General features: G+C 46.3%; 114 protein-coding genes and 1 riboswitch (1 of these 115 running past the window's edge). Of the genes, 34 read left to right on the top strand and 80 right to left on the bottom strand.

Translation table 11 applies throughout. From position 1 onward, the window contains the following. Positions 1-725 carry the 3' portion of a hypothetical protein gene (locus CVV44_12620; protein ID PKL38006.1) on the top strand. The gene continues 460 nt to the left of window position 1, outside the view, so only the last 725 of its 1,185 coding nucleotides appear in the window; its start codon lies off the left edge, out of view; the stop codon is at positions 723-725. Between the two features lie 76 nt (positions 726-801). On the opposite strand, the gene CVV44_12615 is transcribed toward CVV44_12620, so the two are convergent. The 18 genes from CVV44_12615 to CVV44_12530 form a co-directional block, all read right to left on the bottom strand. After that, positions 802-1,134, bottom strand: coding sequence for a toxin-antitoxin system HicB family antitoxin (locus CVV44_12615; protein PKL38005.1), 333 nt, complete (start codon positions 1,132-1,134; stop codon positions 802-804). A 170-nt stretch (positions 1,135-1,304) separates the two neighbouring features. Beyond that, positions 1,305-1,742: a VapC toxin family PIN domain ribonuclease gene (locus tag CVV44_12610; protein PKL38004.1), complete on the bottom strand. Its 438-nt coding sequence runs from the start codon at positions 1,740-1,742 to the stop codon at positions 1,305-1,307. Next, positions 1,739-1,936, bottom strand: a complete 198-nt coding sequence (locus CVV44_12605) for a DUF2191 domain-containing protein (GenBank protein ID PKL38003.1) — start codon at positions 1,934-1,936, stop codon at positions 1,739-1,741. Before CVV44_12605 ends, CVV44_12610 begins: the two co-directional genes overlap by 4 nt. A 134-nt stretch (positions 1,937-2,070) precedes the next feature. Then, the gene (locus tag CVV44_12600) at positions 2,071-3,015 is read right to left on the bottom strand and encodes a hypothetical protein (GenBank protein PKL38002.1); all 945 of its coding nucleotides are present in this window, start codon (positions 3,013-3,015) and stop codon (positions 2,071-2,073) included. A 192-nt stretch (positions 3,016-3,207) separates the two neighbouring features. Next, positions 3,208-4,791, bottom strand: a complete 1,584-nt coding sequence (locus tag CVV44_12595; protein ID PKL38001.1) for a hypothetical protein — start codon at positions 4,789-4,791, stop codon at positions 3,208-3,210. Next, positions 4,784-6,394 carry a hypothetical protein gene (locus tag CVV44_12590; GenBank protein ID PKL38000.1) on the bottom strand — a complete coding sequence of 537 codons (1,611 nt, stop codon included), beginning with the start codon at positions 6,392-6,394 and terminating at the stop codon, positions 4,784-4,786. The genes CVV44_12595 and CVV44_12590 overlap by 8 nt, the downstream gene beginning before the upstream one ends. Positions 6,395-6,610: 216 nt before the next feature. Then, a complete protein-coding gene (locus CVV44_12585) occupies positions 6,611-7,069 on the bottom strand; it encodes a hypothetical protein (GenBank protein PKL37999.1) in 459 nt (152 codons plus the stop codon). Next, complete coding sequence (locus CVV44_12580) at positions 7,066-7,560, bottom strand: hypothetical protein (protein ID PKL37998.1); 495 nt, start codon at positions 7,558-7,560, stop codon at positions 7,066-7,068. The genes CVV44_12585 and CVV44_12580 overlap by 4 nt, the downstream gene beginning before the upstream one ends. A 262-nt stretch (positions 7,561-7,822) precedes the next feature. Next, the gene (locus CVV44_12575) at positions 7,823-8,155 is read right to left on the bottom strand and encodes a hypothetical protein (protein PKL37997.1); all 333 of its coding nucleotides are present in this window, start codon (positions 8,153-8,155) and stop codon (positions 7,823-7,825) included. 313 nt (positions 8,156-8,468) lie between these two features. Beyond that, positions 8,469-8,771 carry a hypothetical protein gene (locus CVV44_12570; protein PKL37996.1) on the bottom strand — a complete coding sequence of 101 codons (303 nt, stop codon included), beginning with the start codon at positions 8,769-8,771 and terminating at the stop codon, positions 8,469-8,471. Further along, the gene (locus CVV44_12565) at positions 8,758-8,964 is read right to left on the bottom strand and encodes a hypothetical protein (protein PKL37995.1); all 207 of its coding nucleotides are present in this window, start codon (positions 8,962-8,964) and stop codon (positions 8,758-8,760) included. The genes CVV44_12570 and CVV44_12565 overlap by 14 nt, the downstream gene beginning before the upstream one ends. A 546-nt stretch (positions 8,965-9,510) precedes the next feature. Then, the gene (locus CVV44_12560; protein PKL37994.1) at positions 9,511-9,969 is read right to left on the bottom strand and encodes an enoyl-CoA hydratase; all 459 of its coding nucleotides are present in this window, start codon (positions 9,967-9,969) and stop codon (positions 9,511-9,513) included. 23 nt (positions 9,970-9,992) lie between these two features. Then, the gene (locus CVV44_12555) at positions 9,993-10,892 is read right to left on the bottom strand and encodes a hypothetical protein (protein ID PKL37993.1); all 900 of its coding nucleotides are present in this window, start codon (positions 10,890-10,892) and stop codon (positions 9,993-9,995) included. Continuing rightward, complete coding sequence (locus CVV44_12550) at positions 10,893-11,204, bottom strand: hypothetical protein (GenBank protein PKL37992.1); 312 nt, start codon at positions 11,202-11,204, stop codon at positions 10,893-10,895. It lies immediately after the preceding gene. Then, on the bottom strand, positions 11,201-13,198 hold the full coding sequence (locus tag CVV44_12545) for an aldehyde ferredoxin oxidoreductase (protein PKL37991.1): 1,998 nt from the start codon (positions 13,196-13,198) through the stop codon (positions 11,201-11,203). The genes CVV44_12550 and CVV44_12545 overlap by 4 nt, the downstream gene beginning before the upstream one ends. Positions 13,199-13,228: 30 nt before the next feature. Next, complete coding sequence (locus tag CVV44_12540) at positions 13,229-14,869, bottom strand: hypothetical protein (GenBank protein ID PKL37990.1); 1,641 nt, start codon at positions 14,867-14,869, stop codon at positions 13,229-13,231. Positions 14,870-14,871: 2 nt separating this feature from the next. After that, positions 14,872-15,798: a glycyl-radical enzyme activating protein gene (locus tag CVV44_12535; protein ID PKL37989.1), complete on the bottom strand. Its 927-nt coding sequence runs from the start codon at positions 15,796-15,798 to the stop codon at positions 14,872-14,874. A gap of 5 nt (positions 15,799-15,803) precedes the next feature. After that, positions 15,804-18,869 (bottom strand): formate acetyltransferase, encoded by a 3,066-nt coding sequence (locus tag CVV44_12530; GenBank protein ID PKL37988.1) that lies wholly within the window; start codon positions 18,867-18,869, stop codon positions 15,804-15,806. A 334-nt stretch (positions 18,870-19,203) separates the two neighbouring features. On the opposite strand from CVV44_12530, the gene CVV44_12525 reads away from it, so the two are divergent. After that, positions 19,204-21,006, top strand: a complete 1,803-nt coding sequence (locus CVV44_12525) for a hypothetical protein (protein PKL37987.1) — start codon at positions 19,204-19,206, stop codon at positions 21,004-21,006. Positions 21,007-21,201: 195 nt separating this feature from the next. Here CVV44_12525 and CVV44_12520 read toward each other — a convergent pair whose 3' ends face one another. From CVV44_12520 to CVV44_12510, 3 genes are all read right to left on the bottom strand, one after another. Then, the gene (locus CVV44_12520; GenBank protein PKL37986.1) at positions 21,202-21,603 is read right to left on the bottom strand and encodes a VapC toxin family PIN domain ribonuclease; all 402 of its coding nucleotides are present in this window, start codon (positions 21,601-21,603) and stop codon (positions 21,202-21,204) included. Then, a complete protein-coding gene (locus CVV44_12515) occupies positions 21,587-21,865 on the bottom strand; it encodes an antitoxin (protein PKL37985.1) in 279 nt (92 codons plus the stop codon). The genes CVV44_12520 and CVV44_12515 overlap by 17 nt, the downstream gene beginning before the upstream one ends. A gap of 430 nt (positions 21,866-22,295) precedes the next feature. Next, positions 22,296-23,738, bottom strand: a complete 1,443-nt coding sequence (locus CVV44_12510) for an amino acid permease (GenBank protein PKL37984.1) — start codon at positions 23,736-23,738, stop codon at positions 22,296-22,298. A gap of 56 nt (positions 23,739-23,794) precedes the next feature. Between CVV44_12510 and CVV44_12505 the strand changes: the two genes are divergently transcribed. Then, positions 23,795-24,922: a hypothetical protein gene (locus CVV44_12505; protein PKL37983.1), complete on the top strand. Its 1,128-nt coding sequence runs from the start codon at positions 23,795-23,797 to the stop codon at positions 24,920-24,922. Between the two features lie 61 nt (positions 24,923-24,983). Here the strand turns inward: CVV44_12505 and CVV44_12500 are convergent, their stop codons facing one another. Further along, positions 24,984-25,217 carry an AbrB family transcriptional regulator gene (locus CVV44_12500; GenBank protein PKL37982.1) on the bottom strand — a complete coding sequence of 78 codons (234 nt, stop codon included), beginning with the start codon at positions 25,215-25,217 and terminating at the stop codon, positions 24,984-24,986. 304 nt (positions 25,218-25,521) lie between these two features. Between CVV44_12500 and CVV44_12495 the strand changes: the two genes are divergently transcribed. After that, on the top strand, positions 25,522-25,827 hold the full coding sequence (locus tag CVV44_12495; GenBank protein ID PKL37981.1) for a hypothetical protein: 306 nt from the start codon (positions 25,522-25,524) through the stop codon (positions 25,825-25,827). A 15-nt stretch (positions 25,828-25,842) separates the two neighbouring features. On the opposite strand, the gene CVV44_12490 is transcribed toward CVV44_12495, so the two are convergent. Genes CVV44_12490 through CVV44_12480 form a run of 3 tightly spaced genes read right to left on the bottom strand, consistent with a single transcriptional unit; the run spans position 25,843 to position 28,981 of the window. Continuing rightward, on the bottom strand, positions 25,843-26,238 hold the full coding sequence (locus tag CVV44_12490) for a hypothetical protein (protein ID PKL37980.1): 396 nt from the start codon (positions 26,236-26,238) through the stop codon (positions 25,843-25,845). A 34-nt stretch (positions 26,239-26,272) separates the two neighbouring features. Continuing rightward, a complete protein-coding gene (locus tag CVV44_12485) occupies positions 26,273-28,255 on the bottom strand; it encodes a hypothetical protein (GenBank protein ID PKL37979.1) in 1,983 nt (660 codons plus the stop codon). A 9-nt stretch (positions 28,256-28,264) separates the two neighbouring features. Next, entirely contained in the window at positions 28,265-28,981 is a 717-nt protein-coding gene (locus CVV44_12480) for a hypothetical protein (protein PKL37978.1), read from the bottom strand. Between the two features lie 83 nt (positions 28,982-29,064). Here CVV44_12480 and CVV44_12475 point away from each other — a divergent pair, with 83 nt between their 5' ends. The 3 genes from CVV44_12475 to CVV44_12465 all read left to right on the top strand — a co-directional run bounded on the left by CVV44_12475 (position 29,065) and on the right by CVV44_12465 (position 31,761). Beyond that, complete coding sequence (locus CVV44_12475) at positions 29,065-29,724, top strand: MBL fold metallo-hydrolase (GenBank protein ID PKL37977.1); 660 nt, start codon at positions 29,065-29,067, stop codon at positions 29,722-29,724. A gap of 2 nt (positions 29,725-29,726) precedes the next feature. Then, positions 29,727-30,647: a signal peptidase I gene (gene lepB, locus CVV44_12470; protein PKL37976.1), complete on the top strand. Its 921-nt coding sequence runs from the start codon at positions 29,727-29,729 to the stop codon at positions 30,645-30,647. A gap of 145 nt (positions 30,648-30,792) precedes the next feature. Then, entirely contained in the window at positions 30,793-31,761 is a 969-nt protein-coding gene (locus tag CVV44_12465; protein PKL37975.1) for a hypothetical protein, read from the top strand. Between the two features lie 17 nt (positions 31,762-31,778). Here the strand turns inward: CVV44_12465 and CVV44_12460 are convergent, their stop codons facing one another. The 5 genes from CVV44_12460 to CVV44_12440 all read right to left on the bottom strand — a co-directional run bounded on the left by CVV44_12460 (position 31,779) and on the right by CVV44_12440 (position 38,082). Continuing rightward, on the bottom strand, positions 31,779-33,428 hold the full coding sequence (locus CVV44_12460; GenBank protein PKL37974.1) for a hypothetical protein: 1,650 nt from the start codon (positions 33,426-33,428) through the stop codon (positions 31,779-31,781). A 17-nt stretch (positions 33,429-33,445) separates the two neighbouring features. Next, positions 33,446-34,948, bottom strand: coding sequence for a hypothetical protein (locus CVV44_12455; GenBank protein ID PKL37973.1), 1,503 nt, complete (start codon positions 34,946-34,948; stop codon positions 33,446-33,448). 18 nt (positions 34,949-34,966) lie between these two features. After that, positions 34,967-36,577: a hypothetical protein gene (locus tag CVV44_12450; protein ID PKL37972.1), complete on the bottom strand. Its 1,611-nt coding sequence runs from the start codon at positions 36,575-36,577 to the stop codon at positions 34,967-34,969. 186 nt (positions 36,578-36,763) lie between these two features. Next, the gene (locus tag CVV44_12445; GenBank protein ID PKL37971.1) at positions 36,764-37,174 is read right to left on the bottom strand and encodes a hypothetical protein; all 411 of its coding nucleotides are present in this window, start codon (positions 37,172-37,174) and stop codon (positions 36,764-36,766) included. A 224-nt stretch (positions 37,175-37,398) separates the two neighbouring features. Next, positions 37,399-38,082, bottom strand: a complete 684-nt coding sequence (locus CVV44_12440) for an adenylate kinase (GenBank protein ID PKL37970.1) — start codon at positions 38,080-38,082, stop codon at positions 37,399-37,401. Between the two features lie 187 nt (positions 38,083-38,269). Here CVV44_12440 and CVV44_12435 point away from each other — a divergent pair, with 187 nt between their 5' ends. Continuing rightward, entirely contained in the window at positions 38,270-39,022 is a 753-nt protein-coding gene (locus CVV44_12435) for a hypothetical protein (protein ID PKL37969.1), read from the top strand. Positions 39,023-39,037: 15 nt separating this feature from the next. On the opposite strand, the gene CVV44_12430 is transcribed toward CVV44_12435, so the two are convergent. The 3 genes from CVV44_12430 to CVV44_12420 all read right to left on the bottom strand — a co-directional run bounded on the left by CVV44_12430 (position 39,038) and on the right by CVV44_12420 (position 42,445). Continuing rightward, positions 39,038-40,915: a hypothetical protein gene (locus tag CVV44_12430; GenBank protein ID PKL37968.1), complete on the bottom strand. Its 1,878-nt coding sequence runs from the start codon at positions 40,913-40,915 to the stop codon at positions 39,038-39,040. Positions 40,916-41,128: 213 nt separating this feature from the next. Continuing rightward, positions 41,129-41,545 carry an adenosylmethionine decarboxylase gene (speD, locus tag CVV44_12425; GenBank protein ID PKL37967.1) on the bottom strand — a complete coding sequence of 139 codons (417 nt, stop codon included), beginning with the start codon at positions 41,543-41,545 and terminating at the stop codon, positions 41,129-41,131. 66 nt (positions 41,546-41,611) lie between these two features. Beyond that, on the bottom strand, positions 41,612-42,445 hold the full coding sequence (locus tag CVV44_12420; GenBank protein PKL37966.1) for a hypothetical protein: 834 nt from the start codon (positions 42,443-42,445) through the stop codon (positions 41,612-41,614). 497 nt (positions 42,446-42,942) lie between these two features. On the opposite strand from CVV44_12420, the gene CVV44_12415 reads away from it, so the two are divergent. From CVV44_12415 to CVV44_12400, 4 genes are all read left to right on the top strand, one after another. After that, entirely contained in the window at positions 42,943-43,623 is a 681-nt protein-coding gene (locus CVV44_12415) for a YggS family pyridoxal phosphate-dependent enzyme (GenBank protein PKL37965.1), read from the top strand. A gap of 2 nt (positions 43,624-43,625) precedes the next feature. Further along, the gene (locus tag CVV44_12410; GenBank protein PKL37964.1) at positions 43,626-44,438 is read left to right on the top strand and encodes a pyrroline-5-carboxylate reductase; all 813 of its coding nucleotides are present in this window, start codon (positions 43,626-43,628) and stop codon (positions 44,436-44,438) included. After that, the gene (locus CVV44_12405) at positions 44,438-45,409 is read left to right on the top strand and encodes a hypothetical protein (protein PKL37963.1); all 972 of its coding nucleotides are present in this window, start codon (positions 44,438-44,440) and stop codon (positions 45,407-45,409) included. Before CVV44_12410 ends, CVV44_12405 begins: the two co-directional genes overlap by 1 nt. Before the next feature lie 320 nt (positions 45,410-45,729). Beyond that, complete coding sequence (locus CVV44_12400; GenBank protein PKL37962.1) at positions 45,730-46,530, top strand: hypothetical protein; 801 nt, start codon at positions 45,730-45,732, stop codon at positions 46,528-46,530. An 8-nt stretch (positions 46,531-46,538) separates the two neighbouring features. Here CVV44_12400 and CVV44_12395 read toward each other — a convergent pair whose 3' ends face one another. Together CVV44_12395 and trxB are read right to left on the bottom strand one after the other, a co-directional pair. After that, positions 46,539-46,976 carry a hypothetical protein gene (locus tag CVV44_12395; protein PKL37961.1) on the bottom strand — a complete coding sequence of 146 codons (438 nt, stop codon included), beginning with the start codon at positions 46,974-46,976 and terminating at the stop codon, positions 46,539-46,541. Positions 46,977-47,082: 106 nt separating this feature from the next. Next, positions 47,083-48,003, bottom strand: coding sequence for a thioredoxin-disulfide reductase (gene trxB, locus CVV44_12390; protein ID PKL37960.1), 921 nt, complete (start codon positions 48,001-48,003; stop codon positions 47,083-47,085). A gap of 439 nt (positions 48,004-48,442) precedes the next feature. On the opposite strand from trxB, the gene CVV44_12385 reads away from it, so the two are divergent. After that, positions 48,443-49,333 (top strand): hypothetical protein, encoded by an 891-nt coding sequence (locus CVV44_12385; protein PKL37959.1) that lies wholly within the window; start codon positions 48,443-48,445, stop codon positions 49,331-49,333. Positions 49,334-49,336: 3 nt separating this feature from the next. Here the strand turns inward: CVV44_12385 and CVV44_12380 are convergent, their stop codons facing one another. From CVV44_12380 to CVV44_12350, 7 genes are all read right to left on the bottom strand, one after another. After that, entirely contained in the window at positions 49,337-50,437 is a 1,101-nt protein-coding gene (locus CVV44_12380) for a chemotaxis response regulator protein-glutamate methylesterase (protein ID PKL37958.1), read from the bottom strand. Between the two features lie 156 nt (positions 50,438-50,593). Then, the gene (locus CVV44_12375; GenBank protein PKL37957.1) at positions 50,594-52,807 is read right to left on the bottom strand and encodes a chemotaxis protein CheA; all 2,214 of its coding nucleotides are present in this window, start codon (positions 52,805-52,807) and stop codon (positions 50,594-50,596) included. A gap of 12 nt (positions 52,808-52,819) precedes the next feature. After that, on the bottom strand, positions 52,820-53,119 hold the full coding sequence (locus CVV44_12370) for a hypothetical protein (protein PKL37956.1): 300 nt from the start codon (positions 53,117-53,119) through the stop codon (positions 52,820-52,822). A 25-nt stretch (positions 53,120-53,144) separates the two neighbouring features. Continuing rightward, the gene (locus CVV44_12365) at positions 53,145-53,519 is read right to left on the bottom strand and encodes a two-component system response regulator (GenBank protein PKL37955.1); all 375 of its coding nucleotides are present in this window, start codon (positions 53,517-53,519) and stop codon (positions 53,145-53,147) included. Between the two features lie 43 nt (positions 53,520-53,562). Continuing rightward, positions 53,563-54,066, bottom strand: a complete 504-nt coding sequence (locus CVV44_12360; GenBank protein ID PKL37954.1) for a chemotaxis protein CheW — start codon at positions 54,064-54,066, stop codon at positions 53,563-53,565. Positions 54,067-54,090: 24 nt separating this feature from the next. Then, the gene (locus CVV44_12355; protein PKL38218.1) at positions 54,091-54,609 is read right to left on the bottom strand and encodes a chemotaxis protein CheW; all 519 of its coding nucleotides are present in this window, start codon (positions 54,607-54,609) and stop codon (positions 54,091-54,093) included. Positions 54,610-54,941: 332 nt separating this feature from the next. Further along, complete coding sequence (locus tag CVV44_12350) at positions 54,942-56,984, bottom strand: hypothetical protein (protein PKL37953.1); 2,043 nt, start codon at positions 56,982-56,984, stop codon at positions 54,942-54,944. A gap of 268 nt (positions 56,985-57,252) precedes the next feature. Here CVV44_12350 and CVV44_12345 point away from each other — a divergent pair, with 268 nt between their 5' ends. Beyond that, on the top strand, positions 57,253-58,428 hold the full coding sequence (locus CVV44_12345) for a hypothetical protein (GenBank protein ID PKL37952.1): 1,176 nt from the start codon (positions 57,253-57,255) through the stop codon (positions 58,426-58,428). Positions 58,429-58,536: 108 nt separating this feature from the next. Here the strand turns inward: CVV44_12345 and CVV44_12340 are convergent, their stop codons facing one another. Next, entirely contained in the window at positions 58,537-59,076 is a 540-nt protein-coding gene (locus CVV44_12340) for a bifunctional pyr operon transcriptional regulator/uracil phosphoribosyltransferase PyrR (GenBank protein PKL37951.1), read from the bottom strand. Positions 59,077-59,079: 3 nt separating this feature from the next. Continuing rightward, positions 59,080-62,403 carry a carbamoyl phosphate synthase large subunit gene (gene carB, locus CVV44_12335; protein ID PKL37950.1) on the bottom strand — a complete coding sequence of 1,108 codons (3,324 nt, stop codon included), beginning with the start codon at positions 62,401-62,403 and terminating at the stop codon, positions 59,080-59,082. Positions 62,404-62,783: 380 nt separating this feature from the next. Here carB and CVV44_12330 point away from each other — a divergent pair, with 380 nt between their 5' ends. Then, entirely contained in the window at positions 62,784-63,374 is a 591-nt protein-coding gene (locus tag CVV44_12330; protein ID PKL37949.1) for a hypothetical protein, read from the top strand. A gap of 22 nt (positions 63,375-63,396) precedes the next feature. Here the strand turns inward: CVV44_12330 and CVV44_12325 are convergent, their stop codons facing one another. The 5 genes from CVV44_12325 to CVV44_12305 all read right to left on the bottom strand — a co-directional run bounded on the left by CVV44_12325 (position 63,397) and on the right by CVV44_12305 (position 67,785). Further along, positions 63,397-64,059: a hypothetical protein gene (locus CVV44_12325; GenBank protein ID PKL37948.1), complete on the bottom strand. Its 663-nt coding sequence runs from the start codon at positions 64,057-64,059 to the stop codon at positions 63,397-63,399. 111 nt (positions 64,060-64,170) lie between these two features. Continuing rightward, entirely contained in the window at positions 64,171-64,917 is a 747-nt protein-coding gene (locus CVV44_12320; GenBank protein PKL37947.1) for an ABC transporter ATP-binding protein, read from the bottom strand. Further along, positions 64,914-65,708: an ABC transporter permease gene (locus tag CVV44_12315; GenBank protein ID PKL37946.1), complete on the bottom strand. Its 795-nt coding sequence runs from the start codon at positions 65,706-65,708 to the stop codon at positions 64,914-64,916. The genes CVV44_12320 and CVV44_12315 overlap by 4 nt, the downstream gene beginning before the upstream one ends. A 26-nt stretch (positions 65,709-65,734) precedes the next feature. Continuing rightward, a complete protein-coding gene (locus CVV44_12310; protein ID PKL37945.1) occupies positions 65,735-67,366 on the bottom strand; it encodes a hypothetical protein in 1,632 nt (543 codons plus the stop codon). Positions 67,367-67,404: 38 nt separating this feature from the next. Next, positions 67,405-67,785, bottom strand: a complete 381-nt coding sequence (locus CVV44_12305) for a hypothetical protein (GenBank protein PKL37944.1) — start codon at positions 67,783-67,785, stop codon at positions 67,405-67,407. Between the two features lie 183 nt (positions 67,786-67,968). On the opposite strand from CVV44_12305, the gene CVV44_12300 reads away from it, so the two are divergent. The 5 genes from CVV44_12300 to CVV44_12280 all read left to right on the top strand — a co-directional run bounded on the left by CVV44_12300 (position 67,969) and on the right by CVV44_12280 (position 72,725). Continuing rightward, complete coding sequence (locus CVV44_12300; GenBank protein PKL37943.1) at positions 67,969-68,637, top strand: hypothetical protein; 669 nt, start codon at positions 67,969-67,971, stop codon at positions 68,635-68,637. Positions 68,638-69,144: 507 nt separating this feature from the next. Continuing rightward, positions 69,145-69,666 carry a hypothetical protein gene (locus CVV44_12295; GenBank protein PKL37942.1) on the top strand — a complete coding sequence of 174 codons (522 nt, stop codon included), beginning with the start codon at positions 69,145-69,147 and terminating at the stop codon, positions 69,664-69,666. Beyond that, positions 69,663-70,418 (top strand): hypothetical protein, encoded by a 756-nt coding sequence (locus tag CVV44_12290; protein ID PKL37941.1) that lies wholly within the window; start codon positions 69,663-69,665, stop codon positions 70,416-70,418. The genes CVV44_12295 and CVV44_12290 overlap by 4 nt, the downstream gene beginning before the upstream one ends. Before the next feature lie 33 nt (positions 70,419-70,451). Continuing rightward, entirely contained in the window at positions 70,452-71,747 is a 1,296-nt protein-coding gene (locus CVV44_12285; protein PKL37940.1) for a hypothetical protein, read from the top strand. Between the two features lie 24 nt (positions 71,748-71,771). Continuing rightward, positions 71,772-72,725, top strand: a complete 954-nt coding sequence (locus CVV44_12280) for a hypothetical protein (protein PKL37939.1) — start codon at positions 71,772-71,774, stop codon at positions 72,723-72,725. Positions 72,726-72,728: 3 nt separating this feature from the next. On the opposite strand, the gene CVV44_12275 is transcribed toward CVV44_12280, so the two are convergent. After that, complete coding sequence (locus CVV44_12275) at positions 72,729-73,556, bottom strand: ABC transporter (GenBank protein PKL37938.1); 828 nt, start codon at positions 73,554-73,556, stop codon at positions 72,729-72,731. Between the two features lies 1 nt (position 73,557). Then, positions 73,558-74,526 (bottom strand): hypothetical protein, encoded by a 969-nt coding sequence (locus CVV44_12270; protein ID PKL37937.1) that lies wholly within the window; start codon positions 74,524-74,526, stop codon positions 73,558-73,560. A gap of 301 nt (positions 74,527-74,827) precedes the next feature. Here CVV44_12270 and CVV44_12265 point away from each other — a divergent pair, with 301 nt between their 5' ends. After that, positions 74,828-75,418 carry a hypothetical protein gene (locus tag CVV44_12265; protein PKL37936.1) on the top strand — a complete coding sequence of 197 codons (591 nt, stop codon included), beginning with the start codon at positions 74,828-74,830 and terminating at the stop codon, positions 75,416-75,418. Between the two features lie 30 nt (positions 75,419-75,448). Here CVV44_12265 and CVV44_12260 read toward each other — a convergent pair whose 3' ends face one another. Next, a complete protein-coding gene (locus CVV44_12260) occupies positions 75,449-76,324 on the bottom strand; it encodes a hypothetical protein (protein PKL37935.1) in 876 nt (291 codons plus the stop codon). 571 nt (positions 76,325-76,895) lie between these two features. On the opposite strand from CVV44_12260, the gene CVV44_12255 reads away from it, so the two are divergent. From CVV44_12255 to CVV44_12235, 5 genes are all read left to right on the top strand, one after another. Beyond that, on the top strand, positions 76,896-77,264 hold the full coding sequence (locus CVV44_12255) for a hypothetical protein (protein PKL37934.1): 369 nt from the start codon (positions 76,896-76,898) through the stop codon (positions 77,262-77,264). Positions 77,265-77,273: 9 nt separating this feature from the next. Beyond that, positions 77,274-77,519: a hypothetical protein gene (locus CVV44_12250; GenBank protein PKL37933.1), complete on the top strand. Its 246-nt coding sequence runs from the start codon at positions 77,274-77,276 to the stop codon at positions 77,517-77,519. Between the two features lie 9 nt (positions 77,520-77,528). Next, positions 77,529-77,945, top strand: coding sequence for a molybdenum cofactor biosynthesis protein MoaE (locus tag CVV44_12245; GenBank protein PKL37932.1), 417 nt, complete (start codon positions 77,529-77,531; stop codon positions 77,943-77,945). Positions 77,946-78,054: 109 nt separating this feature from the next. Continuing rightward, complete coding sequence (locus CVV44_12240; protein PKL37931.1) at positions 78,055-79,281, top strand: cofactor-independent phosphoglycerate mutase; 1,227 nt, start codon at positions 78,055-78,057, stop codon at positions 79,279-79,281. A gap of 38 nt (positions 79,282-79,319) precedes the next feature. Beyond that, positions 79,320-80,795: a hypothetical protein gene (locus CVV44_12235; protein PKL37930.1), complete on the top strand. Its 1,476-nt coding sequence runs from the start codon at positions 79,320-79,322 to the stop codon at positions 80,793-80,795. 122 nt (positions 80,796-80,917) lie between these two features. Here the strand turns inward: CVV44_12235 and CVV44_12230 are convergent, their stop codons facing one another. From CVV44_12230 to CVV44_12215, 4 genes are all read right to left on the bottom strand, one after another. Further along, positions 80,918-82,960, bottom strand: coding sequence for a hypothetical protein (locus CVV44_12230; GenBank protein ID PKL37929.1), 2,043 nt, complete (start codon positions 82,958-82,960; stop codon positions 80,918-80,920). A gap of 88 nt (positions 82,961-83,048) precedes the next feature. Then, entirely contained in the window at positions 83,049-83,762 is a 714-nt protein-coding gene (locus tag CVV44_12225; protein PKL37928.1) for a hypothetical protein, read from the bottom strand. Beyond that, the gene (locus CVV44_12220; GenBank protein PKL37927.1) at positions 83,746-84,147 is read right to left on the bottom strand and encodes a hypothetical protein; all 402 of its coding nucleotides are present in this window, start codon (positions 84,145-84,147) and stop codon (positions 83,746-83,748) included. Before CVV44_12220 ends, CVV44_12225 begins: the two co-directional genes overlap by 17 nt. Before the next feature lie 18 nt (positions 84,148-84,165). Beyond that, a complete protein-coding gene (locus CVV44_12215; protein ID PKL37926.1) occupies positions 84,166-84,792 on the bottom strand; it encodes a biopolymer transporter in 627 nt (208 codons plus the stop codon). Positions 84,793-84,903: 111 nt separating this feature from the next. Then, positions 84,904-85,107: riboswitch (cobalamin riboswitch) on the bottom strand. 220 nt (positions 85,108-85,327) lie between these two features. Here CVV44_12215 and CVV44_12210 point away from each other — a divergent pair. After that, the gene (locus tag CVV44_12210) at positions 85,328-85,996 is read left to right on the top strand and encodes an ATP-binding protein (GenBank protein PKL37925.1); all 669 of its coding nucleotides are present in this window, start codon (positions 85,328-85,330) and stop codon (positions 85,994-85,996) included. Positions 85,997-86,122: 126 nt separating this feature from the next. Continuing rightward, positions 86,123-86,605 (top strand): hypothetical protein, encoded by a 483-nt coding sequence (locus CVV44_12205; protein ID PKL37924.1) that lies wholly within the window; start codon positions 86,123-86,125, stop codon positions 86,603-86,605. A 154-nt stretch (positions 86,606-86,759) separates the two neighbouring features. Here CVV44_12205 and CVV44_12200 read toward each other — a convergent pair whose 3' ends face one another. Continuing rightward, on the bottom strand, positions 86,760-88,637 hold the full coding sequence (locus CVV44_12200) for an acyl-CoA dehydrogenase (protein PKL37923.1): 1,878 nt from the start codon (positions 88,635-88,637) through the stop codon (positions 86,760-86,762). A 226-nt stretch (positions 88,638-88,863) separates the two neighbouring features. Between CVV44_12200 and CVV44_12195 the strand changes: the two genes are divergently transcribed. Then, on the top strand, positions 88,864-91,056 hold the full coding sequence (locus CVV44_12195) for a hypothetical protein (GenBank protein ID PKL37922.1): 2,193 nt from the start codon (positions 88,864-88,866) through the stop codon (positions 91,054-91,056). Between the two features lie 5 nt (positions 91,057-91,061). Here CVV44_12195 and CVV44_12190 read toward each other — a convergent pair whose 3' ends face one another. Genes CVV44_12190 through CVV44_12165 form a run of 6 tightly spaced genes read right to left on the bottom strand, consistent with a single transcriptional unit; the run spans position 91,062 to position 94,333 of the window. Beyond that, positions 91,062-91,490 (bottom strand): hypothetical protein, encoded by a 429-nt coding sequence (locus tag CVV44_12190; GenBank protein ID PKL37921.1) that lies wholly within the window; start codon positions 91,488-91,490, stop codon positions 91,062-91,064. Positions 91,491-91,520: 30 nt separating this feature from the next. Continuing rightward, positions 91,521-92,066: a 2-oxoacid:ferredoxin oxidoreductase subunit gamma gene (locus tag CVV44_12185; protein ID PKL37920.1), complete on the bottom strand. Its 546-nt coding sequence runs from the start codon at positions 92,064-92,066 to the stop codon at positions 91,521-91,523. After that, the gene (locus CVV44_12180; protein PKL38217.1) at positions 92,067-92,819 is read right to left on the bottom strand and encodes a 2-oxoglutarate oxidoreductase; all 753 of its coding nucleotides are present in this window, start codon (positions 92,817-92,819) and stop codon (positions 92,067-92,069) included. Positions 92,820-92,829: 10 nt separating this feature from the next. Beyond that, positions 92,830-93,897: a 3-methyl-2-oxobutanoate dehydrogenase subunit VorB gene (locus CVV44_12175; protein ID PKL37919.1), complete on the bottom strand. Its 1,068-nt coding sequence runs from the start codon at positions 93,895-93,897 to the stop codon at positions 92,830-92,832. Further along, on the bottom strand, positions 93,884-94,114 hold the full coding sequence (locus CVV44_12170; GenBank protein PKL37918.1) for a hypothetical protein: 231 nt from the start codon (positions 94,112-94,114) through the stop codon (positions 93,884-93,886). The genes CVV44_12175 and CVV44_12170 overlap by 14 nt, the downstream gene beginning before the upstream one ends. A 36-nt stretch (positions 94,115-94,150) precedes the next feature. Then, on the bottom strand, positions 94,151-94,333 hold the full coding sequence (locus CVV44_12165) for a hypothetical protein (protein ID PKL37917.1): 183 nt from the start codon (positions 94,331-94,333) through the stop codon (positions 94,151-94,153). Positions 94,334-94,363: 30 nt separating this feature from the next. Between CVV44_12165 and CVV44_12160 the strand changes: the two genes are divergently transcribed. Further along, positions 94,364-94,573: a hypothetical protein gene (locus CVV44_12160; GenBank protein PKL37916.1), complete on the top strand. Its 210-nt coding sequence runs from the start codon at positions 94,364-94,366 to the stop codon at positions 94,571-94,573. 28 nt (positions 94,574-94,601) lie between these two features. Here CVV44_12160 and CVV44_12155 read toward each other — a convergent pair whose 3' ends face one another. Continuing rightward, the gene (locus tag CVV44_12155; protein ID PKL37915.1) at positions 94,602-96,176 is read right to left on the bottom strand and encodes a hypothetical protein; all 1,575 of its coding nucleotides are present in this window, start codon (positions 96,174-96,176) and stop codon (positions 94,602-94,604) included. 453 nt (positions 96,177-96,629) lie between these two features. Between CVV44_12155 and CVV44_12150 the strand changes: the two genes are divergently transcribed. Beyond that, positions 96,630-97,178, top strand: a complete 549-nt coding sequence (locus tag CVV44_12150; protein ID PKL37914.1) for a hypothetical protein — start codon at positions 96,630-96,632, stop codon at positions 97,176-97,178. 39 nt (positions 97,179-97,217) lie between these two features. Here the strand turns inward: CVV44_12150 and CVV44_12145 are convergent, their stop codons facing one another. The 7 genes from CVV44_12145 to CVV44_12115 form a co-directional block, all read right to left on the bottom strand. After that, the gene (locus CVV44_12145; GenBank protein ID PKL37913.1) at positions 97,218-97,709 is read right to left on the bottom strand and encodes an HIT family hydrolase; all 492 of its coding nucleotides are present in this window, start codon (positions 97,707-97,709) and stop codon (positions 97,218-97,220) included. An 80-nt stretch (positions 97,710-97,789) separates the two neighbouring features. Next, the gene (locus CVV44_12140; GenBank protein PKL37912.1) at positions 97,790-98,236 is read right to left on the bottom strand and encodes a hypothetical protein; all 447 of its coding nucleotides are present in this window, start codon (positions 98,234-98,236) and stop codon (positions 97,790-97,792) included. A gap of 18 nt (positions 98,237-98,254) precedes the next feature. Continuing rightward, entirely contained in the window at positions 98,255-98,752 is a 498-nt protein-coding gene (locus CVV44_12135; GenBank protein PKL37911.1) for a phosphatidylglycerophosphatase A, read from the bottom strand. After that, complete coding sequence (pgsA, locus tag CVV44_12130; protein ID PKL37910.1) at positions 98,742-99,365, bottom strand: CDP-diacylglycerol--glycerol-3-phosphate 3-phosphatidyltransferase; 624 nt, start codon at positions 99,363-99,365, stop codon at positions 98,742-98,744. Before pgsA ends, CVV44_12135 begins: the two co-directional genes overlap by 11 nt. Further along, positions 99,325-100,659 (bottom strand): 30S ribosomal protein S12 methylthiotransferase RimO, encoded by a 1,335-nt coding sequence (rimO, locus tag CVV44_12125; protein PKL37909.1) that lies wholly within the window; start codon positions 100,657-100,659, stop codon positions 99,325-99,327. Before rimO ends, pgsA begins: the two co-directional genes overlap by 41 nt. Positions 100,660-100,662: 3 nt before the next feature. After that, a complete protein-coding gene (locus CVV44_12120) occupies positions 100,663-101,802 on the bottom strand; it encodes a hypothetical protein (protein ID PKL37908.1) in 1,140 nt (379 codons plus the stop codon). 3 nt (positions 101,803-101,805) lie between these two features. Beyond that, positions 101,806-102,507 carry a hypothetical protein gene (locus CVV44_12115; GenBank protein PKL37907.1) on the bottom strand — a complete coding sequence of 234 codons (702 nt, stop codon included), beginning with the start codon at positions 102,505-102,507 and terminating at the stop codon, positions 101,806-101,808. A gap of 266 nt (positions 102,508-102,773) precedes the next feature. Between CVV44_12115 and CVV44_12110 the strand changes: the two genes are divergently transcribed. Continuing rightward, complete coding sequence (locus CVV44_12110; protein ID PKL37906.1) at positions 102,774-102,962, top strand: hypothetical protein; 189 nt, start codon at positions 102,774-102,776, stop codon at positions 102,960-102,962. Positions 102,963-103,122: 160 nt separating this feature from the next. On the opposite strand, the gene CVV44_12105 is transcribed toward CVV44_12110, so the two are convergent. The 5 genes from CVV44_12105 to CVV44_12085 form a co-directional block, all read right to left on the bottom strand. Next, positions 103,123-104,388: a sulfurtransferase gene (locus CVV44_12105; GenBank protein ID PKL37905.1), complete on the bottom strand. Its 1,266-nt coding sequence runs from the start codon at positions 104,386-104,388 to the stop codon at positions 103,123-103,125. Between the two features lie 24 nt (positions 104,389-104,412). Continuing rightward, positions 104,413-104,934: a hypothetical protein gene (locus CVV44_12100; GenBank protein ID PKL37904.1), complete on the bottom strand. Its 522-nt coding sequence runs from the start codon at positions 104,932-104,934 to the stop codon at positions 104,413-104,415. Between the two features lie 12 nt (positions 104,935-104,946). Next, a complete protein-coding gene (locus tag CVV44_12095; protein ID PKL38216.1) occupies positions 104,947-105,657 on the bottom strand; it encodes a cytochrome B in 711 nt (236 codons plus the stop codon). 1,643 nt (positions 105,658-107,300) lie between these two features. Then, positions 107,301-108,770 (bottom strand): cytochrome C, encoded by a 1,470-nt coding sequence (locus CVV44_12090; GenBank protein ID PKL37903.1) that lies wholly within the window; start codon positions 108,768-108,770, stop codon positions 107,301-107,303. A 364-nt stretch (positions 108,771-109,134) separates the two neighbouring features. Next, positions 109,135-110,589 carry a potassium transporter gene (locus tag CVV44_12085; GenBank protein PKL37902.1) on the bottom strand — a complete coding sequence of 485 codons (1,455 nt, stop codon included), beginning with the start codon at positions 110,587-110,589 and terminating at the stop codon, positions 109,135-109,137. Positions 110,590-110,734: 145 nt separating this feature from the next. On the opposite strand from CVV44_12085, the gene CVV44_12080 reads away from it, so the two are divergent. Further along, positions 110,735-111,391 carry a hypothetical protein gene (locus CVV44_12080; GenBank protein PKL37901.1) on the top strand — a complete coding sequence of 219 codons (657 nt, stop codon included), beginning with the start codon at positions 110,735-110,737 and terminating at the stop codon, positions 111,389-111,391. A gap of 121 nt (positions 111,392-111,512) precedes the next feature. Here CVV44_12080 and CVV44_12075 read toward each other — a convergent pair whose 3' ends face one another. The 4 genes from CVV44_12075 to CVV44_12060 all read right to left on the bottom strand — a co-directional run bounded on the left by CVV44_12075 (position 111,513) and on the right by CVV44_12060 (position 114,438). Continuing rightward, positions 111,513-112,523 carry a hypothetical protein gene (locus CVV44_12075; GenBank protein PKL37900.1) on the bottom strand — a complete coding sequence of 337 codons (1,011 nt, stop codon included), beginning with the start codon at positions 112,521-112,523 and terminating at the stop codon, positions 111,513-111,515. Positions 112,524-112,859: 336 nt separating this feature from the next. Further along, a complete protein-coding gene (locus CVV44_12070) occupies positions 112,860-113,045 on the bottom strand; it encodes a hypothetical protein (GenBank protein ID PKL37899.1) in 186 nt (61 codons plus the stop codon). A gap of 942 nt (positions 113,046-113,987) precedes the next feature. Continuing rightward, positions 113,988-114,176, bottom strand: a complete 189-nt coding sequence (locus tag CVV44_12065; GenBank protein PKL37898.1) for a hypothetical protein — start codon at positions 114,174-114,176, stop codon at positions 113,988-113,990. Continuing rightward, a complete protein-coding gene (locus tag CVV44_12060) occupies positions 114,169-114,438 on the bottom strand; it encodes a hypothetical protein (GenBank protein ID PKL37897.1) in 270 nt (89 codons plus the stop codon). Before CVV44_12060 ends, CVV44_12065 begins: the two co-directional genes overlap by 8 nt. A 433-nt stretch (positions 114,439-114,871) precedes the next feature. On the opposite strand from CVV44_12060, the gene CVV44_12055 reads away from it, so the two are divergent. Then, a complete protein-coding gene (locus CVV44_12055; protein ID PKL37896.1) occupies positions 114,872-115,189 on the top strand; it encodes a hypothetical protein in 318 nt (105 codons plus the stop codon). The last annotated feature ends 154 nt before the right edge of the window (positions 115,190-115,343 follow it).

Raw genomic sequence — 115,343 nt, 5'->3', positions numbered from 1 at the left:
ATAAAATCCGCGCCGGACTCCTGGGTGTGATGAATTCCCTGAACAGCATCCTCAATGTCAATTTTTTCAGAACCAGGGGCATGGAAAAGCAACTTGGCAATGATTCCTTCAACAGCATCTGCGGCCTCATCATGATTTTCCTCATACAGAACGACTGCGACATAGTGAGCGCCCGCACCGTTGCCATCAACGCGAAGAGTGAACTGGTGGCCGGAGAGAAATCCGACGTGAAGATCACCTGGCAGAACCCCCCGGCGTCAAAAAGAATCCCCGGCGTGGAAATATCCTTCCGAAAGGGAAACGGACCGGTACAGGTTATCCGTTATTTCATGCTGAACGTCATCGATTACTCGCTGGGGAAAAATTCACCGAATTTCATTCCCTATATCGATAAAGGCGCCCCCTACATGACCTTCATCAAGTCGGCCTCGTACCTCATGCACAACGACGACATTAAATTCACGAAGATCAGGGCGGCGGTCATCGCCGACTCTAGCTTTATCGTTCAGGATGATTCGGGCGTTCCGCTGCGGTACCTGCCGGCGGCGAAATGGGACCTGGGTTTCCACGGCGTCTATGACAAACCCATTGCCCTCTTCGCCAACAGGGGCCAGAAGGACCTGAAGGAGGCCTTTGCGAAACAGTCCACGGGCGTGCTTCCCTTCAGCTACGGCTACAATGCAGGCAAGGGACAGTCGAACCTCATGACGGCCAGGAAGAAGTGACCTCACCCCCCGGCCCCCTCTCCCACGGGGAGAGGGGGCGGTGGTGGGGAAATACTGTTACTGTACACAGAGAGTTTTATTCCACATGTGACAATTCATCGATAAGTGCTTTCTCAACAAATTTATTCAAAGACATATTCATTTTCGTTGAAGCTACTGCTATTTCTCTATGAAGTTCCGGAGAAATCCTTAGATTGAATTTTCCTGAATGTGGTTTCTCGGGATTTACACCCTCTTCTTTGCACCATTTTATATTATCATCAATTGAGCCTTTAAATGCTTTTTCTATTTCTTTCACGGAAGTTCCCTGGAATGTAATTACATCTTTTGTATTTATTACATCACCATGAAATATCTTCGCATCTGAATCATGGTTTACTATTCCAATATATCCTTTATATTCCATCATGGTTTTACACCTGCGTTTTCCAGAAATCGTTTTATTGATGCCACCGCACCTATCGATATCAATAATGCTGCGATGTCCTTCCACTGAATTGATGACGAGGTGGTATCACTTTCAAGTTTTTTTCGACCGGCACAGGATGTGCCAAGCTTTGTTATATGCTGTTTTTTATTTTATTTATCAGTTTTATTTTTAAGAAAACGATCTATGTCTAAAATTTTTAAATCGGAATGTTTACTGATATTAATAAAGTCCTTGTCGAAAGTTACCAGTTGTATTTCGTTTCTGATGGAAGCACTTGCTATTAAAAAGTCAATTGATCCGGCAATTATTCCTTTTGATCTGCATTTATTACTTAACTCGGAAGCGTAAATGTAGTCATTCTTTGTAATATCTAAGTATGCAAAATCATCCAGAATATCTTTTATCTCTCTACATAATTTTTCATTTGAGATGCCGGTTAGAATTTCCTGAAGAATAATACCTAAAATAACAATTTCATCATCATTTTCGATAATTTTTCTTACAACAGTTTCTGATGAATTTACCGTATTCTTTTTTCGACGAAGCGCTTCCGACCATACTGATGTATCAATGATAAATTTTGTCATCTATTTCTGGATTTTTTGTAATCATAGTCTTTATCAAAATCAACTTTATTTAGAAATTTCAACATGTCTTTTTGTCTATGCTTCTGAATATACTCCTTAAGCGCAACGTTTACCGCTTCCTTTTTAGTTTTGAAATTTCCCAGTTGATAAACTTCATCTAACAGTTTCATATCTATATTTAAATTACTTGCCATGTGATTAACCTCTGGGGTAAATTTACACAATGTTATGTGTAAAGTCAAGAAGAATAATGGTGCACTAACGGGGCTTGGAGGGGGAGGTGCCAGTGTTCAGTTTATTCTAGAGGCTCGTTAGCCGACGTTTTTATTTATATAGATTCAAGGTAATTTATTGCATCTTTTGCCCATATTACCTTTGTTGTTAAATCTTCCATATTTGCAATTTGTAAGGCTCTATTGAACAAACGTTTATCATGAGTTATAAATGTATGTGCTTTTAAACCAAATATTAGATGGTTGCTATCAGACAATTTACTTTCTATCGTTATTGATTTTTTATCTTTGTGATAACCCATCATTTCTAAAAATGTATTAAGACCTGCTTCTTTATAGAACTGACCACCCTTTTGATATTGAAGTGAACTATCCACAATACTATTGAAATCATGTGTTTTAGTCCATTTACCAATTTCATCATTAATTTTTTTTATCAATTCGTCACCCACTAAACTGTTCAATTCCTTAGGACATAAATTTAATTTATTTCTTTGAAGTTCAAATGCTCTTGTATTAATTTCAGTTAAGTTTCTAGTTATTAACATCAAACTCCCAATCGGATTATTTGGATCGTAAATTGTTTTTATATGAATATCCTTAAATTTAATTCGAGATTGTTTCGAAATTATTCTAGTAAATTTAATTGTTTGAAATTTCATAAAGTAAAATATCAATCTATATAGAAATCTTATAGAAAAACCATATTCTTCTTTTTCTTCTTTCTGATTTAAATAGTATTGGTAAGGATGTATTTTTTTAAAATAATAGTTATTATCCCTATAGTCAAAATACCATAGAATATTTTTAGTAATTTCTGATAATGTTTTTATCAAAGCAAGGATTCGATGCTCAGAATCTTGTATTGAATCAGAATCTCTATATAATTCACTAAGATGTTCTGCTGTATAAGGGCATATTATTTTTCGTTCTTCCTGTAAACTTATTAATAGATTTTTCAATTCAATAGGTAAAATACCATCATGTAAATGATTAATAACATTCCAATCCAAGTATATGATTTTAACTTTTATATCCATAATGCAACAAAAATGTCATCCAACATTCCCAGCATATGCCACATTTTTACCGCAGCGTTGCAGAGGAGGAAATGTGTTGGAGGCCGAGGATTAAAGCGATATAGCGCATAACGCCGCGATATATACTGTTGCCCCTTTTTTTTAATGTGCTAAATCTTAATAAATATAATATTTATTAAGATTCTCATAATTTTACAGAAATTTTTTTTCCGTTGAAAAATCTGTTACAATTACTCTAGAGGTAGCATACATCACTTCATCAGTAAAGATGCTCTCCATTATACGAATCACCTGTTCTTTAATTTCCACATATCTGCTATCAATAATTTCACAAAGAAGTGCGTCGTGCATTGGTATTAATATTTTAATTCCTTCAATATTAATAATTTCTTTAATGCAACGCTTTAGAATCCGTGAACCTGTTGACTGTATTATATGATTCACAGCTGATGTTTTAATTTTCCAATCATTATTTGGTAGAAACTTTCTTGTATAAGTTTTATCAACAACAGTATATTTCTTTAATACATCATCCAAAATACTTTTTTTCCATTCTTGTAACTGTTGAAAACCGTTTAAAATATGAATAACCCCGTCAGGATTGAAATTGTTATTTTTTTTAAAATAGTAATGTAATGATTCTGGTGACATTCCATATAATAACATAAGGATTGAAATTTTTACATCCTTTCTTCTTTCAGGTTCATTATAAACTTCAGATGCAATTTTAGAATACATATCTCCTGAATTATAATAGTTTATGAAATTTTTATCGTTTGATAGACCTGCAGCGATGCCAGGTTCATAATTTCTAAAATCAAAATATGTAAGTGTATGATCATTTTGTGCTAAAAATATATCTCTTTTTGATTTCTTTAAGTACTGTGTACCGGGGCTTGCAATAAATATTCTACCACTACTACTGCCAATTACATCATATTGTGGGTATATATATGGGATATCATCCGTAGAATAATGTTTAATCAGATTTGCGTAATCAATACGGCACTCTTTAACTGTAGTTATTGATTCAATTCTGTTATCAGAAGTATTAATCACTTGAATTAAACTAGTAATTTCTTCTGTCTTTTCAAAATCTTTATACTCAGAAAGTATAAGTTCGTCTATTTTTTCATCAGATAAATATGAACTCGAAATATCAAGATTATAATTTTTTTCTAAATACAATAATGCAGAATATTTTTGAAAATTCATATCAAAAAGCTGTTTTTCAATTTTATTTTTATCAACCATAATTCCATTATATTGATTCATTAAAAAATAATTATCAATAAAATATTCAGTTTCGAGCCAAGCCAGTTTATCTAATGAATTTTGGGTATATTCGGTAAGAAGTTGATCATATACGTTTTTAACCGCATTTAATAAATTTGTTTTTTGACTAAAAAGAATTTTACTAAATTCACTCCACGATAACTCACTATTTTCATATTGTTTCAGGTTGGTGATTACAGAAGGTGCTATATATTTTCCAATGATTTCAGATTTACGAAATTTCCATTTTTTCGGCTGGTCACCCTTAGAATAGTATATTGTTAAAGCATATAATATTTCAAGTCTTCTTTGAGTTGAGTTAAATGGAATGCTTAGATTTCTAAATGAATCAATAGTATCAGTGTACCCTAAAGTGATAATATTATCTGGGAAACGTAAACGCCTAAAATCTCTGATAATACGAACTTTATTATTAATTAAAGTTAATGCAAATGGAATCGCTTCAAGAGAGTTGTTGAAAAATAATGCAATATTAAGCATAGTTTTTTAACTCTTGAATTAATTCTCTTTGTGTGATTCGCTCATGTTCTTTTACATAGAAGAAGTTATCATTCAGAGAAAGTTTATAAAGATTCTGGTGTTGACCTTTAAAGTCCGGTAATATTTTTTCTGAAATAATATTTTGCAGTAGAACATCCGGTTTAATTTCTGATAGTGCAATTATTAAATGTCTTTGAAAAAAATGTGAATTATTTATTGATAGTAAATTGATGATAGATTTTTTTGCTTTTTTGTTTAAATATACAGCTGAGATACCCCTAATATTATCAGGAATGTTGATATCATTTAAACAAGCTTTACAATAATTATCCAAAATTTTTGATTTATAGGATTGCATAATAAGAGTTTTAATAATTGTATATACTGTCCATTCATAAGTTAAATTATCAGGCGTTACAGCCCACTTGACAAGATCTTCTTGTAATCTTTTAAAAGGCCCAATTGCTTTTACTAAAGCACATATTTTATCAGCAGAATCTGGTCTTGCAGAAATAACTCCGATTAATTTATTTGAAATCTCTTCTTTAAATTTTTTTGGTACTTTAATATCTTTTGCATTTAAAAATGTAATTATTCTATTAGAGTAAAAACGAAATTTTCTTTCATTAACTTTACTCTCATCAATATATTTAATAACATTGTTATAAATTATATTAAACGACTCGATTACGTACTTTCTTTTTCCGCTGTTGAACAATGATTCAGTTTTTTTTGCCTCTAAATCCGTTTCACAACAAAAATTTGTATGTTCGTTGCTCCCCGGAATTAAAATTTTTGTTTTACTGCTATTTAATGATAAGCCACATTTTCTTAATTCTTCTATAATGCAAAGCATATAGCGGTTGGCATCCGCTCTAGTATTAGCTATAATCCGTATATCATCCATATATCTAAAATAAATTGCATCATCTAAGCATTTATCAAGTGGTCTCATGTATATATTTGCTAAGAATGAAGATATATCTTTATTCTGAGGCAAGCCTCTTTCCCCATCGAATGATATTTGTTTTAATATTGCGTATATGGACTCTATTGCATAAATACAATTTACAAAGTCTTCGGATGATAGGTTTGCATCAGATGCCGAGTTTATTAATTCGATTCGGAGTCTGTTGATATTTATATAATCAAAATAATTTGAAATATCTGTTTGGATTATATGCTTATTTATTCCAGAAACCCTTGTATAGTTTTCAAATTTATTCCATTGTTCAATCATTGGTTTGAATAACATTTTATCATCTAAATTTTTCCGATGGCCTAAAACATTAAAGGGAAGCGAACGATCTAAATAACGAATCAATTGAATTCCAAATATATGATATGCCAATCTATCTAATGGACATAATTCTAATGTATATCTGAATGCACCATTTTCTTTTGGGATATTAAATAATATTGGATTATCTGCTAAATAGATTCCTTTTCCACTTCTAATCTTATCGTTTATTATATTTGTTATATTATTGATGTCATTAAAAATATCATCAAAGTTTTGAATGTCACAAAACCAGTCATCATAGATATCTTTTTTTAAAAATTTAATGGCTTTCTTAACTAATTCATTGTTCACACTGTACATATAAATCCTTCTATTCAATTATCCCTCAATGATCAACAAAAAGTGGGGGAGCAATTGCATAACGTATTGCTTACTTGACGTTGCGGCGGTCTTTTGCCGCAATGTGGCGAAGTCCAAGCGAGGTACTCCGAGCGCCGCAGGTAAGCTTTGTTATGTGTAGTGTCCGACGTCTTACATGTAAGTCTCAAATTAATAGAATTTATTTTAAACTTATTTTTAGTAAAATGATCGACTAAGAATGATTACTGAAAAAATACTTGCAATAGTCATCATAATAGAAATTGAGATTAGCATTTTTATAAGCTTGAGTCTTCTCGACTTTGCTATTATTTTGTATTCTAATTCTTTTAGTATCATTGCATATGACTCATGTTCAAGATCGTATGGCTCATCTCTCCAATAAACATCTTGAATTAAAAAATTATTTAGTTGCAATGTGTATAAATAACAAAAAGCCCAAAGAAAACCAGACATACCTAATGTCATGCTTACTACGAAAGACATACTATTTGGTTCACCAAACCATTTCCCAGTTATAACAAGAGCCCAAACAATTGTAGACATTGTAATACTTGTTATTCTATATTCTCTAATTTCTTTATTCATTAATTCAAGACGCTGATTCCAAATTTTCCATTGTAAATTTGAAGGGATATAATATTCTTTTTCAATCATTTGATTAATCCTTTTTTTGGTCTTTGATTGATTAAATAACCAGCCAAAACGGAACAACCAAGTCCGATTAAGCCTGTTATAAATGCTGGCAAATAAGTTTTTGCATTAATGTATCCCCCACAGACACCAATAAAAACGCTACCCATTGAAAATAAAATTGTTCCGGGAATAGAATTTTGTCCAACCGTTGATAAATATTCATTATCTTTTTGTAAAATTATTTCACTTTTTTGAAGGGCAACAATTTGTGATTTTGCTTCATCTAATTTTTCTTTATAATCGTTTAAATTTTTTTTTAAGTCAGAGTTTTCTTTTTCAAGGTGATGACTATGCGTATATACATTGCTAACTCTAGTAAGAAAAAGCATAGGACTTGTTCCTGTCTTAAAAATATCACCTAAATCAAGGTTTTGTGCGTTATCAGGATTAATCCCGAGATCTTGAACAAGTTCTCGCATTGGTGCAGATAATTCGTTTTTTTCGTCACTCATGATTCATTCCTTTAATAAAATTATGGGACCACTACCGATTTGCGAATCAGAATAATAAATTCAAGTCGGACATTACACATAACGTTCCCGGCGTATGCGACGTTTTGCCGTAGCGTAGCGAAGGCAAAATTTGGCGAAGCCCAAGCGAACGCAGTGAGCGCAGCGCATGACGCCGTGTTATATGACGTTGTCTCGCCATTTTGCCATATAGTTTCCGAAGCCATGGATGGCGTAGGCATATAATATTTATATTATTGTGTTATTAATTGTTTTCATTTATTATATGAAATATTATTTTTTCATTATTTGAATTAGCAGTATAATAATTTTTAATAGTTTTAATATCATTTTTATATGTATTATAATAGTAATCTATACGATCAAAATCTGAGCAATGAGTTGTATTTTCTATTTTTTTTGTTCTTTTTGTTTTCTGGATATTCTCTACTACAATTTTTAAATTATTGCCATCACAGAAATTGACTAAATCTCCATCACATAAATAATTTTGTGAATCCTTCGTCGATGAAATTTCATCATTACTAGTAAATTTATTTGAATAAAATTCAACACAAATTGTTTTGTTTTTATGCATACAAGAAAATAGTCTTTTATCTTTATTATAGGAATATCTACTAGGTTCTTTGCATGATATAATATTAAAAATTATTAAGGGTAATAAAATTAAAAGAATAAACCTAAAATTCATTTTTAATTCCTCATATTGCCGCCACGGATGGCGGCTTTTTATAAAGTTGGCGAGACAATGTCATATAACAACCCTCATCCGCAATTCGCATTAACTCCATAAACCAAATCACCCTCAATCCATCCCCACAAACTCCATTATTCAAACATAGGATTTAACTCTAATAAGTCAACCCCGATTTCATCTGATGTTACCCATATTATAAAAATATCCACTGCCCCCGATGCAGCCCACATCTCCTGTCGACAGGCATATCTACTGTATAATACGTATCCCCTTCCCAGATATTAAAACAATTTCCCTGTTGTAATAAAAAAAACCATGAACACCCGCCGATACCGAAATTTCCCGGCCAGATCCCGACCATGCTCCTCCGTTCTTCCTCCGTTGCTTCTCCGTTGCTCGTTCCATAATGCTCCTGTACCGGTTTTAAAAAGCGGAGCCCGGGGAAAAAAAACTCAAATTTTCCCCTGACCCCGGAAATTTTTTTAACAGGTATCATTTCGGCACGTATTAATAACAAAGGGCATAACGGACCCGCCGAGGGTTTTAAACATATATGATTCAGGCTTGCATTCGATCTTTGAAAACTTGAATTTTATTGTCGCAGAGAAGCAAAGGACAGCGAAGGCATGGACGCCTTCGCTGCTGGGCTGCACGCGAGGACAAGCCAGGATGGCGTCCGCAGTGTGCATGGAGAGAGTTTCCTGATACAGAAAGACCAAGCCCCTCGCGGCGTTTGAGCGAGCGCCCTTTTTTCGCCTCTTTTTTGTGGCGTGACAAAAAAGGGGCAAAGGGCCCTGTCCCGGCCCCAAGGGACACCCCCACACGGCAGAGGGCCCCTGCCGCAATCCCCGTCCCGGGAAACCGGAACATCCATCACCCAACCGGTGATCCCGGCTGAAAAAGTTCGCAAAGGATTATTCCGGAAAAATTATTCGGATAATACCCGCAAACGAACGCCTTCCGGCACGTATCAAATCCCCCGCTCCGCGCGCCCCTTTAGTAAAGGGCTCACCGAAACAAGCCATAAGTAATTTGGCCTTGCCTGGCTACTTCAAACACAAGCTCGGCGCAAGTCCCGACTGTATAATTGCCGATGACGAGATGATCACCGTTGTGAACGTATTTACTTATAGCTTCACTTGCAGTCATAATTTTTTTGCGTGATTCAGACATTTTACCTCCTTTAAACATTATCTTATCCTAATTTTTTATAATCTCATCATTGCATATCGATGTTAGAAAAAGAGCATGGTCAAAGCTTCGGCGATACAGGCAGGTTTTTCCTGACCTTCGATTTCAAGCGTATGATTTTGTTTTATAAGCAATCGGTTGCCCGGTTTTTCCTCTATTGTCGCTAATACGATACGATCACGCATTTTTGCGCCGGATACCACGGGATTGATAAATCGAACTTTATCCAGTCCATAATTGATTGAGAATTTCATACCTTCAAGTATCATGGGCACCTGATAGTTGAAAAAAGGGAGAAGGGAGAGGGTAAGATACCCATGAGCAATTGTTGTCCCGAACGGACCCTTTGCCGCTTTTTCCTCATCAACATGCACCCACATGTGGTCCATTGTACTATCTGCAAATTGATTAATTTGATCCTGCGTAATTTGAGTCCATTCAGAGAGAAAGATTTCCTTTCCGATATAACCTTCTACTTTCTTTAAAGCTATTGAGGCTGACATATATAATTCTCCTTGTGAAATTATTATTCTGAGATTACAGCTACATTGGCCATTGGCTTTTTTGTATATTGAACAAGATATACTGCGGTAATGGATATGCAACCGCCTATCAAAGTAGATGTTTCAGGTATTTCTTTCAAAAAAATCCAACTTAGAATGATTGTGCTTGTCGGCACCAGAAAAGTGAAAACACTCGCTTTATGAGGGCCAAGTAGCTTTGCTGCATAGAAATAGACCGCTGTAGCTAAAACGGACGAAAACAGGGAGAGATAGATCATGTATGCCCAGAATGAAATGGTAACTGGAAAGAGATCACCAATCCCAATGGGTGCTGCAAATAGGAACTGTAAAATAGCGGAAAATCCATTTAAATAAAAACTGAATACCCAGATGGATACTTTTTCCTGTGCTTTTTCACTATTAATTGTTAGGCCTGACCATAAGAATGCGGAGATCAAAAAGAAAAGATTGCCGGTTCGCAGAAGTTGTTCTAAGTCGATTGACCAGATTCTTAGAATAATCAGAGTCCCAGCAAAGCCCATGATAAGGCCGGACGCTTCAAGCAAATGAATCCTAATCCTGGATAAGAACATTGTTGCCGAAAAAGTGATAATCGGTATTAGTGTATGGACCAGTAAGCCGCCAAGTCCGGCAGACCCGCGCGCAACACCCAGGAAAAAAAATTGGCTGTAAACGGTATAAAACAAACTCCCTATGATTATCTTTTTTATTGTTTCATTATCTATTCGCAGACTTTTCCGAAATAACAAGACCGGCGGTACGGAAAAAAGAAAAGCGAGTAAAAACCTGACAAACGCAAGTTCCTGAAAATTAAGATCATGAGAAACTGCTTTCCCGCATACCCATGCCCCTCCCCATGTCGTCATAGCCAGAATCATTAGTATTTGATTTTTCACTCTCACTTACCCTCCTGCGACAAAGGAAAAAATGAGTATGCTATCACCATCAACTAAACTTGTTTTAGAAACATTCTCAGTCGGAATGACTTCTCCATTACATTGTATCACATACTTTTTTATATTGCGAAGTTGCTTATAGAGATCAGGAGAGACAAGTCCGGTCTTGCGTGAAACACGCAGTAAATCTGATGGGGAACAACCTTGATCTATGGTGACCTTGTGGAGAATATATATATATTCTCCACAAAAAAACCCGATGATCTTCAACTCGACCGAAATCCGAGGTTGCGATGTTTTGGGGAAAAAACATGTCATTTGTATATCTCATTCGCAATATAATCGAGGCCAAGTTCACTGAGTTTCACTTTGGTTGGAGCTCCGGTATTAACATCCCAATCCATGCTGCCTAAAAAGTCGTCCTGGAGAGATTTAATATCAAGTTTGATTCCTCTCATCGGTCCCGCTTCCAAGGGCGGATTCCCACATGCTCGATCTGGCAGAGAAAAATCACGACGCGGCACTATTCCATGTTTTACGTTGAACGATTGGCGGATGTTCTGAATGCGTTCGCCGATTTTCAAATATTCTTCCGGTGAAAAGGACCATCCTGTCGCGGCGTTAGTATACGCGGGAACGTCTAAATTTCCCCCCATTTGCACGCCAAAAAGACATATGCCAGCTCCATTGATGAACTGCATGTATTTACTTGCCGTGGACAACAGAATGTTTTTGTCTTTCGTGTTCCTATACTTACTTTTCACCGTTGATAGCCCCGCCGGTTTTGGAAGTTTTTTAAATATCCGATGGAGAGCGAACATTTCAGTCCATTGGTAACCGTGGTTTGTATGCCTGCCTGGCGTTGGTTCCAATGAGTATGATACGGCGAAGCCGGGATCATATCGTGAATCATGCATTGGAAGTTCCTGTCCCCCCGCATGAATCGCAAAACGCTCGCACCCTTTGCCGATGCGTTCCGCAGCCTTACGGGTTCCGTCTGCCAGAATATCGCCAATTCCCTCACGACGCGACATCTTCTCAAGCAGTGCAAGCGCCGCCTCGGAGTTTCCCCAGGCAAGATCCAAGCCACCGGTATCTTTCCTGGTAATGATTCCATGCTCATAGCACTCCATCGCAAAAGCGATCGTAGCGCCTGCTGAGATTGTATCAAAGCCTGCTCGGTTACAGAATTCATTCAATCGATATATGGCATTCATGTCGTTGTTGAGCTGGAGCGCTCCGAATGCGCAACAGGTCTCATATTCAGGTTTGTGTGTTTCTTGAAGATTAGCTTCGTCCACACGAAGGATGCTCCCGCATCCAAGCGGACAGTTATAACAATGATATTTTTTTATCTCATGATCGATTATTCTCTGCGGATTCAGATTGTTGGCGTGTGAACTGATCGGGAAGTCCCGGAATCCGGCCCCCCTCCAGTTCTTAACGGGAGAATCACCATTCTCTGACGCAAGTACATTTGACGCTATGGTGCCGAATCGACCCATAGCCATTTTAACGAGGTCGCCGCTCTGCGCCATGGCAATCGGCGACACTCGCATAAACCTTCCAATGAAACTCAGCCCGCCAGAAGATATTATATTGGGACCTTTTTTAAGCCATTTACTAAAATTTTTGTTCAGTGCCTTAATTTTATCCGGATTATCAACAACGACCTTTGCCTTGCCCGCGAGGGCTACCGCCTTTAGATTCTTTGATCCCATTACGGCCCCTAGACCGGAACGTGCTGCATATCTGCCATGGTCATTTGATATGCCGGTGATGAGCGATTTCTTTTCGGCTGCCGGTCCAATGACGGCGACACGGACCTGAGGAACCGCAAGTTCGGCAGTAATTATCTTTTCTGCTTCTATCGCATCAGTTCCCCAGAGGTGCGCTGCATCCTTAATTTCGACCTTGCCATCGATGATGCAAAGGTAAACCGGCTTGGGTGATATACCCCGGAAAAAAATTCCGTCGTAACCGCAGCGTTTAATTGCCGGCGAGAAGGTGCCGCCGCAATTGGCATCTCCCCATCCACCGGTGAGCGGGGATTTGCCTGCAACCATCCATCTCCCGCTAAACCAGGTACCGGTTCCGGTAAGCAATCCAGACATGAATGCGAGCACATTATCCGGTCCCAGGGGGTCGGCATCCTTGGGAATGCGTTGGTAAAGAAGCAATGCGGCGAGTCCGATTCCTGATGTTACACTGCGGTATATTTCATCAGGAATTATTTCCTCTTCGATTGAAGCATTTGTCAAATCAACGACGAGTATTTTCCCCATATAGGATTTTCCCATACGTTTCACCATTTCCTTGTATATTGTGTGTTATGTGATAAATTACTGTAACACAACGCCTCCTTTGGCTAAGACTTCGGATTTTCCTTTTTTCAAGACCTGTATGCCGTTGACGAATACCGCTTCAATACCGCTCGGCCGTATATTGCCGCGTTCTCTGGTGTTGTTGTCCTTGATTTTTGACGGATCGAACACCACGATGTCTGCGGCCTTTTTTTCCTGAAGTACGCCCCTGTCGTGCAGCCGCATGCGTTCGGCCGCAGCGCCGGTCATTTTGCGAATCGCCTCTTCAATGGAGATGCATTTTTCCTCCCTGGCAATCTGCAGAAAGCGGGGAAAGCACCCATATGCGGCCGAGTTCTGATGCTCTCCCGGTTCTACCCATGCATCGGTCATAAAAAGTGAGGCGCGATGTTTCATCAGCATCTTTATTATTTCAGGTGTACTGTATTTGTGAACAATCATGGCGGCCCTGCCGCCGCTTTTTTTCGAAAAGTCGATAAAGTTATCGGTTTCGCTCATGCCCCGTTCGCGGGCGATGTCGTTTAGGAACATGCCGTTGAAGCGATCCAGGTCCTCGCTATTCGAGCGGATCACCTGCATGTCCTCGAAGCCGATGCCTAATATCGTCTTGAGTATTTTCAGCTCGAACTTGAGGCGCATCAAAGCCTTCCGGCTACGGTAGTTCTTTTCGGTGTTCGAAATAAACCACGACGGCATGAAGCTATTGATTAATGGTGCACCATGGCTATATGCAAAGGTATCGAATTTCACATCGATGCCGTCGTCTATTGCACGGTCTATCATTTCCAGGGCGTCGTCGCAGGAGGACCATGTCTTCGTGCCGACGAAAATAAGGTGCGATAACTGCAAGCGGACTCCCGTGCGCCGTGCCAGCCCGAGCATCTCCTTCAGTGCGATGAGATTATGAGGCGTTCCGAACGGTATCACGGGATACGCTGCGGACACGGCTGAGTATGCACGGCTATGCACTGCCAGCATCTTGTCGTGCTTTTTCACAAGCTTCGCAATATCCTCCAGTTCATCATCGGGCGCAAACTGCCCCGGTTCATATTGAAGTCCGAGAGAGACGCCCTTCGCTCCCTCGTCCATCGCTGCTTCCATAAGAGACAGCATCATTTTTTTTTCATCTGATGAGAGAGGAGAAGGATCCAGACCCTTTATAGACGCGCGTATGCTGCCATGGCCGGCGAACATAGCCAGATTGTGGGATATCCCCGCGCTCGAAAGCGATTGAAAAAACTCCGCCATCGATCGCCACGGAAGTCTATCGATCCCCCTGAAGCCTTCCTTGAAGAGGTTGTCGATCACGGCCTTCTCGTTCGAGGTGCTCATTTCTTTGTTAAGGGCCGCAGGTGAAAAACCGCAGTTTCCGCCCACAAAAGAAGTGATTCCCTGTTCAATGAAAGGGCTGGTGAAACGCTCTCCGTTTTTCATTGCCGCGAACCAGTCAAGATGGGAATGGCAGTCAATGAATCCCGGCGCAATGACAAGCCCGCTACAGTCGATCACGCGCCCTTTGTCGTTGGTTATTCCATAAATTACCTTTTCGATTGATGGTCCGTTTACGAGCACGCTCCCCCTCACTCCCCTGTTTCCGAGACCATCGATAATGATTCCGTCCTTTAACAACGTATACTCACCTTTTTTAGCCGATTTCATAATTAACTCCTTGTCTTATATGAGTCGTTTAAACACTCAAATATGCATTTACATGCTTCCACGTCTGCGGGCGGCAACCATTTTCGCAAGGGACTATCTTCCAAAAATCTATTGGAAATCCCGAGGGAAAAACATTTCTCATGCCAGGTGGGATTATTAGGCAGCAGCTGGATTTCCTTTACCTGATTGGACTTGAGGAAACGAGCAATTGCAACGAGGTTTTCTTCTGTATCCGTTATGCCGGGGACGAGGGGCGTCCTCGGTACTATTTCGAATCCACCCTTTAAAGAAAGCTCATGAAGCTTAATAAAATTTTCAAGGATGATACCGTTTTCGACACCGCAATAACGCTTGTGCAACTTCGGGTCAAAGAGCTTGATGTCCATGTATATCATGTCTGTATATGGAAGTACATTTTCCTTAAATTCATCAAAGTCGAAGTATCCGCAAGTTTCAATAAGTGTATGAATACCGGCTTCTTTCAGAGTTTTAAGAAGCCCAGAAAGAAAATCCATGTGAAGTGTCGGTTCTCCGCCGGAAAATGTTACGCCGCCTCCTGATGAATCGAAAAAAGGTTTGTCTTTAAGGACCTTTTCGATTATTTCCTCTTGCGTCATTTTCTGGCCAATTCGACTGAGAGCGCCCGTCGGGCAATCTTTCGCACATGCGAAACAATATGTGCATTTTATCCTATCGACAAAAAAAACATTATCGCGGGAAAGAGCGCCCACCTGGCATTTCTCTATGCAGCTGCCGCAACCGATACATTTTTGAGGATCAAAAGATAATTCTGGAAGAGGAAGCCTGCTTTCAGGATTATGGCACCATACGCAGGAGAGCGGACAACCTTTGAAGAAGATGACGGATCGGATGCCCGGTCCGTCATCCAGTGAATTACCTTTGATATCTATTATAAGGGGGGGTCTCATGAAAATTATATCCTGTATTCGGCGCGACGAATGACTTCAAGCTGAAGGTCGCGCTGAAGTTTGGTAAAATATGCTACATATCCCGAAATTCTCACCATGAGATCCTGATAATACTCCGGGTTTGCCAAAGCATCTTTAAGGATGTCAGTTGTTACAACATTGAATTGTGTCTGCATACCTCCCATTTCAAAATATGTTTTTGCATAATGGGTCATGGTATCGACAATCTTCTCGTGAGTGTCCGATGCTCCTGGTACTACTTTCACATTGAAGGCAATATTGTTGTCCAGATTTCTTGGGTCCAACCGTGCAACATCTCGAAGATTATCCAGAAGGTTTACTGATGCACTCGGATGCGGTGTAAGACCCGGGGTAAATGGTTCACCGGCAAGCCTTCCCGTCGGCAGAGCTCCGGTAACACGCCCGTATACGGCGTGGTTGGCCATGGACCACCAACCAGTAGTGTATATGCCTCCCCGATAATTTCTTTGATTGATGTAGTAATCATGCACCATCCCGGTGACTTTGTTAGCCATTTCTATGGCCTCGTTGTTACCTGATCCAAAACGCGGGACTCTTGTTTTCACTAACGCATGTAACTTGGAATTATTGTTAAAATTATTATCAATGGCTTCCTTTAAATCCTTGAAGGTAACGGCTTTTTCCTCGAAGACTAATTTTTTAATTACCATAAAAGAATCTACGACATCTGCTAAACCAATAACGGACACTCCTGTAGAATTGTAATGCCCCCCACCTCTGGTTAAGCCTCGTCCTTTTTCAATACAGTCATCAATCAGTACAGAGAGTAGAGGCGCCGGTTGGTGTTTCTGGTATATTTCACCAAGCTGATTATTGCCTACTACAGACAACTCAAGCAGGAATTTGCATTGTTTCTCAAATGCACCCCAGAATTGGTCGAAGGTAATGAAGTCACCACCATTAATACTGCCGGTCTTAGGACCAATTTCCCATTTCACAAGGGGATGTTTCCCATTATTCAGAGCCATCTCAAGAGGTGCGACCAGGTTGATTTCCAAACTGGAGGTCGCGCTTGAGTGCTTCCCTGGAATGGAAGGTTCAACGCATCCATTAGCCACCCAATCACGAACATCTTCTATAGGCCATCCATGATTGGTCAATGCGGCAAACATGGCATCATCACCATGAATACAGGGTGTCGCACCGGTAATATAATTCACATCGCAAACGCGTTTTAAGTAATGCCGACTGTTTTTCCCAGGGTTATAACGGGCATGCATATTCGGGTCATTTAATCCCGCAAGCTCAGTTACTTTGAGAATAATATAGGTCATATCATTGACGGCATCTTCACCATCACGATCAACACCGCCAACAGTTATGGTTGTATTGGGAGATGATCCTGAATTCTGCCAATTGCCTATATCCGGGATAAGGACCTGATGGCTTGCTACTCTAAAAAAAAGTGAACCGAGAAGATCAATGGTATGCTTGACATATATCTCTTTTTCTTCTGGTGTAGAAAGTTTATTAATGTCAGAAATAAAGTAAGGCTGTAGTATCTGGTCAAGCCTCCCCAGCATCGGCCCATCATCGGAATTCTCCATAGTAAGGCAGAAGTGTACGATGATCATCGCCTGAACAGCTTCATCAATGGTCGTGGAGGGATTTTCCGGAACTTTTAATAGAATCTTGCTAATTTGCTCGAGTTCCATCTTTCTTTTTGGGTTGTTCTCTATCTGAGCATCCTTTGCAGCCTGTTGGGCAAGGTTCTTTGCATATATATTTATTGCCTCAAGGCATATAATCATCGCCTTTAATGTGTTTTTCTTTTCTTCATCGACTCTATGATCATTATTTAATTCGTCCTGTATCCTTTTAATTACACCCTTCGTTCCATATTTCAATATTTTCTCATGATCAGGGGTGATTTCTGACATCGATACGGTTTTCCAATAAAAAATGGAAAAGAATCTATCATGAATCTGGACCGGCAGCCCATTACCGGTATTGCTTCTCCATAATTCATGAATGTTTCTTCTTGCCCAAAAGGGAAACACATGCTTATGTAAGATTTGAATTGTTTCCTCGCTGATTTCATATGGCATGAGCTCACGTTTCGCAAAAGATCTGAGCTCTCCCCAGCTGTAACATCCCACGGCAAAGGGATGTCCGATACAACCGGATACAGGATCCGTAGTGTATGTCCCGGCAAGTAAATCATCTTCGCGAATGATAGGCTTTCTTCTTTCGAGTATATACTTCAGGCTTTTTGCTTTTCGGAGGTTGGGATCCCATGTCCTACCATTGTTATCTACATCATAACCGTATTCAAGGTGGAAATCGGTTATAAGTTTCCCATATTCATGGCAAACTACCGCTTCCTTCTTCCTGTTAAAATACTCAGAACGAAATTGTTGAAGCCGTGGAAAATCTTCAAGACCGTAATCGGCAAGAAAAGGATCTTCTAAAAACATAACACCGGGATCAATGCGGGTTCCCCGGAGCCGTAATATTTTTCTGGTTGATTTCTCTTTTCTGCAGCTTGATGTGTTGGCGACCTCTTCTCCAGCAATCTTGTTTGCTTTCTTGTGTTCGCTGATTTGTTTGTCTACAGATTTCTGCTGGTCTTTGCCAACAATCAAGTTAACATAGTAATTGAATAATCCAATGAGCATGATATTCCCTTCTGTCCTTACTCTTCCGGTAAGAATCATGCGGTATGCTTCATCGGGACTGGCATCCATTTGTTCAATAAGATCTTTAGGTGTGGAGAAAATAAGAGTGCAATCAACATTATCTGAGATATGGTCGAGAACTTTAACTGATCCATCTTTGAAAATGATTGTCCCTTTCGCAGAGTCATCTTCCGATTTCATGCCAACAGATACATTAATCCAACCCTGGGTCCCTTTCATTTCATTCTGTAGCACAGGATTGGTATTAAACTTTGACGCGATGTATCCCAGAAAACCTTGAAGCAGCATTTGCTGTTTATGAAGCAATTTCCCGGCAAGGAATTGTGATGAACTTGCCAGAAGATTTATATACTCCTGCACGCGATTGCTTTTTATTGATTGGTCTTGCATGACTAACCTCCATATTATTTATATAGATATGCAATAATTGTGCCAGTCGTGATTTTATAATGAGTTTTTTAATTTTATGATTAAGAAACCTTGAAAAATAAAATCAGTTATTCCTTTATGTGCAGAAAAATTGGCAAAAATCGCTTATTCCCATTTGAAAATTAATGAAAAAAGCAAATATTAGAGGTATCCTGAAAGGAAAATAACCACTATTACATAATTGATTAGCATGAATATATTGACATTTTAATGAAACATTAGTATGTTATCTGCAACATATAAGAAACATAAATTGAACATATATGGAACATTAATGAAACATAGAAGTGAATAAATGTTAAATAATCAGAATGAAAAAAATGGCAACCTTCCATCTATTGATTATAATACTCTGAAGGTATTAGACACCCTGAATATAGGTTTTATTCATATGGATATGGATTCAGGTATTTTTGAGGTGAATGAAAAGATACTTGAGTGGTATGGAGGGAAGCGCAGTGATCTTGTGGGGCACAACGCAAAGGAATTCTTTAAACCTGATGATTTCAATCGGTTAATGGCAATTGATTTGGATTACATTCAAAAAGGGTTTCAACAATATCAATTCGAATTTAATCTCCCAACAAAAAAAGGAGAAAGTATCCCTTTTCTTCTTAGCCTTTCTGTAGACAAGGATGCAGAAGGAGTCCCATATGCAACGAATGTTATGTTGACCGATATCCGTGAACAAAAACGTATGCAGGAGGAGCTGAGAAGGGCAAACAACGCTTTAGCTGTAAGTCAGGAAGCACTGGAAAATGAAAAAAAAATGATCGAAACTATCCTATTTGGTATAGGCGACTGTGTCACTATCTTCGATCATGAGGGAAACCTCATGTTAAACAACCCGATGGGAAAGGAAATAAGAGGTGATCGGATTACGCCACTCATTGAACTTGATTCAAACGCAGAAAAGATTTTTAATTTTAATATTTCCGGGGAGCGACGTCAGTTTGCAGGACGGATAGTAATAATTCATGATAACCTTGGGCGGGTTAATGCTTATGCCGAGATATTAAATGATATCACAAACCAAATCAAACTGGAAGAGCGTGAACATGAATTACGCATGATCAAACGTAAAGTGCAAAGGGGCGAAATCGAATCAGAAATGATCGGTGTCAGCCCAGCCATGGAAAAGGTTTTTGACCTTATTTTACGTTGTGCTGAAGTGGATTCATCGATCTTAATCTTGGGTGAAACGGGGGTTGGGAAAGAGCTTGCTGCACGAGCAATCCATACACATAGTAAACGAAAAGGAAGTCATTTTGTTGCTATCAATTGTGGCTCAATACCTGAAGCCCTCCTCGAATCGGAACTTTTTGGTCATGAGAAAGGCGCATTTACCGGTGCTGTGACATCTCGCATGGGCCTGTTCAGGGAGGCTGAAGGAGGGACATTATTTCTGGACGAGGTAGGTGACCTTAATATTGCCCTCCAGGTTAAACTTCTGAGGGCTCTTCAGGAAAAGGAAGTTCGGCCAGTGGGTGGTACGCGCACATTCCCAATAAATGTGCGTATTATTTCTGCTACGAACCGCAACCTATCGGACCTTATTTCCAATGGGCTTTTCCGCGAAGATTTATTTTACCGTATTGCCGTAGTTCCGATTACAATCCCACCTCTCAGGGAACGCCGCGAGGATATTCTGTATCTGGCAGAGCACTTTATAAAAATACACAAGAAGCATGATGAAGTGACACAAAAGCGGCTCGATGATGAGTCTCGACAACTTTTACTGAGACATCAGTGGCCTGGTAATATCCGTGAATTGGAAAATGCGATTGAGTATGCCCTGACGATGAGCGTCGAAAATATTATCAAAACGGGCGATTTTCCGCTCCAGATGATGTCAAGCCGGACTTTATCTAATAATTCAAGCAAGACACCTCAGTTAATATCATCAATACCATTGCAACAAGTAAAATCATTTGATCAATCAACAATATCTTCACTTAAGTCATGGGAACAGGATGAGCGACAAATTATTGATGAGACTCTTGAAATGTGCAAGGGTAATAGAAATGATACAGCCAATAAATTATCAATGTGCAGGAGTACACTTTGGAGAAAGATGAAGAAGTATCATCTTTCATAAGCGTTACAAGACCACATGTTATGCATTTGACAGTTGAATAGTGATCGGTGATATAAAATGGTGCCGCGTCGCACCCCTTCGGCAAAAGGCTGGTTCCGGCCTCCCGGAACACCTCCCCGGCAGGGAACCCCTGCCGCAATCCCCGTCCCGACAGAGAGTAAAGCGCATAAGCTTAGCTATATGCACCGCCCGCCTTTACTTCTTAGACCAATTTTCTATTTTTAACCCTTTAATTCTGTTAAAATGTTTTTCATTATTTGTAACTAACGTTGAATTCATGGTCAATGCGGTTGATGCTATCAATAAATCAAAATCATCTATCGGTGAACCGCCTTTTTGCAAACCGGCCTTTAACTCACTAAATGTTTCAATTATTGCTTTATCAATATCCAGTATTGGGAATAACTCTTTTATTCGATAAACTATAGCTAAATTCTTTTCATAACTTTGTGATTTTTTAGCGCCAAATAACAATTCTCCATAGGTAATTACGGATATTGACTTGGGAATATTTTCATTTTTTAATAAATGATCATGAACGATAGAATCACCCTTAATGCTATAAATAATGATGTTTGTATCAATCAAATATGACATTGTCTTTTTTAAACCTTTCAGAATTTTTACGCGATTTTTTTATAGAGTCAATTATTTCATCTGCGCTTCGATCATCTTCCCAGGCACCGGAAAGAGCAATAAATTCTCTCGTTGGATTGCTTTTATAAATTGCAGGATTTGAAAGATACTTTTCTATAATAGAAATTACTTCCTGGCTGATAGATCTATTTTGACTTTTTGCCATAGCTTTTAATGAATCATATAATCTATCATCAATATCGCGAACTTGTAAGATTGCCATAATATCACCTCCATTACAGGTAATATAGCTACGTTTCATGAAAAGTCAATCATTTTTCATGAAAACACACAAACGCAGGACAGCGAAGGCATGGACGCCTCCACTGCCGCAATCCCCGTTCCGGAAAACCGGAACATACATCATCCAACCGGTGATCCCGGCTGAAAATAACAAGTTCAGGATGAAATAAACAGCAACCGAAAAGCGAGGGCACCGACGCCCGAGCGCCTGGGCTGCGGCCGAGGATGGAGCAGGACGCTCCTCCGCAGGCCGCACGGAGCGAGTTCCCTGATACAGAAAGACTCTTAGCCCGTCGCGGCCAGCGACCGCGGGGGTGGCGCCGGAGGGGTGCCGCGTCGCACCCCTTCGGCAAAAGGACTGTCCCGGACCCAAGGGACACCCCACCCGGCAGAGGGCCCCTGCCGAAACCCTAGGCCTCTTGCCTAAAGAACCTCTTCCAAACCAGAAACACCACAGCACCCACGGCCACGACAGCCACGGCCACAAGGGATGTTTCCGTCCACTTCATCAGCGAAGCAGTCATCATGCCCGCGGTCATAACTATATAAATGACGGGAACCAGGGGAAACAGGGGCACCCGGAAGGGACGCACGGCTTCGGGCTGCCGGTAGCGCATAATAACAAGACCGATAATACTGAGCAGGGGAAATATTCCCAGGGCGAAACCCATGTAGTTGAGAAGGACCATGATATGGTCTTTTCCGATAAAGACATAGACCATGGCGATGATAGTCTGGAGAATGATGGCCAGGTCAGGTGTCTGGAACCGGGGATGCACCCGCGAAAGGGACTTAAAAAGAATCCCGTCCTGCGCCATGGCGAAGTACACCCGGGGCCCCACCATCATCTGCGCCGATACGGATGAAAAAAGAATGACGCTGATTCCCAGGGTGATAAAGGCAGCGATTCCGCCGCCGAAAAGGTTCGAGGCCGCAATGGCGGCAACGGCATTCTGGCCCATGAGATCCTTCCCGGGTGTCGAAATGAGAAAGACCACATTCAGAAGCAGGTATATGACCGTGATGAGCAGTGCGCCCCAGAACATGGCCCGGGGCAGGTTGCGCTGCGGGTCCTTGATCTCACCGGCCATGTAAGTGGCACCGTTCCATCCCGAATAGGCGAACATGATGATGAGCAGCACCAGGCCGTAATCGGCCAGGGACTTCCCATCACCGGGCGCCGAATATTCAGCCACGAGCCTGCCGGCCTGGCTCCAGTCGGCACAGTAGAGTCCCGCGCCAATGAGGGAAATGACAATAACCAGTTTCAGCACCGTGAGAAGGTTCTGCACGGAGCCGCCACGCCGCACGCCCAGTATATGCATAATACCGAATGCGAGGATCACTGCGGCGGCGATCATCTTCTGCGCCAGTGGGCCGGCCAGGAAACCGGACTGAAAGAATTCATTGAGATACCAGAGGAGCGTCAGCGAGGTAATGGCCGCTGAAGCCGTAAATCCCACAAAGAGGGATATCCATCCCGTGAGGAAGGACGGCAGGGGGCCGAATATTTTCTTCAGGTATACGTATTCACCGCCGTCATCGGGCCACATGGCGGCCAGCTCGGCATAGCACAGGGCGCCCGTAATGGCCACAAGCCCACCCAGGGCCCAGAGCACGAGCACGACCTTCGCGCTGCCCGTCATTGCCAGGGCCGATCCCGTGGTGACGAATATTCCCGTGCCGATGACATCGGCGATTATAATAAGAACGGCCGTAACAAGTCCCAGTTGTCTTTTCAGTTCCAAGGCAGTCTCCATTGAGGTTATTTTCAGTTTTGCGAAATTACCGGTAAGACCGGGATTGCGGCAGGAACCTGTAAGGGGCAGATATTTCCCCTCCGCAACGGGCACTTTATGGCAGAGAAAGGCATTTCAGTCAAGAAATATATGGGTTGCAGGAAACGGTTATGTTGGGTTTGCAGGGAACGGTTTCAAACCGTTCCCTGCAAACCATATATCACACCCATGTGGTGAAAAACATATTGACACCCCGGGGTGTCGGAAGAAATGATCCGCTCATGAATACCATACTCCCCGAACCCTTCATGCTGGCCCCCATGGCGGAAATCACCACGCCTGCCCTGCGCAAAACCGTTAAGGGCTTCTCCCCCCACGTGATCATGTACTCCGAGATGCTCAGCGCCACTGCCCTGGTTCACTGGGGAATGTGCAATGATTCACTTTCGTCCCGGCACGAATTTGACGATCCCATCATCTACCAGATACTGGGCGATTCGCCGGAACTCATGTCCCGGGCCTGCGAACTGCTGTCGCAAAACGGCGGCTATGCCATCGACATAAACATGGGATGCTCCGCGCCGGAGATTCTCAACCGGGGCTGGGGCGCGCGCCTCCTCCAGGACTTCGATAAAACGCGCGACATCATCCGCGCCTGCCGGAAAGCCGTGCCTAGCCGCCTCTCGATAAAAATGCGCAGCGGCTACCAGGACCATGACATCCCCCTTCTCCTGGACTTCACGCGCATGTTCCAGGACGAGGGCGTGGACTTCATCGCTCTCCATCCCCGCTTTGCCAAGCTCTCATTTAAAAGAAAGGCCGACTGGAGTCTCATCGAACTGGTAAAGAAACATGTGTCCATCCCGGTCATCGGCAACGGCGATATCATTGATCCTGTCGAGGCCGTGGCCGTCCTGCGCTCGGGAATCTGCGACGGCATCATGATCGGCCGCGAGGCCGTGAAATCACCCTGGATATTCCAGGTCTGCCATGCCCTCATGTCGGGAGAAAGCAGCACCATAACCATTCCCGTAGACAAAATCTTCATCGAAGTCTTAAAGAATATGCAGGATATGCTCCCGCCTGAATTTCACAAGACCCGGGCGCACCGCTTCTGCGTCTATTATTCCCAGAATGTCGCCTTCGCCCACGATCTCTTTAAAAAGATCCGTCCCCTTTCGTCCATCGAGGATATGATCCCCGTTGTACGCGATTATTTCGAAAGAAATCCCCATGAGGCCGTGAAGACGTACCATATTGACAATGGTACGCTGCATCTGGCAAACCCCGGCGAATAAACCAGTCCGTTCGATTCATTATGCCGCTACCCCTGGGAGGGGTTTTTGAATCTTTTTTATTTCATTCATATCGATCCGCGATGTTTTTCCTTGCCGATTCCCTGTCTTTTTGCACGTCGCCCGGACCGGTCTTGATCGAACCCATCAGCTCCATAAAGGGTCGCTTTGACGGCCGGACCACCACCCTGTCATCTTCAAATTCCCATTCTATCGCATCGTGTCGCATGAGCTTAAGCCTTTCCCTGACGGGCTTGGGTATGGTGATCCGGAATTTATCGGTTATTTTTGATCGCATAAAAACTCCTTACTGAATTTAAAAATATGCAAGGAGTAATCCGGAGGCAAGAACTTTTTAGCCGGAATACGATAAACCAGTAAGAGAGTACAAGGATGTACTCTCTTACTGGGCTGCGACCGAGGATGGCACAGGATGTCCCGGGAAACCGGGACACATCCCCTCCCCGGCCTGAGGATCCAGGCCGAAACCCCACGTAAGTGAAAATAATCTTGACAACATGCCCTGCAATGCATTCAGAATATTGACATAACCCGGCTCCAAGAGCCGCTCGATTGTAAATACGGACTCCAGGAGTGATGCGATGGACCAGATCAGGATATGGACCGAGATGGACATAAAAGAGATACAGGAACACATCATCATGGTGGAGGATATATTCGGCCACTGTCCCAACTGCAAGAAAATAGGCATTGAACTGAAGGACGTTAAGAATTGTCCGTCGTGCGGACGTGAATTCAAATATGTCACTTCAAAGGATGCCCGGAGCGGTAAAGTAGATATCGTGGTGAGGACGAAAAAAAAGATGCCTCACCTGACCTTTGTGGATTACGATGATTACGAGAGGGTGACGGGAAAGAAAAAAGCCGAGAGTCTCTTCAATATTTGATCAGAGAGAATGTTTTTAACGCACAGCTTTAGCGGTCTCTTTGCAGGCTTCTTCGACTTTACGGGGATCAAAGGGAACTATCGTTACGGCAAAGGTCTTCATTACGGTCTTCTTCAATATGCGGGGGTCGGCAACGATCTCGTCCTTAAATGGGCGGTCCATGGATTTTATAAAATGCTCGATACGCATGGCATCCCCTTTGGAACCGCGCACCTGCCAGCATCGGGCCATTCCCGTTACACCGAATCCACGGGTAAACCGGGCACTTCCCTTCCCGGAAATATGCTGTTTATATCTTCTGACAATATCAACGGTATAGCCCGTATAATAAGAACCGTTTCCGCATTCCAGCATATACACCCAGTAAAGGCCTTCAGCCTTTTCCGGAACAGTACCTTTTTTCTTTCCCATATTTACTGTTATGCGGCCGGTGCAATGGCCTCTATTATTCGATGCGCCGCGCACGGCGCCTTTCCAGGGGATACACCACGTCGCTGGGATCAATATCGAGGAGCACGTCTTTTTTCTGCGGTACAGCATAGGACACGTCCATATCGGCCTGATCAATGGTGAATATGAGCTTGTCTTTGATCCTGTTTTTGTTGGAAAAATCAGCGTATTTATATATGACCAGTTTGTCCCCGGGTTTCATCCCGTCAAAGCTGCCCAGGTTGACGACAATCCCCTCATCCTTGAGCTTCAGTATTCTTCCCTTGAAGGGTATCACGCCATAAACATGGCGGGCGGCCCTGAGACATACACGCTGCAGGCTTTCCCTGCTTCCGTCGGACACGGTGAAGGTGTCGATAATGATTCCCTTGCGGTAATCCATGACATTAACGGTAAGGATAAGGCGGTCTCCCTTTTCCAGGTATTCACCGTAGAGTATAAAATCAAAGGGCTCCAGTGTCCCTTCCTTTATCATGGCATCCATTCTGTCCAGGCTGTCGGAGAAATGATCCTCGTCGCTTCGCAGGCCGTGCACTGAGGCCCTTTTTCTCATGGAAACAGGATCCAGGCGGCCGAACTGCTGAAGAATAAAAGACATATCAACGGCTATAACCTCGCCGGCATCGGGATGCAATGATACCGATCCCCCGGAGATAAAATCCATGACCAGGACGCGCGGGACATCGCGGGGCGGCATTTCCGCCGAGTAGCCCTCCTGGTGATAGAGACGGTTACGTCTTTTCAGTATTGCCGTGCTGAGTCGTTCCCTCACGCTGTTGTCGGGATTTATCCTCTGCAATTCCTTGAGCTCATCAATAACGAACCGGTCATAGTCCATGCCGGCGTAGTATTTAATCAACGCTTCACGGGCGTCCCTGTTCATGGGATTGAGAAGAAGGGTCCTTCTCAGGTACATGATCACCTCATCGGGCATATTCATCTTTATTGCTTTCTGGGCCAAATAATAGTTATCATTATTGAACATGTTCCTGGCCGGATGGCCCATGGCGTAATCATGCATAACAAGAAACTGCTCGAACCTGCTTTTGAGGAACGGGTCTGTGGGCGCTGCCTTGTAGGCCTTAAGAAAATAATCCAGGGAAGTCTCCTGGTCTCCGGCCCTGTCATAGCAGTCGGCCAGGCTGTACAGAAGAGACGGTGTTGCATTAATTTCCAGCGCCCTTTTAAAATGCTCGATGGCCGCCGCATAGTTCTTTTCATAATAGGAAACAAGGCCCATTTCCCGGTTTGCCTGATAGCTTCCGGGATGAATAGACAGGGCGTTCTGCAGGTAGTACACAGCCTCGGTCAGCGAATCTTTGTTCCCCGTATTGAGATAATCCTGAAAATATATCTGGCCCATTTTTATGAAAGCCGGGGTCGCTTCGCTCTGGGCATCGATGGCCTTCTGTACATACTGTTTCGCCTCATTCAGACGTTTCTCCTCACTTTTTATGTCGGCCATGAGAAGCAGGGTCTTGTAATGGTAGGGAGCCATCTTCAAGATGCCGTCTATCTTTCTTTTAGCCCAGACGATCCTGTTCATGGAGTAATACAGGTAGGCTATGCCATAATGCGCCTCCATGTTTTCCTGTGATATTTCCAGGGCTTTCTCGAAATATTCCATGGCCCTGGTGAATTTTCCCTGTTCAATGAATATAAAGGCTATCCCCGTCAGCGCCTTCTCGGATTTGATATTCAGCTTCTGCACCTTTTCATAAAGGGTCAGAGCCTCGTCATAGACACCCACTTCGAAATAGGCATCGGCAAGTCCCAGCAGTGCCATTTCATAATGGGGATTCAGCTTCAGGGCGTTTTTAAAACTGAAGATTGCCCTCCGGTTTTCACTCTGCCTGAGATATTCCCATCCATCCTTATTGTAGGAAACGGCATTTTTACCCAGGGCCTGGAAATCGACGGCAAACAGAAGAATCGCCATGGGAAGCAGGCACTTTATAGCTTTTTTCATGACATCCATACATTTATCTCACAGATCACTTAAAATATCCAACTCGTTTACCATTACACCGTCCACAAGCCCGGAAAGAAATAGTTCCAGCGCCGCAGACCTGTCATGGGCCACCCAGGGAAAAACCGCAAGCCCTTTATCCCGGGCCCATTTCAGCTGCTCCCTGTGGCAGACCGCTATTTCGGGATGTATGGAGTAGGGACGGAGAAGTTTAATCTCCGATTCGAAAGAGAGCCACAGTGAACTGTACAGGACACCGGTCCTGATGCCGCCTTCGGCTGACTTGATCCTGTCCAGGGAAAAATGATCGAAGGAAGATATGACAACCCGGCTTATGCAATCCTTCCCACGCAGAACTTTCAGTATCTCGCTTTCTATTCCCTCGTACTGCATGGGACAGTTCTTGATTTCAATATTAAGCATCACCCGTTCACCGGCGCAGTCGATTACCTCCTCCAGCGTGGGTATTCCAACAGGGCCGTGATGTTTGAACAGATAGGAGAAATCGTATTCGCGCAGTTCATGCAGTGTATAATCCTTCACAAAACCGACACCATCGGAAGTCCGATCGATCAAATCATCGTGAATTACGACAGGCACACCGTCTTTCGAGAGGTGAACATCGAATTCGATCATATCAGCACCCGCTGCAATGGCCTGCTCAAAGGCAATGATCGTGTTCTCCGGATACCGGGCGCTGTACCCCCGGTGGGCTATTTTCAATAATTTTCCCATATTCTTCAATAAATTATAACTTTCCGCATAAAGTCAATCAATATTATTTGACAATTTGCCGCTCATTTGCACATTTTTACAGAATGAAGATCACATCACAGGTGTTCCAGGTGGGAGGTTCCACACAGTCCTATTCGGCTGATGCAGCCATATATCTCATAAAGGATGGCCCCGTCGCGGCCCTCATCGACGCCGGAACGGGCGGCGGCGCACGCAGGGTTGTGGACAATATCAGGTCAACGGGAACCGGTCCTGACTCCATCAGGTATCTCTTTCTGACCCACTGCCATTATGATCATACGGGCGGTGCGCTGGAACTGCAGAAGGCAACGGGCTCTGTCATCGTGGCCCATGCACTGGACGCCGCGTTCCTTGAAGACGGCGATTCCGAAACAACGGCGGCCTCATGGTACGGCTCCTTCATGAAACCCGTTGCCGTTGATATTAAGGTCACGGAAGGCGAAAAACAGTTTGTCCTTGACGGGCTTACTCTGAACTTTTATCATACGCCGGGACATTCACCGGGATCATCGGTATTAACCGTGCGATCCGACGACCAGCTTGTCCTCTTCGGCCAGGATGTTCATGGCCCTCTCAACGATGTCCTCAGATCGAGCAGAAAGGATTATATCAGGTCCCTGGAATTCCTGCTTTCTCTTGAGGCGGATATTCTCTGCGAAGGACATTTCGGTGTCTTCTTCGGAAGAGAAGAAGTACGAAATTTTATCGAATCATATCTGTGACCATGCATAAAAAAATTATACGCTCTCAGAAAACAATCGAAAGGAATCCCTCTGCGGCATTCTTCCTCTCTCTCGCGTTCACCGGTGCCGGAGAGATGTATTGCGGCAAATGGCCATCGGGCTTTATTCTTTTCCTTCTCCGCACTATCCCCCTGGCCGTGCTGCCAGCCTATATGCAGATCAATCCCCGGCCCTCATACCTGTATATCACGACATTCATGCTCCTCTTTTCATTCGTGATTTCCCTCATATCACCTTTTAAAGCCATGATGATGTCGATCAATAAAAAAACAATTATCAGGAAAAAGTACAACGGGCCGGCCTGGTATATTGCCTATATCCTTCTTAATCTTGGAATTTCCATCATCACTCTTGCAATTTTCTTCACATTTATTTCTTTCCGCCAAATACGAAGTGAAAACACATCACCCCTCATCTCTGCCGGTGATATCGTCATCATAAAAAAATATAATCCAACCGGCTTTGTTAAAGGAGACGTTCTTCTTTTTCAGGGTGAAAATGGTGCAATGCCGGCGCGGCTGATAGCGCTTAACGGCAATGCCGTTACGATCAGGGGCCAGGACCTGCTGGTAAATGGTCATCCACTGAAACGGGACGCGCTCTCTGAGAATGAAATGTCCGGCCTGGACGCCGCTTATACCGAGTACCTGGTATCGGAAGAAATAGACAACCGCCGATACGCCGTGATGATCGACACCACGAGACGGAAGCAACCCGTGAAGAGCGACTCCTTTATTGTGGGTGAAGGACAATATTTCATGGCCTGCGACAACCGGCTCATGGAAAATCCCTATGCCACTATTGCAGGTTCCGCGGCAGAGAGCAGGATCGAAGGCGTCCTTTTTTCACCGAAACTGAAACGCCTGTTCATCACCACTTTTTTAAAAAATAATCGCCCCTAGACATTGACATTATTTTTTTAATGTTCATACCGGCCAGGATGTTTTCTTTTATGCAAATATGCTTGACTATTTTCTTCATGTTCTTTTCATATATCTTGGAACAAGTGTTTTATCTCAATTTGACACCATCATGTGGAGGCCGTGAATGATACTTTTAACAGGCTGCAATACCCTGCTCGGCAGAACCCTGCTTAAAAAACTAGTGGAAAAGGGAGAGAAAGTCCGCTGCTACGATTTTTATAAAACAAAAGACTTCCCTGAAAACCTGGAATTTATCAATGGCGACCTTCTTGATCCCCGACAGTTGAAAAAGGCATGTGATGGCGTTGAAACGATTATTCATCTCATGGATATAAAAAGGCCCGGCAAAAAGGGCAGAAAATACATGAAAAAAATCAATATAAAGGGTTCAGAGAACCTGCTTTTTGCCGCCCAAAAGGCTTCGATAAAAAGATTTTATTTCCTCTCCTCTTATGCAGTGTACGGCAAACCGAAAGCCATGCCGGTCCGCCAGGATGACCGGAAAAAACCGGTCACGCCATATGGAAAAGACAAGCTTAAAATTGAAAACCAGTGCTGGACTCTGATAACCAAGAAAAGCATGCCCATAACCATTTTCCGGCCTGCCCTTATCATCGGCCCCCAGGTCAAGGACCCGGTCGTTCTCATGTCGCTCTTCATGGCTCTGGGTATGGACGAGGCCAATAGAATGTATGTTGCCCACAACGGAAACACCAAGTTCCAGCTCCTCCATCCCGATGACGCGGCCGACGCCATCATGGCCGCCTATACAGCGAAGTCCACGACCGGCAAGGCATACAATATAGGTTCCGACAATGTTCCGACCCAGATGGACCAGATTGTCAGACTCAGAGACCGGCTCAGGATCGACCCGCCCCTGAGCTTCATAACACCCGGTAAAGCTATTTTCCTTTTCCTGTTTCTGAAACTCGTCAAAACCAATTACTTCACCAGGGAGCACCTCTTTTATCTTCTTAACAGCCTCATCCTGGACTGCCAGAACATCAAAACGGACCTGGGATGGCAGCCGAAAAAGGACAACATGGAGATACTGACGGAAACGGTTGAGTGGTATCTTAAAGAAAAACTGTAGGTATCAACGGGGCCGGTTTATTTTTCTTTCTTCCGCGCCGAACCTTTGAAAAGGTACTGTGCGGACTCTTTAATAAACATGTATAATTTAACCAGGAGCAGCAGGATAAACTGTCCCATGCTCCCCTCGCCCACATCCATAGTGAGGAGCACCTGGGCCTTTTTCATTTCCCTGATGGAAAGCTTTCTGTTTTCAAGCTGCATCTGCTTCATAAGCTTCCTGGCCTCTTTCTTCGCCAGCTTCATCAGTTTTTTATCGTCATCAAGCTCCTTCACCTTCCGTATGGTAAAAAGGAGCTCCATGTCCTTGAGCATACGCTGTTTGATCTCATTAAGCTTTTCCAGGCTCCACTGAAGGGTGTCCCTGTGCTTCTCATCGGCCTGGATCAGCTGTTGCAGGTACTGGCAGAAAAAGTATACCTTTTTATAGGCCTTCTGCCGCTGTTCGATACTCAGTTTCATAAAGTCAAAGGACAAAAAACGTTCCACGGTATCTTTAATGTTCTGAACATGTTCGTCGGAGGGGATGAACAGTCCATCATGCTTCAGATCGGCGATTTCGATGTACTTATGGGATATCTCCCGCAAATCCTTGAAAACATTCTCCGAATGATCCAGCACCAGGCGATAGGCGCGCTGCACTGCAAGGGGCAGCTCATCGCCGGGATTCCCGGGATCACGCTCATCCATTTTTTTCTTGATGTTTTTCAGATTGACCGATGTGGGATCGAAATCGACATTATCGTGATCCAGGTTTCGCTTCAGTTCATAATAGTCGGCCTCGGCCAGCTCATCACCTATTTTCATGACATTGAGCCGTATGGAGCCCAGGCGCTTACGCATTTCATGCTTATTGATCTTGCTGACACCGTCGGTTATCACCAGGATTTCGGCATTGAGCATTTCCTTGTCGTATTCGATATCTTTGATGGCCTGGAAAACGGCCTCCTGAAGATTGGTACTGCTGCCCCCCGTATCCGTCATGAGGACATTCTCGATCATGCTGGGGAAATCCTCGCGCTTTTCAATTTTACACAGTTCCCCGATTTTTGAATCAAAGGCCCGGTAGTACAGCTTGGCCTTGCTGTTGAGCTTTCTCCGGAAAAATTCCGCCACGATGCACTTCGAATAATAAGACCTGAACTTGAGATCCATGGAACGGGAGCGGTCCATGAGGATATAAAACTTCTGTTCGAATTTATTTGCCTCTTTACCGCGCTCGTCCATGGTTGTCGAAATAGGCTTGTAGCTGTCGGCCTCGGATTCATAGAATTTCTGTACCATGAGGGTCTTGGTGAAAAGCTTCGCTGAGAATATATCATCATCCTGGGCCAGTTCACGCGGCAGCGCCTTCTTGAGATCGTTGATGGTGCGGTACATCTCGATTTCCATCCTGTCGCTCAGGGGCGACGTTCTGTCCACACGGTTTATCTGGATGGTTTCTGCCCTGTCGGGCTCGTATATTTTCTCTTCTTTTGTAATTTCATCGATGGCGCACAAAGCCTCGGATGTCGTTTCGCCGGTAAAAATCGTCCTGGCTATTTCGAAGAGGATATAAAACTTGGAGGGCAGAATAAGCTGCAGGTTGTCAAAAAAACCTATGGAATCACCATAATCAAAAAAATCTATTTCCTTCCCGGCACCGAAGCTGAAATCAAGGGCTTGCAATGGTGTCACCCCTTACCTTAATGGATATCACGATAATCCTTGAGAATCCCCTCTTTCAGCTCGCTCACCTCTTCAACGGCCGGGTTCAATTCAACAACATTTCTTCTGAGATTTTCTATAGTAAGAGGTTCATCACCGCGGTTCCTGCCGGGCAATATTTTTTTCAGCAGGCTGAGGATCCCTTCGATGAAATTTTTTCTCTCCAGTATCTGGTCGCGTTTGTCGGGGTTCTCGCGGAGTTCCTGAAATATTTTACGCACATTCAGAAGAAACTCGATCTGTTGTATGGCACCGGTGACCTTAAAATGCGTCATGGTCTGCTGATACGCGTCAAGGAACACGTCCTTTTCCGACTTGTCTTTGGCTTTCACGGAAACATAACTGTTCAGCGTGCAGAGGGCCAGGTGCATATCTTTTATATCATCCAGGGTTACTTCCAGGCGGTTGTTGATAAGGGCATAGGCACGGAGAAAATCGCCCAGCTTGGCCTGCTTGCGGGGGCTGATGAAAAAGTTATAATCGCTCTTTCTCATTTCGCTGACGAATTTATTGACTATGACATTTTTCATAAAATAGGTAAAGTCAGGTATCTCTACCTTTATCTCTTTATTTTTATTTTTTATGATATTATGGAGATAGAGGATCTGGTCAAAATAGATTTTCTTTTCGGTGTAGACCGGCTCACCCATGGTAAAGGCGTAGGTATGGTCGATGAGCAGCTGTGAATACACATGATGGTTCTCTGGAATGATGGACTTATAGGTGAAGCGGTCCAGTACCGCTTCGGTAACCTCGTTCATTCTCATGTAGTTTGCCGTAGCTATGGCGGTATGAACGGCCGCGTCGATCTGTTCCTGACCATTGATAAATTTTCTTTCGTTGAGCACGGAGAGAAGGGAGCGCAAAACCACGTCGCTGGCATCAAAAAATTCATCGAGAAAAACCAGGTTGGCTTCGATTATGGAGCCTCGCACATTATGACGAATCCTCCCCTTTTTAAATTCATCTATGTTATAGGGACCGAAATAATTGTCCGGTGTCTGATCCTTGCTTGCCTGGGAGGAAAAAATCCTGGCTCCCTGAAAAGTATGGAATATATAATTGGTCAGGAATGATTTGGCCATACCGGTACGGCTCAGAAGCAGCATATGCTCGCCGGTCAGAATGGCGAAGAAGGCCTGGCGGACTATTTCATCACGGTCGATGACATTTTCGGAGATCCTGTTCATGTGCCAGTTGAGAAATTCAACGATGGTGGGAATATCATAACGGTCCTCGACCTTCTGCTTGAAGGTCGTCATATCAGTTTCCTTATCGGGAATCTTCTCCGTTCTTTCCGTTATGACATGGCCGCTCAGGTTTTGATTGTCAACCAGGTATTTAAGGTGATCAATGAGTTCTTTTTCAGCATCACCAAGCCCTTCCCTGCCTTTATCCTCAACCGCTTCATCGTCATGGGAAAAAACCGTATACCCGTCTTCGGCGAATAATTCTTCTATGCTCTTTATTTTTTTATACATACTCCGCTACCTTACCCGTCACGTCTTCAACATGGGGATCGCAATTTTAAAAGTAGTACCCTGGCCAGGGGCGCTTTTAATCGCGATGCACCCGCCCAGGTTTTCAATGACATTAGAAGCGATCATAAGCCCCAGCCCCGTGGCATTTTCACCCTTAGTTGTAAAGAATGGTTCAAATATCTTCTGCATTTTATCCGTAGGTATGCCCACACCGGAGTCCGCCAGTGTTATCACTACGAATTCGCCTTCCCTGGTCGGTTCCGCCTTAACGGAAACAGTAATCGTCCCCTTATCAGGCATGGCCTCTTCGGCATTTTCAATTAGATCAAAAAGAACCTGCTTGAGTTGCCCGCTGGTTGCTTTTACCGTGGGGCTTATTTCAGGCAGGTTCAGATTCACGGTGAATCCCTTTTCCTTCAGCCTGCTTATGAGCACATCAATGGGGTGATTGAGGAGTACCTTGTTTATTTCACAGACTTCTTTCTCTCCCTCTTCAGGGCCCGATAGCGCCAGAAGCTGCTCCGAGAGATTGCGAATACGGTGAAGCTGGTCCTTTATGGATATTCCATATTCGTAAGCCGGGCTCGTCTGCTCCATATTATTCATGATGAAATTATGGTCCATGTACATTTTATCGATGGGGGCCCTGAGCTCAAGAGCAATACCCTGAGAGAGCTTGCCAATGGATGAAATTTTTTCCGCGCGCTTTGCCCTTTTCTCAACCCGAAATTGTTCGGTTTTATCCTCCACCATTATGATGACCCGTTTTACATTTCCCTTCTCATCGAAAAGAGGGTCCATGATGACATCGATAATTACCTCGCGGTCACCGGCAATGGGGATATAATGCGCATCGTCTTTTTTAATCGTTTTCTTTTCACGGAGACACTGTTCAAAAACTTTATCCAGCCCGCTCTGGATAAAACCGGTATACTCAAGAAGATTGACACCGATCCTTGAATCATTGCCGTGACCCATTATTTTTTTCAGAGCCGGATTTTCACTGAGCATGATCCCCGAAGGATCCATGAGAAAAATTCCCATGGGGGCGTTGAATATGATATCCTCGCTGAGGTCGCGAAGCGACTTCAGTTCTTCCTGCTGCGCTACCAGTTCCTTAATTTTTTCTTCAAGGATTCTCGTATTGGCTTTCAGTTTTTTCTTTATCAGGTGGCGTTCCGTGTTGTGCTTCATTATCCCCAGAAGGCCCATTATTTCGTCATCGCTGTTTTTCAGTGGTGAGAAACTGGCTATAAAATATATAGGTTCGCCTTTCTCATCAAAGCTTTTCATCAGTTCATTCTCAATGGTTTTACCCTTGAAAATTACATCATTGAATACAATGGCGGCCCGAGTTTTTTCGATATCGGGTATGTTGTCGGTATAATGTCCCGTGATAGGTCCCTCGCCCATGGAGGGATAGAAATATTTCCAGGCGGAATTGACAAAAACGAATTCACCGTTTTTATCAATTACAAAGATGATATCCGAAGTGGCCTCAAGCAGGGCCCGGTAATCAATCTGAAGAGGTAAAAGTTCCTTTGTCTCAATGTCATACTTCTGCTGAAGATTCTCAATAATATGAATTAGTTCTTCCTTCGAAAGATCCTTCAATTTTTTATCTCGCATAGATCATCAGCCTTTTTTTTGTAAGATAAACTCCTGTGCATTAAATTACGGCACCACGGACAGTCTGTAAAATTTACGGGATCTCCATGAGGAACAATTCCGATTTTTACTATTGCTCTTTTTCTTTTTTCAGTATACCATCATATCACATCAAAAGCAAAACAAAAAAACAGCCCCCGAAGTGAATCATGCCCTTTTCTCACGAATTACAGACACATAGAGCCAGAGTTCTATGAATACCGTGAAAAGTATACCGAGAAGAAAAGCCACGGCAAAATACGACCTATTGAAAGTGATTACATGATATCCTCCATAGACGAAGAGACCCAGTACAGCCAGTTTCAACGTAAACCCGAAAAAAATCACTTTCAGCATGACCATGGGATTTGAGGCCATACTTTTTTTTACCTGCCATATCCAGAAAAAGGATAACAATATACTGAGTATCGTTCCAAGAAGGTATCCCTGAAAATCCAGCGTGCCCCCGGGAATCGAATGAAGATACCCGCTTAAAGACAGATTCAGAATTGCCGGAAGACACATTAGTATAAACGCTGTTTTAAGTTTTTTTTCCATGGCATTTACTTTCTTATACATTATATTTTTTATACATAATTAACTTCTGCTGTCACTTTATCTAAGCAAGCGCCCCGTGTCAAGCCTATTCAACCATTAAAAAACTCCAACCCGGAGGAGAATTTTATCCCGGGAAAGATTCACAACAATATTGCTGCGGTGGTTACCGAAGCCTGGCTGAAAGCAAAAGGCGGCACCTCATGGTCCCGCCTTCCTTACTTTAATTACTGCCCGCTCATAAATTCTTACAGTTGAGCCATGAGAGAGTCGCCAACTTCCTTGACTCCGGGTTTCCCATCAAGTTCAATCACTTTAATTCCGGCATCCTTAGATACCTTTTTGAAATAATTGACTGCTGCCAGCGTACCGGTTTTTGCATCATAGTAAATATCATGACGCTTGCCGATGGCAACTTCATCCTGGTCATCGGAACGCGCTGACAGGGAACCGCCACATACGCGGCATACGAACCCGCCGTCTTTTTCCGCAGGTTTGATGGCATCAATGAAGATGTTATTGGGATGATTGTTATCCGCGGCGCACAATCTTCTTCCCATTATCCTGTTCTTGGCGATCTCACGATCAAGCAGGATTTCAATGACGAAATCCAGTTTCATATTCGCCTTGTCCAGGGCCATTTTCAACTGTTCCGCCTGTTCCAGGTTACGGGGGAATCCGTCGAGAAGCCATCCTGACTTGCAGTCATCCTTCTGAAGCCTGTCAAGAATCATGGGAATAGTGATATCATCGGGAACAAGCTCACCGCGGTCGATATATGCCTTGGCTTTGTTGCCCAATTCCGTACCGCCTTTGATATTTTCCCTGAAGATCACTCCCGACTCTATATGAGTAATTTTAAACTTCTTTTGAACAACAGCTCCCTGTGTTCCTTTTCCGCTGCCATTGGGACCAAATATTAAGATATTCATAGTATTACCCCTCTATATCATTGGAATTCTTATTTTTTACAACATTCATGCACTTGCTGCTTTATGTAAACAAATTTTACATCCCTTTGCTCCTTATTTTCCCATATTCGTTGAGCGATACGGCATAATCCTTGACATACGGAACAAAGTATCCAAATTCTGATCATCTCATGGAAAGCCTGTTTCTATGTCTGGAAAGTCACTGCAAACATCCCTGTCGGCCCTGCTGCTCATCCTGATCATGCTTCCCGGGTCATGCGCGGGCAAGGACGACTCCTTCGAGAAGGCCATGGTATCCTTCAGGTTTGACGATGCCTTTGCCTCGCAGGTGGAGGCCTGCCGCCTCATAAGCTCATTGAACATGAAGGCGACAATTTACTGCATAGCCGGCAGGATTGACCATGCACCCTATATGACATGGGCGGACCTGCAAACACTGCAGGAGTCGGGACATGAGATCGGCTCGCACAGCATGACCCACCCGTACCTGCCCTGCACCGGACCGGGAAATCATGAGTACCAGGTGGTGCAAAGCAAAGAACTGCTGCGGCAGCGGGGCATGGCAGTCCGGACTTTCGCCTACCCCTACGGTCTTTCAAATTTCCTTTATGATTCCCATGTCAGGACAAACTACATGGCGGCAGCCACCTATCCCCTGGGCTTCCGGGGCGCATTGAATTCCAGAAGTACCGATCCATACAGGATCAGCTGTATCGAATCGCCGGAACGGGAAAAACTGGAAGAACTTATTTCCCAGGCTGTAAAAAATCGCTATTGGCTGGTCCTCTGCTTCCACCGTATAGGTCCCGGACAGGGAAAATATATCACCCCGCCACGCAGGATGGAAGATACCATACGGCTGGTGCACCGGTTTACCCGGCAGGGACTTGTTGATGTGGTTACCATTTCGGAAGGAGCGCTGAGGCTTAAAAAAAAATAGCGGCGGATAATCCGGCTATGCGGATGTCTTTCCGGCCGGGGCTTTCCGGAAATTTTTTACCAGTGTCACTTCATTCCCCCTTTCATTGTAGGTAATAGTATCAAAAGCGGATTTCGCCAGCATAATGCCCCGGCCATGGGTTGCCACGCCGGAAAAAACATCATCCATCTGTTTTTTCAGCATGGTGAAATGATCAAAACCCTTTCCCTCGTCCCTGATTGTGACGCTAAGCGCCTCCTGTGAAAGGTGATACCCGATGCGGATCTTCCTGTCCATGAGACGCGGGTCCTTCTGCCGCTCACGGATGAATTTCATATATCCGCCCTTCACCTGGGCATCGCTCTTTTCATCAAAGGTTATCTCCAGGTTCCCATGTTCAATTGCATTGAGAATCATTTCCCTGATGCTTATCCTGATATTCACAACGGACTGACGCTCCATGTACCTGCCCAGGTTTCTGGTCACCCTCTGGCTTATATTCTCGGCGTTGATCAGGTAATTGTTGATGACATAGGTCTGGCTTTCATCACGGAGAAAATCGGCCAGTGAATCCTCGCCCACGCTCGATGCCTTGCCCAGGAATTCACTCCCCCAGGGCGTATCAATGTATTCAAATCTCAGGCGCAATTCCCGTGGTTCCTCGGAAAACTTGTGCTTGAAAAATGTTTTAATATTGACTATCTTCTGGCGTCCGCGGAGGGATTCCAGCTTTTCCAGAAAGAGCAGCCGGTCTATCTCTTCATTTTTGGCCGAGGGCATGTGAACATAATTGATTATGGGCTTCCCGACGATTTCTTCGGGAGAAAATCCCAGTTCGGTTTTAACCGCCCCGTTCACGGTAATGAATTCCCATCGATCGTTCAGCGAAAAGACGATATCATTGGTGTTTTCCACCAGGTTGCGGTATTTATGCTCGGAAAGCTCAATAACGGCCGTACGCCGCTGGACTTCGTCTTCGAGAAAATCACGGTGCTGTTTCAATTCATCGGTCATGGCGTTAAAAGAGGAGGCGAGGATATTGAACTCCTCGGGCTCCAGTTTTTTTATCCGGTGATCAAGATTTCCCTGGCTGAGCTCATGGGTCCCGAAAAGCAGCTCGTCGATAGGCCGCTGAATCTCCTTGACCTTTATTGAATAATGGACGAAGGACACCACGATTCCCAGTGCAAGGGTCAACAGTACCACACTTACGATGATTACGAGATACCTGTCCAGCGTCCCCAGCGTCCGTCCTATCTCCGCCTCGATTTTCTCCTCGATATGTTCAATGGGTTTTATGAACTCACTGAAATAAATGGTCACAATCACTCCCAGTTGCACACCATCGGAGGTCCATGTTTTTACCCTCTCCAGGTACATAAACTTATCCCGGACGACACCATCGGAGTCCCGCCATTTATAGTAACCGTAGATTTCTTTTTTATTCCCGGCCGCATCGAGCAACTGCGGGGAATCAATGGCAATATTTTTCAGGCTCATTCCTACCGAAGCCCTGTCGGGATGAACCACGATAACTCCTGTTTTCATATCAATGACGCTGCTGTACCCCGAATCTCCCACACGTTGAAGGGCTATTTTGTTAAAATCGCCGCTGCGCTGCAGCGATCCGACCGTGACCCCCTTATGCAGCCGGATAAAAAGGTCTATTTGTTTCGCGATATCGCCGGCCTTTTCCCTGATAGCCAGTTCTCCCGACCTTTTCAGCGCCTTGGATGTGTCATGAAAGAGTTCCTTGCCGGTCATACGGATGTCAGAAACGATGTTCTGTTCTATAAGTGCAAAGGCGGTAAGAATGATCCCCAGTATTATTAAAAGAAGGGCCATGGCAGGCAATACGGAAATTCTCAGAAGCAGTTGCTGCAGATTGGTTTTTTTTTGTTTTTTCAGAAACATATGGGTCAACGGGTATACTTTTAATTATGGTCTCTTAAAATAAACACCTGTACAAGGAAACATCCATGGGGCATATTCTGCAAAATATAAGCGGTTCAGGCGTCTGTACCCACTGTGCCAATCTGGAGAGTGCCGATTTCATAACGGCACTGACGGTCCTTATTCTGCTTCTCCTCACAAGGTTGTTCCTAAACATGAAAAGGTCAAAAAAGACTAAACTATCTCCCTCAGTACAAGGCGATCCGGAACGGTAGCTCCTCCCCGAAGCAATCCCCGTTCAACAACGGACAGTGACATATTCCCGGCCTCAAGGCCTTCCTTTATATGGCGGAAGGCCCTGGTAAAATCAAAGAAGCCGCAGCTGAAAAGATCAACGGCGGCATACCCATATTCCGGCCATGTGTGTATGGAAAAATGCGATTCGGCAATGACGATGACGCCGCTCACCCCCTGGGGAGAAAAGGAATGAAAAAAAGGCTGTATGATGGTGGCGCCGGAAAGGCCCGCCGCCTCCATCATAATTGTTTCAAGGTGCTCCCGGGTATCGAGAAAAGTGGTGTTGCAGTCGTGATATTCTGCAATATAGTGAGACCCCAATATGCTTTGATCCCGGCTCAACGAACTGTTCATGCTTTGGGAGCCCCGCAGCTATCCACAACCTGCCTGCGCTTTTGTATTAGTAGTTCAACCATCAAATTATTTATTTTTCGCGGCCACATCGGTTATTTTTATCTGCCTGAAAAGATCAACAATGCGGACAATGGCTGTGAAATTAACCAGAACAGTCATAACAATAACGGAGATGATGAGCGATATATCGGGATGAAGGCCGTTATTCTCAGCGAGTATCCTGAAAAACGGATACAGGACTATGAAAAAACTCAGAAAAGCTACGCGCTCAGGACGCTGCATCAGTCCTTTTTTCGTATCAAAGCCCATGGCCTCGCCCCGCGCCTTGGAATAGCTGGTGACTTCAGTACCAAGAATGAGAAGAATTGATACTATGAGCATCATAAAATCCAGCGAATCCACGGTGAAAGACGCGTCTCCCAGCTTAAAATTTCTGCATACAAAATAGAGACCTAAGCCGGCATACACAAAGGCATCATTATACCGGTCCATACAGGCATCATAAAAAGCGCCTGACCTGGTCGTCTGTCCCGTCAAACGGGCCAGTTGTCCATCGAGCATGTCCATGGTGCCGCTCAGGACGATAAGCCATCCTGCCCAATCCAGTCTGCCTATAACAATCATATAGCCCGTAAACAGGGACATGAAAATAGACAGAGTCGTCACCATGTTGGGAGTGAAATGGAGGAAAGCTAGAGATTTGACAATAGGGCTGATCAGCCAGGTCCAGAACTCACGGAAGTAAACGCCAAGAAAACTTGTGTGCAGCCTGGAGAGAACCTCCTGTGTTTTCGGCCTTTTTTTAAAAGTCACGGCATAGTACAGGAAAGCCGTCATGAATGCGACATTAATAATAAGAATAGGCAGCAGCGACCGATAGATTCTGTCATCAACTTGCATTTTTTGATTTAACCCCTTCTTTAATCATTTAATTTTTACTGCACCCTTCATTTTATATGGGTACACTGATTATTTCCATAGTAAAACATCAGACATCTTTAAATGGCCTCAAACACATTTTAGTTGTCAAGCAGGAATAATTCGACGCTGTTTTATCATTGCAGCATCCCGGGTAAAGTCAAATACAATTCATAGTATATTCTTTCAATAATTTTCTTATGGGGGCCTTAATAAATAATCAAGAGACATAAGATAAATTGTGCTTTACTTATATATGTAGATGTGTTTCCTGAATATAAAAAGCAGTCCGTCCAGACTCCTTTTCCTATATTGTTCTTGACATGAGAGGGAATATCCGGAAACACTGAAATATTCTTTTCTCAAAGTGCCCCGTGGCAGTCAGGGATGGGCCATAAAGCCGCGCAAGAGTGGAAAGGGAAGTCAGGGATTTCTTTATCCAATATACATAAGCGCTTGAAGCGCAATAAAACGGTAAAATGGCTGTAATTGACAACTATAACCGGGTCAGAGAGCGCGTTAAAGCTGCAGCAGATTCAGCGGGGAGAGAAGCCGATTCAGTACGGATAATTGCTGTTTCAAAGACCTTTCCTCCCGAGATCATGCAGGAAGCTTTAAACGCGGGAATAACTGAATTCGGTGAAAATAAAATTCAGGAAGCAAAGAATAAGATTCCCCGGCTGCGGGGAAACGCCTCCTTTCATATGATTGGTCATCTTCAATCAAATAAGGCGAAGGAAGCGGTTAATTTCTTTGATGTTATTCATTCCATAGATAAGTACGGCACCGCTGAAAAGGTCAGCGGGGAAGCTGAGAAGATCAATAAAATCCAGAAAATTCTTATCCAGGTAAACACATCGAAGGAGGATTCCAAGAGCGGCGTAGATCCCGACGATGTGATTCAATTGGCCAAAAAAATAAGGGGGCTGAAAAACCTTGAGCTCCTGGGCCTCATGACAATGGCCCCCTTTACCGAGGACAGAGATATTATCCGCAGTTGTTTCAGGATGACGGCGGACCTGTTGAACCGGATAAACAAAGAGGGAGGAACACCCCTGAAAGAACTGTCCATGGGAATGTCTCACGATTTCGAAATAGCCGTTGAAGAAGGGGCCACAATTGTGAGAATCGGCGGACTGATTTTTGGAGAAAGGACCTGAAGATGACGATACCGGCAGGAAAAATAATCGGCTGCATCGGAGCCGGAAACATGGGAGGCGCCATCCTCGCAGGGCTGGCCGGCACTATAGACACCGCCGATCTCCTGGTCTTTGATACCGATGATGATAAATCACGAACACTGGCCGGGACTTACTCCATCACGATGGAATCATCGGCGGCACAGCTGGCGAAAAAATGTCATATTATAATACTGGCGGTTAAACCCGGGATAATACCTGAAGTGCTCAGGTCCATTAAACCGGAGACGGATTCAAAAATAATTGTGTCCATCGCGGCAGGCGTGACTATCGATTCCATGGAAAAGATTATGGGGCAGGATGCGGCAATTGTACGGGCAATGCCAAATACCCCGGCGTTGGTCAAAGAGGCGATGACCGTTCTGTCGCCTAACAGCCGCGTAAAAACATCGGAACTTGAAACGGTTAAGACGATTTTCGAACAAATTGGGAAAGTTCTTGTTTTACCGGAACATCTTATGGACGCTGTAACGGGAATATCGGGAAGCGGCCCTGCCTATGTTTTTACATTCATACAGGCAATGGCCGATGGTGCGGTGAAAATGGGTATCCCCAGAAATGAAGCCCTCTTGCTGGCGGCACAAACAGTATATGGATCGGCCGCCATGCTGGTTTCACAGGGGGAAAATCCCATTGCACTGAGGGATAAGGTCACTTCTCCGGGAGGCACCACGATAGAAGCGGTGCATATTCTCGAGGAGAAGGGCTTCTCGGGCACTGTTATGAGTGCCATAGAAGCGGCGACAAAAAAATCTCAAAAACTGGGGAGCAAATAATGTTAAACGCCATACCTCTCACCCGCTACCATATGAGAAAAATAAAAACAGCGGCGATCGCCGCAACAATTCTCTTTTTGTTCACAATCATCGTCCTGAATTTTTACAACATTGTCATAAAAAAAGGCACCCGGGTTAATCCCGAAAGCTATGTAATGAACCAGGGTTTTCCACTTTTCACGGCCCAGAAGGAATATATCGCCCTGGTAAAGAATTATCCCCGCGATCCAGGTGTAAAGTTAAGAATTCATGCCATGCTGCCCGGGGAATCATACTGGAACGTCACTAACAGGTACAATATAACCATTGACACTCTTATTGCGGCCAATCCCTTCCTGAACAGCCTCAATGCCAGAGAAGGTGTTGAGCTGGTGATCCCGGCAGAAGACGGGGTACTTTTCGCCTTCAACGATTTTATCGATGTCCTGAGAATGTCGTCAAGGCTCGACTATAAAAAGAAAATTCTCGGCGATTATCTGCCGAAAATATACAAGCTCATATCCAACGACGACATACGCCTGGTCTTCTTCCCTGATGCACGGCCTGCCTTGGTAAATCCATCGCTGGAACGACTGTACAGCTACAGAAGCATTTTCCAGGCCCCCCTAAAGGGTGCATATTCATCGATGTTCGGCGACCGCGTGGATCCTTTTTATCATGCCATGGCATTTCATAACGGCGTGGACATCATGGCGCCCTATAGCAGTAAAATCCATCCATCAAGGGAAGGCATGGTGATATACACGGGATGGCGTGACGGGTACGGACAAACCATCGTCATACAGCACAATGACGGATATTGCAGTCTGTATGCGCATTGCTCAAAAATGATGGTAAAGGTGGGCGAATGGGTCACCAAGGAAAACGTGATCGGTCTTGTAGGATCGACGGGCAGGTCAACGGGGCCCCATCTTCACTTCACCCTCATGCTTCATGATAAAATCATCAATCCCCTGATTGTTATCTGGTAAGAGCAGGGCCCATAGAGTCCTGCATGCGGGAAAATGAGGCCAACAGTCTCCGCCCATTCTGCCGTGTTAAATTTAATTGAGATTCCCGGCGAACCGCTCATAGGCTTTCATCTAACCCGCTTGATCATCCCCCTTAAACAACCCTGAACCGCAACAATTGCATATAGAAGAAGTTGTGTTATCGTTGATGGCAATATTGGCGAAGCCCTCCATGCTGTTCCCTGTATTTAAAATATAATAACTTTTTATATATATATTGAGAGCCCCGGCGTGGAATAATAATTGACAATGCCGGACTTTTTAATCATGTCAATTCTATCATGAAGAAATATCCCATTTTAATCCTGATCCCTCATGGAGGGTTCACCGTTCCGGAGGAACTGGCTGAATACGTGGCATTGAGGGACATCGATCTTTTCATCGAAGCCGACACCTGCGCCAATGAATTATTCGCCCTGGATGACATGGCCAACGCCAGGCTGGACACCCATATTACCCGCCTCCTCATCGACCTGGACAGACCATACCGTGTATTACCGCCGGCCAGTACAAACGGCGTGATGAAAACCGAAACCCTGCAGGGGAAAAATATTTTCAAATCGGGCCATTTCCCCGATGAAATAGCCATATCGGGAATGCTGCGCCGGTACTATTTCCCCTTTCACGAGGCCGTTGAAAAAATATGCGAAACGGGAGAGATCGACCTCATTCTTGAATGCCATACCATGATGCCCGTGGGCCCCCGCAACTCCGCGGACAAGGGCAAGCCGCGCCCCCTCTTTCAGATTGATCACAAAATTGAAATAAACGGAGACGTCGTGGAAACATGTCCCGCGCCCCTGGCCGATGAACTGCTTCAGCAGCTAAAAAAATCATTCCCTCGGGCCGAAGGAACGGTCAGTGAAAAATTCATCATCAGCACTGAACCCTGCCGGGGCTATATAATGAAAAAGTACGGAAGAAAGGATATACCCATGATGCGGCTTAGCATGTCGAAGGCACTGTTTCTCAACGAAAAATATTTCAGCTTTGAGTATCTAAGGGTGGATGAGTTGCGGATAAGGGAGCTGAAAGGACAGGTCAGGGAATCCATAGAAAATTTTTACGCAACGAATTTCTAAATTGCCGCTTATTCTTTACCCATGCCCATACCGATGATTTCCTCCTGCTTGTTCGCCCGGTTCAGGATGGCGTTGAGCACAAGTGGATCGGACATATATTTCTCAAGGGGTTCCGATATTTTATCCGGCAGCGCGTTGGCCGTTTCATTGAGGCGCTCGAAGTCCGCTTTCAATTCACCGGGAATCTCATCCCGGGCCAATTCCGGATATTTTTTCGCCAGGGAACTGCTGCGCTCGGCAAATTCCGTCATTTTCACAATATATTGATCAATGGCACGGGCCACATCCCCGGCATTTTCCGCCCTGGCCATGGTATCGGCATACTGGTTGAGGTAGGCTTCCATGTCACTGATGTATGCACGGACATCGGCGTATTTCTCACTCTTATTACATCCCATGCATGCGATAAAGGTGATGATGCAAAGCAGAAGCACTTTCTTTCCCATGCCATAACTCCTTTTGGTAAACCCCGTTTCGAGCAGGAACGCCCACCAGTATACACCAATCCTTTATTCAGTCAACCATAAAGACGCGGGGATGATATTATTTTACTTACGGCATGTCCGTGATATAGTCATAGGCATTCATGGCAGCGGTAGCACCATCGGCGGCAGCCATCACTATCTGCCTCTTCGACTCGCTCCTTATGTCGCCGGCGGCAAATAATCCCGTCACGGCGGTTCTCATCTGCATATCGACTTTCACCTCGCCCCATTCATTGAGTAATTCATCGGGCAAAAACTGCGAATTGGGCGTATAACCGACGAATATAAAGACACCATCCACATCGAGATTCGATTTCTCCCCGGTTTTTTTATTCAGCAATGACAGGTTTGCAACCTTCATGTCTCCATTGATTGATTCCACAACAGAATCATATATGGGAATTATCTTTTCATTGGCCAGAAGCCGGTCCTGCAGGATTTTCGATCCTCTAAAACTGTCGCGCCGGTGTATGATATACACCCTGCCGGCGAACCTGGTAAGGAAAATAGCCTCTTCCAGGGCCGTATCCCCGCCGCCCACAACGGCCGTTACCTTATCCCTGAAAAAGGCCCCGTCGCAGGTCGCACAATAGGATACTCCCCTGCCGGTAAATTCCTTCTCTCCCGGCACATCCAGTTTTTTGAAGGCGGCTCCCGTTGTAATAATAGCCGTCCTGGCCTCGAGAACCCTGTTGCTGGTAAGCCGTATCACGAATAAATTCCTGTCCGCATCCTTATGTATAGAAGAAACCTCGCCGTTCTCAATGCTCACACCGAGTCTCCGGGCCTGTTCCTCCATTTTCGACATGAGCTCCCAGCCTGCCACTGGTTCCACAAATCCCGGATAGTTTTCCACCTCATAGGTATTCATAACCTGGCCGCCCGGTGAAAATTTTTCAACAACCTGTACATCGAGCCCGGCCCGTATGCCGTAAATTGATGCCGCCAGTCCTCCCGGTCCCGCCCCGATAATAATAAGATCCTTCATCTCAGTCTCCTGCATAGAATAATTGACACGTTTTTTAGAATTTTAGTATTTACTTATTCGCATCAAGCCCCTTTTTTTTTCAATACTTTTTCTTCAATTTTTATTATTAATTACATAGTGCATTACATGCTAAATAGTGACAATTATTTTATGGGAACCTCTAAAAATTAGGTTTTTCATTAACCAAAAAATGAAAAAACCTAATTTTTCCTATGCCTGTGCCCACAAGGGAACTTCCAAAATCTAATTTATAGAGGTTCCCTTATACCATATTTTTTATCCATGCCCCATTTAATCGTTGAAAAAAGAATAGATGTCATAGAAAATTATGCATGACAGAAAGAAACCATTCTTTTTCAATAAAATATCAATAAGATGAAATAGTAAACCGAAATATATACATGAGCATTAAAAACCTACCTGAGAGATACGTGGGCCCATGAAACATCAAAATTATTATGATGTATTGCGAGCATATCAGCTCCTCTTCTCCGTTAAGTACGGTGTTAATCCGGAAATGCTGCGCGGATTGAAAATTAATTCGATAAAAAGCGCCTACAAGCAGATGGCGATGAAAAGCCATCCCGACAGGGCTGTTCTCCTGGGAGTTCACCGGAGCATCCTTGAAAAAAAATTCAAAGAGATCAATGAGGCCTACTCTCTGCTTGCTTCGGTTGTCGAAAAAGGATCAGTATCGTCCTTCACGGGCGCGACTCCATCGGCTCATAGAAAAAGTTATACCTATAATAACGCTCAGGGAAAAGATGAAAAAAAGAACTGGCACGGCAGGGCTCACTTTCGGAAAAACCGGCACCGCCAGCATGAGGAAAAGAGCAGCAGCGAACGGAATCGTCAGTATTCAGGAACCGGCAGTAAGCAGGAAAATAAATATTATTCCAGGCATGGGACTTATACCCGTTCCATGGTCATGCTCTTTCCCATGGAGGAGCTGATGCTGGGGCAGTTTCTCTATTACTCGGGACATATCTCCCTGATGAGCCTTGTTACGGCCATACAATGGCAGAGAGGCCAGAGACCATCTTTCGGTAAAATTGCCATGGACTGGAGAATACTGAATCACGAGGATATCATCACCATTCTTAAAAACCGGCAACCCAGGGAAAAATTCGGGCAGTGCTCCATGCGGCTGGGCCTTGTCTCTTCCTTCCAGTACAAGGCAGTCCTTTGTAAACAGAAAAATCTTCAGCGTCCTATCGGTGAGTATTTTATACATCAGGGGCTTCTTTCAAAAGAGGACATGGACGAAATGCAGAAAAAAATGCTCCTCCACAACAGGGGAGTTCGGGAATATAAAAGCAGTCAACCCTGATCCTCAACTGCTGCCGTACCGCGTTATCTCCCCGGAAATTTTATCCAGCGGAAGCACCCTGTCCACACTACCGCGGTTTATAGCCTCCCGGGGCATTCCGAACACGATACAGGTCGCCTCATCCTGCGCTATTGTCCTTGCCCCCGAATCATGCATTTCGACCATACCTGCCGCGCCGTCATCTCCCATTCCCGTAAGAATTATTCCCAGTGCATTGGGTCCGGCGAATTTGGCCACGGACCGGAAAAGAACATCCACCGAAGGCCTGTGCCTGCTCACGGGAGGGCCATCCTTGATCGCAACCGAATAAGCGGTACCCTTACGGTTGACCAGCATATGCCGGTCTCCCGGCGCTACCAGAACCGTTCCGGGAATTATTTTATCACCGTCCGATGCTTCCTTTACGGTGAGTTTGCATACCATATCCAGACGTTCCGCAAAGGCTTTGGTAAATTTCTCCGGCATATGCTGCACGATAACGATCCCGGGCACTTCCACGGGCAGCATTTTAAGAACTGCCTCTATGGCCTGTGTCCCTCCAGCCGAGGCTCCTATGGCCACAAATTTTTCGGTTTTGGCAGAAATCCGACCCGATGAAGGAGACAATATAACATCGGCGCTCAGTTTCGGAGGAATCCCCTTGTCGGCATATACCGGCCTGTTATTGTCCAGTGACGAGGATGCCTTCCCGAGAACCTTTATGTTTGCCTGCGCTGCCGATTTCACTGCATCAACAATCATCATGGCCGATTCATTGAAAAATTCCTTGAGCCCGATCCGGGGTTTCGTCAACACCTCCACGGCACCGGCCCTCATGGCCTCCATGGTAATAGCGGTATTTTTTTCCGTTAACGAGGAACAGATTACCACCGGAGTGGGACGTACTTTCATGATTTCTTTCAGGTAGGTAAGTCCGTCCTTCTGGGGCATCTCAATGTCGAGGATAAAGACATCGGGCCACTCCTTTGCCAGATGTCTGGAAGCTAACACGGGATCACTTGCCGTGAACAAAACCTCGATTGCCGGATCAGAATTCAATATCTGACTCAGGACCGCCCGCACCGAAGCCGAATCATCAATAATGGCAACTCTGATCTTTTTCAAATAGTATACCCGCTTTTTTTGTTAGACGCACAGAAATTGCCGATCTATGAGGCTTATGAAAATTCTCCCCCGCTGCAGGCGGGGGAGAATCAGTGCAATTTCCGGTCATTGGACAAAACCGCTATATATGGAAAACAGAATCATATATGGCGGTAATCAGGATTCCTCAACAGAGGCCAGGGTGGCGGCTTCTATTTTCTGAATATATTGAACCAGCTTCGGCACATCCAGTATAAGGGCCACATCGCCCGTGCCCAGAATGGTCGCACCGCTCACCCACTGAAGATTATTAAACAGTCTCCCCAGGGGTTTGATAACGGTCTGAAATTCACCAATTAGTTTATCAACCACAAGCCCTGCCTTTATCCGCGCATACTCGAGGACAATGATGTTTTCCCTTGTCGGGGCCTCGCCGTCTTCCCGGAAAAATTCACGGAGCCTCATAAAGGGGAGAACCTCTCCACGCAGGTTCATGAAATTTCCACCCTCTTTCCCGGCAAGCTCTTCCATGGAAATTTCGGAACATTCTGTCACCATATCGAGAGGCATGACATAGTAGGAATCGGCAACTTTCACCATGAAGCCATCCACGATAGCCAGTGTAAGAGGCAGATGAATCCGCATGGTGGTCCCCACACCCTTCTCGCTCTCTATTATTATGGAACCCCTGAGCGATTCGATATTCTTCTTTACCACATCCATGCCAACACCGCGGCCTGAAATATTAGTGACCTGTTCCGCCGTGGAAAAACCGGGCTGGAATATGAGTTGGAACAGGTCATCATCGGATATCTTCTGGTCCGCCTGAAGAATCCCTGACTGAACCGCTTTATTGAATATCTTTTCACGGTTCAGCCCCTCACCGTCATCAATGACTTCGATGACGATGCTGCCCGTTTCATAATAAGCATTGAGCTGAACTGTCCCTTTTCTCGGTTTACCCCGTAAAACACGATCGTCGGGATTATCGATACCGTGATCGATGGAATTCCTGATCAGATGCATTAGGGGATCGGATATTTTTTCAATGAGCGTTTTATCCAGTTCCGTTTCACCGCCGTTTACATCAAGCTCGATCTCTCTACCGCGTTCCCTGCTGAGATCCCGGACAATCCTCTCATAACGTTTGAAGGTCTCGCCAATCTGAACCATGCGCAGGTTCATGGTGCTGTCCCGTACGTCTTCGATGAGCCGCGACATGGAGGATACCGATTCATTCAATTCAATGTCTCCCGTGCGTTCACTGAGCTGCCGAACATTGGCACCGGTAATCACCAGCTCGCCTATGAGGTTTATAAGTTTATCCAGCTTGTCAGCGTCGATCCTGATTGACTTTTTCTTTTTCTCTTCAAGGCGTTTTATATCGTTCTGCTTTTCCAAGGCCCTATCAAGAACAGGCTTCTGGATCATTTTTTCATTCACCATGATTTCGCCGATGAACCTGTTCCGGTCAGCTTCATCATCCCCGCCGCTCATTTCTTTCTGCATTTCCAGTGCTTTTTCAAGCTCGATTTCCGTCAGCGACCCTACGGTTTTCAGCATATCGCCGATCTTCATGGGAGTCTCGGGAAGCTCGTCGATCAGATTGACATAATCGGCGATGCTGCTTCTGGGTGGTATAATCCTCAGCTGGCAGTCATCTATGACAAATTCAAAAACATTTTCGAGGGTATCCTTATCGGTACTTCCATCAAAAACGATTTCAAAACCCAGGTAACAATCCTCGGGATTCATCTCTTCCGCATGGGGCATTTCATCATAAACACTTATAATGTTTTTTATCTCACCCATTTCGCTGAGATAATTGATGAATGATTGAGGATCCAGGCCGTTTTTAAATACGTCTTTATGAAAACGAAGAGATACGTGCCAGTATTCACTGACAACCTGATCTTCTTCCCCGCCGTTCACTTCCAATTGGGACTCAATTTTTTCTTCTTTTGCCGGAGCCGTATTACCGCCTCCGAGATAGCTGTTCAGTCTTTCAACAAGATACCCGTTCTTCTGGACCATCTCGTCACTAAGCACGGCCTTCTTATTCTGCTCAAAAAGATCGAGGAGCTGCGCCATAAAATCATGGCATTCAAGCTGCAAACCGATGAGATCGGAATCAACGGAGATTTTACCGGTCCGCACATCATCAAGAATATTTTCCACTATATGCGTAAATCGTTCGATGGGCTCGAGACCAAACATGCCTGAAGAACCTTTAATGGTATGAACCGAACGAAACAGGGCATTCATGGATTCGGCATCGGTTGAATCCTTCTCCAGCTCCAGCAGGCAGGATTCCATATTTTCCAGCATCTCCCTGCTTTCTATAAAAAAGGTATTTAATGCATCATTTAGGTTAAATTTTCCTGATCCCATTGCTCATCTCCTTTATTGATAACTATATTTATAGAGATTAAAGAGCCTTTTAACCTCACCACTCAGTTTCTTTATCACAATCTTTTTATTTTCCGCGAGAGCCTCCCTGTCCAGCAGCAGGAGCAGTTGATAACCGGCAGTATCGATCCTGCTGACCTGGCCCAGATCGAGCTCAATCTGCCCGGTTGAGCCTTCCAGGCCATTCAACAGAGACTGCTTCAGTTCATTGACGGTATATATGGTCATATCTCCCTTTATAGAAAGGCTGATATCACCGGAACCTTTTTTTTCTTCCTTCACACTGGCATTCATATAGACTCTCCTGGTAATTGTATTTCTAGATTATTAGTTTCTTAACAGCACCAAGCAACTGCTCCGGCTGGAATGGCTTTACCATCCACGCCTTGGCTCCCAGATCCTTGCCCTTGGCCTTCATGTCCGCACCCGATTCGGTAGTCAGCATGATAAAAGGGGTGAACCGGTATGAGGAATAGCTGTCGTCATGCTTAACCTTCTCCAGAAAAGTGACACCATCCATATTAGGCATATTCACATCACAGATGAACATGTCGACCTGTCTGCCATCAAGCTGATTGAGCGCATCAACTCCATCCTTAGCCTCAATATATTCATAACCGGCTTCTTCCAGTGTCATGGCTACAACCTGACGTATCGATGTGGCATCATCAATAATCATAATTGTCTTTCCCATTTATAAATCCTCCAAAAAATATTTGGTGCAACATAAGCCAGTATCATTCTTCGCTGATCCTGGCCAGCTCATCGTCAGTGAATATTTTATCCACATCGATTATGATTACTATCTGGTCATCAAGTTTGCCTATTCCGTTAATACAATCGGTATCAAAACTCGAACTGAAATGAGGCGTCTTCTGGATATTGGACAGAGGCATACTGATTACATCGGAAACGGAATCAACTATCAGCCCGACCAGGGTTCCCTTAATTTCCGCTATCATAACGACCGTCAGCTTGTCATATTCCCGTTCAGGCATATGAAATTTTATCCGTAGATCAACGAGGGGGATAACCTTCCCCCGAAGATTCGTGACGCCCTTCATAAAGGGCATGACATTGGGGACCCTGGCGATTTCAGGTATACCCATTATCTCCTGTATTTTATTGACATCAACGCCGAATTTATCTTCACCGATGGATATTGTGACAAACATTCTTTCTTCAACGCTTTCCTCAATGACCCGTTTGGTCGCTGCTCCTTTCATGCGAAATCCTCCCATGCAGTATTAAACGAACAGTGCGCTTTATTCCATAAGATTGTAACCAAAGTTAGATAACTCACTTATATCAAGCACCTTGTGCATATTCAGCAATATGATAAAGTTACTGTCTATCTTGCCTATGCCGCTGATAAATTCCGTGCGTATCCTGGCACCGAATCCCGGCGTAGTTTCAATTTTTTCCTCGGGGATGTCTATTACGGCATTAATGCTGTCGATTACAAAACCCAGCATGATAGTATCGTCCCGGTCTTCGACCTCCACAATGACAATGCAAGAGAGTTTTGTAATGTCGCTTGCTCTTTTATAAAACCGCGATGACAGGTCAACGACAGGCACCACTTCTCCCCGGAGATTAATAACGCCGCGGATAAAGGACGGGACCGTGGGAATTTTATATACGTGTTCGTACTCAATTACTTCCCTTACGTTATTAACTTCCACGCCATAAATCTCATTACCGATATGAAAGGTGAGATACTGCCGCGCATTAAGAGAAATGTCCGCGGAGCCTTCCAGTGATAATCTGTTTATGGTATTCATTTCTTCCATGGCAACACCCTCATTCATTTTTTGTATCATCATACGATCTGGCCGCAACCATCAAGCAATAAGCTTCTTCATTTCAGAATAGCATGTTTTGATTATATCACCTCATTTTTTTGAATTCAAGAAATATTTTTTTACAAAATATTGGAATATCTTCTATGTGCTGAACAGGCCGTTATACTCGCACAATACGCCTCATCCATTCCTGCAGGTGATTCATCACCGTGCATTATTTCTCCCGGTACACGACAGTCGATTATATTTACAAAATATTCCATTTTATCCATATAATTAAGGGTATTCCCGGAACCTATCACGTAATTATACTAGATTTTTCTCTCAATTTTCTTAACACTGCTTTTATCATCAAAACCTACAGTAGAAGGCTCCGGCTCGTTCATCCCGGTAAAATTAAAGAATCCCATTATTTTCTGGAGCTTCACTGCATGTTCACGAAGAATATGAGCAGTGGAGGCCATTTCCTCGGCTGATGCAGCACTCTGCTGCGTGATGTCATTGAGCTGATTCATCCCGTTGTTTATCTGGGTTACGCTGTTTTTCTGCTCTTCTGTAGCGGTGCTTATATCCTGTACGAGGTTTGCCGTCTTCCCGATACTGGGCACTATTTCATTGAGAAGAACACCGGCCCTGTCGGCAATGGACAGGCTGCCCGACGCTACATCACGGATCTGTTTTGATGCCCGCTGGGTTCTCTCGGCAAGTTTTTTAACTTCGGCCGCCACAACGGCGAATGTTTTCCCATGCTCCCCGGCTCTGGCCGCCTCAATGGCCGCGTTGAGCGCCAGGAGATTCGTCTTATAGGCTATATCCTCAATAATACTGATATGATCGGTGATTTCCTTCATGGCACCCACGGTGTTCGCCACGGCCTCTCCCCCTTCAACGGCCATATCAGCAGTATGCCGGGCCAGTTCATCGGTACTTTTTGAATTAACGGCATTCTGGGTAATTGTCCCGGCAATCTCCGCCAGGGATGAGGTGATCTCCTCAACATTTGCAGCCTGGTCCGTGGATCCCCTGCTCAGATTCATAGCCGTTTCATTAATCTGCTCCGAAGCGCCGGCCAGCACATTGACACTTTCAATGATCTCCTTTATTATCCCCGCCAGTTTGATCGCCATGTCACGAATAGACTGCGAAAGAAGATGGGTTTCCTCGTTGCCCTCAATATCAAAAAGCGTGTTCAGATTCCCTTCCGACAGAGCCCTGGTTCTCAGTGCGATTGCCGTTATAGGACTTGCTATGGATCGGGAAATAAAATACATGATGACAGTTCCCATAACAATCGCTGCCGCGCCGCATAAAAGTACGATCCATATTATATCCATGGACCCGGCGGTCCTTTTTCCCGCGGGCAGACTCACCGAAGACATCCATACAGCCTGATTATTCCCAATGGATACGGGAACACCATAGGTAAAATAATACTCTCCCTTTAAATTTACGAAATTTCGTTCATAAAACTCCATGTCCCTCGCCAATACATGCTTTGCAATAATACTGCTTTCAGTAACATCAGTCACGTTCTTCCCGATAAAACCGGCATCGCTGCCGGTGATAACAACCCCGTTGCCTGAAAAACAAACAGCAAAACCCGATTCCATTTTAAATGATGATATAAGGGAATTATGAAGCGTTTCCAGAGACAGGTTAATACCGGCCACACCGATAAAGTTTCCTGAATGGTTTTTCATTGGAACGGTTATAGATATTACCTGCCCCGTTCCCCCGGACACGGGAAACGTAAGAGGTCCGAATACACCTTCCCGCATGGTTTTCCCGGGCACCTGGTAAAAATCACCTTCGCCTTCTCGGTCATATGCGGCTAGAACCTTCAGGACACCCTTTCCCGATGTATCCCGGATCCAGCAGGGTGTGAACCGCCCTGTATCATCATGCCCCCAGAGGTTACCCCGGTACCCGGCGAAATTAATATCATACCCGTCAAAGGCATTGGGCTCAAAGGCCAGAAAAACTCCACTATAACGAGTATTTTTCTCTATAAAATTCTGGAGAATCGTATTTGCCGCATAACGGTTCATATAAACATTGGGGGCGTTTACCGCCGTTTCAAAAAAACCCGCCATTGCCCTTGCCTCGGACAGGGCATTCTCGGCTTCCCTTTTAACCGCGCCGGCATACTGGTAAGCTATCTCCCTGGCCATTAATCCGGAGCGGTCAGAGGCTGATTTTTGAGAAAAACCATAGGTGATTCCAGCGGCAAGAACCGTGATTATGGCCAGAACAAGGGCCGTGGATATCATCATCCTTGTCTGAATTTTCATGCCGTCAAAAAAGTTCATATTTTTTCTCCATGGCAAAGAGATATGCATAAAAGTATATACCAAACGCAAAGCATTTCAAGAACTTTCCCCTGATTCCGGGAAATAATCGGGAGGATAAAAATAAATACAGATAAATTTAATATAAAATGCCTGATAAGAAATTATTTTCCATTAATTCCAGCCCATTGCTACTGTGACGATATTACCTATGATTTTTCCTTCCATAAGCTTTGCTTTTCAAAACTATTGATCTACGGTGATTTAATAAAAAAAATTTGACAAAGGTCTCACACTGTAATAAAATTCAGGAATACTATTGAGGAGCGTGATCATGGAACAGAAAAGTATAGAGATTCTCCGTAAAACAGCTGAAGACTTCGGAGCAATCGCAAGGAAAGTCAATGAATCATCGAAAATGCGTAAAAACCATTCCGAAGAGGCGATCAAATATATAAATCTCTCTATGGAACTCGGCAATGAGCTGTCCAAGGATATCGATTCAGTGGCACAATCCAACAACGACCTGCGGAATCAGGACACGATCGTCAACAATACATGCATCGTTCTCAAATCCAATCTGACACACCAGAAGCAGCTGCTTGAGACGCTGAAGCATAAAAAAGTAATCACACCTGAAATAGCCGATGGCCATTTGAAAAGAATCAAGGATCTTGAGGGCCCCCTATCCCAGGCACTGGAACATATTGCAGATATAATTGCCAGCGACAACGAACTGGTGCTCCTTGATAATGTGCTTATCCTAAAAAAGAAAAAACAGAAAGAACAGCTGAATAAGCTTAAAAAGCTCACCGATATGGCCCTGGACGATGCAGAGAAGGCCATCCAGGGGTCATCATCGAACCTGGAACGGGGAATGACTTTCGTGGATAAATTCAGACATGTAGCACAGCTCGTGGCCGATAAAAACAAGAAGGAACTGGAATCCATGATGCAAAATGCCAACCGGGGCTGGAACATCGCCGTTGAAGTAAACAACAGTTCAAAATCACAGTTCGAATTCGCGGAAACGGTAAACAACTTCACGGAACAGCTTCACCAGGAATCCATTGCCATCCAGGACCTGGTGGTAAAGAAGCATCATGTCTTCGAGCAGAACCTGCAGACTATTACGGTACTCACGGTCCTCATCTCACTGAAATTCATGAAATTCCTTTCCGTTGAGGAAATCATCGGCACCCTGGAAGAACTGGACAGCAAATCCATCGAGGTGGAAGACCTGATCACCTATATCACCATTGCATGCACGGATATACGGAATATTGCGGCGTTGAACTACGACATGACCGATACCAGCCATCTGAACAACGAAATCGAGGATAAATCGGTAAAATCAACGAAAAAGGAAATCGATTATTTCAACAGCATCAAGCGTGAGGTTGCCTCCATGACCGAAGCCACACGGTTTCCCATCGAAGGCTCGGAGAAAAATATCGAGAATGGGAAAAAACTGGAATCGACATTAAAGGAACTGATAGCGTTAATATAAAATACATCGTGATGCATGTAGGGACGGGTTTGAAACCCGTCCCTACATGCATCACGTCCCTACCTGCATCACGCCACACCATTTATTATGACATTGCTGCCGTCGCCCTTACTTGTCCTGTTCAAGCACGACAGAATCTTCTTCACGGTTTTCCGTAGAAATAATCACATTGACCCTGTCCTTCGGATCCGTGGACAGGGTATATCCGCAATAATCGGGTTGAATGGGAATCTCCCTGTTTCCCCTGTCCACGAGACAGAAAAGCTTTATCATGCTGGGACGGCCAAAACTCATGAGTGTTTCAAGGGCCGCCTTGGTGGTCCTGCCGGTGAAGATTACATCGTCCACAAGGAGAATCACCATCTGAGCAATATTGAATTCAATCCTGGTTTCCTTTATTACGGGCAGGATACCGCGCGTCGAAAGATCATCTCGATAAAATGTGATGTCGAGCGTACCATGCCTGATGTCCCGGCCGCTGTACGATTCAATATTATGACGTATGCGGTTCGCCAGTTCCACGCCGCTGGCCTGGATTCCCACAATGGCGAACCTTTCGATATTTTTAATATCCTCATAAATCTTTTTCGAAAGTGAATCAATTATTGCACTGATCTCATCGTTCTTTAAAATCTTCTTGCTGTTCATGATTTAGGATACCTCTTTATGATACTCCTGGATTGCTTTAACTGAAAGATCTTTTCTGCTTTTAACCGTTAGTATCCCGTTGATAGCCGCTTTGGCCGCAGGGATGGTCGTCATGATGGGTATGTGATACCGCACGGCCGCCTGCCGGATGTAATAGGCGTCATCCTTGGAAATTTTCCCCGACGGCGTATTTATGATAAGGTCGACTTCCTCATTTTTAATCATGTCCACAATATTGGGGCGGCCCTCACTGACCTTGAATACCCTTTCACAGGGTATATCGTGATCCATGTAAAACTGTGCCGTCCCTTCCGTACCGATGAGACGGAAGCCGCTTTCATGAAGACGCCGCACCTCACTGAGAAGCTCTTCTTTCGATTTCCTGTTGATACTGAGAAAGACACAGCCATCGACGGGAAGCCGGTCCCCGGCGGCAAGCTCGGCCTTGTAGAAGGACTCACCGAAATCCATGGATATGCCCATGACCTCTCCCGTGGACTTCATCTCCGGAGACAGGAGGGTGTCAACGCCGGGGAATTTATTGAAAGGCAGAACAGCCTCCTTCACGCTGACATAGGGAAATTTTTTCATTACCGTCAGGCCCAGATCCTTCAGTTTTTTACCCAGCATGACCTTCACAGCAACCTTGGCCAGGGGTACCCCCGTGGTCTTGGAAACGAAGGGCACGGTCCGGGAGGCCCGGGGATTGACCTCAATGACATAGAGATCATCCTCTTTAATGGCATATTGTATATTCAGAAGCCCTATGACCACCAGTTCCCTGGCCAGGGCTTCGGTTGTGACGGCAATTCTTTCCAGCATGGGAGCCGAAATCGACATAGGGGGGATGATGCAGGCCGAATCACCGGAATGGACTCCGGCCTCCTCGACATGCTCCATGATGGCTCCGATATACACATCGGTGCCGTCGCTGATGGCATCCACGTCTATCTCCACGGCATCCTCGAGGAAATCATCAACCAGGATGGGGTGCTCCGGCGAAAGATCAACGGCGGTCTTGATGTAGTGCAGGAGACTCTTCTCGTCATAGATGATAGCCATGGCTCGCCCGCCCAGAACATAGGAAGGACGGACCAGCACGGGATACCCGATGTCGCCGGCAATGTTCACCGCATCCTCCTGCGTGTAGGCGATACCATTGTCGGGCTGGAGAAGTCCCAGCTTCCGCACAACTTCGGCAAAACGCTCCCTGTCCTCGGCACGGTCTATGGAATCGGGCGAGGTACCGATAATTTTAACATTGTTTTCCTCGAGCATCTTGGCAAGCCGGAGGGGCGTCTGGCCGCCAAACTGAACGATGACCCCGTCGGGATCTTCCCTTTCATATATATGGAGAATATCCTCCAGGGTCAACGGCTCGAAATAGAGACGGTCCGAGGTATCATAGTCCGTGGAAACCGTTTCGGGATTGGAATTCACCATGATGGATTCGATTCCCTCTTCCCGGAGTGAAAAGGAGGCGTGGCAGCAGCAGTAATCAAACTCGATTCCCTGCCCTATCCTGTTGGGACCGCCTCCCAGGATCATGATTTTTTTCCTGTCGGAACTAACCGTTTCGTTTTCTCCGTCATAAGCTGAATAGTAATAGGGCGTATATGCCTCGAACTCACCGCCGCAGGTATCTACGAGTCTGAAGCCCGGCACAATGTCATGCTCCTTCCTGAATTTACGCGCCAGGTTTTCCTTCTCTTTAAGCTTAATGGCATATTTACGCTGGAAGGCCGGGCCTTTATAGTAAAGGGAATCCAACTCATCCTTGCTGGAAATATATCCCAACTGGCGGTCCGAGAAACCCAGCTCCTTCATCGTTCTCACGTTTTCAGGAGTGAACCCCCTGTCGGCGAATTCTATTTTGAAATTCTCCTCGGCCTGGTATATCTCATGAATCTGGTTGAGAAACCAGGGATCTATCCTGGTAAGCTTGTGGACACGATCCACACTCCATCCGAACCGGAAGGCGGCCCGTATGTAGAAAATTCTGTCTTCCCGGGGAGTGAGCAACTCTGATTCGATGATGGCGTTGCGGTGCCGCTCCGATAGCTCTTCGAAAAGCTCGTCTATCTTCAGGTTGCCGTCGGCGCCGAAACCGTAACGGTCGATCTCCAGCGAACGCAGTGCTTTCTGAAAGGCCTCTTTGAATGTTCTGCCGATGGACATGGCCTCGCCCACGGACTTCATCTGCGTGCCCAGGTTGGGATCGGCGCCCTCAAATTTCTCAAAGGCCCACCGCGGCGCCTTCACCACAACGTAGTCGATAGTGGGCTCGAAGGATGCCGGTGTTTCCCTTGTTATGTCATTGGGGATCTCATCCAGTGTGAGACCCACGGCAAGCTTGGCGGCGATTTTGGCTATGGGGAATCCCGTTGCCTTCGACGCCAGGGCGCTTGAACGGCTGACGCGGGGATTCATCTCTATTATCATGACACGGCCGTCATCGGGATTGACGGCGAACTGGATATTAGACCCGCCCGTATCTACGCCAATCTCCCGGATGATGGCGATGGACATGTTTCTCAGCTGCTGATATTCCTTATCAGTCAGGGTCTGCTGCGGGGCCACGGTGATGGAGTCGCCGGTGTGCACGCCCATGGGATCCAGGTTCTCGATGGAGCAGATGATGACCACATTATCATTTTTATCGCGCATGACCTCGAGCTCGAATTCCTTCCAGCCGATCACCGATTCTTCGAGAAGTATCTGGTGGATTGGTGACTCGTCCAGGCCTTTCCGTACGAAATCGATAAAATCTTCTTTATTATAAATGATATTACCGCCGGTCCCTCCCAGGGTAAAGGCGGGCCGGACAATGATGGGAAGCTTGATCCGCTCCATAACCTTCAGCGCCTCATCAATGGATGAGGCCAGGCCCGACTCGGGTACCTGAAGGCCGATATCGATCATGGCCCTTTTAAAAAGCTCCCGGTCCTCGGCCTTTTTAATGGAATCTATATTGGCGCCTATAAGCTCTACGTTGTATTTTTCGAAAACACCCATCTCTCCCAATTCCATGGCCACGTTGAGTGCAGTCTGGCCTCCCACCGTGGGGAGCACCGCATCGGGTCTTTCAATACTGATTATTTTTTCTATAACATCGGCCGTTATGGGTTCAATATAGGTTTTGTCCGCCAGGTCGGGATCAGTCATGATCGTGGCGGGATTGGAGTTAATGAGAACGACAGTGTAGCCTTCTTCCTTTAAAGACTTACAGGCCTGGGACCCTGAATAATCAAACTCACAGGCCTGACCGATAATGATTGGTCCCGATCCTATGATCAATATTTTACTGATATCATCTCTTCTGGGCATTGCTTCCTCGTTCTATGACGTATATTTCAAGACAGGTCAATTCTGTATTTTATATCGATTCAGTTCTGACAAGGTTCCGCTGCTGAAACCGGGAACATAGTGCGTTTGTAATGAACAGCTGTTAAGTTAAGGTCAGAAAAATAAGGTTTTTACAACACCTATTTGTCAATAAAAATAAAAACACAAAAATGTCTTTTAAGTAAATTAATCATGGTCCTCTGTAAAGTAAAGCATTTTCGCAGGGGGTTACGTCATATATATTTTTTACTATTAGGATATGTAAATAAAAATAGAATAATCCATATATCTGCTTGACTTTGTGTCTTTAATAAGAAAAATAGTCAATTAATTTTCAAGATAACCGCAACAGAGACAGGCCCATGGATAAAGAACTGAAGCTGCAGGAAAAGAAAAAACAAATACTGGAGGCCCTGAAGAGGCTCCTGGAAAAAAATGTCTATTCCCAGATATCCATTGAGGATGTGGCCCAGGAGGCCGGTTTCTCCAAGGGAGGATTACGGCATTATTTCCCCACCAAAGAGGAACTCTACACGGAGCTGATCGAGGATTTCTTCAACCAGATCGAAAAAGACAATATTGGCGTCATGAAAGGCCTGGACCACAATGACAAGGCCTTCATATCGACCCTGTTTGGCATTGAACGGTTCCTTCTTGATAAAAAGAATATCAGGATATTCATCAACATCATTCTCTATGGTTTCGAGGATGAAAAAATAATGGCCATCATCCAGAAATTCATCCGGAACCACCTGAATATATACGAAGACATCATCATCAACAACCGCGACGACAAAGATGTTTCACAAGAAGATATTCAGCTCATCGGGAGAACAACCCAGATCATCCTTCTCTGCGCGGGGCTCTTTGAATCCATAGATCCTATCCGCATGGAAACCCCCCTGCTCATCGAATACATACTGCAGCTTTTCAGGATGAAGAGAATCAGCTGACGACGCAACCGGTTTTTCGGCGTCAAAAAACCGTCAGGGCCGCGCGTATAAAACTGGTGACCGGGGCCTGCTCCCGTGCGTCCTCCACGGTTTCCCGCACCTGTTCCAGGAGATCATTGGCCTGATTGGCCAGCTTACCGTCGTTAAGCAGTCTGGCCACAGTGCCCTGCCCCGAATTCATTTTGCCGGTAAAGTCCCTGATATTGCGGATCGAGACGTAAATATTTTCCCTGTTCTCTTCGACCAGACTCGTGATAGTGGCTATGGGATCATCAAGAGAGCCCACGAGCAGGCCCCCGGTAGAAACCACGGCAAAGGCACGACCCTTCGCATCAGTCTTCTTTCCCGGATTGATGTTTATCTGCTTCCCGCCCAGGGCAGCCTCGGACTTAATGCGTATATCATAATTTTCATACAGGGTGAACCGGTTGAACATCAGCAGGACCACTTCGACATATTCGTCATGCAGCTCTATGGAAACGACTTTGCCGGAGTTTACGCCGTTTACAAAGGCCCTGCTATTTTCAACAAGACCGCCCGCATCATTGAACTGAACCGTGAGTGTATATGAATTCTCCGGTTTTAACACCTCGTGACTCATGATTACCGTGTAATAGCCCAGAATACCCAGTGCCACAAAAAAAAGAATGCCCACCATTATTTCAATTTTTAATCTATTTTCCATTTCAGCACCTCCAAAAATCGCGTTTTAGTCCTGCTACTTATTTTACCATCTTAACTGCTTTGCTATTAATATACTATCACTGCCCTGATCCGGAAATTTTTTTTAAACCCGTCATTCCACATCAATGGGCCCCTTGATCTCTCCCCTGATAAACTGCTGAACGGTAGGATTGACCGAATTCCGTATGCCCTCCGGTGTATCGCACTGGATGATTTCGCCGTTATGAAGAAAGGCAATCCGGTCCGCCAGGAAATAGGCGCTTTCCATGTCATGGGTCACCACCACGGACGTAACGCCGAACTCACGCTGCATTCGCCGAATAAGATCGTTTATTACCGTGGACATGACGGGGTCCAGCCCGGAAGTAGGCTCGTCGTAAAGTATTATTTCGGGATTGCGGACCAGGACCCTGGCAAGACACACCCGCTTCTTCATCCCGCCGCTGATTTCCGCAGGCATCCTGTCAATAGCCTCGTAGAGATGGAGTAGCTTCAGCTTTTCCTCGACCTGCCGGGAAATTTCCTCCCCGGTCAGGACACGGCGCTCCACCAGGGGAAGGGCCACATTTTCTCCCACGGTAAGCCAGTTGAGCAGCGCCCCGGACTGGAATACGACGCCCATTTTTTCCCGGAGCTTTTTCCTTGTGCCGCCCGAGGAATTGTTCATTTTCATACCGTCGATGACGACCTGCCCGGAATCGGGGTCTATGAGGCCCGAAATATTTTTCAGAGTCACGGTCTTCCCCGTACCGGACATACCGATTATCACAAAAGTCTCGCCGGTTTTTATCGAAACGGAGAGGTTCTTCAGGACAGTCCTGCCGTTGAATGTTTTGGTTACATCGATAAGTTCAATCATAATCCATGCCGGAAAAATATTTCAGTAATATAATATCCCACAATAAGTACCGTAATAAACGATGCCACGACGGAATCGCGCGTAGCGTGCCCCACCCCGATGGCGCCATTATCGGCCTTGAGCCCGTGGGCGCAGCTGATGGACGAGATGCACATCCCGAAAACAAAGGATTTCAGGAGCCCCACATACACTGCCTTGAAGTGCATGCCCTGGATGGTATAAAAGTAAAAGACATCAAAAGAAACATTAACATGGGAATTGGCCACGACGGCCGCTCCCAGGACGCCCATGAAATTGATATAGACCGTGGCAATAGGCATGACCAGCGCAAGGGCTATGACCCTGGGCATGACAAGAAATTTAACCGGGCTGATGGACATTATCTCCAGGGCATCGATCTCCTCCGACACCTTCATGGTCCCTACCTCGGCAGCCATGGCTGCACCAACGGAAGCAATGAGAATGATGGCCGCCGTGAAGGGCCCCATTTCCCTGGTCAGGGTAGCGATAACGGCCTGTCCCAGATATTTTTCCTGTCCGTAGTACTTCATTTCAATGCCGAGCTGCAGGGAAAGGACCATGCCCGTGAAGAGCGCCACGATGGAAAGCACAGGGAAGGTCCGCACACCGGCATTGAACATCTGCCGGGCGATTTCATGCCGCTTCTGGATGAAATTTTTGGTGTAATACAAAGTCTTAAGAAGAAGAATGACGGTAAAACCGGAAAATTCCAGAGTGGAAATAAAATAGCGCCCCGCAATAGCCAGTTGTTCTTCAATCCATTTTTTCATAGTGATCTTCTGCCGGCCATTGTGTATCAAAACCGGGTTTTTGCAACATAAAAATCACGGCCCGTCCGTTCCCCGGGAAAATCCGGGATTGTCACGGAGGCAATCTTCCCGTGGTCTGCCTCTTTATCCCCGGAGCGGAGATCGTCTTCCATACCGTGATTTACGGCAATGCCCGGATCTGCTTCGCCAACCCGCACGGGCACCCAGAATATCCTGACATATTTCCCGCTCTTCTTCTGTTCAAAGCCGAACATGGAAAGTATGAAACCCGCATGAACCGTGCTGCCGCCTGCCTGCTTGTATGAAAAAAGCACAGGGATCTTGCACTGAAAATAATCTCCACCCCAGCGCTGATAATAGGTCCTGAACAGTAAACCCATTCGCTTCTCTCCATCGGGAAAGCGGCGGTACTCGAAAAGGGTCCACAGTGGCTCATAAAGTTTTTCATATCCTTCAGGGTCCCGCATGGGAAGGAGCGACAGGAAGTTCACCGCCCGGTAGCCCTTTTCACTGTATTCAACACTGGCAAGGGGCCATATCTTGAAATAGCGCCAGTATTTTCCATGGACCGGGTCGCTTCCGTGATAGTCCTTCTTAAAATACCAGACCACGATAAAGTGGTAATAATAATTGGAATTAAAAACGGCTCCCTCTTTGCTCAGGCGGAAATACAAGGGCGTCACAAAGAAGGTCTCCTTTTTTTCATAGTTATACCGGCCGTAGAAGGGGAAAAAGATTCTCTTCCGGATATGAGGGGTAGCCGTATCTTCGATCTGTACCAGGGGCCAGGGAAGGTTATACTGGGTGCTTTGAGTTTTTTTATCGTACCCCCAGGAAAAAAAAGGCCACAGCACGGTATGGGATGAAATACGGCCCGAATCGCTCCACTTGTGGCCATAAACAGGAAAGAAGAAAAATGTATAACGGGTGTCATGCGAGTAATACTGTTCTTCATAGTTGAACAGAACAAGGATGGAATACTTTTTATAAGTGTCCTTTTTCCGGTGATGGGCATAAAAAGGAAGTATCCGCAGATCGTCGCGGTTGACGCTTTTCCCCGTCGTAAAAAGCGGCCACGCCAGTCCCCAGGCCGAATAGTCGGCGCGGGAATACGAAACATAGAGAGGCAGGAGCGAGACCACGGCATAGAGTGTGGTGGTCAGGGAAAAAAAGCTTGCCGGCGGAAAAAAGACAAAGAGAAGCACGCCGGGGAACAGGGCCGTGACAATACGCTCCTGGCCCAGCTTACCCTTGAGAACTCCACCGAAGGGCCAGAGCATGAAATAGCGGTCCTTCTCTTCAGGGCTGCTGCCGTAATAGATAAAAGGAAAGATGCCAAGATCATAATCGATAATGCCGTATTCATGGCGAAACTCCAGTGAATTAAAAAAACCCAGGAGACCGCGCCAGTCATCCTTGACATCGGTTTTGTATCGCCAGAAAACCAGGGGCATGAGAGAAGCATCGAATCTTTTTCCCTCTGTTTCATGACGAAGATAGAAGGGGCGCACAACAAAGGTACTCTGCAGACCCGCCCTCTCCTGCTCATACAAAAACCACTGCCAGTCAAATTCACCGGCGAAGGATGGCCCCGCAGCTATCAACAGCATTACAGCCGTGAGAAGGAGGATAACATGTATGCGGCTTATTTTTTTCATTCATTTTTCAGTATAAATACGGGAAAAACCAGTTTCTTTCAACACGATCCTTCATTCCGCATCATATTTATGATCGAGGCGAGTTGGATATTGTCCTGGGGAGAAATGATGCTTATGATCATACCCCCTTTATAGGTAAATCCCTTTCCCTGGGCGGTTACATTATTCCATACATTTCGTACACCGGCGATAAAAAAGGTATTCCCGGCATGTATCTTCAGAAACAGTTCGCTCACATTTCTCAGATAATCCGCTTTGGTTCTGTCGAGGTCTCTGATCTCGATACCGATTCCTTTCAGGCTGATATCGATAACCGCGGCCCGCACGGTTTCGGGAATATCAAGCTCCACATAAAATGTATCCCCTTCTTTCCCGGCTCTGGCCGGTATTTCTGTTCTTGCAAGAGTGCGCAATTCCATGAATAAACCTCTTTCTGATGCCTGAAAGGCCTGTTTATGCCGTTTAAATATTCAATTTTTAATGATTTCAGAAGAATTTATTGACATCAAATAATATTATTATTAGAATATCAGTGTCAAATGATTTCTTAAGACAGTTATCATTATTTTACTGCACAACAGTAACCAACGTGGAGGAATTTCATGTATAAACATCTTGCCTATTTACTTATTCTTTCCCTGTGCATTATGATGCCGGGCTACAGCCAGGATAAACCGGCGGAGACAAAAACCGATGACATTGCCGACTCAATAGGTGATAAAGTATATTTCGAAACAATCCTGGAGGACTTCGAACAGACAGTATATACCACGGAAAAAAACCTCCAGTTCAGCGTCACCAAGAACCAGGAGGGATCAATCAACATGCGTGATCAGTACGCCGCTCCTACGGGAAAATCCAAAAAGTATCTCGGCGTAAAAATGTATGCCAAAAAGGGCGATGTATTCAAGATAATCCCGGCAAAAGACCTGATAATCGACAAGTACTGCCGTTCTATTGCCGTATGGGTCTACGGAAAACGTTTCTCGGGCGAACTCTCCATGATTCTCCAGGACGCGGAACAGCAGAACCACCGCATCATCCTGGGTACCACGGATTTTCTGGGTTGGAGAAAGCTCATCGTCAAGCTGGACAGAAAAATAAAACAGGAAGATGAGTACCTGAACCAGAAAAGGTTTCTAAAAATACTCCAGATACAGTACCGGCCCGGTAATATGGCCCGCCTTCCCCTGTGGCAGTATTTTTATCTCGATGACATCTCCGCCATGGTACGTGAAAAATACACGGACCGTCAGAGCGACGACTGGTAGAAAATATCCACATCGAAATTATAAAAGGGCTTCCGAAAGGGCGCCCTTTTTTTATTCAGCAGGACAGCGTTAAACACAAACAATAAAGAGCACCACAGGGACTCAGGGACACGGGGAAAGCACAGGGAAAAGACTAGAGAGAGAGAGAGAGGGGGCAATTCAAGGCAAAATCCATTCCAGTGACATAGATCGAGTTATCAGCATGAATTGTTATAAAGGTTTTTTAACGTACGGGCACCTTTAAAAATCAGTCATCCATTATTAATAGAATGGAAAAACCTGATTTTCCCGACAACTGAATATAAACCCTCTCCCCTCCCCTGTGCCTCTGTGTCCCTGTGGTTGCATTTCCTTCAATTTTTGTCACAACCAGTATTCTTCTATCAGGGCTCTGACCCCGGCAATAAATAATGATTGCCCTATAATAGTATTCCCTAAAAATTGTAAAAAAAATTTTGTGACGATTCGCCGCAAAATGGAACGTTATCATTAGAAGGATGCTTCACCGTGCAAATTGACAGAAAGCGTCGCGATATCTATACGGAGCATTTTAACAATTATTACCAGATGGTGTTCAATGCCGTATATGTAAAAATAGGAAATATTGATGATACGGAGGATATCTGCCAGGAGGTATTTATCGCTCTGTATAACAACCTGGAGAAAGTGGACTCGGTCCGGCAGTGGCTCTACGGCACGCTGAAAAACTGCGTGCTGAAGTTCTACCGGGACCGGAATGACAACACCGTGGATATTGATACGGTCTTCGCCGATATCAGCCTCACCTTCGTGAACGGTTTTCGCGATACGCGCCTGATCCTGGAATCGGTGGTTACGGAGGAAGTCGTTGAGGAGAAGGACCGTGCCGTGTTTGAAATGGTGGCCATACATAATTACAGCTACGCCCATACGGCAGGACTCCTGGGGCTGACGAAACGAAAGATCGAGTACCGGTATACCCAGATTGCAAAACGGATACAGGCAAACCTGGCAAAGCGCGGCATCGGAAGCCTGGAGGAACTGCTATGAAAGAAGCAACTGCTCTGAGCAGCCTCATGGATAAATACCGTTTCACCCAGGCGATACCCGAAGAGGTGCAGAAACGGGTTGCCGCTTCAAAAAGAAAAAGCCTTGCTCTGACCCTGAAAAGGCTGAACCAGCAGACCCTTCCCTTCAGCCTGATCACAGCCCTTTACCTGTGGTTCACGTCAAAGGGCCTGAAAATATCCCTGGGAGGGGCTAAAATACTGACGACAGCAGGGGCTCTGACCCTGGCGGCGAGCCTTTCCACCGTGGCGACCATGACGGTTCAGTATTTCCAGGGTCAGAGCCTGTCAGCGCCCGCGGAATCGCAGGGACTCATTGCGGTTAAGCCCATCGATACCACGGAAAATGACACCGATAATGGAACAAAAACAGGCACTGCGGACCAATACATTATGGCGATACAGCCCCTGAAGGTAAATCTTACTGGCAAGGATATGGGCAATGCTCTGACCCTGGCACTTTACCGGGAACTGAAGGACCTGCTGGGCGATGAACAGATCACTGTGCTTAAAACCGACGGGGCGCCGCGATGCCGTTATTTTCTCACCGGGTCCGTTTCAGGTCTGGGCGAAAGGCTCATCATCACCGTGCGCCTCTTCGATGGGCACAGCGGTAAAATACTCTTTACCGATATGTACACCTGCCCGGGGTCAGAGCCTCACGAGGCATGTACGGAAGACTATGCCACAGAACTGGCCAGGAAGATGCGGCCGATGATAGAGAAACAGGAATAATGTCCCATAGAAAATGAATTTCGAGGTTAAACCATGTTGCGAAACACAACTTTAAAATCGCTGATATCCCTGGCACTGATACTCATCCTGGGCCTCCCCGTCCTGGCAAAGGATAAAGCTCCGGCAAAAACCACGGAGAAGCCAAAAATAGCCGTGCTGGCCCTGGAGGCAAAGAACATCCCCGCCGTGTATGCCGATATAGTCCGGGACATCCTGGAGGTGAACCTGCACAAACAGGGAAACTTTGCCGTCCTTGAACGCAGCCAAATCAACCTCATCATGAAAGAACAGAAGGCCACCCTAAACCAGTGCTCCGAGACCCAGTGCGCCGTGGACTACGGCAAGGTTCTCTCAGCGGACCTCGTTGTGGTGGGCAGCATATCGCGCCTCACGGAATACAACATCTCGGTAAAGCTCGTGGATATCAGTGAGGGACGGATTATTGCCGCCGAATTCGAACAGGTGCCGTCCGACAAGGAACTGGACCGGGCCGTGAATAATCTTGCGGGTCGCATCAGCCGGGCGGCAATGAAGGATACGGGATATGTTCCGGAACCACAGGACGATGACCGGCATCCCATGTATTTCGGCATTGCCTACCGGTACGGATTATGGGAAATTCCACTTCCCGTTCTGAAACTGCCTGAGACGCCAGGAGATCCCATTGTTATCGATAAAATCGATGTTCTTCATGACATGATGTCCGTAATAGCATCTACTACTTATGACATTAACACCTTCCTGGCATTGAAGACAAATGCTAATGCCACCGTATGGTCTAGTCAAATTAGAAAATCACAACATGAAACATTAGACATCACGAGTGATGAATATCATTCGTTATCAACTACTGTAAAATCTGGCAGATTCAAGGGAATAGGCATTGATGGTCTATTGCAGTTCAATTATCCTGTGCTAAAATTGACTCCCTATGCAGCTATAGGCGGAGGATACTATTTTTACAGATATAATTATTCGAATCAGTCATACATTTATGCCAATAACACCTCAACACACTACTCAGACTTTTCCGATGGAAACCTGAATATTTCAAATAACATACACCTTTTCATGCTTGCGTTAGAAACCGGGATAAATTATATGCTGATAGGCCCCGTCGGACTCAACCTGTCGTTTATCTGCAACTATCCAGTTAAACAATCCATTATAAAAAAAATCTCATATGAAACTAGGTATTATAATAACACAAATGGATATATGCCAGCAAATTACCCCGCTCCCGGTGCTCCTAACCTAAAAAAAGCGGATTCTTTTAACTCTACACCCATTTTTTCCATCCAAGTGGGGATCGTGTATCGGTTTATGTGAGAAGTTCAAACAAGGATACAGATAGTGGAATTTGGTCATATAACAAACGAGGATCAAATGAAAAAAAGCATTATATTAATGATAGCGGCAATGATGATAATCTCTATCACTTCGGCCCTTTACGCCGACCGTCTCTACCTGAAAAGTAATATCACCCTGGAAGGAAAAATCCTCAGCGTCAAAGAGGCGACCATCGAATTTGATCCTGTTGGTGATAAGCCCTTTGAGGTAATCGGCCGCGGAGAAGTCCGGTATATCGAGTACAGCGACGGTACCGTAATTAACCTGGAGCAGTATGAACAGGAGGCAGCAAAACCTTCCGCTCCGGTTAATTCATTGTCCCCGACCGCAACTGAAAATCCCCTTGAACCGGGCACCTTCATCCTGGGTCTGGGCAATGTTGCTTCCTTCAACATGTACAGCGGTGAACTCTTTAAGGGAAGTAAAAATGATTTTTATATCAATCCCGGCCTTTCCTTTGAACTGCAATATGTGATCCTAAAAGGACTTGCCGTAGGCGGCACCTTCGGTTTCGCCTTTTTTCATCAGGATGAATGTATATCTATCCCTTATTCAATAACCACCATTACCAGCTCAAAAAATATTGTCGTGGACGGCGGCCCATCCATAGCCTATTTTTATCAGGTTTCCCCTCATCTCATGCCTTTTGGGGAATTTACCTTTACCTATGGAAGAGCCCAGGTGACCTATACCGACGACTACTACGATAACGAAATCATCACATATAACATCAACCGGTACTCTTTCAACTTTTCTCTCGGTATAACATATCTGTTTAACAATACCTTCGGTTTATATGCGGCATATACTTACAACAGACAGATGCAGAACATCGAAAAGGGAAAGATATCGGGCAGCGCCTCGGATGAAATATTTATATTCTATGATTATTATGAAGGGAAAAAAATCTGGGGCAATATAAACAGCCTGGAAATAGGTTTCAGGATATTTCTGTGACGATTATTTTCTTTCGCGCCCCACATATCCCGGCACCCCATAGGCAAAGGGCCTGCCGGAAATGGGATTTTCCCGCACCACGCACACGATATCGAACAGGGCCTCGATGCGGTCATAGGTGATGACCTCCTGTGGTGCGCCGTCGAAGAATATCCTTCCCTCTTTTATACCGATGATACGTCGGCAGTAGTCCGAGGCCAGGTTGAGATCATGGAGCACGGTGATGACCGTGGCACCCTGCCGGTTCAGGTCGTGGAGGATATCCATGATCTTCAGGGTGTGCTTCACATCCAGGTGTGATACGGGCTCATCGAGGAGGATGACGTCGCGGTTCTGGGTCAGAGCCCGGGCTATGCACACGAGCTGCACCTCGCCGCCGGAAAGTTCGTTTATTGAACGGCCCGAAAGATGTTCCACGCCGCAGATTGCCATGGCTTCATTGATAAGCCGGGTATCGTCCATGCTTTCGATTTCCCAGGCCTTCTGATGGGGAAAGCGTCCCAGGCGGATGAACTCACGCACCGTATAGGCCTGTAGCTGTTCCATGGTTTGGTGCACCACGGACATTTCCCGGGCCAGGGCTGATCCGTGCCAGTGTCTTAAGGCTCTGTCCCTGAAAATAACTGACCCCTTTGACGGCACTATCCCGCCCGTCATGGTTTTAAGTAGTGTGGACTTTCCGGCGCCGTTAGGGCCGATCACGGCGAGAAAATCCCCCTGGGACACGATGAGATCCACACCGTGGATAATTTCCTTCCGGTCATATCCTGCTGAAACGTCTTTTAAAGTGAATATATCCATGCTCTGACCCTCATTCCCTTTTCCAGACATTCTATACCCTGCGCCGTGTCATATAGATGAGGAAAAATATTCCCCCGGCAAAACCCGTGATGATCCCCACGGGTATCTCGTAGGGGGGAGCGATGGAACGCCCCGTGGTATCGGCCAGGATAAGAAATCCGGCACCGCAAAAGGCCGAAAGAGGGATAAGCTTCCGGTGCTCCGGTCCGAAGATTGAGCGTGCCAGGTGGGGGATTATGAGCCCCACGAATCCAACGACGCCTGCCAGGGATACGGAAAGGGCCGATAAAAGCGCCGCTATCCAAAATATATGCCGAAGCTCTGACCCCGTAACCCCCAGGTTCCGGGAAAACTGCTCCCCGAAGGAGAGTATATCAAGGTGCTTATGATACCGCAGGGCAAGCAGTATAAGGATACCGCAGGATATTCCGGCCCCGGCAAGCATATCATACCGGGCCTGGGACAGATCTCCCATAAGCCACATCATGGCCCGATGCACATCCTGGGACCGGGACATGGCAAAAATGAGAAGCACACCCGAAGACATGATAAAACTGACGGAGATACCCGTAAGTATGAGCGACGAAGTACCAAAGCTGTGGCGTGACGACATAAAATGGACGAAAAGGACTACAAAAATGCTCCCTGCAAAGGAAAAAATTACAATGAAAATGTTCGGAAGGGAAAAAACAATGGCCAGGGAAGCTCCCAGTGAAGCGCCCCCTGATACTCCCATGATGAAAGGGTCAGCAAGAGGATTTTTCAGTATGGATTGAAACAGTACACCGCTCACAGCCAGGGCGGCGCCCGTCACGAGAGCCAGGAGTATGCGCGGTATCCTGATGCCGGTGATAATTGTGTGCGCCGTGGAATCAGAACCGGGGGTCAGAGCATGGATGATGTCGCGTGGAGAATAAAATTCCGTTCCCGCCATGAGCGCAAAAAAGACTAATATGATTAAAATAAAAAGAAACAATATGTAGCGCCACAATTTATTCATGGGGGAAATAACATGTATCCTTTAATAATGCGTTTCATCACTATTTAAGAAGAAAGGGCTATTAATACAAATAGAAAACTGGCCTGTTCTGGATTTTTTCTGTTCTGCAACCTTATGGGGTCAGAGCATATAACTTATACTAGCAACAGTACCATGCTCTGACCCCATAGAAATCTATAAATAATTCAACCTGCATATCTTAGAAAACCGGCTCTGACCCCGGATTTTATTCAATTCAAGTACACTCTCTCCGTATTATACATTATACATTATAGTTAAAGAATAAATAGGGATAGAAATCATGGCCAGAAGACTGAGAAACATCGCCCAGGGCAAAACACATCACTGCACATCACGATGCCATGGGAAGCGCGACCTTCTGAAAAGCAAATTTTACCGTAAGTATTTTATTGAGGCGATCCACATGTGCCAGGGAAAATATGATTTCGAACTTATTGCAGCTGAGCCCGTGGATAATGAAATCCATTTGATCATACGCACACTTCTTGACAGGGAAACGGTCTCAAAAATCATGCAGTATATTAAAGCCAGAATCGCGGAACGATACAATCGTTCAATGAAAACAACGGGACCTTTTTGGAATGAAAGGTTCTGCTCAATGGTTATAGAGGAAATTGATAATCCTGAAGAATATCTTCTGTGGCTGCTCTGGCACATCGGATACAAACCGGTAAGGAAAGGACTCTCTTCTGACCCAAAAAAAAATGATGTGGGATTTATAAACGTATATCTCATAAAAAACTATAAGGCGCCCGTTGCAATAACACCTCATGCATTTTTTACAGCACTCGGTGATAGCTTTGATGCCTGTGTAAAAAAATTTCTTTTATATGAACAAGCCTATCTAAAAAGAATCGCTGTTTATTTTTAGCAGAAAAAAACTGTAAAAAAAAACCAGCCCCTATTGTTTCCTCCCAATAAGTTCAGCCACGATACTCACGGAAGCAACATAGTCGGCAGGAGTGTAGTACGGAATGTGATCAGTAGCGATAGAGTAAATCCCCGGTTCAGCCACTCCCTTACCAGTCAGTTTTTTCATCCTTTGTTTGAGATAAATATCCCCATCCTGCGTCATGACAAGTATTACACGGGGATTACGCCGCACCAGCGATTCCAGTGATATAACCGGATAGGGATTCCTCAAATCGGCAAAGATATTTACTCCGCCTGCATCATCAATGATATGCCCGATGAAAGACTCGCCCGATACAGTTATCAGGGGGATATGTGACACAAGAAATACAACGCCTATTCCGCTCCGGGGCCTTCGTACTCTATTTAATTCCACTTCATAAGCCTTTATTTTTTCCACGGCAAGCTGCGCCCTTCCCAGGATACGGCCCAGGCGTTCATAATTAGTACAGAGTGATACAAAGTCCCTGTTTCGTCCTAATGTAACGAGGGGAATACCCGCCATTTTCAGGGAATCGATTTTTTGTGTAGCGCCATCTTCTTCGGACAGTATTACCAGGTCTGGATTCAAAAGCACAATCTTCTCAATGCCGGGGTTTAACATGGTGCCTACGATTTCTATTTTACGGGGAAGGGGCGGATGGAAAGTTGTCACCCCCACCAGAAGGTCTGAGGCGTCGAGGTCTATTATCTGTCTCGTGATGGATGGAGAAAGAGAGATTATTCTTTTTACCTCATGCCGTACGGCTTCCGATTCACCTTTACCGCATGTTGAAAGGGTCAGAGCACTTAGAAGGAAAAGAATACCTGAAACGACCAGTATCCTGCTCATCATGATACCCCTTGCCATTGCTGCCCCTATCATGCCTGCTCTGACCCCGTCTGGGTACAGAGTTTCACGATGGCAGAATCAGTGGGTATCCGCAGCATTTATATCAACGTCACAATCTTTTCTTCCCTGGCGCACTGGATGCAGTATCGAAGCCCTGATATCCTGTTGCGGACGGGAATAAAAAAATGATTAAGCGTATTGAGCTCTTTTCCACACTTGGCGCACTTCATGGGAACCTCACCTTCAGTTAATATCATGGGGAATCATGCCTGCCCGGAATAATCCTTCCATATCTATTATTCGGTCAAATGTTCACGGATATAAACATTTTTCATGCACACTTTATTATTTCATACCGTATTCGATGCTCTGACCCCTATATTAAAGAAGTCTTCTTACTATCAAAATACTTACCAAATCAAACCATTAAATGCTTGATATTGTTACACAACAATGATACTATTTATACATACATTATTTTCTATCTACTGCGCTTTAAAGAGTCATACTTCATCATATGACATAAACTTTTTTTAAAATTTGTGTTTACAGGTAAAGAGTGTGTTCTATTATCTGCGATTATTTCGTGAAATGGGTGAGATGAATGGCCGAGAAAAAAAAGGCAGCTGCTAAAAAAACAAATACCGCTAAAAAGCCAGCTAAAGTAAAAACCGGAAAAACCGAGAGTACGAAGGTATCGAAATCTTTCCGGGGCAAAGGTTCGAGAAAAAAAACAAACCTGCTTAAAATGTATTCAGAGATGAATAAAATGACACTGGATGCTGTTGATCGTGAGATCATGCGCCGGTTTAAAATAATCATTGATACTTGCGATGAGGATATTACCAAGACCAGCCTGGGGATTATTCTGAAAGAGCCGAAAAGCGTTGAGCTCTCCTCATACCATGAGAGCCTCCAACCTTACATCAAGCACTATCTTTTCATGCTCAAACGCACAAAAAACGCCAAGTAGTGAGTCAAGATGCTGATTACAATCAGACCATTCGCTTCCGCTAAAGATGCACTGGGATTCGACCGGAAAGAAATCAACGTCAAAGATGAAAGCACCGTGGCTGATGTCCTCACCACGCTTCGGAAAGAGAGCCCGGGACTCAATACGCTCAGGGAAAATCTCCTCTTCGCTCTTAACAGTACCTATTGTCAGATTGATACGGTATTGCATGCCGGTGATATTCTGGCCATCTTTCCGCCGGTCAGCGGAGGCTGACAAAGTCCGATGATAGAAATAAAGCTGCAATTGGAACCCATCGATATCGCCGCGGCCAACGCGTTGACCGGGACCGAACAGGACGGCGCCCTGGTTACCTTTATTGGCCGGGCCCGGAATAAATCGAAAGGCAAACAGGTTTCATACCTGGAATACGAAATTTATGAAGAAATGGCCCGTTCGGAACTGGAAAAAATCGCCAGGGATGCCTCTGCAGAATGGACCATCACCGATTGCCTCATAGTGCATCGATACGGCAGAGTCAACATCGGCGAAGCAAGCATCATTATTTGCGTCTCCTCTCCCCATCGCGACGAATCATTTCAGGCCGCCCGATTTATCATCGACACGATTAAAAAGACAGTTCCGATCTGGAAAAAGGAATTCTACAGCGACGGTTCGCAGTGGATATCCGACAGATCATAAGGGAATCTCAGCCTGATCCTCCCAAAAAAGTCAAAATCATCAAAAATTATTTATTGAAATATTACCGCAACCGTGCAAATAGTGCTGTAATCAAAAAAATGGGTAAAACATGAATAGAACGCGTAAAATAGTCATATTGTTGGGTGACGGCATGGCTGATCTGCCCATTGCCTCCCTGGGGAATAAAACCCCCTTACAGCACGCATCGATTCCCAACATGGACAGGATCGCCCGACAGGGCATCGCGGGCCTGACGCAGACAGTACCCGAAGGCATGTCCCCGGGAAGCGACACAGCCAACCTATCGGTTTTCGGCTATGACCCGAAGGTGTACTACACGGGAAGGGCTCCCCTGGAAGCACTGAATATGAACATAGAAATGGGTCCCAGGGACGCGGCATTTCGATGCAACATCACTACCCTGGAAAAGGGCATCATGAAAGACTTTGCCGGCGGCCATATTGAGACGGAATTCACCCGCGTTGTCATGAAAGAAATCGCCGATAATATCCGGATAAAAGACATCGAGTTTTATCCCGGCGTATCCTACCGGAATATAGTTATCTGGCGCAACTATCCATATGAAAAGATAACGACTGCCACGCCGCCCCATGATATCACTGACCGCGGCATAGACCCGTATCTTCCTTCGGGAGAAGGTGCCGGGATGCTTCTGGACATCATGAAGCGCTCGCAGCAGATAATAGCACATTCGGAGGCCATTAAAAAGGCCCGGGATACCTATCGTGGAAATCCCGTTTCGCTCTGGCTCTGGGGCGGCGGCAGAAAGCCCTCCATTCTCACCCTGAAGGAACGCTTCGGACTGGAAGGACATACCATTTCAGCCGTGGACCTCATTCACGGTATAGGCCGCGCCGCCGGTCTCACACCGCTTCACGTGGAAGGTGCCACGGGATATATCGATACCAATTATGCGGGCAAGGCCGACGCCCTTCTCGCTGCCCTGGAACATGCCGATTATGTTTACCTCCATGTAGAATCACCCGATGAATCTGGCCATGAAGGAAACCTTGAGCACAAACTCCAGGCCATCGAGGATTTCGATAAAAAGGTCGTGGGACCCGTACTGGAGGGCCTGAAAAAATTTGATTACTACTCGGTTCTCATAATGCCCGACCACCCCACCCCAATAAGTATAAAGACCCATTCATCAGACCCGGTGCCTTTCTGCATGTACCGGTCCGACGGCTGGACCGACCTCACTCTCAATGACAGGAAGTCCCGGGAGTACAGTGAAGAGGCCGCTTCTGCCACCGGCCTTTTCATAAGGGAAGGACACCGGCTCATTGAGCTCATGATTCACGGCAGACTGTGAAATAATGCCATATAACTAACACGTAAATAAAAGGGACCATGAATATGAAAATAGTCGCAGCCATAACCGGGGTTATAGTCCTTATCCTTGCCATTGTTGCAGGAATATTATTCTTCCGTGATTCGGACCTTGAAAACGCCATTGATGCCTTTGAGGACAGGGATTATGTCGGGGCCATCGAGAAGCTGAACAAACTCATCCTGGTTGCCGATTATGAATCATCGGAAAAAATGCATTATTATCGGGCAAAATCCATTGACCGCCTGGCTGATAAGCTGGAGAAGAAATTCGAAGATGAGCTCCTTGAATCGGCCCTGGAGAAAAAAAACACTCCAGATTACGACGAGGCGCGAAAGGAAATCGAGGATTACCTTTCAGGCCTGAATAAAAATTTACAGAGCGACCTGGCCTTTATCGATAAACGGGGCAGAAGCAGCATTATATCCCGGGGGAAATTCTACGATGAGTTTGTGGCTAAATACCGGGGCAGTTCCTTTATTGAAGACCTGGATTTTGAGCAGCTTCAAAAAATTGAGAAAACCGACAACGGCAGACTCATCCAGACCATGATTATTTTTTATAAAAAATATCCCAATACCAACTACATCGCCCACATCGTTAAAATGCTCTTTGATCAGCTCCAGAAAGGAACAGCTGACATCACAAACAGGGGACAGGATCTATTTGACATCATAGTCACCTTCGGCCGACGATACCCCACCAGTCCTGAAATCGGCAGGCTTTTCCAGTCAACGGGCGACAATGTCAATCTCCGCAACTCAGCGGGCCTCAACGGCCAACGAGTGGGCACCCTGAAAAAAGACGAGATCGTCATCCAGCTTGAAAAATCCATGGACGCCTCACAGATCGGCGACGAGAGGGATTACTGGTACCGTATCGTCAGCCTCAATGGCCATCGAGGCTGGATATTCGGCAAATTCCTTAAGGAGTTTGATATAACGGTCTACAAAGAGGAAACAGTTGTTGAAAAGTGGTCCATCGATGAGCACTTCACGGAATGGATCGATTCAAATACACCGAAGGAATGGCGCCACATGGACGACACCGTGATGGAGGCCCTGGGTTTTACGGAAAGGGGCGACCTGCATATCGCCATGGTCAATTCCGCAAAGGGCAAATCAGCCGGCCTCTTCAGCCGGTATAACGCCTCGCGTGCCTTCACCATCGAATGCCGTGCCCGCTACACCGGTGGAGACGCCGTCACCATTTTCGCCTACAGCATGGGCAACGGTGCCGTATATAATGTCACGCTGAAAAATGAAACCATCGATGTATGTTCACGAATCATCCCCGTACATACCGGGGACTGGCATGATTATCGCCTTCAAAGCGATGACGGCAAATTCGCCACCCTGTCAATCGACGGCGAGATTGTATCGGGAAGAATTCTACCCGTAAAGATTGATGCCTTTGCCATGCGCGGCCTCTATTGTCTTTACTCCTCAGCGGCCGAAGAATCAAAGGGAGAGATTCAGTACATCAAGGTTCGGTAAAGAAAATCAGCCATACCTCTGCAGATTAAAACGATAAGCACAGAAATCACGGTCAGATGACAGGCGCTGTGCTTATCGCATCATTAACGTGTACGGTGAATTATCAGCTGATTTTCCACCTCTTATAATTCACCGCCTTTCTTTACTTCATCTTCGCCGAATTCCAGCCGCCCCTTGAGTCCGGCATATACGGAAATGCCCGGAGTGGTATAGCCCGTATATTCCACATAATCGCTGTCGGTGATATTTTCTATCCGGATAAAGGCCTGGACCCATTTTGTCATCCAGTACGATGCGCTGACATCAACAGTGTAATAATCATCAAGAGTGATGGCCGTCGATTCCTTCCGCTCGCCGATATAGTTACATGTCACATTAAGATTTCCGGCCTCAGCAAATTCCCAGTCAAGCCCTGCCGATGCCTTGTGCCTGGGCCGCTTCAGAAGCTCTTCCCCCGTTGATTTGTCCTCGCTCATTGTACAGGTATAATTCACCATCAATGCCACATCATGCGGAAGTTTCATTTTTACACCTGTCTCAACACCATGCGTCCAGGCCTTCCCTGTATTCATGTACTCATACGTCCATGGCGCTACTTCCACTCCGGTGATCATTTCACTATACCGTGTATCAAAATAGGTGGCGGACAATTCAATCTTCTCATCCAGCAGAGATTGATCAAATCCCACTTCGAATCCGCTGCTTTTTTCCGGCTTCAGATCCGGGTCTCCTGAAACATAAGAGTTTTCTACATAAAGCTGGTATAAAGTCGGCGCTTTAAATCCTGTCCCATAGGTTCCTCGAAGTCGCGTCTCAATAACGGGAAGAATACAGGACAATGATGTCTGCCATGTCAACTGGCTCCTGAATTCCTTGTGAAAAATATATCGCATACCGGCCGTGACAAAAATCCTGTCCCACAGTTTCAGGTGATTTTGCGCATAAGCATTAACGGTCCAGGCATTTTTATTAAATTCGGTGGCAGAACCAGCTCCATATTTCGAATAGGATTCTCCCGATTCATACGCGTATTCCACGCCTGTAGTTATTGTATCCATTTTCCCAATATAAAAATTGTTTAACCACTCGGATTTCATGTCAGTACCGTGAAACCACGAATCAGTGATGGTATCGGCGGGTTCTACGGAATCCACATCATCCTCGTCGGTTCTTTTAATGTCATGATACCCGAAAGTCAGAGCATAGTCCCATACCGTAAAAGGGGATTGCTTAATTGTTGTGGCGGTGATGATATTTCTCTGCGAATCAACCCTGTTCAGATCATCATCGGCGGCCCAGTCATCGATATCAAAATCAGCATAAGAAAAAAACAGGCTATTCTCAAGAATAAAATCCCAGGGCAAAATTATGCCAATTTTTGACGACAACGTCGTATTGGCATACTCATCACCTTCGAGGTTTGACGTCTTGGATGAATCCTCCGATACTGATGAATATCCTCCCCGATCAATTCTCGAAACGGCCAATGCATAATCGATTTTTTTAATTTTCCCGCTGACAGAAACCGATTCGGTATACGCTTTCGGCGATCCTGCTTCGGCACTCACGGTCAGGATTGTCTTCTCTTTTCCTTTCCTTGTAATTATATTGATCACCCCTCCTGATGCCTCCGATCCATACAATGTGCTCTGTGGCCCGCGTATTATTTCAATTCTTTCGATATTTTCTGCGACAAGATGTCCGAAATCAAAAGACTTGCTGTCACTGATCGGATCATTGGCCCGCATACCGTCGATGAGCACCATGGTATTCCCGTGATCGGCCCCGCGCAGATATATATATACTATATTCCCGCTCTTCGAAACAGTAACCCCGGGAACCTCTTTCAGCACATCAACAACATATCGTTTTCCCTTTTTTTCAATTTCTTCTCCGGTAATAATTGTAACTGAAGCACCGGTCTCGGCCTCGTGTATCTCTGTTTTGGTTGCAGTTACCACAACGCGTCCCAGCCTCACCGAATCCTTTCCTATATCTTCAGCTATCTTTTCATCTTCAAGAACAGCATCACCGGTCTGAGCGGTTCCAGCGGCAGGAACCCAGAATATGAGCGTGCCCAATAATATGAATCTGAATAATTTCATTACTTTACTCCCATCGAATTTTAGTTTAATAAAAAGCGAGAAAGAACTCCGGCTGGCCATGCGCGGTTTCACCTTCTCAAAATCCGCTCCCCATACTATCGGGGATCATCTATACACAGGTACCTTTGATGCATCGTTAAACATATACTCACATATTTTTACGGGAAATATACTGTCCAGGCAAACGATTCCTGTCCTGTTTCATGTTTTCATTTCTTCCCATATACTCTTTCAGGTTAAAATCAATAATCACAGTAAAGGCCATTTCCTGCCGCCCGAGTTCATCAGGTATAACTGGAAAAGGAACAGAAGCATTAATCGTTTCCACACCGGCCCGGTTCAATAAATCATGGGAGCAGGCCCGCACAATGGAAACTGGTCCCTTGAGACATCCATTTTTTGTGATGGTAAAACTCAGCATAACCTCGCCTTCCTGCCCGGTACGCCGGGAAAAAGAGGGATAATACTTGTTCCGGTTAATGAGTTGCAGAACCGCGGATTCATAATTCTCCATCACCTGAACTTCATGTGCAGACATGGATGATGCCACGGTTCTTTTTTCCGAATACTCACGGTCTGTTTCATGTTTTATTTTTTCATCCATTATCTTCCAGTCCGAAACGGTATTCGCCATCGTATTATTCATCGCTCCATCTCCCGGGATGTCTTTCTGCGCCAGGGAGCTGTCATTGTCACCGACCAGGGAGAAGTTGATATAGGTATGCCTCCCCTTCCTTGATGAAATTTCTATCGAATTGTTATGCGACAATGTAACGAGCACCGCGGCATGCACGAGCATGGAAAGTGCGATGGCCATTCTCAACGGAGTTATTATTTTTTCAACATTATGGTTTCCGTTCATGGGCGATACCGATCTCCCTGGCTCCCGAGCGTTTTATTATATCCATAACTCCCACAAAATACCGGTAGGGAATATTCTCATCGCCCCTGAAGAGTACGCGTTTTTTTTCAGACTGCTCCAGCTGTCCACGCAGAAGACCTTCCAGGTCCGTCATTTTCACCGTTTCTTTTCCCAGGTATACACGTTTCATGGCGTCAATACTTACGGTGATGACTTCTTCTTCCATCGAATCGGTATTCCCCGCCCCCGGCAGTTTTAAAGCAATGCTTGGGACCATGAAGGATGACGTGAGCAGAAAAAAAAGCAGCAACATGAACATGACGTCTATCAGTGGGGTCATGCCTGTCCAGGCGCCGGTACGTTTATGACGGATAAAGGGTTTCATTGCATCCGCCTCCCGCTCCTAATTTTCATTAGTCTGTACATCGCCATGAATCATGACATTCAATTCAGCCACAAGGTACTGCATTTCATCGCTGCGGCGGCTTATCAGGCTTTCAAAGTAATGGTGCACACCGATTACCGGTATGGCCACCGTAAGGCCGAAGGCCGTCGTCAACAGGGCCTCCCATATCCCGCCGGCCAGAACCGCGGCATCGGCATGCCCTCCCAGGTTTGATATATCCCTGAAGCATGTAATCATCCCGAGCACCGTTCCCAGGAGACCTAAAAGCGGCGCAAGCTGACCGATGGCCGACAGAATAGCGAGCCCCCTTTCCATGTGCTGGACCTGACGGCTCCCTGTTTTATGCAGAAGTTCCTCGCGTTCCTCACGCGGGACTTCTATGCTGTCCATTATCACCCCGGCCAGAACATGCAGACTTGATTTTCCACTGACAAAATATTCCTTCATTTCACTGCCGGGACGGCGCTCCCTGATCACCTTGATTTCATCAATAAACCGGTCGTAATCAATGCGCGTCGAAAAATAAAACCAGAACCGTTCAAGAATGATTCCCAAAGACGCGATGGAGCAAAAGAGTATGACATACATCACCCATCCGCCCCGATTCAGAAATTCCATCATCATAGTGACCTCGCAATTTTTACCAAAAAAAATCCCCGGACCTTTATGGTTCCGGGGATTCCCTTTTCTATCCTCAGATTAGTGCGCATATAATTATCCTTTGCTGCCGAAAGATAACAGTCCATCGCTACAGACAGGTCTTCTGGCTCCCGGATCATCCTTCCGGCCGCGCCTTCCCATTCATCTTGCCTTTCGACAGTCAACAAACAGTGGCAATGTGCGACCTTGGTCCCCGGTTACAGCGGCGGGCCCGCACCCGATTTTAACGGGTTTCCCTTTTCATCTCCCATGGGGAGAATCTGTAAAATATCAATATCACGTTTAAAAGATCACAATGCCGAAGAAAAATAGAATATTCACCGGCACAAATATCAAAGTAACTACTGCTACTATCAAAATAATTCTGCTCTTCTGTCAAGGTAAAAATTACCGACGAATAGAATTTGGAAACGTTTAGTATAAATTTTTCTGGACAGGACCGTGAAATACGGCGAGGGTCCCCACTGTATACTTTTATCACCGATTCATGAGGATGGGCATGATGGAACAAATTCTCTTTTCCTGGAGCGGCGGCAAAGACAGCGCTATGGCCTTAAAATGCCTGCTCGGGGAAGACCGCTACAATATAGTTTCGCTTATAACAACCGTCACAGAAGATTATAGCCGCGTGAGCATGCACGGCTTCCGCCGTTCCCTGCTGGAAGCCCAGGCCCTGTCCCTGGGGATTCCCCTCTACGAAATAATCATCCCGGCCCACTGCACCGACACGGATTACGCGCAAAAAATGCTGGAAGCCATGAACCACTGGAAACAAAGGGGCGTCACCGCCGTGGCCTTCGGCGATATCCATCTGGCGGACATCCGGACCTACCGCGAAGAAAAGCTTTCGTCCGCAGGCATGAGTGCCCTGTTCCCCCTCTGGGGAATAAGTACAAAGGATATTGTGCACACTTTTCTTGATGAAAAATACAGGGGGATAATTACCTGCGTGGACACGACGCAACTGGACTGTGCTTTTGCCGGCCGGGAAATGGACGCATCCTTTCTTCGCGATCTTCCGGCGGGCGTTGATCCCTGCGGGGAAAAAGGCGAATATCATTCCTTTGTCTTTGACGGTCCGATTTTCTCCAGCCCCGTTAAATTTAAAAAGGGGGGTACGGTACTGCGCGACGACCGGTTCTGTTTTTGCGACCTCATCCCTGTTTAATTAAAACAGAAATCCATCATTCCAAACTTGACAATTTGAAACCGGTTTTTATAGTGGCCGAATACAGGGGATCGCATTCCGATCACGATCCGCCATCCAATAAACCGTGAATTCTGGAGTACGGGCATGATACAATTAAAGACATTCGGAGATAATTTCAGGGCATCAGATAACAGCATTGTCAATGAGGTAAAAAAGCTCAACGAGGGAGAAATGCTGCCCCGGGATGGAGCCTCAAAATTTTTCTACGATACGGTTGGAAATGAGGGTGAATCATACATCCTCAAAGATAAACGCAGTTATGTTATTTTTTACATCGATCACGACGACGTGATCCAATCCATCGATCCCCATCTGTGCTCATGGTACGTGGAATCCGATGATCGCCATACCACGCTCATGCTCATCAGCAACAACGAGTCGTTCTCAAGCAATCTCTCCTTCAATTTTATTTACACGAATGACCATAACTTTGATGCCCTTAAATCCATCAGACAGAAGAAAAAAATTGAAATAATTTTTATTTCAATCGTTCATGGCGGTTTTCTCAAGCACCGGTCTCACTTGTTCACACTGCCTCAAAACATTATCAAAAGCATTGTAGTATAACCGGAGAAGGCATGCTGCGAGAGGCCGTGATAAATACGTCCCTATTATATTATACGGGGCCGCCTCCCGCCATCTTATCAAATAAGAAGGGGCGCCCGTTTCCGGAACGCCCCTAATCTCTCCCCGATAGCCCTACTATATCTTTTTTTGTATCTTACTCTTCAGGTGCCCCGGTAAAGATAGCGCTTGATGCTTTCGTAACCGCGCCTTCTCCACTCAGGATGTAATCACACTGGCCCGTAAGCCTGGTGAGCTCGGCACCAATGAAGAACTGACCAGAAAGAACGCGGCCTGTATAGAAGGCAGCCTCTGCATTGTCTTTCAACAGTGCTTCTCTTTCGTCACCTTTCTTGTCGCCAACGAGTTCTTTCGCTTTCTGCGTGGCTTTTGCAAGCCCCCACATCTGCATCCACGCATAGGTAAGCGTTGTAAAAGCTTTCTGGAGCGGCGTGGCATTGGCGAAGATATTGAGGAATTTTCCCTCGGCCATCTGCTTCTTGAGGTAATCCACCGTTTCATCCATTTTAGCAACAGCTTTTTCCATGGCTGTGATGTATTTAGCATCAACGCCGGCTGATTTTGCCTGAGCAATAGTTTCTGCCAGGCGTTTCTTGTAAACTCCGTAATTGTATTGTTCCTTATCCATGAGCAGCTTTCTCATTGTCAGGTCCATGGCCTGGATACCGTTGGTTCCTTCATACAGAGAAAGGATCTTGGAATCGCGGGCATACTGCTCCACGGGATATTCGGTGATGAAACCGTATCCGCCATAAACCTGGATGGCGTCACCCGTAACATCCCATGCCGTGTCGGTATTACCGGCCTTATTGATAGGAATGAGGAATTCCAGAAGTCCCTGAGCCTCCTTCTTGGCATCACCTTCCATTACATGTGTCTGGTCGCTGAGAAGACCGCAGAAATACGTGAGGGTTCTCATGGCTTCTACCCTTGCCTTCATGGAAAGGAGCAAGCGCTTGACGTCGGGATGCTCAACTATGGTAACGCTGGGAGCATCGGGATTCATCATCTGCGATACATGTTTGCCCTGGAGCCGGTTACGGGCGTAAGTCACGGCGTGCATATAAGCGGCGCTGGAAACGGACATGCCCTGTCCGCCTACATAGAGACGTGCCTCGTTCATCATCTGGAACATGATCTTCATGCCCTGTCGCTCGGAGCCCATGAGAACGCCCTTGCAGTTTTTCTCATCGCCGAAGCTCAGCGTACAGGTGGCCGAGGCGGTAATTCCCATCTTGTGTTCGATACCGGCGCAAACCACATCGTTATGGGCTCCCAGGGAGCCGTCTTCTTTAACGAGAAACTTCGGAACAACAAATATCGATATTCCCTTGGTGCCTGCCGGGTCGCCTTCGATCCTGGCAAGAACGGGATGCACATTGTTTTTATAATAATTGTTATCACCGGAGGAAATGAATATTTTCGATCCGGAGATGTTAAAAGTTCCATCACTGTTTTTGATTGCCTTGGTCTTCAGGGCACCCACGTCGGAACCGGCATCGGGTTCGGTGAGACACATGGTTCCTCCCCATTCTCCCGTAAGCATTTTTTCAATTATCTGCTTCTTTGCCGGTGAATCGGGCATGAAAGCGGCATACATGTTGAAGGCCCCGATGCTCAGCGCGGGATACATGGTGAAAGCCACGCTGGCCGATGAAAAATAATCCGTGGCTGCGGCAAAAATAACATGGGGCATGCCCATACCGCCCAGTTCCGGGTCAACGGCAAGGCCCAGGAATCCGGCTTCGTAGTAGGCATTAAGTCCGGGAAAATATTCCTCGGGTACTTTTACTTCTTTGGTTTTTGCGTCATAGATTGCGTGTTTCTTATCAGCGGCTGCGTTGATGGGGTAAACCTGCTCAACGGCGATTGTTTCAGCGAGATTCAGTACTTCGTCAAAGGTGTCTTTATCAAAATCTGCAAACTTTTCGTATTTTGTCAGATTATCCACTTCCAACATTTCGAACAGTATAAACCTCACATCCCGTGAATCAACTATTGGATTTATAGCCATAGTATCCTCCTATTTTTTTTGTGTTTTCTATATTTTGTTACCCTAAAAATGTTGCCCATGCATGTGTTCATAAAGTTAAATCAAACTATAAATTTGCCCTTATTTTTGTCAATAATTGTATGCCTGTGCGTGCCCGGCTTCGGGAAAATTTCGAATATTTGGGTTGACAAAAACCTTTTAATCTTGCATGATTGGACAACCGTCCAATTACAGGTGAAAAACCAGAATGATTTTAAAAAGATATTTAAACAAACCTTTCATCCTCATATGCCTAGCTCTAATATGCGGTCTGCCTGCACTTAATGCACATGCCGCTCCGATTCTTACCATCCAGAACGATCACGATGTGTATCCTCTCGAGGGTTCATATCTCGATGTCCTGAAAGATACGGGGGGGAAACTCACCATAGAGGAAATACAGGAACCGGAAATCCGGAAGCAATTTAAGCCCAATACCGCAAGTATTCCCAATTACGGCTACACCCGCTCAACATACTGGTTTCGTTTCTCCCTCCAGAAAACAGAAGCGTGCCGGGAAGACAAGGTCCTGGAAATCAGTTACGCACTGCTGGACCATGTGAGTCTCTTCTCTCCTGAAGAAGACGGCAGCTACAGTGAAAAAAAACTGGGGCAGCTGGTGCCTTTCAGTGAGAGGGAAATAAGCCACCGGAATTTTCTTTTCCCCCTGAATATCCCCGAGGGTAAAAGCGGTACCTGGTATCTCAGAATTTATACCGAGGACAGTTTCACGCTTCCCCTGAAAATTGAATCCATGTCCGTCTTTGCCGCGAATACCGGTACAGAACAGTTATTTTTGGGCCTTTTATATGGATTCATCGTCATCATGATATTCTACAACATCTTTCTCTTCCTATCCATCTGGGACAGAAATTATTTATTTCTCATTTTTTACATACTTTCCTTCTTCATCTTTATAACCGGGGAAAACGGTGTCGCCTATCAGTTTTTCTGGCCCTCTCTCCCCTGGCTGGGCAAACACATCGTGCCCTTTTCCGTAGGTCTTGTCATTATCTTCTCGTCGCTTTTTGTCCGTTCCTTTTTGAAAACGAAGGAACTGTCTCCACGAATCGATAAAATCATAACCATATTTTTCTATGTGGGACTGTCCGACCTCATTCTCAGCCTGGCCGTTCCCTATTTTTTCGCCATTATTTTTGCCGTTCTTGCCATCGTTCTCTACGCGCCAATAATCATATTAAGTGGATATATCTGCTGGAGAAAAGGCCATGCCCAGGCGCGGTATTTCCTTATCGCCTGGCTTGCACTTGCTCTCGGCGCCGTTCTCTATGGCCTTAAGGCTCTTGGATTTCTTCCCGACAATTTTCTCACCAGGTACGGCGTCCTCATGGGAGCCGCAACCCAGGTCATGCTCCTGTCCATGGGGCTTGCCGATAAATTCAGGGCCATGAATGAAGAGTTGACGCTGCTGAATAAAAAAACCGAGCAGAAAAGTCTGATCCTGATCAACATGGTAAAAAAGGCCGATGATATCGCCGGGCAGCTGCTTGAGGTAAGCAGCGAGCAGGCCGGAATCGCCGATTCCTACACATCCATGGCCCAGGACCAGGCCGCTCTCAGTGAGGAAATGGGCGCCACCTACGAGGAGCTCACGGCCTCCAATGAGAGCATTGATGGTTCCATGCGCCAGCAGGTCGAAGAGGGTAAAAAATCGAAAGATATGGTGCTCATGCTGCAACAGGTCCAGAAAGAGGTGGAGATAACCAGCACCTCGATTCTGACCGAGATACGGCATATCCTCGCCGCCACTGAGGCCACAAGGGACAACCTGCTTCAGCTGTCGGACATGATGGGCATCATTGATGAAGGCGGGCAGAACATCACCAATATCGTTTCACTTATTAACGACATCACCGACCGGATCAACCTGCTTTCTCTCAACGCAGCCATAGAAGCGGCCAGGGCCGGCGAACACGGCAGGGGCTTTGCCGTCGTAGCCGATGAAATAGGGAAGCTGGCACAGATGACAGCTGATAATTCAAAGCAGATATCAAGCCAGGTCATGAAAATATCTACGGATATTGGCAACGGCATCACCATCATGAACAACGCCCAGGACACCACCTCGGCCATCAACCAGACGATCAGCAGCATCGACAACCAGATTGCCCTGGTAACTCAGGCCCTGACCAAACAGAACTCATCCATTGAAACGGTTATCAGGCAAACCGAGGAATTCGGGGCACTGGCCAGGGTAATTGCGGGGTCCACGTCGGAGCAGAAGGTGGCCATGAACGAGACGGCTGAGACGATCCAGCGCCTTACCTCCATGGCTCAGAAAATTTCAGAAAACAGCGAGATAATTCTCGGGATTACGCGGGTGCTCAACGACAAGGCCAATGAGCTGAGGGCAAGTATTCAGATTTCCGACGATGAATGAATGCGTCAGGATTTATAAATTTCGGGGCCGAATGTTTTAACCCAGTGCTTTTTCAGGACCTTTTTCGCCTCTTCAATTTTATCAACGTCAAGAATAACGATGGCGTCGTGACCCCTGAGCATGATAAACGGATATAGCGCGTCGATATTAATTTTAGCCTCGGTGAGAGGACGAAGCACGGCATTAAATCCGCCTGGATGATCCGGTGTGGCTACGGCAATAACCTCTTTCGTTTCTACGGCATAACCCGAACTCTTCAGGACATTGACTGCACGTTCAGGATCATCAACGATGAGATGGAGCTGAACCGGACTGAGAACCGATGAGGCCATGATGCCCTTTATATTGATATTTTCATGTTCCAGAACTTCCGTTATCTGGAGCAGCTTTCCCGGAGTATTTTCAACCGCGACTGAAACCTGGGTAATTGGCATTGGACCGAACCTCTCTCTTTCTAATATATCCTATTTAGTATTGTTGTCAAATAATTCGAAGCCTGCCCTGAAGGCCTTCACGCTCATTTCGAAAAGCTTCTTTTTCGAACCCATGGCCATTTCCATGCTCTCCAGGACTTTTTCCGGATCGATGACGGCGATAAGTTTTACCAGGGAACCCAGAATGACCATATTTGCCGAACGCTCGCTCCCCATTTCATGGGCTATTTTGTTGGCATGGACGCCGTATAATATGACATCGCCGCGCACGGGAACCGTATCAACCAGATCGGCATTATATATCATCTGTCCGCCTGAAAGCATCCGTGCGATAAACTTGGCCACGGAGGGCTGGTTCATCGCCACAATAATATCGGGGATCGAGGCGATGGGGGACGCTATTTCCTCATCGGAGATACTGATGGTACAGTTGGCCGTTCCTCCACGCATAGCGGCGCCGTATTCCGGAAGATAGGTCACATGATAATCGGCCAGCATAGCGGCGTTTCCAAGAATGTTCCCCATGGTGAGAACGCCCTGTCCTCCCGATCCGGCATTGAGTATTTTCAGAAGCATCTATTTTTGTTCTCCTCTCTTATCTGTAAGAACTCCCGGGGGAAATTCCTTTGACATTACTTCATCGATCCATTTCAGGGAATCAACGGAGGACATCTTCCAGTTCGTGGGACAGGCCGACAGCACTTCGATGATAGAATAACCGAGACCGTCCACCTGGGTCTGGAAAGCCGTGGTTATGGCCTTTTTCGTCTTCCTGACACCGGCTGGACCGTTGAGCGCAACCCGTTCGGCGTAAACCACACCGGGAAATGTGGCCAGGATGTCTGTAATATGAAGCGGGTATCCCTCGACCTGCGGCGTCCGGCCGAATGGCGAGGTCGTTGTTTTCTGTTCGAGAAGCGTAGTGGGCGCCATCTGTCCGCCAGTCATACCGTAAACGGCGTTATTGATAAAAATTACACATATCTGCTCACCACGGTTGGCCGAATGAATGGTTTCGGCAGTACCAATGGCGGAAAGGTCTCCGTCGCCCTGATAGGTAAATACAAACAGTTCCGGGCGGGCCCGTTTGATTCCCGTGGCCATGGCGGTTCCCCTTCCGTGGGCCGATTCCAGCGTATCGATATCAAAGTACTTATAAGCCAGAACGGCGCAGCCGGCAGGATTGACGCAGACGGCCCGCTTGCCCAGATCCAGATCCTCCAGAACCTCGGCCACGATCCGGTGAACAATACCATGTCCGCATCCCGGGCAATAGTGCGTCACTACATCTTTTTTATAATATTTAGGCCATTTATTCTTCAGTTTCATAGTATTCATATTACTTCTTCTTCATTTTTTGATACTCACGGTAGATAATCCGGGCGAACTCAATGGGAGTTGGTATTATGCCGCCGGGACGTCCGTGAAAGGTTATCTCCGCCGAACCGCAGAGGGCAAGCTGAACGTCCTCTACCATCTGGCCTGTACTCATCTCAAAAACGATGAAATGCTTGATAGTGCGGGCCAGGTCATTCAGTACCTTGGAGGGAAAGGGCCACAGGGTGATGGGCCGTATAAGCCCGGCCTTCACACCGTCTTTCCTTACACGGTTAATGGCACCCTTGGCTATACGCGCCGTTGTGCCATAGGCGATTATGACAATCTCTGCGTCATCCATCAGGTACGATTCATATCTGATCTCGTTTTTTTCGATCTCTTTATATTTGCGGAACAGCTTCCAGTTATGCTGCTCCATTTCACGGGGATCAAGTATGAGGGAAGCCATATACCTGCTGGCCCCCGTACCACGGCCCCTGAGAGCCCATTCTTTTTCCGGGAGCTTCTTTATCTTTTCAGGAAATATGACGGGCTCCTTCATCTGGCCCATCATGCCGTCGCCAAGGAGCATGACCGGCGTACGGTATTTATCGGCCAGGTTGAACGCGTCGAATGTTAAATCGGCGATTTCCTGAACCGATGCCGGAGCCAGTACCGGGGTCCTGTAGTCCCCGTGGCCGCCTCCGCGCGTCGCCTGGAAATAATCTCCCTGCGCCGGGGCGATGTTGCCCAGACCCGGCCCTCCCCTCATCACGTTGACCACCACGGCAGGGAGCTCAAACCCGGCGAGGAAAGACATACCTTCCTGCTTCAGGCTTATGCCGGGACTTGACGAGGATGTCATGGCTCGCACGCCCGTTGCTGCAGCGCCGATAACCATATTGATAGCGGCTGTTTCACTCTCAGACTGGAGAAAAACGCCATCGTTCGCACGAAGATGCTGCGCCATATATTCACCGAGCTCGTTTTGGGGAGTAATGGGATACCCGAAGTAGCACTTAACTCCCGCCCGGATAGCAGCCTCAGCGAAGGCATGGTTTCCGCTTATAAATATCTTATTCTCCTTCACCGTACACCTCTATCACCACGTCGGGACATATCTGGGTACATACCATACAACCCACGCAGGCATTCTCATTAACGACTTCTGCGTAGTGATATCCCATTTTATTGAGATTCTTTGACGATTGGAGGACCTTCTGCTTGCAGAATTCTATACAGAGATTACACTCCTTGCAGCCCTGTTCCCTGACTACAACACGAAACTTCTTTTTTTCCTTAGTCATCAGTTATTCCGGATTTTATTACTACAAAATTGAATATTATACAAATATAAGTTCTGTCCATATACTCAGGATGGGTTTTATTTTGCAAGGAAATTTTTCATGACATATATTCAGATGCGTTGAAAGATTTTTCAAAGAGGATATCACAGAAAGAACACGAAGATCGTGAAAAGTAAAAAATATTTGACCGGGACCGCATGAAACTTTGAACTGCAGCATTAAACAGACTACTGGAACGAGGTGCCACCCATGTTCAAAGCCCCTGAAATGAGAGCCGCCGATTACACCTGCCTTCTCTGCGGATCAAGACTGGAACTGAAACTGGAAAATCTGGTCGTTGGAGACAATACGGGCTCATGCCCCATGTGCGCCGAGCCTTTCTGCATTATAATAACAACGGAAGAGATGTATCAGCTCATAAAAATCGAGCGGCAATCTGGCACCTTCGTGGAACAGTAGACGACTGCCGCTTTTTCCTGCAGCCATGTTACAATGCTGATTTGAGAGCATATATCTCGATGTCCGATACTGTAATAGCGCCACCCCGGGAATAAAGTGCTATTCCCCTGTCGTCGGGTCCCGGGAATATCCTGCAGGTTATAACAGCCCGGCCGTCACCGGCAAAAACCTCCACAATGGAATTATCGATGAAAACATGCAGTTCCAGGGCATCGCGGGACATCGCGACAGGAACCTCAGCACGGCTCATTGTGCCGTACTCCTCACTGAAAGAATCATCATCGGAATGTGAACGCTCCACAAAAAGTTTCTCCGTGACAGTATCATAGCCTATAACTGTGGCATTGTCGGCCCCCTTGCACACATAAAGGCCAAACTCACGGGCCTTCTGACGGGAAAACCGGACCCGTATCTCCAGGCTGCCTCCAGTTTCCCCGCCAGGATTGGGCAATGTATATTCATCGACGACGGAAATATTTTTCAACCTCCGCGAGCGGTTACGCAATGCTGCCGTTTCCCTCACGGGCTTCTGGGTCAGGCGCAGGCCTTCAGGCGTACTTACCAGTCCCACTTCCCGGGGGAGGGACATGGCGCCCTTCCAGGGATGAGTCGGAATGTCATTGGCGTATTTCCAGTTATTCAGCCACCCGATCATTATGGTTCTGCCGTCTTTTGCGGGAATATTATTCCAGGAAACGGCGGCATAATAATCGTAGCCGTGGTCAAGGCGAAGACCCAGGTCCGGGGCATTGTCATTAATAAATTTTTCACCGTCAAATTCACCGATAAAATACTGCATGTCGGGTCCCGGGCCATTCTGGCCCAGGGACGTGACCAGGACCCATTTATGCGCTCCCTTCCCGTCTTTGACGGGCAGTCGGAAAAGATCGGGGCACTCCCATATTCCTTCGGGGAATCCGGCAGGACCGAAATCGCTCAGATGCTTCCAGGTTTTGAGGTCCGTGGAGGAATAAAAACGCACCTTCCGCTCCTTTGGAAGGCTTACGGCCATGATCCATCTTTCCGTAGCTTCATGCCGGAACACCTTGGGATCGCGAAAATGCATGACATCGATGTCCAGAACAGGATTACGGGAATACTTCACGAAGGTACGCCCCCTGTCAACACTCACGGCAATGCTCTGCGTCTGCTCCAGGAGCGTGAAGGACGTATACACCGCCGTCATGCAGGATGAGATATTTTTACCGCACAGTCCGCTTGTATTTTCATCATCGATGACTGCGCTGCCGGAAAACATCATGGTGGGATAAAACCAGGGGCCTTCTTCCTCCAGTGCTACGGGCAATTCCTCCCATTGCACCAGATCACGGCTCACGGCGTGTCCCCAGCTCATGTGGCCCCATTTGTTTCCGAAGGGGTTATACTGGTAAAATAAATGATATTCCCCGTCGAGGTAAACCAGGCCGTTGGGATCGTTGATCCAGTTCTCCTGGGCCGTAAAATGATATGCCGGCCTCAGGTGAGGGCTATTCTCCGGGCTTTTGCAGGACACAAGGATCACCCCTGCGACAATACCCGCAAGAAGACTGAAGAAAATAACGGTTAATCCGAAACCCCGGAGCCGAAACTGCATCCTTTCCATCACCGACCTCCCGCAACAAATGATAATCTCGCGTATAAATTAATAAGGATAATTATATATGTGTATAGGTAAAAAGCGAGTGAAAAATGGGCCGGATCTTTCCTTTATAGCACCTGGGAATTCAATTTGAATAAGATTTTAAAGAATATCACCACGGAGGTTCGGAGAACACGGAGATTAAAATGTTAAAGTAAAATCTCCGTGTTCTCTGTGTCTCCAGCGAACGACAGAGAGCGGGTGGTAATATCTTTCTTTACGAGTTAGCAGGTTCTCCTTAATTTTATAACCCCTTTTACCAAATAACAATTCAGACTATTTTCAGTTATAACCGCCGGCGGTCCCGGAAATCGAAAAAAAACCTCCGAAAGCGTTTATAATATCTTGCATTGGGCGCCGACCCGGTTTATTGTTGAAGCAGCAGTTACCTGAAAAACATAACGCGTGAGGAAAACCATGCATGAAAAAATATCCATTCCAATCAAGGACTCGCACCGCCTCATAAATGCCGGCTCCCTGATCCTGGTCTCCGTGTCCAGCGGCAACCGTTCCACCATAACACCAATTGCCTGGCACATGCCCGTGAGCGGGACACCGAAACTTGTAGCCATAGCCCTTGCAGCAAAACACTTTTCCCTGGAACTCATCGAAACGACACGGTGCTTCTGCATCAACCTCCCGGACCATACCCTCCTGGACAGGGTGCTTTACTGCGGAAGTCATTCGGGAAGGAACGTGAACAAATTCGTTGAAACGGAACTCACGGCGGCCCGCTGCAACACCATCGACTGTCTCCGGGTCGAAGACTGCTCTGCTCACATAGAATGCATGGTAAGCGATATCATCCCCGCCGGAGACCATAAAATGGTGATCGGTGAAGTCACGGCCGCCTATTGCCTAAAGGAAATATGGCGCGATGACGGCACACTGGACCCGGAAAAGCTCAGCCTCATACAACACCTGGGCGGCGCCGCTTTCGGTACCATCATCACTTCGGTAAAATGATCCCGGCCTGGAGAAATTTTAAATGAATTAGCTGCAATGCTAGGAAAGGTGCGTTTCAAAACGCTTTTTGAGGCGCTCCACTGCCTCGCGCGGATCGACCACGACAATCCTGGTGCCGGCGAGAACGTCGAGAAAGCCCACTTCGTTCTCATAACGGGGTACGATGTGCATGTGGATATGGGGAATGCTGGCACCGCTGCCGCTGCCCAGGTTATAACCGGCGTTAAATCCCGACGGATTAAATTCTTCTCTTAATATTTCTATCGTCGAAGCCGAGAGGTGATGCATGCGCAGGGCTTCTGCATCGGAAAGCTGGTTCATCCCGGTGATGTGGCGCACAGGAAAAATAATAAGATGCCCGGGATTGAAGGGGTAGAGATTCACTGATACGATGAACAAATCGTCGCGAAACACTTCAAGGGATCTGACTTTTTCCGAACGGTCACGTATGGCGCAGAGGATGCAGTCCACATCGGGTTTCTCACCCCTGACGTATTTTATTTTTTCCGTATTGAAGAGATATTTTCCCAATTAAAGGAACCTGTTTTACAGAATAGCCATAGGCTGCACATCCATGCGCCGCTATCCCGGCACTACGATGATTGCGTTTATTATCTGCGTCTTCTCGAAAACATATATACTGCGTATGCCACCATACCGATGATGAAGGCAACGCCGAAAGTAAACATCATGATGTATAGCAGCTCCATGCGCTTAACCAGGGCTGTTTTAGTGGCAAGCTCAACCTCAAGCTTTTCCACCGTAAGAGAAACAATCTGCGTCGCAGAATCGATCTCCTTTTCGTCGGTGATATTTTTAAGATCGTCGGCCTTTTTCCGCAGGGCAAGGAGACGTTCGGGAAGGTCCTTTATCTCGGCGTGCTTTTCCAGAAGAAAATTGATATCCGATTCAATCTTGTCAAGATTCACCGCAATTGTCTCCAGGGACACCGGTTTATTTCCGGTCTCCTTGGCCGCATCAACATCCTGTGCGGAGAGGATCGCCGGGAAAAGCAGTGCCAGGCAGAAGATCAGTAAGGCCTTTTTATTTTTAATCATACGCTTCAACCTCGCCTTTCAAAGAAAGATAATCCCGCAATAATCGGCAGCCAGGAGAACGGCATGAAGTATGATGCATGCGTATACGCCGGCTATGTAGTCATCAATCATTATACCGAGACCACCCTTTAACTCCTGCAGTTTCCCCGCGGGATATGGTTTCAGTACATCCATAATGCGGAAGAGGATAAATCCCAAGATGGACAATTTTATACTGAAAGGTAAAAACATCATGGTTATCCAGTATCCCATCATCTCATCGAGAACCACCTCCTGGGGATCCTTTTTGCCGAAATAGAGTTCACCGGCATCACCCAGTTTTATTGCGGGATAGAGAAGGATTACGGCCACGCCCACATTGACCCAGGGACTGACACGCGGCCCGAAAATAAGGTATTCCAGAAAGTAGAAGATCATCCCAACGAAGGTTCCGGCCGTTCCCGGCGCAAGGGGTACATAGCCGGAATAAAAACCGGTAAACAGCATTTCCTTTATTTTCACGTTATCACTCTTCAATAGATTTTTTTTCCGGCAGAAACAGTTGCCAATTGGTAAACAGATACCTGAGACCGGAAAAGGCCGTCATGAGGGTCACGGCGAGCATGATCCAGTATGTTGCTGATTCGTGTGTCTCCAGGATTTTGCTTTTCTTCGCCATATAGATCAGGATAATAAGAACAACCGATATCATCTGAAAGGCCGTTTTGACCTTACCGAAACGGCTGGTCTTCAGTGGTCGTCCCTTGCGAAGGGCTACCATCCTCATGAAAGTAATGAGAACATCCCTTCCCGCAATTATCAATATCATCCATAAATCAATAATTTCCAGATTGGGATCCAGGGCGATGAGGGCGATGAGGGCCGAAATCACCAGGAATTTATCGGCCAGGGGATCGATAAACTCTCCGAATTCCGATTCCATCTTCAGCTTACGGGCGCTCCATCCGTCAAGAAGATCGGTAACCGAGGCTATGGAAAAAACCGCCAGGGCGCCGAACCACCCCATCATGGTTTTCTGGGCAAGTAAATATACGAACAAGGGGATAAGGACAACCCTGGACAGGGACAGGAGATTGGGAATATTCAATTTAAATTCCGGTATTTTCAAGGGTTTCTCCAATAAGATCATATTCGACAGCGTCGGTCACCCGTGCTCTGACAATAGTATTAATAAGATCCATTGTTGTGGTCAAGTAAAAAACACCATCAACCTCGGGAGCATCAAACTCGCTCCGTCCCACACAGGTCTTCTCATCAAGTCTCTCTTCCACCAGAACATTTACCGTTGATCCGATCATGCCCTTCAATTTTTCCCGGGATATGACCTGCTGCAGTTTCATGAGCTGATTGTACCGTTTTTTCATCACCCGCGCCGAAACCTTTCCGTCCAGCGAAACGGAACGGGTCCCTTCCTCAGGAGAATACATGAAGGCACCGACCCGGTCAAGCTGTGCCTTTTCAATAAATTCCATGAGCCGGGCGAAATCCCCACCGGTTTCACCGGGATGCCCCACCATAAAGGTGGAGCGGATGCGGATACCGGTCACCCGCTCTCTCAATTTCAACACGAGTTCCAGGTATGAATCAAAATTTCCCCTTCTCCCCATGGATTTCAGGATCGGGCCGCTGGCATGCTGAAAGGGAACATCAACGTATTTAACTACCTTTTTGTTGTCAGCCAGGAGCCCGACAATCTCATCGGTGATATGGTCGGGATGACAGTACATAAGTCGGATCCAGTCAACACCGGGTAGCTCCGATATCATATTCACGATTTCCGCGAGACCAGTGCCGTTCCAGTTGTACGAGGCCGTGTCCTGGGCAATGATAATGATCTCCCGCGCCCCCCTTTTCAGGGCCTGGCGGGCATCGTGCAGAATTTCCGTGGGAGAAAAGGAGACATGACTGCCGCGGATAAAGGGAATGGTGCAATAGGCGCAGTTATTGGAACATCCCTCGGATATTTTTATATAGGCAAAAGCCGTTCCCTTTTCCAGGGGGACCTGGTCCCGCTGCAGTCTGCCGTCCAGGCTGATATGAAACGCCGTGGATATTTTCCCCACGAAATTCTCATCGGGAACACCATCGATGAAATCGATTTCCGGAATATCATTTCGGATATCACTGTAATAGCGCTGTGTCAGGCAGCCCGTAACCACGACTTTTTTCCCGAAGGGTCTTTCCATATTACCAGCAGAAGCGTCACGCTGTTCCAGGGCATCGAATATAACACCGATTGATTCTTCTTTCGCAGGGGTTATGAATCCGCAGGTATTTATTATGAGGATATCGGCATCTTCCGAGGAGGATACGGAACTGAACCCGGCGGAAGACATGGCGCCGTTGATCTTCTCCGAATCCACGAGGTTTTTTGAGCAGCCCAACGAAATTATGTAGTAGGAGAGATCAGTTGAATGAAACACCTGTTACCAGTCTTTGATTACAATATGATACAGGTTGGGATTGGCCACATCCTTTTTCCATGTTATCACCTTGTTGGCAACCTGTCCTGATTTGCCGAAGGAGTACTCCCTGCCGTTGATGATGGCCTTGAGACCGCCGGCGTTACCCACCTTGATTTGTATAAATTCCGATGCCTCGTACCGCTCCCTGGTTCCCGGAGTGACGAAACCCTGGCTTTTCTTATTGCCGTCAAGATAGACTTCTACAAATGATTTCTGGGTAAATTCCGCCTCGAAAACTATCTTGAGGCTCTTCGGGTTCTGGGCGATTACACTGGTGTTATCCACATTGGCTTCCATCACCTTTTCGCCATCCTTGACGGCATCGGTGTTTTCCGTCACGACCTTCGCGCCCAACTCTACCATGATCTTCGCCCTGTTTTCCGTAAGGCCCTTGAGTGTAAAATTCACATCCCGTGGGCTGTCCTGAACACGGACGGAGGCCACTTTTCCCATTTCAAGTTTGAGTATCTGCTTGGCGGGAAGTATCTCCACCTCTACCGCTTCACCCTGGATCTCTTTCAGGAGGAAAACGACCTCCTTGTTATCAACGAGAAACTGGACCGCCTCATTTTTATAAACCAGCACGATCCCCTGCTCATTGTGAAGCTGAAGATTGCGGATATTCTCGATCTGGTTGCCTATATTTTTAGCGTTGTATTCACTTTTAATATTATCGATGGAATCACCGTCGGCGATGTCCACCTTCGATGAAAAAATGGATTTAATACCCCATATGATGAGCAGCATGGTAAAAGCGACGCCGGCAATAAAAATAATATTCCGGTACTGGTTCACGAAGTTGGACATGGTCATGCTGAAGGCCGCCCTTGTCGGCTTTGTCAGCTCCTCGAGCGGTGTGGCGCTTTCTCCGATTTTATATCCCCGGTAAGACATGATCATTTCATTGGCATCGAGTTTCAGAAATTCGGCATAGGAGCGGAGAAATCCGATTATATATGTCTCGCTGGGAAACTTGTCGAAATCTTCGTCTTCAAGAGCTTCAATATACAGAGGAGATATGTTCGTTTCCTTGACGATCTCCCTTATTGAAAGTTTTCTGCTTTCCCGGGCAGTGCGTAATCTTTCTCCAATGCTTTCCACTCGTTACTCCTCTGCTATCATGGGATTCTTGATGACCCTGGCACGCGCCGGCACATCAAACTTAAACAATCCATTAGGTAAGTCTATGTTCGTTTTTATATTAGAAAATACTATTTCCACGTTCTTGCCCGAAGAAGTCTCTCCCTCGGCCCTGGTTATGGTGTAGTTCTCCGTAACCCACAGCTTGAGTTTCCTGTAACCGCTGCGGCTTTCCTTCTGTTTCAGAATCAGGGTGTACATTTTAGAGCCATTGCTCTGGGGCTCGGGCTGCTCCTTGGCTGCAAACCGGTAATGATACTTGGAGAAGAGCCTTTTCAGGCCCGATTTTGTTCCCGTGGAAAAAATGCCGGCGTCCGATTTGAGGTCCTGCTCGGCCACTACATTCATGGACGGTATGTATATCCACATCATCTTTCCGTTTGATACTATTTTCTGTCCCTGGGGAGAAGTAAAATTAATAAGAAGCTTGTTTGATGCCTTGTAGCTTATCTCGCCGCGCTGTGTCACCTTCTTCCCCATCTTATCGGAAATGATGGTGAAGGTGGCCTGATAGGTCTCAAGCCCGGCAAACTTCTCCTGGATTTTCTGCACTACGTCGCTGACGGTGGTGAAATCGAATTTATAGGCAAGGGCCCCGGTGATCGTTAGGGAAAAAATCAAAAGGGCTGCGGATAATACCCGTATTATGTGCTTCATATTCCTCATAATCAAATAATATTTTTTGTTGAACAGGACAAGAAGGATAATACCGTCAAATGTATCAACTACTTTTTAATAAAAAATTTAGCACAACATAAAGACGTCATAGGGAAAAGTCAATCCTAAAAGCGACTTCTGTCAAGCATATTTCCCCGAATTAAGGGGGGGCAGGAAGGAACTTTTTAATTTCCGGCCGATTAAAATGCTGGACAAATTCATTAATAAATGTACCCTTGCAAGCAGTGACAAAATAACTGCTCACAGGAACTATAATGAAAGCTATCTTTATTGGCAATGAAAAACTTCAAACTGCTGACCTTTCCGATATAAACAGAGACGACCTTTTCCTTAAGCTGCTCTCGGAATACCGAATCATGGAATCCCACGTCATTTACTTTTCAGCGGGCGACGCGAAGATCAAGGAAATCCTCATCAAAAAGGATCCCACCTTCTCCGTGTAATCCCGGCGCCGCAGAATCTTTCTTGCAGCTTCCGACCCTCATGAACATTAAAAAAAGACCGGATGGATTTCCGGTCTTTTCAGTTTCTCCCCTGTCATCACCCCGCCGCGTCCGGACCCTGTTCGCCCGTGCATCGCGGCGTCCTTGCATCGGCGTATTATCATCCGCATCCGCCCGATATGGTTTTCTTCGTTTTCATTTTGACTTTTTTCTCAAACTTTAATTCCGGAAGCCCGTGGCCATGGCGCACCCGCGGATTGGCGGGATACACTGTCTCACCCACGGCCCGTGTAAAGGCATAACGCAGCACATCCGCATCTTTATTCTTCTTCATGTCTTCCCGCACCGCGATGGATTTATCAATGGTGAATGTATCAAGCCAGTTGTTGATGCCTCCGCTCAATATATAGAGATTGATAATATTCTGCGCGCGCATGATCTTGAAGGCCTCAACAGCGGTTTTTTCATCATTGGATATAATGATGTTGACCGTGTTTGCCGAAGCATCGAGGAATTTTTTCACGACATCCGTCTTTGTCAAATCGTTGAGCGTCAGATGTTCGGCATCTTCCAGATGAAAGATATTGTAATCACTTTCACTGCGCACGTCGATGAGGTTTTTATAGAGCAGTGCATTGTTCATGACCTCATAAAGCTCACCGGGATGAATAAAAACCTCGCGGCTCTCCAGCCGCTTCGATTCAACGGCGCTTTTCCAGCTCCAGCGCCGCTCTATTGAAGGCTGCCCAATAGCCATGGTGATGACGCCGGTCAGCAGGAGCAGTGAACCCGCGATGAGGGTTCCCTTTTTGTAGGGCTTCAGGTTGATATTCTTCCATGCCTTCTTCTCACCGAACTTCTGCTCAAGGAGCTCGGACCCGTAAAACATGGCAAAGGCCATGAGCAGAACCAGGACCACGGCCACACCGGCATCAACGCCGAGCCACTCCGAAAGGGTAAAGCGTCCCATGTAATATGAATTGTAAAAATTCTCGAAGGAAGCCACGCTTTCACCGAAGGTGAAGACCCCGAAGAGCACACCGCCCAGAAAGAACATGCCGTCAATTTTTCCCGTGGACATGGCCACCAGTGATGTTCCCGGGCAGAAGCCCCCCACTATGAAACCCACCCCCATGATGAGCCCGCCAATGATGCCGGGGAACAGGTAGGTTGGATTCACAAAGACCTTGCTGAAATCAAGCAGCCCCAGGGACGATGTCAGAAAGATGAGTGTCATGGCCACAATGATGGCGGTGAACATCACCTTGAGTACGCGCATTTCGGTAAAATAAAACTGGGCCGCCAGCCTTCTTGAATCACCAAAGCCCGACATCTCCAGCGCGATGCCGAAACCGATCCCGATGAGAAGTGCCGTGAGGTAGCCCCAGAATGTTCCGTAATTTCCCAGTATATCCAGTGGTGCCATACTATTTCTCCTTTTCCTTTCCCGTTAGTTCCACAGCTTCCGCACAAACCAGGCTATGACGTAGCCGCCGATGAAAACGCAGAACATGAAAGCCCAGCTTCCCACGGACAAAACCGCGCCGCCGCTCAGGGCCTGACCCGAAGTGCAGCCCCTGGCCAGGCGGGCCCCGTAACCCATGATCACGCCCCCGATAAAGGCCAGTATCCACCGCGTTCTATCGGTTATCTGCGGACCGCGGCGGGTTTCCACCTTCAGCCTGCCGTTAAAAAATCCCGAGATGAGCCCTCCGATAAAGGTTCCCAGCAGCATGAAAATCGAGGCGTCGGCCAGGGCATTCTGGCTTCCACCGCCGTAATGGGCGAAGTAACCGACCCGGTCGACGTGTCCACTGGCGAAAATGTCGAGAATGAAAGTCTGCACCCTGCTTATGGCGCCCGAGGCTCCAAGTCCCGCGCCGGTGAAAAAATACGCCATGAAAAGAACAACGCCCAGCATTGCTCCGCCCAGGTAGGGATTTATATAAGGTTTTTCAATTTTTGCATTCATGTCCGCACCTCCTTACGTCCGATCCTTTTTCATGACCGTATCAATAACGGCCTTCACCAGGTCCTTCAGCTTCATACCGAGCATTGTTCTGACCTGCTGACTCTCTTCGATTATTTCCACATCGTCAAATCCCGTCACCATGGCTTTAATGTTCGCCAGCACCGTGTGCCCCGTCGTGGTCAGATACACATGGACGACGAGAAAAGTAAGTATCATCCATGAACCGAGATTATGCAGGGGGGCGATAATAGTGAGGCCTCCCAGCATACTGCCCCAGGAGGGCCAGTACCCGGCGCTCCAGATCAGTATTCCCGTGATGACCTGGAAGGGCAGCAGAATGTTCAGCAGCCCCACATAGGTTATCTGCTGAAGCGGGTTCAGTTTCCTGTCCCGGGTCTTGGCCATGGGATGGGCCTCGCCGCGGAATATACCGTGAATATAATAGAGCGTCTGCACCGTAGCTTCCTTGAGGAATATCCGGTTGACACTGAAAAACTGCTTTATCTCTCCGGTGGTGATGTGATAGAAGAGAGAGAGAAAGGCATTAGCGACGATAATGAAGGCCAGAACATTATGTATGACCACGGCGTTCTCAAGGCCCAGTATCGTCACTGAACCGCTGTAATGAATCTCGAATCCCGTAACGATGAGGATAAGGACACCCGCCGCCATGGTCCAGTGCCACAACCGCTCATAGAACCCGTACATGTAGACCCGTTCCATTACCGCCGCATGGGCCTGTATCTTTTTCGCGGCACGATACCGAAGCACCGAGTGACCGGCCACACCCAGGGCCGACAGGACAAAAATCCAAAATCCCAGAAGATCCAGCCAGAGTCTTCTTCCATGACCGAAGACATAGCTGTATTTCACGCCGGTATTCCGTACGAGAATATAGCCGTCTCCGCCGTCCGATTCTATTTCACCGTTCAGGGTAACCGGCGCATCGGAGGCCAGCCGCGGCATTATTCCCGCCGGGGCATGGGAGGCCAGGACGATATCGTCGCCGAGGCGCGCCCGTGTATCGTGGCATTCGTTGCACCGGCGAACGGCCTGTTTCTCATGAACAAGGCCATGGTTCAGGCGATGGGGCGTTATGACTCCGACGATAACGGGATTTTTCACTCCCAGTTTTTCAAGGCGCGATGCCATGAAGGCGACCTTCTCTTTCTTATCCAGCACCAGTTCTTTCCCGTCTATGGTCCCGTTTTTATCCGCATCAAAAAAAGCAGTCAACCCGGGAGAATATTTTTTACCCTCGAGACAGGCCTTTCTTACCACGTCAAGAGACACTTCTTTACCGCTGTCCTTTTCCTTCCAGAACCAGCGGGTCACCAGGTTAAAGGGAGAAATTTTGCGTTCAACATATTTGGGAACGCGCTGCTGTTTTTTCTTGTCCACTTTATAGGAGAAAAGTCCCGGCGAGTATCCTTCGAGGTACATGGTGTTCATGTCGTAGGTGTAGTCGTTATCCCGCGCGTATCCCCTGAACTCAATGCGGGCTTCGCCCTTTTCGGTAACCACCGTTTCATCGAGGGACTGAAAGCCCGGTCCCTTGACGTTGGGAATATGACACGCCGTGCAGTTAAGAGTATCCATATGCCGCTGTTTGTATGGCAGATGTTCATGTATGACATAGGGATCATGACAACACTCGCACGATGCAGCCGCAAGCCGGTGATCGGGCCACTTGAGATACTTGCCCGTGGATTTGATTTTACGCGGGTCCCTGGTGAGATGATCAAGATCGCCCGTGACCGTCCCGCAGAAACGGGGATCATTGCTGTTAAAATGGCAGTCCACGCATTCAAGCTGCCGAAGCGAGTGAACGTCCCAGGGATAATTGAACATGAACTTGTTCTTGATGTTCATATCAGAATCGGCGATATTCTGCGGCGCGTAGACAGTACCGCCGCCCTGTGTGAAATCATACCTCCGGCCATCGAGAAGATAATCCAGGGACCGGGTATAGTCATCGGGAATACGCAGGCCTTCCCTGCACATATCGATAATACCGTGGCATTTACCGCAGTTAGTATTGTCGGGCCGCTGCACCAGCACATTTACCTTGCGGTAATCACCGCTCATCTCCCCGTCTTTAAAGTGGCATTCAACGCAGGAAGGGTTCATCTTATCTTTGTAGTGGCTGCTGTGCGCCATGATATATTTCGCGTCATGACAGGGCATGCAGCTCTTCTCATTGGATATCTTCTGTTTTTTATCGGTTATGATTCCGCCCTGGGCGTTTTTGAGAAAGAACTGCGGATGCAGCACATTCTCAACGCTGTCGGCCATTCCCGCAGCTGCCAGCGAAACAGCCGTTGAAAGGAGAAGAACAGCCGTGATTTTTATCGAGATCTTCATGTCTATTCACTCTCCTTTTTCTGAAGTAAATTATTCGTTTTCCTTCCACCGGTATCAGCGGGGTCCTCACCATATCCCAGGGCCTTCCAGTTCATCCTGCTTTTCCCCGTGGGGCCTGTGCCGTGGCATTCACAGCAGCGCAGTGCCTGGTTGACGGGAGAGACCATGTGGGCAATGGGCCAGTACATATCGGTTCGCGTGAACCCGTAGCTGCCGCTGTATTTCACGTCAATGATCTCCGACCCGAGACGCAGGGCCTTGTCCCAGTTGAACTCGTGCCAATATCCCCCTTTCCCCGAGGTAACGGGCTGGAGCAATATCCTGTTTACCCTGTCATAGGGCTGTGTTGCCCTGTGCACCTTGAAGGGCCAGATCTTCGCCTTGGGATCATGGATATCGCCTTCCGGGTCGTTGAGTATCGTTACCTTTCCCGGATCTATTATATCGCCGATGATATAGCGTTTTGATTTCAGGTTAAACCAGTAATACTCGGGTATGACATTCTCCTCGTAAACGAATTCGCCCTTTATTTTCAGATACTCATGTGTACTCTCTTTCCTGTTGGGATCACCGGCCTTGGACCAGTCCCAGTTTATCTTGGTTGGGGCTCTTTTGGCAAACCGTGAAATGTGGCAGGTCTCGCAGGCAAGGCTGTCCAGGTGTGCGTTAATCCTGCGATCCTGGTGCGGCACATCAACATGGCAGTCGGTACAGGCGATGCCGTTTTCATGGTTTACACTTATGGAATAGGCCTTTCCTTTTATATTATGCTTTTCAGTTTTATGACAATCCACGCAGAGCATGTTATTCTTACCCATATGAACATCCACATCCCCCGGGGCGTTCACCAGGGTCTGGTCAAGATCACCATGCTTGACCCCCATGCCGCCGCCGCCATAGATATGACAGATACCGCAGTTTTCACGCTTCGGATATCCCACACTCTTTGCCACGGACTGAAGATCAACGCCCTTGGCCGGCATGCCGTACGCACCCTTGGAATAGTTGCCTGACCAGTCATGACAGATAAGGCAATCAACATTCTCTTCTTTCTTAAAATCAAACGTATCATCTTCCCAGCCGTACCCGGCATGACAGCTCGTGCAGGAAATCCAGTTGCCCTTAATACCCAGGCAGAAATTATTGAGAAGATTTTTCTTCCCCATTTTAATGAGACCGCCATGATCAGGTACGCTCACCGCCTCACCCTCCCACTTCCAGTGCGAGGTCTTCATAAGGTCCGTTGCGGCATCTTCGTGACACTTGAGGCATGCCTGGGTCACATCCTGCGCCCTGTCGAATTTTTTCGTAAAAAAGGCCGAATGGTCCAGGTGGGCCCGCCTTTTTACAACATTTTTCCAGGGACTCCGTTGCGCCCCTTTGCCCTCGGGCAGAAAAATAAGAACCGGGACCGCTATGATGACAGCCATCAGTGCCGCTCCCAGTATCCATTCATGCTGTATTCGTTTCATGGATTTCCTCGCCTGGCGGATTTTAATTGTATCTATACTCAAAAAGACTGAAAAAGATGATATGCCTACATATATTTATACGATAAATGTTTCCGTAATTCAAGATTATTTTCCCGATTTTATTGCTTTACCGATCATGGAGCTTCAATCACTTCAGACACTTTTAGTTATTTAGTGTTTAATTATCAACTAAATTTTTATATCTTCTTTTAAATATTCTCATTTTTGACAAAAACCGATTCACTTGTATATATTCTGCCCTACCTGGTGATTTTCACTTGAAAAATAACTCCGGGATAAGGGCATATCCATCGTGGTTTGCCGGGTCTTTTTTAACTGAGAGAGGTCCAGTCACAACGGCACACTACAGGATATTATCCCAATAGTGTGGAGAGAGGAGCACGATAAATGTATAGATCTCGAGCCTGCCGACAATCATGATCAGGACGAGCCAGTATTTTATGATCGGCGGGAAAAAACCAAAGTTCCGTGTCGGGCCCACTGCACCGAAACCGGGCCCGATGTTTCCAATGCACGCCAGGGTCGCCGACATGCTGCTTATGAGATCGGCTCCCGAAGCGGACACGACAACGGTTGAAACCAGAACCAGGGAAATATAGAGAAAAACAAACCCGATGATGGAGTATATAAAAGATTTTTTGACAACCGCGCCATTCAGCCTGAACACAAAAACACCGCGAGGATGGAGAAGATATTTTATCTCGTTCAGGGCCTGTTTGGACAGGACAACGACATGGAGCATCTTTATACCGCCCGAGGTTGATCCCACGCACCCGCCTATGAAAAGCATGATAAGCAGTATGGATTGCGCCAGGGGCGGCCACAGGTCATAATCGGCCGTGGCGAATCCCGTGGAAGTCATGAGCGTGGCCACCTGGAAGGCTCCGTACCGGAAACAGTCCGCCAATGAATGATACACATTGCCGTACAGTGATATGACCACGATGACTACGGCGATAAAAAAAACGGCCAGGTATGCCCGCAGCTCCGTATTTCTGAAAACCGAAGTAAAACGCCTGTTTAAAATTCTGTAATAAAGCGTGAAATTAACACCGGACATGATCATGAACAGCGTGATGACCCAGTCAATGTAGGCGCTGTTAAAGGCCGCGACACTGGCGTTCCGGGTTGAATAGCCGCCCGTGGCCAGTGTGCCGAAGGAATGAGTAAGGGCGTCAAAAAGATCCATCCCCCCCGCCATGAGCAGCGCCGTTTCCGCCAGGGTCATTCCCGCGTATATACCCCAGAGGATCAGGGCGGTACTGGTGATCCTGGGTGTCAGTCTTTCCACATCGGGGCCCGGCATTTCGGCGCGCAGGAGCTGGAGTCCGCTCACGCCCAGGATGGGCAGAATGGCCACGGCAAGGCTGATGATGCCCATACCGCCCAGCCAGTGAGTTAATGAACGCCAGAACAGGATCGAACGCGATTTGTCCTCAACATTGCTCAGGATGGTGGAACCGGTTGTGGTAAAACCCGAGACAGTTTCAAAAAGCGCATCGGCGAACGAGGGTATTTCACCGCTGGACATAAAGGGGATGGCACCGAAAACCGATGCTATGAACCAGACGATTACCACAATAAAGAAACCGTCGCGGGGTAAAAGAGTTGTCGTATTTTTTTTTACAGTCAGTAAAATTATACCGCTGATAATGGATGCGATAACGGCGGGCAGGATAAAGTCATATAAACGCCCGTATTCACCGTAAATCAGGGCCACAATCACGGGCAGCATCATGGACAGGGAGAGGATTATGATCACAATAGCGATTATTCTCAGTACCAGTTTGACATTCATGCTCCCTGCCCCTTTCTCCGACCCCAAAAAATTTAAAATAAATATCACTAAAAACATATATAAGAATAAAAGTCATTCAAAAAATATATTTACAAAAGGTATCTTCTGTATTATAATTTCCGTGGTGTTGGGATAATAAAACAACCTGCAGGAAGGTTTATATCGGTTGGAAGAACAAAAGGTTTCCATACTCATTGTCGACGATGACGGGGATCATCGGGAACTGTACATACATTACCTGAAGAAAAGCACATCCCCGACATTTGCCATTGAAGAGGCGGCGAGCGCCGATGAAGCAGCGACACTACTGCAGCGCTATACCCCGGACTGCATGCTGCTGGATTACCGCCTTCCCGCCATGGACGGTCTGCGCTTCCTGGACAACTACCGTGAAGAAAACTGGTTCAAAAAAACAGCCATAATAATCCTCACCGCCCACGGCAATGAAACAATCGCCGTGGAGGCCATGAAAAAAGGGGCCATGGACTACCTGGTCAAAGGCAGGCTCGACGGGGATTCGCTCATACGCACAATCCGCTTTGCCGTGCGCCAGAAAAAGAACGACCTGGAAAGAGACCGCCTCTTCACGGATCTCCAGCAGGCCCGGGAAAACGTAAAAAGGCTGAAGGGACTCCTACCCATCTGCGCCCGGTGCAAAAAAATCCGCGATGATGACGGGTACTGGCAGCAGCTTGAGAAATACATCGAAGAGCACTCCGACGCGGAAATCAGCCACAGTCTCTGCCCCGGGTGCCTGGACCAGCTCTATCCCGACTATGCGAAAAAAATAAAATCGAAATAGTACCTCACCCCCCGGCCCCCTCTCCCATAGGAGAGGGGGAGGTTCCAGCAGCAAATTCAATTTAGCAAGCCCTCTCCTCGCGGGAGAGGGCGCGGCGGAGCCGGGGAGAGGTCGATAAAGACTACGGCCTGGCCGCTTTCGGCTGATACTCCTCTATGGGCGTGCCGTCGAGAAAATCTACAATGTACCGGGCCGTAATTTCGGGCTTTTCCTCCTGGGGGATGTGGCCGCATTCGGGGATCACCACCAGTGTTGAATTTTTCATATCATGCTGAAAGCGAAGCCCTACCTTATCGAGGGGAATCCACTGGTCATCGCGTCCCCAGATGATGAGGGTCTTCACCTCCATGGCCCTGACGCGCTCGATATATTTGCCAAACTCCTCGAAGTCCACGGCGCGGCTCAGGGCCACCTGTGTATCGATATGTCCCCTGGTGCGCATGCGGTCGTAATAGGCCTGGACCTGCTCTTTCCGTATTTTATCACTGTCATAATAAACTTCGCCCAGGTTCCATTTCACTATCCACTTGCCGTAGAGGCACCCCACCATTTCGGAGGAAAAGGGAATGGAGGCCATCTTGATAATGGTGGGCTTTTTCATGGGATATCCCCCGGCATCAATCAGGATCAGCCTCTCCACCTTATCGGGATGCTCCAGGGTCAGAAGAAGGCCCACGGCGCCGCCCAGGCTGTTACCCACATAAATGACCTTTGTGAGGCCCATTTTTTCCATCCAGTCGTTCACATCCTCCATGAGGCTGTAGGCGTCATATTTTGCCTTTTGCGGTTTTTCTGACCAGCCGAATCCTTTCATATCGGGCACAAATATATAATAGCCCTTTGCCTGAACAATGGGCGCAATCCGCTCCCAGGAATAGGACGAGGAGCCGAAACCGTGTACCATGACCACGTTCTCTCCCTTGCCGGCATACTCGGCATAGTGGATCTTCAGGCCGTTCACCTCAACCATGTGGTCCACGGCGCCGGGCGTGGGGTGAATCACCTCCCCCGAGGGAAGGCGTTTGACGAAAATGCCGCAGGAGGAAAGCGACAGGGCCAGCAAAGCAGAGCAAGCCAGGGCCGTTTTTTTAAAGAGAGGAAATTTCTTTTTCGATGCCGTCGATATGCTCATTAGTATGCCTCTTTATACAATGGTTTTATGGAGGCTATATATAACCGGACGGCGATTCTCCTGTCGAGAAAAAAATTGTTTATTTTGAATATAATGGCGTGACCTCACCCCGGCTCCGCCGCGCGTCGTCGAGCGCTTTTCAGACCTCCTGTTCGCGATCGACACTAAAACTTCGTGTTTTGAGCTCTCCCGCAGGAGAGGGCTCTCTGGAACAAATTTTCTTTTTGGCCTCCCCGATCGCTTCGATACGATCGCCTGGTTGCCTGGGAACAGCGAAGCCGTCATATCGAGGCAGCGATCACTCAGCAACCGGGGCGTAACTCCTTTCGTGGTATTTCATTCCACAACCAGGGCCTCGGTTGCCGAGTGTTTCACGCAGTGAAACGTATCGAGGCGCCCGAGGCATGTCGAGGCATTAATTCGTGCCACATCGGATTCGGTTGACGGGTAAACGCCGCATTTCGGCACACCGGGAATCCCCAGGTACAGATAAGCTGTTAAGGCCTTTTTATTCCAGATCATGTATTCTTCGGGATAAACATGGCAGAGGATCTGACCAACACGAGTTTCAATTCACACGACAGCATGGGGCTTCATGTCGTTCAATGTCCCGATCTACAACAGTAGAAATTAAATATGTCTATTAGATTCAACAACTTCACTAAAACCGTTGTTTGATAAAATATATAGGCAATTACCATCCCGCATAGTCTCAATACAAGACATGTGCCGGAAAGTATTCCGGCCGGGAACCGACGTCGCAGAAATCCCCTGCTCTGCGCGTCGTCACACGCTTTTTTGACTTCCTGTCAGCCCGTGACACCGGCGCCTCCAAGTTCCGGATGGAATAATCACAAGCAGATAAGCGAGCATCAAGGATGTGCGAGCGCCTGGGCTGCACGTGAGGATGGCCATGGACGGCCTCCGCAGCGTGCACGAAGCGAGTTCCCTGAAACAAAAAGTCTTAGCCACCGCCGGCGTTTGAGGCGGCGCGGGGGTGGTAAGGAGGGGTGATGCGCCACACCCCTCCTGGAGGAGAGACCCGGCCAAAATCCTCCGCAACTCCTCCGACGTTCCTCCGTAGATGCTCCGTACTGATGCCCATGAAGGTCTCTGGTAAAAATGAACCCCATATTCCAGGGATTTTCAAAACAAATCGGGGACCTTGTTTTCGTACAGACAAATGGAAAAACTTACGTGAGGAAAAAAGTTATCCCCCGCCAGACGAACAGCGAGGCTCAACAGCGGATACGCGCCCTGTTCAGGGAGACCGTAGAGACATGAAAAGGGTAATGATCAATATACTCAGAGGCATGTTTCTTTATGTGATGGTTTTTGGGAGACTTTAATTAGCAGGGCGGTGATTTTTCCGTCCATCGGAGGTGGCGCCGGACGATGAATGGACAGAATACATATTTACACCAGGCGCATTGAGCTGGATGGTCCGTAATGGAAAAGTTCCATTCATCTCATCCCGAATTCTTTTTTCAGATTTTCATGAGATACCCATTTTTTATTTTTACGCTTTGTTTCAATCGCGGAATAATAATCTTTTTTATCTTCAGCCATGGCCTTTAATTCAATATATTCATTATAATCAATTATCACCGCCACCGGTTTTCCTTCTTCTTTTATTATATGTTTTTTAATCATGATAAGCCTCCTGCCTGTGTTTGATCTCGTATATATTTATTATAATCATGTTTTCATCAAAAATAACCCGATAGCGCCCGACCCTCATCCTTTTCAAATCTTCAAATTGACCTTTCAATACTTTTACATCATGACGATTTTCAGGATGCTCCGCATAATCCCCAATGGCGTCAACGATCATTCGAGCCGACTTTTTATCTGCCTTGAATATTTTACGCAACTGTTTTGCTGCCTTTTCAGAATACCGAATCTCTTTCCCCATCTGAATTCCCGTTCAAATTATTTTCCCGGCATTTCGATTAGAAAATAGATATATGTTTTCATCTTTAGCATATTTCATGACCCTACTATTACAATTGTGGTCTGTCAAGTTATTTTAGAAATAAAAGGGCTCACCGGCATGAATTCAAGAGTCACGGATAGAATAATCACTAACCTGGAAGAGCCGATTCCGTCCTCTGGAACATCCCAACCCGGCAGAAGAACCCTGCCGAAAATCCTCCACGACTCCTCCGTCGCTCCTCCGTAGATGCTCCGTTCTATCGCCCATAAAGGCTCGGCCATAATTATTTTTGAAATTTTTTTTCAAAAACATTTAAATCCCCCGGGACCTCCCCCGTATTAATATACAAAACACGGGTGACATGGATCGCACGGCGCCCATCCCCGTAAAATTTAATTGCAGGAGGCCTGTCATGGCCAATGTAAAGATAAACCCCGTATTCGAAGGATTTTCAAAACAGATCGGAGACCTTGTTTTCGTACAGACAAATGGAAAAACCTACGTGAGGAAAAAGGTTATCCCCCGCCAGGTGAACAGCGAAGCACAGCAGCGGATACGCGCCCTGTTCAGGGAGACCGTAGAGGCATGGAAAGAGCTCAGCAGGGACACGCAGAACAACTGGGATGAGGCGGCACGCGGCAAAGCCATGTCGGGATACAATCTCTTTATCCGGGTAAACATGCAGCGCCTGAAGACAGGCAAACCAGCGGCAGCAAATCCCGTTGATTAAAGAGTCCGAAACGGGACAAACGCACCGTTCTTTGAAAACATTTACTGTAGTTTGAACATGCCGCGAAGGACGTACAGGGGGTGTCTCAAAAGGGCACCCCTTTTTGTATTTTTGGATGTCCCGGAACCGGGACAAGGTGAATGCAGGAGGGGGT

The sequence above is a fragment of the Spirochaetae bacterium HGW-Spirochaetae-1 genome (assembly GCA_002839375.1).
Classification (GTDB): Bacteria; Spirochaetota; UBA4802; order UBA4802; family UBA5550; genus PGXY01.
Note: the sequence above shows the minus strand (reverse complement) of the source record. Positions and strands in the feature narration are given on the sequence as shown.

What these genes read in the sequence shown, in the direction of transcription:
- CVV44_12340 (PKL37951.1), bottom strand. Translation starts at nt 59,076, where the DNA reads ATGAACAGCAAGAAGATTTTAAAGAACGATGAGATCAGTGCAATAATT.
- lepB (PKL37976.1), top strand. Translation starts at nt 29,727, where the DNA reads ATGCATAAAAAAATTATACGCTCTCAGAAAACAATCGAAAGGAATCCC.
- CVV44_12515 (PKL37985.1), bottom strand. Translation starts at nt 21,865, where the DNA reads ATGGCAATCTTACAAGTTCGCGATATTGATGATAGATTATATGATTCA.
- CVV44_12155 (PKL37915.1), bottom strand. Translation starts at nt 96,176, where the DNA reads ATGGAAAGGATGCAGTTTCGGCTCCGGGGTTTCGGATTAACCGTTATT.
- CVV44_12440 (PKL37970.1), bottom strand. Translation starts at nt 38,082, where the DNA reads ATGAATATCTTAATATTTGGTCCCAATGGCAGCGGAAAAGGAACACAG.
- CVV44_12550 (PKL37992.1), bottom strand. Translation starts at nt 11,204, where the DNA reads ATGACATGTTTTTTCCCCAAAACATCGCAACCTCGGATTTCGGTCGAG.
- CVV44_12275 (PKL37938.1), bottom strand. Translation starts at nt 73,556, where the DNA reads ATGTCTGGAAAAGGGAATGAGGGTCAGAGCATGGATATATTCACTTTA.
- CVV44_12180 (PKL38217.1), bottom strand. Translation starts at nt 92,819, where the DNA reads ATGAAACTGAAGAATAAATGGCCTAAATATTATAAAAAAGATGTAGTG.
- CVV44_12220 (PKL37927.1), bottom strand. Translation starts at nt 84,147, where the DNA reads ATGAAACCCTTTATCCGTCATAAACGTACCGGCGCCTGGACAGGCATG.
- CVV44_12265 (PKL37936.1), top strand. Translation starts at nt 74,828, where the DNA reads ATGGCCAGAAGACTGAGAAACATCGCCCAGGGCAAAACACATCACTGC.
- CVV44_12070 (PKL37899.1), bottom strand. Translation starts at nt 113,045, where the DNA reads ATGATCTGGAATAAAAAGGCCTTAACAGCTTATCTGTACCTGGGGATT.
- CVV44_12415 (PKL37965.1), top strand. Translation starts at nt 42,943, where the DNA reads ATGGCTGTAATTGACAACTATAACCGGGTCAGAGAGCGCGTTAAAGCT.
- CVV44_12085 (PKL37902.1), bottom strand. Translation starts at nt 110,589, where the DNA reads ATGAATGTCAAACTGGTACTGAGAATAATCGCTATTGTGATCATAATC.
- CVV44_12055 (PKL37896.1), top strand. Translation starts at nt 114,872, where the DNA reads ATGGCCAATGTAAAGATAAACCCCGTATTCGAAGGATTTTCAAAACAG.
- CVV44_12475 (PKL37977.1), top strand. Translation starts at nt 29,065, where the DNA reads ATGAAGATCACATCACAGGTGTTCCAGGTGGGAGGTTCCACACAGTCC.
- CVV44_12485 (PKL37979.1), bottom strand. Translation starts at nt 28,255, where the DNA reads ATGGATGTCATGAAAAAAGCTATAAAGTGCCTGCTTCCCATGGCGATT.
- CVV44_12255 (PKL37934.1), top strand. Translation starts at nt 76,896, where the DNA reads ATGGCCGAGAAAAAAAAGGCAGCTGCTAAAAAAACAAATACCGCTAAA.
- CVV44_12190 (PKL37921.1), bottom strand. Translation starts at nt 91,490, where the DNA reads ATGCCAATTACCCAGGTTTCAGTCGCGGTTGAAAATACTCCGGGAAAG.
- CVV44_12590 (PKL38000.1), bottom strand. Translation starts at nt 6,394, where the DNA reads ATGTACAGTGTGAACAATGAATTAGTTAAGAAAGCCATTAAATTTTTA.
- CVV44_12520 (PKL37986.1), bottom strand. Translation starts at nt 21,603, where the DNA reads ATGTCATATTTGATTGATACAAACATCATTATTTATAGCATTAAGGGT.
- CVV44_12385 (PKL37959.1), top strand. Translation starts at nt 48,443, where the DNA reads ATGAAACATCAAAATTATTATGATGTATTGCGAGCATATCAGCTCCTC.
- CVV44_12170 (PKL37918.1), bottom strand. Translation starts at nt 94,114, where the DNA reads ATGACTAAGGAAAAAAAGAAGTTTCGTGTTGTAGTCAGGGAACAGGGC.
- CVV44_12060 (PKL37897.1), bottom strand. Translation starts at nt 114,438, where the DNA reads ATGGGGAAAGAGATTCGGTATTCTGAAAAGGCAGCAAAACAGTTGCGT.
- CVV44_12250 (PKL37933.1), top strand. Translation starts at nt 77,274, where the DNA reads ATGCTGATTACAATCAGACCATTCGCTTCCGCTAAAGATGCACTGGGA.
- CVV44_12140 (PKL37912.1), bottom strand. Translation starts at nt 98,236, where the DNA reads ATGATTAAAAATAAAAAGGCCTTACTGATCTTCTGCCTGGCACTGCTT.
- CVV44_12240 (PKL37931.1), top strand. Translation starts at nt 78,055, where the DNA reads ATGAATAGAACGCGTAAAATAGTCATATTGTTGGGTGACGGCATGGCT.
- CVV44_12595 (PKL38001.1), bottom strand. Translation starts at nt 4,791, where the DNA reads ATGCTTAATATTGCATTATTTTTCAACAACTCTCTTGAAGCGATTCCA.
- CVV44_12095 (PKL38216.1), bottom strand. Translation starts at nt 105,657, where the DNA reads ATGGAACGGGTCTACATGTACGGGTTCTATGAGCGGTTGTGGCACTGG.
- CVV44_12195 (PKL37922.1), top strand. Translation starts at nt 88,864, where the DNA reads ATGATTTTAAAAAGATATTTAAACAAACCTTTCATCCTCATATGCCTA.
- CVV44_12205 (PKL37924.1), top strand. Translation starts at nt 86,123, where the DNA reads ATGATACAATTAAAGACATTCGGAGATAATTTCAGGGCATCAGATAAC.
- carB (PKL37950.1), bottom strand. Translation starts at nt 62,403, where the DNA reads ATGCCCAGAAGAGATGATATCAGTAAAATATTGATCATAGGATCGGGA.
- CVV44_12290 (PKL37941.1), top strand. Translation starts at nt 69,663, where the DNA reads ATGAAAGAAGCAACTGCTCTGAGCAGCCTCATGGATAAATACCGTTTC.
- CVV44_12540 (PKL37990.1), bottom strand. Translation starts at nt 14,869, where the DNA reads ATGAAATCGGCTAAAAAAGGTGAGTATACGTTGTTAAAGGACGGAATC.
- CVV44_12115 (PKL37907.1), bottom strand. Translation starts at nt 102,507, where the DNA reads ATGAGGAATATGAAGCACATAATACGGGTATTATCCGCAGCCCTTTTG.
- CVV44_12230 (PKL37929.1), bottom strand. Translation starts at nt 82,960, where the DNA reads ATGGCCAGCCGGAGTTCTTTCTCGCTTTTTATTAAACTAAAATTCGAT.
- CVV44_12530 (PKL37988.1), bottom strand. Translation starts at nt 18,869, where the DNA reads ATGCAAGACCAATCAATAAAAAGCAATCGCGTGCAGGAGTATATAAAT.
- CVV44_12110 (PKL37906.1), top strand. Translation starts at nt 102,774, where the DNA reads ATGAAAGCTATCTTTATTGGCAATGAAAAACTTCAAACTGCTGACCTT.
- CVV44_12285 (PKL37940.1), top strand. Translation starts at nt 70,452, where the DNA reads ATGTTGCGAAACACAACTTTAAAATCGCTGATATCCCTGGCACTGATA.
- CVV44_12480 (PKL37978.1), bottom strand. Translation starts at nt 28,981, where the DNA reads ATGGGAAAATTATTGAAAATAGCCCACCGGGGGTACAGCGCCCGGTAT.
- CVV44_12150 (PKL37914.1), top strand. Translation starts at nt 96,630, where the DNA reads ATGCATGAAAAAATATCCATTCCAATCAAGGACTCGCACCGCCTCATA.
- CVV44_12345 (PKL37952.1), top strand. Translation starts at nt 57,253, where the DNA reads ATGGAACAGAAAAGTATAGAGATTCTCCGTAAAACAGCTGAAGACTTC.
- CVV44_12305 (PKL37944.1), bottom strand. Translation starts at nt 67,785, where the DNA reads ATGGAATTGCGCACTCTTGCAAGAACAGAAATACCGGCCAGAGCCGGG.
- CVV44_12260 (PKL37935.1), bottom strand. Translation starts at nt 76,324, where the DNA reads ATGATAGGGGCAGCAATGGCAAGGGGTATCATGATGAGCAGGATACTG.
- CVV44_12365 (PKL37955.1), bottom strand. Translation starts at nt 53,519, where the DNA reads ATGGGAAAGACAATTATGATTATTGATGATGCCACATCGATACGTCAG.
- CVV44_12315 (PKL37946.1), bottom strand. Translation starts at nt 65,708, where the DNA reads ATGAAAAAATGGATTGAAGAACAACTGGCTATTGCGGGGCGCTATTTT.
- CVV44_12300 (PKL37943.1), top strand. Translation starts at nt 67,969, where the DNA reads ATGTATAAACATCTTGCCTATTTACTTATTCTTTCCCTGTGCATTATG.
- CVV44_12210 (PKL37925.1), top strand. Translation starts at nt 85,328, where the DNA reads ATGATGGAACAAATTCTCTTTTCCTGGAGCGGCGGCAAAGACAGCGCT.
- CVV44_12605 (PKL38003.1), bottom strand. Translation starts at nt 1,936, where the DNA reads ATGGCAAGTAATTTAAATATAGATATGAAACTGTTAGATGAAGTTTAT.
- CVV44_12100 (PKL37904.1), bottom strand. Translation starts at nt 104,934, where the DNA reads ATGAATGCAAAAATTGAAAAACCTTATATAAATCCCTACCTGGGCGGA.
- CVV44_12455 (PKL37973.1), bottom strand. Translation starts at nt 34,948, where the DNA reads ATGTATAAAAAAATAAAGAGCATAGAAGAATTATTCGCCGAAGACGGG.
- CVV44_12420 (PKL37966.1), bottom strand. Translation starts at nt 42,445, where the DNA reads ATGCAAGTTGATGACAGAATCTATCGGTCGCTGCTGCCTATTCTTATT.
- CVV44_12310 (PKL37945.1), bottom strand. Translation starts at nt 67,366, where the DNA reads ATGAAAAAAATAAGCCGCATACATGTTATCCTCCTTCTCACGGCTGTA.
- CVV44_12575 (PKL37997.1), bottom strand. Translation starts at nt 8,155, where the DNA reads ATGCATAAAAACAAAACAATTTGTGTTGAATTTTATTCAAATAAATTT.
- CVV44_12185 (PKL37920.1), bottom strand. Translation starts at nt 92,066, where the DNA reads ATGCTTCTGAAAATACTCAATGCCGGATCGGGAGGACAGGGCGTTCTC.
- CVV44_12225 (PKL37928.1), bottom strand. Translation starts at nt 83,762, where the DNA reads ATGAACGGAAACCATAATGTTGAAAAAATAATAACTCCGTTGAGAATG.
- CVV44_12245 (PKL37932.1), top strand. Translation starts at nt 77,529, where the DNA reads ATGATAGAAATAAAGCTGCAATTGGAACCCATCGATATCGCCGCGGCC.
- CVV44_12600 (PKL38002.1), bottom strand. Translation starts at nt 3,015, where the DNA reads ATGGATATAAAAGTTAAAATCATATACTTGGATTGGAATGTTATTAAT.
- CVV44_12565 (PKL37995.1), bottom strand. Translation starts at nt 8,964, where the DNA reads ATGCACACTGCGGACGCCATCCTGGCTTGTCCTCGCGTGCAGCCCAGC.
- CVV44_12465 (PKL37975.1), top strand. Translation starts at nt 30,793, where the DNA reads ATGATACTTTTAACAGGCTGCAATACCCTGCTCGGCAGAACCCTGCTT.
- CVV44_12525 (PKL37987.1), top strand. Translation starts at nt 19,204, where the DNA reads ATGTTAAATAATCAGAATGAAAAAAATGGCAACCTTCCATCTATTGAT.
- CVV44_12165 (PKL37917.1), bottom strand. Translation starts at nt 94,333, where the DNA reads ATGCTGCAGTTCAAAGTTTCATGCGGTCCCGGTCAAATATTTTTTACT.
- CVV44_12580 (PKL37998.1), bottom strand. Translation starts at nt 7,560, where the DNA reads ATGAGTGACGAAAAAAACGAATTATCTGCACCAATGCGAGAACTTGTT.
- CVV44_12400 (PKL37962.1), top strand. Translation starts at nt 45,730, where the DNA reads ATGAAGAAATATCCCATTTTAATCCTGATCCCTCATGGAGGGTTCACC.
- CVV44_12355 (PKL38218.1), bottom strand. Translation starts at nt 54,609, where the DNA reads ATGAATACCATAAACAGATTATCACTGGAAGGCTCCGCGGACATTTCT.
- CVV44_12450 (PKL37972.1), bottom strand. Translation starts at nt 36,577, where the DNA reads ATGCGAGATAAAAAATTGAAGGATCTTTCGAAGGAAGAACTAATTCAT.
- CVV44_12375 (PKL37957.1), bottom strand. Translation starts at nt 52,807, where the DNA reads ATGGGATCAGGAAAATTTAACCTAAATGATGCATTAAATACCTTTTTT.
- CVV44_12330 (PKL37949.1), top strand. Translation starts at nt 62,784, where the DNA reads ATGGATAAAGAACTGAAGCTGCAGGAAAAGAAAAAACAAATACTGGAG.
- CVV44_12360 (PKL37954.1), bottom strand. Translation starts at nt 54,066, where the DNA reads ATGGGAGGATTTCGCATGAAAGGAGCAGCGACCAAACGGGTCATTGAG.
- CVV44_12405 (PKL37963.1), top strand. Translation starts at nt 44,438, where the DNA reads ATGTTAAACGCCATACCTCTCACCCGCTACCATATGAGAAAAATAAAA.
- CVV44_12435 (PKL37969.1), top strand. Translation starts at nt 38,270, where the DNA reads ATGTCTGGAAAGTCACTGCAAACATCCCTGTCGGCCCTGCTGCTCATC.
- CVV44_12235 (PKL37930.1), top strand. Translation starts at nt 79,320, where the DNA reads ATGAATATGAAAATAGTCGCAGCCATAACCGGGGTTATAGTCCTTATC.
- CVV44_12325 (PKL37948.1), bottom strand. Translation starts at nt 64,059, where the DNA reads ATGGAAAATAGATTAAAAATTGAAATAATGGTGGGCATTCTTTTTTTT.
- CVV44_12200 (PKL37923.1), bottom strand. Translation starts at nt 88,637, where the DNA reads ATGGCTATAAATCCAATAGTTGATTCACGGGATGTGAGGTTTATACTG.
- CVV44_12270 (PKL37937.1), bottom strand. Translation starts at nt 74,526, where the DNA reads ATGAATAAATTGTGGCGCTACATATTGTTTCTTTTTATTTTAATCATA.
- pgsA (PKL37910.1), bottom strand. Translation starts at nt 99,365, where the DNA reads ATGATCTTATTGGAGAAACCCTTGAAAATACCGGAATTTAAATTGAAT.
- CVV44_12430 (PKL37968.1), bottom strand. Translation starts at nt 40,915, where the DNA reads ATGTTTCTGAAAAAACAAAAAAAAACCAATCTGCAGCAACTGCTTCTG.
- CVV44_12075 (PKL37900.1), bottom strand. Translation starts at nt 112,523, where the DNA reads ATGAGCATATCGACGGCATCGAAAAAGAAATTTCCTCTCTTTAAAAAA.
- CVV44_12505 (PKL37983.1), top strand. Translation starts at nt 23,795, where the DNA reads ATGTTGGGTTTGCAGGGAACGGTTTCAAACCGTTCCCTGCAAACCATA.
- CVV44_12410 (PKL37964.1), top strand. Translation starts at nt 43,626, where the DNA reads ATGACGATACCGGCAGGAAAAATAATCGGCTGCATCGGAGCCGGAAAC.
- CVV44_12570 (PKL37996.1), bottom strand. Translation starts at nt 8,771, where the DNA reads ATGATACCTGTTAAAAAAATTTCCGGGGTCAGGGGAAAATTTGAGTTT.
- CVV44_12090 (PKL37903.1), bottom strand. Translation starts at nt 108,770, where the DNA reads ATGAAACGAATACAGCATGAATGGATACTGGGAGCGGCACTGATGGCT.
- CVV44_12615 (PKL38005.1), bottom strand. Translation starts at nt 1,134, where the DNA reads ATGATGGAATATAAAGGATATATTGGAATAGTAAACCATGATTCAGAT.
- CVV44_12495 (PKL37981.1), top strand. Translation starts at nt 25,522, where the DNA reads ATGGACCAGATCAGGATATGGACCGAGATGGACATAAAAGAGATACAG.
- CVV44_12160 (PKL37916.1), top strand. Translation starts at nt 94,364, where the DNA reads ATGTTCAAAGCCCCTGAAATGAGAGCCGCCGATTACACCTGCCTTCTC.
- CVV44_12545 (PKL37991.1), bottom strand. Translation starts at nt 13,198, where the DNA reads ATGGTGAAACGTATGGGAAAATCCTATATGGGGAAAATACTCGTCGTT.
- CVV44_12500 (PKL37982.1), bottom strand. Translation starts at nt 25,217, where the DNA reads ATGCGATCAAAAATAACCGATAAATTCCGGATCACCATACCCAAGCCC.
- CVV44_12490 (PKL37980.1), bottom strand. Translation starts at nt 26,238, where the DNA reads ATGGGAAAGAAAAAAGGTACTGTTCCGGAAAAGGCTGAAGGCCTTTAC.
- CVV44_12370 (PKL37956.1), bottom strand. Translation starts at nt 53,119, where the DNA reads ATGAATGCCAGTGTGAAGGAAGAAAAAAAAGGTTCCGGTGATATCAGC.
- CVV44_12320 (PKL37947.1), bottom strand. Translation starts at nt 64,917, where the DNA reads ATGATTGAACTTATCGATGTAACCAAAACATTCAACGGCAGGACTGTC.
- trxB (PKL37960.1), bottom strand. Translation starts at nt 48,003, where the DNA reads ATGAAGGATCTTATTATTATCGGGGCGGGACCGGGAGGACTGGCGGCA.
- CVV44_12395 (PKL37961.1), bottom strand. Translation starts at nt 46,976, where the DNA reads ATGGGAAAGAAAGTGCTTCTGCTTTGCATCATCACCTTTATCGCATGC.
- CVV44_12215 (PKL37926.1), bottom strand. Translation starts at nt 84,792, where the DNA reads ATGATGATGGAATTTCTGAATCGGGGCGGATGGGTGATGTATGTCATA.
- CVV44_12065 (PKL37898.1), bottom strand. Translation starts at nt 114,176, where the DNA reads ATGATTAAAAAACATATAATAAAAGAAGAAGGAAAACCGGTGGCGGTG.
- CVV44_12560 (PKL37994.1), bottom strand. Translation starts at nt 9,969, where the DNA reads ATGTCAGCCTCAATAGCTTTAAAGAAAGTAGAAGGTTATATCGGAAAG.
- CVV44_12535 (PKL37989.1), bottom strand. Translation starts at nt 15,798, where the DNA reads ATGAGACCCCCCCTTATAATAGATATCAAAGGTAATTCACTGGATGAC.
- CVV44_12105 (PKL37905.1), bottom strand. Translation starts at nt 104,388, where the DNA reads ATGGCACCACTGGATATACTGGGAAATTACGGAACATTCTGGGGCTAC.
- speD (PKL37967.1), bottom strand. Translation starts at nt 41,545, where the DNA reads ATGAACAGTTCGTTGAGCCGGGATCAAAGCATATTGGGGTCTCACTAT.
- CVV44_12585 (PKL37999.1), bottom strand. Translation starts at nt 7,069, where the DNA reads ATGATTGAAAAAGAATATTATATCCCTTCAAATTTACAATGGAAAATT.
- CVV44_12610 (PKL38004.1), bottom strand. Translation starts at nt 1,742, where the DNA reads ATGACAAAATTTATCATTGATACATCAGTATGGTCGGAAGCGCTTCGT.
- CVV44_12445 (PKL37971.1), bottom strand. Translation starts at nt 37,174, where the DNA reads ATGTATAAGAAAGTAAATGCCATGGAAAAAAAACTTAAAACAGCGTTT.